This window comes from Alistipes sp. An66 (genome assembly GCF_002161445.1).
GTDB classification, from domain to species: domain Bacteria; phylum Bacteroidota; class Bacteroidia; order Bacteroidales; family Rikenellaceae; genus Alistipes; species Alistipes cottocaccae.
This window is the reverse complement of record NZ_NFHT01000012.1, coordinates 1-93354: the sequence shown is the minus strand read 5'-3', so window position 1 is coordinate 93354 and position 93354 is coordinate 1. Positions and strand designations below refer to the sequence as shown.

Genomic DNA, 93354 nt, shown 5'->3' with positions numbered 1-93354 from the left:
TTTGTCAACACCATAAGTCTACTCTTTTTTAGTTTTTTGTTGATTCCCTATACAAATCTAAAAAATCTGTAGACTTTTTCATTTATCCTTCTCCAGACACACTTTTGGGAACAGTATCGTTTATCTTTTCCGAAGCTTTTACTAAGTTTTTGTGATTCCTCGCGAAACAGTATCCATGATTACGACAGACCAAAACGTAAAAAGGGCCTGTCCCCCAAAAAGAGACCGGCCCATCCTTTCTGACTCGTGCAACCCTATCGCTCGGCCCGCATCGGGTTTTCCAGAAAATCCTTGTAGGCAAGGCGGATACCGTCCTCGAGTTCGGTCTTGTAGGTCCAGCCCAGCGCCGTGGCTTTCGAAACGTCGAGCAGCTTGCGCGGCGTACCGTTCGGCTTCGAGGGGTCCCAGCGGATCTCTCCCTCATAGCCGATCACCTTGGCGACCAGTTCGGTCAGCTCCTTGATCGTCAGCTCCTTGCCCGTACCGGCATTCACCGTCTCGTTGCCCGAATAGTTGTTCATCAGGAAGACGCACAGGTTGGCCAGATCGTCCACGTAGAGGAACTCGCGCAGCGGGCTGCCGTCGCCCCAGCACGTCACGTAGGGAAGCCCCTGCACCTTGGCCTCGTGGAAGCGGCGGATCAGCGCCGGAAGCACATGGCTGTGTGTCGGGTGGTAGTTGTCGTTCGGACCGTAGAGGTTCGTCGGCATCACACTGATGTAGTCCGTTCCGTACTGGCGGTTCAGAAACTCGCAATACTTCAACCCCGAAATCTTGGCCAGCGCATAGGCCTCGTTGGTCTTCTCCAACTCCGAGGTCAGCAGGCACGACTCCTTCATGGGCTGGGGCGCCATGCGCGGATAGATGCACGACGAGCCGAGGAATTCCAACTTCTTGCAGCCGTTCTGCCAGGCGGCATGGATGACGTTCATTTCGAGGATCATGTTGTCGTACATGAAGTCGGCCAATGCACTCTGATTGGCCTCGATGCCGCCGACCTTCGCCGCAGCAAGGAAGACATACTCGGGCCGCTCCTCGGCAAAGAAGCGCTCGACAGCCTCCTGGCGGGTCAGATCCAGCTCCTTGTGCGTACGGGTGATGATGTTCGTGTAACCCTGCCGTTGCAGCTCACGGACGATGGCCGAACCCACCATGCCGCGGTGTCCGGCCACATAGATTTTTGCATTTTTCTCCATCATAAGACGTTCTCTCCTATTTTACGATACCCTTTTCGAGATACTCGGCCAAGTTCGTGCGGATCTCGTCACCGGCCCGTTCGACAGCCACCTTCGCCATGTCGGCATCGACCATGATTTTGACCAGCTGTTCGAAGGTCGTCTTCATCGGATCCCATCCCAACTGGGTCTTCGCCTTCGTGGGATCACCCCAGAGGTTCACGACATCCGTCGGACGGTAGAAATCGGGCGACACCTCCACCAGCACACGGCCCGTAGCCTTGTCGATACCCTTCTCGTCGGCACCCTCACCGACAAATTCCAGTTCAATCCCGACGTGCTTGAAGGCCAGATAGCAGAACTCGCGCACGGAGTGCTGCACACCCGTGGCAATCACGAAATCCTCGGGTTTTTCGTTTTGAAGAATCAGCCACATACACTCGACGTAATCCTTCGCGTAGCCCCAGTCACGCAGCGACGAAAGATTGCCCAGATAGAGTTTATCCTGCTTGCCCTGCGCGATACGGGCCGCTGCGAGGGTGATCTTGCGCGTCACGAAGGTCTCGCCGCGACGCTCCGACTCATGGTTGAACAGGATACCCGAGCAGCAGAACATGTTGTAGGCTTCGCGATACTCCTTGACAATCCAGTAGCCGTAGAGCTTTGCCACGGCGTAGGGGCTGTACGGATGGAACGGGGTCTTCTCGTTCTGCGGGACCTCCTCGACCTTGCCGTAGAGCTCCGAAGTCGAAGCCTGATAGATGCGGCAGGTCTGCGCCAGACCGCACAGGCGCACGGCTTCAAGAATGCGCAACACGCCCGTGGCATCGACATCGGCGGTGAACTCCGGGGCGTCGAACGACACCTGTACGTGGCTCTGGGCCGCCAGGTTATAGATCTCATCGGGACGTACCTTGCTGACGACCTGAATAATGCTCATCGAGTCGCCGAGGTCGGCATAGTGGAGATGGAAATGGGGTTTGCCTTCGAGATGGGCGATTCGCTCGCGATAGTCGGTCGACGAACGGCGGATCGTGCCGTGAACATCATAACCTTTTTCCAACAAGAGTTCCGCCAAGAACGAGCCATCCTGGCCCGTAATCCCGGTGATCAAAGCTGTTTTCATATTTTATCTTACCGATTGTGTTTTGATTGTTTCTTTTGTTGATGCTTGCGCCGACGCTCCTGCCATAGTAGACGGGGCAGCGAACCGAGAATCCCGGCACACCGAGCGAGTTGCTTGCGGGGTTCCTTGAAGATCCGGTGGACGAATTCCAGATGGCAGCGGATCATCCACTGGGGCGCCCGCGAGACCTCCGTTCCGCTGAAAAACTTGAAAGCGGCGCCCACGGCGATCATGACCCCACGATGCAGGTACGGTTTCAGACGGCTCATGAAGATCTCCTGTTTGGGAGCTCCGAGGGCCACCCAGATGATGTCGGCACCGTCGGCCTCCACCATGCGGGCGATCTCCGGGTAGTCGAACTCCTCGACCTTGCGGAACGGCAGCTCGACGAACTGCATCTGCGCCACATCGGGGTTTTCATGGATAAGATTCTCTTTGAGCCCGTCGAGAATGGCCTGCGAGGTTCCCATGAAGATCATGCGATACTTGCGGCTGCGGATGATATCCATGAAGATCTGGCTGCCGCAATACTGTTCAAAGCGCTTTCCATAGATCCATCGGATGTAGAGCGGGACATAGCTGCTGTCGCAGATGGAGAACATACCACCGTTTACGACCTTGAGATATTCGGGATCCCGGTTTGCAGTATTGAGGATCACGCCGTCGGCCACACAGACGTAGTCGGCCTCGTTTTTCTGCAGCTGTCGTGCAATGCTTTCGTGTACGGCCTTTTTGTCGAACTCGTAACGAATGTTGAAATAGTATTCCATAATATGAGAAAATGACTTGTAAGGACATTGTACCTTACATCATGCTTTTTTCAGCACCAGAAGTCTGCCACCCAAGGCAAAAAGCCACTCTTTGAGTTGTGCCACAACGAGCGATGAGAGGAAAACCAAGGGGACAATTACGAAAAAGTATTTTCCGAATTGAGATTGACTGACAAAGTAGCGATCCAAGAAATAAGGATAGTACAGTTTATCAAAAATCCAACAGCACAGATACATATCAAGCGACAACAATGAGATGCGTTTCAAAACTGCGGTAGTCGCATAATTCTTAATATCCACTTTGTATAAGAGCAGGAACATCAAGACTGCCACAATAGTTCCGAATACGCCACTGGAACCGCCAACAATTTGAATCATTGCATGGTTTTTGACAAACAGCATATTGAAAATAGGATTGATGGCACATACAAGAATAATGGCAGCAATTGCCATCCATACGTTCTTTCCAGTCAATCTTGGCTCATATTCGCGGATATATGATCCAATGAAGAAAAAAGTAAGTGGATATATATTTTGCCAGAATCCAGGAACGAGATGGAATCCGTAACGATTGAACAAATCGGGCAAAGCCGTCAAAACGAACAACGTTACCAATAGAATTTGTTTTTGCCGCTTTATTGGAATTGCCTTATACATCAAATTCAGGAACGGAGTTAACAAATACAGCCCTATCCACATTTCAATATACCAGCCATAAGGGATGACCGAAAAATCCAATATTTTCAATCCCCACTTAATCCAAGATAAATCCTCCTCCATCCAGAATCTTCGGAATAAAATAGTAACTACCGCAAAAAACAAATAAGCAATAATTACTCTTATTCCTCCGCGATAATATTTCCAATTACACTCTATCTTGTGAGCATTCAAGAACCCTGTCATCATGATGAACAAAGGAACACCTATCGCATTAAACAACAAATAGGACATACCTTGAAGAAACATTCCATGAACATTGAACACCGTCTCACGGAAAGGAGTATTCAGCACAAAAAAGTGCCCGGCAATTACCGAGAAAATAGCAACTACCCGGATTATATCCAAGCCTGCAATTCGGGGGGGGGAACTTTCTTGATCGGATTGGTTTCTGCCATCATCAACAACTATAACATACTTTTAATTAAATCATTCCATTTTTGATAAATCACCTCCGTAGAATATTCGCGCAAAAGTTTGTCGTGGGCCTTTTCTCCCAAACGGACAATCTCATTCGGATTATTCCAGAGAGCAACTACTTGTCGTTCCAAATCTTCAACATTGCCCGAAACAAATAAACGCCCAATTGCTGTATCACCTTCACTGATAATCTCCGTAAAGCCACCATGATTGGGGCCAATAGTCGGTCTGCCAAATTGTGCCGCTTCGAGAATGGACATCGGAAATCCCTCATACCAACGACTAGCCATCACAAAAAAGGCCGCGCCCTTATAAAAAGCGTTTAACTCTTCTCCGTGAAGATACCCCACAAGAGTAACATTGGTCGGCAAATTCTCAACAATGTCGGGATCACGCAAGGCACCTGCAAATTTGAACGTAATCTCCGGATGTCGGCGAGCAACCTCAACAATCAGATCTACCCCCTTCTCTCGACTCAAACGCCCAGAAAACGCGACATAAGTTCCAATCACCGGATCATAATCTGAAGTCGCAACGACAGCATTAGGGATAACCACCATTTTAGCGGCATCAAATCCGGCCTGAATCAACTTCTGCCGCTGAAAATCGGTAATACAAGCAAACCGATCGACGCATTTGCGATAGGCTCCCGAATATCGTGCCACCGCATTTCGCGCCGCATATCCGACCGATTTCAACAGGGAGTGCTCGCAATTATAATGCACACAGCCCCACTCGTTGCCACGCTCCAAGCACAACTCGCAAGGTTTCCCATTCCGCATGAACAAGCCCGTGGGGCAGATCAGACGAAAATTATGGACGGTCATCACAACCGGAACACCCGCCTTTTTGCACTCAAACAGAGCAGCCGGAGAGATAAATGGAAACAGGTTGTGCACATTCACGACATCCGGCCGCTCCGCCTTCAGAATCCGCCGCATCTCACGCACCCCTTTCGGGCTGTACAGACCAGCCAGGAATCCATGAATCTTACCCACAAACGAATCTCGGCTACCGGCCGTCGACATTCTCAGTTGCACGACTTGATGGCCGTGCTCTGTCCACATGGCTGCCATCTGATCGACAACGGACTCCTCTCCCGAATATTTTCCGTAGCCGTTATGGACGAGTAGTATTTTCATTTAATATAGCAGTAACCGCATTATAAATATTTTGGGCTGTTTGCTGAGGGTTGTAATATTGCTCAATCAATTTAGATTCTTCCCCATAACGTTTTAGATCAACCGAATGGAAGATTGCCAAAGCCTTTTCTATTGTCTGTTTTTTCAAAGGATCAAACAAAACACCATTGCGCCCCTCTTGAACCAACTCAGGATAACAACCATTATAAATTGAACAAGCTATAGGTAAACCACACGACATTGCCTCTGGCACAACAAGGCTCCAATTATCCTCCAAGGTTGGGATTACAAACACATCTGAGATTGCATAATATTTATATATTTCAGAATAATCTATTCCCCCTGTAAACAAAATATTATACCCCGAACCAAAGTTGTGAATATAAGATTCTCCAAGAGGACCGGTTCCTACAATTAGGAGGCTATCATGTGGATATCTATGATGATGTTCTCTCCATGCGTCCAAAAGATAAATTACACCCTTCCTTTCAATCAATTGACCGACATATATATAAATAAGCCCGTTCTCTTTAATACCTAAAGATTGCTTTAATGCAGATCTTTTCTCAAGATCAAAGGACATACACTCAATTGAGAGTTGCTTACTATCAGCACACATTCCTCCAGTAAAGATCGAATCTGGCTTAACTCCTTGGGATACCAAATACTCTTTGGTCAAGATTCCATTCGCAATGTACCCGGAAACAAATTTATTTACTAATTTCCGATATACCTTTCTCCACCACGGACAATCACGTTCAGTATGAGCCGTACGCTCATAAGCAATCATCAATGGTATATGCTTCGTAATGGAACGGAACAAAGCCCATGGCGTAAACTGAAAGAATCCTTCCGCTATGATAATATCTGCATCAACGGATTTTATCAATCTGTATAATCCTTTTGGAAAAGGTATGGAAACACCTGTATTTGCAAAGTCTCCTTTTCCACCAATGCGAATTTGTCGTTCATGAGGTAATCCTAAAGCATGATCCCCAAGAGCAGATTCTATTTTTTCGACACATCGCGGTGGAACTCGATCCTTACTATATACCAAATAAAAGTTCCCTTCACTTAAATCATACAATTCTTTGTATAAGGGGACTCTATAATCCAGAAAAGACGGATTAACCCATAATATCTTGTGAGGCTGCATTTTTCTCTATAACGTTTAAATAATACGTCTCCAAAGAATCCAAAATCACATCCGTAGAAAAGTTCTCTTTAATTTTTTTGTATGCATTCGCCCTTTTTTGTGCGACTGAAGCCTCATTCTCTTCCAATGCTCGGCGTAAATACTCTGCTAATTTTTCCGGATTATGAGGCGGGACCAGATACCCATCTTTACCATTTTCAATAATTTCAGCCATTCCGCCATTTGAACTTCCAATCACAATATTTCCTGCCAGCATTGCTTCTAAACATACTAATGGCATATTTTCCCACCATGACGGGAAACATACCACTTTTGATTGCGCATACCAATCTTTTAGGCAACCTCTAGTCTGATTCCCTAAAAAGGTACACCATATCTCGCCATTTCCATCTACTTCTTTCTTTAAGGAATTGGCATAAGCTCCCATTTTCCCAGCAATATGCAGAGTCACCGACATATTTTGACTTCTTAAAATTCGACAGGCCTCAATCAAATCACCGACGCCTTTCCCCTCTGCAACAGTTCCTACATACAATATCGAGCCTTCACTATACTCCCTATCTTTCTCACTCCTCCACGAATCTATCTCTATAGAATTATAAATAACCTCAATATTGGATTTTAACTTTGGAACACATGTTTCAAACCATCGTTTAAGACTTAAAGAACAAGAAGTAACATATTGAAATTTGGGCAGTATTCTCAGTTCCTGCCATCCGACCCAATAGTCATAAAAATTTCTTATCGATAACTTCTTAATCCCCGCATTATTTCGATCCAACAAAGTTGGAGTATGCAATCTTATCACAACCGGAATCTTCAATCTTGTCAAATAAAAAGCCTCGGCCCCAAATTCCGGAACTTCGACAATATCAACATTGTGAAGAGTCTCGATCGTTTTAAGGATCTTTCTTCTATAAGAAAAGAAACGATATAAACACCGGAACTTTTTTATAATAGAGGCGTGCTCGATACCCGGAATCACAAAATCGCCACCTGATAAACGAATAACACGAACCCCTTGATCAGAATATTCAGTTTCCTCTCTCGTATCATCCGATGCACAACATACCGTAACAGTATGTCCTCGTTTCACCAAATTAACGGCGGTTTCTTTAATATACGAGGCGATTCCTCCTCCTCTGAGAGTAGGAACATATTCTCGACAAACGAAAACGATATGCATTCTATCTTAATTTTAGGAGCAATTTATAGGATATAATATTAGGAAGTAACCCTAAAATAATGATTGGAAAGAATATATGAAATGGTGCTCCAAAACGAATTGCGTCATACGCAATCTTAATCGCTTTATGCCCTTTTTTAATCTCAATTTGAATCACAGCATAAATCTTATACCACCGAATTACATATAATTTTAACTGCCTTTTAATATTTAATCTTTGCTCTTCATTATAGAGAGCAAGCAGAGCATCCAGGACAAATGATTCCCCTCCTGATCTCAATTGAGCCTTACTTTGTTTAGAATCAGATGGTGATTCACAGAATATAGCTTGAACTGATTTAGAATATGCAATAGTCGTATTAACTGCTAAACGGGCCCACGTAAGCAGGTCTTCACCAGACTTGACACCAACCGGGAAACCTCCGATTGCCTGAATCGCCTGTTTTTTTACCATGATGGAGATAGAGCAAATCGGAGGATTTGAACAACTGGCAACTTCAAAATAATTGGTAAGGATGCCATCTTCTTCAACAAAAGGCAATTTGTGAATAAGGGTTGGAGTGACCCTTCCCATCACATCCCGAAATTCATAATTGCAGGCAAAAACGCTGCAATCCGGATATTTCTGATAAAGAAAATACTGCGTAGCCAAATATTCCGGTTTCCATTCGTCATCGGCATCCAAAAATGCAATCAACTCTCCTTTTGCTTCTTCAACACCCCGATTCCGAGCGGCAGAAACACCTGCATTCGGCTGATGAACCAGCCGGATACGATCATCATGAACTTTTCCAACCTCCTCTACGCTGCCGTCCGTAGAACCGTCATTCACAATCACAATTTCATAATCACGGAATGTCTGGTTTAAAACCGTTCGAAGCGTAGAAGTAATACTTTTCTCTTTGTTATAAAGAGGGATTACAACAGATATCATATATTATTCTTATTCTGTTTAAGTCCCAACATCATTCCATAAAAGCCAAAAGGCATTGATAGGGTCGCCATAGAATAATTAACTACATTATCAGAGTATAATGTAACAAAAACGCCAATCATAGAAGCGCCTGCTACCAAAGAACATAATTTTATCCCTTGATTTCTGAAAGAATGGTATGTTCGAAAACAATCTATAAATATAAGTATAGCTATAATCCCATAAAGGACTAAACCTATTAATCCATTATCACATCGCATTTGGACAAAATCGCTATGAGGGACTTTAAGTCCGCCAAAAATGAAATTATTGTACATATAGTTCTGGACTGAGCCGGTTCCAGAGCCAATCATTTCATGTCCAACATAGAATTTATTCTCCAAATGTTCCCACATGGAAGCTCGGGCATTCGTATTGACATCCGTCATATCCACCTGCCCGCTTTGAAACTGGTCAAGACTAATGGAGCTATCCATAAACATTTTCTTGTGAAGCGACGGGATGAAAAAGACGGCTAAAACTCCGGCTATGAGCACACCGGCAATAATGGGTAAGGATCGGACTCGATATTTGATGAAGTAAAAGGCCATGATTGAGACCAGCGATCCTACAATCGAAGTTCGAAACACCCAAACAAAGCACGGGAGCGCAAACAAAATCGTATAAATCAGATTTTTACGTTTTTCATTGGTGTAATAAAACAATCCCAACGAAAAAATCATGATAGAGATATAATTGATAGCACGAGCTGTCCCATACCAAAAAACCCCCGGAACAAGTTTTCCAACAAACGGGATAAACGCAAAACAAATGGAAAGCAAAGCAACCATCCGAGCTCCAATCCCCGCCGTGAGGAAGACTTGCGTATCTCGCACCGCCGCCGATGCAAATAGCATGATTAGCAACGGATAGATATATTTCAATATCACTCGAAATCCATAACCTGGAGCGGGGCTATAGGTCAACCCAACAACCAGCCAAAAAAGATAAATTATATAAATAATGGGAACCGAAGTCCATTTAATCTTATGCTTACAAACAAACAATAATCCCCCAAAGCAAAACAACTCTAAAACAAACAATCGGACAGCCATCAGATCTAAGCCTCCTGGGGCCGAAAATGCTAATAATCCTGTCGAGAACGTCAGAATCCAAAACCTTTCGGGACCATCCAGCCACATTCGTCGGTGTTTATTCAGTGGATAGCTCATCGCCCCCGAGGAGGTCAGCCATTGATAACCGACAACCGTGATGATTAAAAAATATAGATAATTCAGTACATACATATTTCCGGGAATGTAGCGATTACTCTATTCAGCAATCCTTTTATACAAATTATTGAACAACACGCTGAATCGGTCAAATCCAAATTGTTTTACATAAGTAATTGCTCGCGCGGAGTATTGCTGCCACAGCTCCGGCGATTCGCAAAGATATATAAGTTTCGAGGCTAAATCATCGATATTCTCCGATTCATGCAATAATCCAACCTCTCCGTCACGAACAACCTCTGGGAGACCTCCAACCCGAGACGCTACTACTACGCATCCTCGCGCCATTCCTTCAATAGCCGTCAGTCCAAAACCTTCACTACGCGACGGCATCAGCAAGGTGTCAATCCGATCATAATACTGTGTCAAAGTTTCCTGCGGTTGACGACCAACAAATTCCACAGAATCGGAGATACCTGCTGTTTGAACTTGTTGCTCCATCTGTCCGCGCAGAGTTCCATCTCCAACAATCAACAATCTCACTTCCGAATGAATCGCCTTTACCTTTGCAAAGGCCGGCACCACCAAATCCATCCCCTTGATAGACTCCAATCGACTGACAACACCAATAGTAATTGGTCGATTGGCCATACGCGGTTCTTGAATTATAGGAAGACTTGCTGAAAGTGCATTGTAGATGGTGAAATGATTGCGTTTTTTCAAAGGATCGGCCTCATCATAAAGTTGCGAACTACCAAAGAACGAACGTTCGGCCAACTCCGTAATACAAGTGAACGCCCTTACGCAATGCTGCTGAATAAAATGGACCAATTTCAGATTTGGATAAATGTCTGCCGCAGTATGAGCAGTTGTAAGGATCAGCCGCATTCCCAACAACCGCAACAGCAAAATGGGGATCGCGCCAGGTGCCATATATTGGACATGAGCGACATCCGGTTTGTATTGTTTCAGAACGGACCGCAATCCTTTATACAGGAATAAAATACCTTTCCATCCACCCTTTCGAATTCCATCCGGGCTCAAACATACGACAACACTCCCCGCCTTTTGAAAACGGGAAATCATATCCTCGCAATTCTCGAAATAGCATACGGTCACAACCTGATGCCCGCCAGCTATAAGAGCCCGCACGAGATTCAACGTTTGGACCTCTGTGCCACCCGTCATCAAACACGGAATACAGATAAGGATAGTCATTACTTCTTCAACCTCGATTTTAATTTATCTACATAATAACAAATCGTCGGCATCGGATCCTTTCGATTAAAATTGAGTTGACACCCGGTTCTTATGAAATCATGCCACCATTGCTTTTTGGATAACTTCCCATCCTTGACATGACAATAATCTGTCGACAAATCCATCATATACGTATCCCTGACATGTAATTTCGGATCCTTCCTATCATCAAACAGCAAGGCAAGGAGGTTCACACCACTAGCTGTTGCCGCATAGGCAAGGCCATCATGGCGGAAATTAACCTCCATAAAATAATTTTTATCTTTTTCATGCAGCAATTCCACACTGAACGGGCCATAATATCCAACCCGATCCATTAATTTCACAATCGGAGCGATATCAATATTGAATCGGTCAATCGCCTGATATAAGCCAAAAGAGCAGGCACTATAAATCGTCGGATAATGTCTAATTTTCTTAATTCCTCCCGGAACATAGACACCATGTTCTGTCCGGACTCCAATCAGATTTATTTCATATTCCTTCTCAATATATTCCTGTACGATGAACAACGGACATGAGGACGTCTGCTGCAGACTTGTTTCGACCTCTTGATAATTCGAACAAATATGAATATCCGATTTCTCACCAAGCGTACTGTTTGCCGGCTTAAGCAACAAGGGGTACTCCACCCCCCCCGGGAATTGATCTCCACGTTTATATATAAAAGATTTGGGAATTGTGAATCCGCATTCTTGGGCCAATAAACATTGAGCATCCTTATTCATTATGTTCCCCAATCGAGCTCCCCGCATCGGTGTAATATAGGATTGACTCAATTCAGGTTCATGAGAATCAATAAATTGTGCGGCGCCATCATTTGTACATATCAGAACCTGATCGTTCGCCCCATCGGCAATCTTCTGCAGGACCAGCAGGCAATCTTCCACTTTGTCAAGATGAAATACCTGCCCTTTCTTAAGGTATCGACTCTTCGATACAAATAGCCGATCCCCTTTCCCTACAAGTAGCAACGTTATATCCACATGCGCCTCACCAAGGCTTCGAATCAATCCCAAGGTATTGTTAAAGGGATCCCCGATAATAACAGCCTTTTTCATCGCTTTTACTTAACCAATCTTATTGGGGACAATAATAACTTGAAATAGAGAAGATCATGATTAACGTCTCCAAATCGAGAAATGGAGAAGTTATCCTCATTTCTCGTTACCCCATTTACATCACGCCGTTCGCCACTAAACGCAAGTAAATATCCAGCATTCTTCGCTTGGATTTTTTCGCGCTCACCAAAATCAAACCGAGGATCCCCAAAAGGATAAGCCAAGGTTTCAACCCGATGACTAAACAATTGTTCCAGACTCTGCTTGCTCTCGAACAGCTCTTCTCGAACAGCACTATTCTCCAAAGATGACAATATATAATGGTGCACTGTATGAGATTGAATACTATGCCCCTCCTTCAATAAAGCAAGACACTCCTCCTGCGTCACATGGCTATATTTTTGCGGATTAACCGTATCATATTGTCTACCTTTGCATTGGTCGATCATCGCTAACTGTTGAGCAAAAGGAACTTGTCGAAACGCAGTATATGCCTTCTGCCCTTCCTTATAGGAGGCTGTATAAGACAGGTATCGTTCACAATAATTCTGTTCGATCATCCCCATACATCCACTTTTAACAAAGAAAACGGCTTTGACACCTCTCTTGTTAAGTTCCGGAACTGCATTACGAAACAGATTTGTATGACCATCATCGAAAGTAAATAAAACAGGATTGGGTGGGAGTTTTTCGCCTTTTATTTTCCAGGCAATGAAATTCTCCAATGTTATCGGAGTATAGTGCCGACATAAATATTTTACCTCTCGGACAAACCGACTCTTCCGAATGGTCGTATTATAATTATAATGATCTGACGGAATATCAAACTGATCATCCACCACATCATGATATACCATTACCAATACCCTATCCCTGTTTTTCCACCGATACAGATTATATAGTCCGGAGAAAGCAATTGCAGAAAGGATAGTCTGACGAAGAATATACCGAAAAGATTTCATAATTCCGATTGCTTAAAGTAAAGTTCTTTTTTCCACCGATTAGCACGGACAAAGACATTCGGCAGAACTCCAGACCAAGGATTTCCGCATGGTGCTTTAGGCAGGATATAAGCGTCAATAGCCAGATTTTTATTCTTGTGCTCTTGCGGAGACATGACCAAAATTCGAGCATTTTTCCAGTCTATATTCCATACGTTATAGAACCAGAACCATACACAATACTCATACAACTCGATTTTGGAATCATTACCAATGAATTTTCGGACAATATCCCTAGCAGCTAAATGATCACTCCATCCCTCATCTCGATATGGGACAAAAATAACATCAGGCTGTAATCCTTCGATTAAATTCTTTAATTGACCGGTCTCCGGGCAATCATATGAGATACTGCCATCCGGATAATTGAGAAAGTGAAGATTCTTTAGCGGAAGCCCCAGAAGGCCGGTAGCTTTACGAGACAAATTCCGGCGCGAATCAACCAACAACGACTCTTCAATATGACAACATCCCGCATGACTTTTCCCGCCGCCCGACAAAATAACGATATCGACTTGTTTCCCTTCTCGCAACAAACGTTGAATCAAACCGGAACATCCCAAGGCCTCATCATCCGGATGCGGAGCGACAATGAGGACCCGACTCCATGATTGTATAGATAACTTATGTATTATAGTCGATACTCCATGAAGTACAATTATTCGCCAATATTTTATCAAAGATTTAATCATATATTACATTTCAAAGTCATAGGCTCTTTTCCAAGCAAAAGCTTAAATAAGAAAGTATGAACCTAAGATCGCAATATTTATATATGGATATTATCTATTTATTGATCATTTCAATATATTGATTTACCACACGTCTTGGCGCAAATTGCTCATACATTTTATTTGATGAGATTGTAGATAAATCTCCATTCTCCCACAAATCAATCAATTGAATAATCGAGGTTTCAATTGATTGAACATCTGTATTATCTGCCAGAATACCACCGCCGTAAGTTTTTATCATATTATTTGCAAAACCATCTGTTGGGGAAATAGCAAGAATAGGTAAGCCTGTTTGTGCATAATCAACTATCTTACTCGCAAAAAAGATTCCTTTTTCGAGTTTTGCTTCTAAAAGGACTAACACATCATATTGTTGCAATTTATCAATAGCTGTAAGATATGGATATCCTCCTATACATTTCACGTATTCAGTTAAATCATATTTCTGGATTAATTGCTGAGTATAATCATTAATATGGCCCATAATGTGAAACTCAAATCTCGAGAATCCCTGATTGATAATATCTCTTAAGGCTTGAAACGTTAATTCCGGATCCCGCTCTTTAGAAAGGTTTCCAGAATGGCATAAGTAAAACTTATTTTTGAGCGTATCTCTTTCCACTCTCTTAAAAACAGATTCTACCAATCCTATATGCGGAATTACTTCTGTTTTTAGAGAAGACAATTCAGGAAAGTATGAAATAAAATGGGACTTAAGTGTATCTGAAGGGAATGTGATATAATCTGCAAATTGAAGCATCTTTCGAGCATATTTAAGAGCCCGATTCTGCTTATAACGAGAATCGTGATGAGTGTAAGGTTCCGGCCAAATTGCCTCAGCAGGGTCATTCCAGTTTGCAATCCATTTAATCCCTGTATCTTTTTTCAACTTATAACCAACGAAATGAGCCAAATCATTAGGAGATCGCGTTAAAACAGCATCATAAGAATTCTGAGACATAAGTTTTTGAGCCTGCTCATATGCCCTTCTCACCCACCTGATTCCAGGGGAAACACACCCCATTTTAAGGCTTGAATAAATTATATCACAAAGTCGATCAATGCGCGAACCTCCATATTGAATTAAGTATGTATTGGAGCGAAGTTGATCCCAAGGAGCATGCCATTGATTATCATATATTGGGCCTTCATCTATTTTAGAAATTACATCTACTACAATACCAGATTCTTTTAAAGCCCAAACAAGTTTAGCACAGCATAAACATTCAGAAAAAAGATATGGAAGATAACCTGGAGTAATCATCAATAATCTCATAGCAGATCTGTTTTAGATAAAAAATGCACTATTCTCTCACAAGCTTTACCGTCGCCATAAGGATTCACAGCTTTACTCATTTTAATATAATAATCGTTATCCTCAAGAAGTAACGATGTTTCAAGTATAATCTTATCATAATCAGTTCCAACTAGTTTAACAGTGCCGGCAGCTAAAGCTTCAGGCCGTTCGGTTGTATCACGCATAACTAAAACCGGCTTCCCTAAACCAGGGGCCTCCTCCTGTATTCCTCCGCTATCAGTCAATACAATAGAAGATTTTTCCATTAAGTATACGAAACTTAAATACTCTAAAGGCTCAATAAAGAACATATTGTCCAAATGCGTCAAATCCTCACCAAAAACTTTATGTATAGGATTACGAACATTGGGATTTAAGTGCATGGGATATACAAAATCCACATTGGGATACTTTTGGGTTAGTTTTTTAATAGCAGAACAAATGCGAATAAAACCATCACCAAAATTTTCTCTCCGATGCCCCGTTATAAGTACTAGCTTCTTGTTCGTATTTAAACGATTAATATCGTATCCAGCCTCGCACAATTTCCGTTTAAGATGAGCATCCAACGCTGCGTCATTTTTAATTTTCTCAACAACATTATATAAAGCATCTATTACTGTATTTCCCGTCACAATAATTTTTTCTTCAGATACTTCTTCCCTCAACAGATGCTCTTTACTTAATGGTGTTGGAGCAAAATTATATGTTGCAATACGACCTGTCAATTGCCTATTAATCTCTTCGGGCCATGGTGAATAAATATTGTACGTACGAAGACCTGCCTCAACATGTCCAACAGGAATTTGCTTATAATATGCAGCTAATGCTGCAGCCATAGAAGTAGTAGTATCACCATGTACAAGAACAATATCAGGATTAGCCTTATCTAAAACATCTCTCATACCCAAAAGGACACGAGCTGTAACATCATAAAGATCCTGACCCTGTTTCATAATATTGAGATCATAATTGGGGTGTATATCAAAAATTTCAAGAACTTGATCAAGCATTTCTCGGTGTTGTCCTGTTACACAAACGATAGGCTTAAAATCATCAGGATATTGTTGAAACTTTTTAACTAACGGAGCCATCTTAATAGCTTCAGGCCTCGTTCCGAATACAAGTAATATTGTTTTCATAAAATATAAAATAAATTTACCCAATTAAGATTCGCCCTATTTTATTCTTTAAAAACAGCCATGAGATCCCCCATGATAAGAACAAAGTAATCACAAACAAACTAAATGGGAAAAGAACCGTATGGTGCATAGCCCAATCAGATAAAGGGAATATTTTTTGAGCAGTCCTTGAAATCAAATAAAGAGCAATCCAATTATGAAAGATATAAATACCAAAACTATATTTACCAAACGAGATTAGCGGTGCAAGGTGATTAAAATAGTCCTTCTTCAATGTATGAAAGAAATACCAGATAACTAACATAATTGACACTTGTGCTACCAACAAATACCAGGTATATACACCATAGGGCGTTGGCTTCAAAATTGTTACAATAAGGTATATAATAAACAAAAGCATATACAACTTATATTTTTGCAAAAAATTTACAATATAATAACTATTAGTTTGGACAAAGCATCCTAATAAAAACCAACAATACCATCCTAATATATTATGTACCCCGAATATTTTAGGTACAATCTGCAACAAAGGAGAAAGACGAAGTATAAATGTTATTACAAGAATAGATATAAAAACATCTAGATTCTTTTGTAACCATCCAAGAATTCCATAACTAATAACAAAACACCCCAAAAGCATTGGTAAGAACCATAAATGCCAATAGTCTCCCTTTAACAAATCTAAAGGATGAAAATTCCCCGTTGTTGCCATCATTATAAGACCAAAGGCAAAATATGGTAGTAATAACCTTTTAATTTTAATTTTTAATAAGATGCCAAAAGTCGGATATTTCCCTTTCCTCATCAAAAATGCGAATAAATACCCTGATATGAAAACAAACATCGGCATCGCAATATTAATTAGCCCGCATTGATTCCATGTCCAATATATTTGATGATACAAATCTTTTGATTTTGGGAAATGATCGGCATACATCATTCCATATACATGGAATGCTACAACCGCGACTATTGATATCACGCGTAATAGAGAAATATCCAATAAACGTTCGTTTACGCGCGTTTCTTGTTGTACCATACTTGGAATCTTCTATTTCGATATAATGTCCTAAAAATAAAATACTTCAAATAAAATTTTAGCAGAGAACAATTAACAGCCATCCTGTACCCAAGATTTGGATACGCCCAATGGAAAAAATTATAAAACTCATGTTTCCTAGAGGGGTGTTGCAATTGTGAATTACCTTGTATCGCTTCTTGAATTGACCTTTCCTCTAAAAATAATTTATCACGAACAGAATCTATTAATTTTACGCCTTTGGCTGTATTACATAAAACTACAGAAACCTTCTTTTTGGGATAAGTTGTTTCTCCCAATCCCCAAAAATCTCCAATCGTTACATCCGAGATTCTTTCACCTGAGGCATATTGACATTCAAAACAACATTCACGATGGAATAATCCATATTGAAATCCATTTAAATATTTATCTTGAGGGAACCCTTTTCTATAAAATAGCTTATCATTATGCCTTATGGTAAGAAAGTAACCATCTCTATCTCTAAACGAAAGACTATATGATTCTTTCCCTTTTGCTCCGATTACACTCTTTATGTGATCATTCAGAATTTTTTGAGAAGGTACCCCATGACAAATTATATCCCCATATATTATATCCCCAAGCTCTTTTATTCTCTTATTGTTGATAAAAGACTTCAAGCCCATTGTTTGACATGGAGTTCCCCAAAATAACACACTCCTTCCCTCCAATAAATCTTGAACAACCAAAGTATAAACATTGGTTAAATTACTCTGGACATATTTTGAACCTTTTAGCTTATGTAGCTCCCGAGGCTGTGAAACCCGAATATGTTCTACACATCCATTCTGAAAAGCAGCGCCATAAACCACCCCTCCATTGTTAACGACCAATGAAGATAAAACAGACGATACACCTCCGGATGTACTTGTTTCTCGATCTTTGTCATCTAGACTCCACGCAGCATAGGCTACTCGCGGATATTTTTTTTCGATAATCCCATTATTAGGACACACTTTCACACACAACCCACAATCGATGCATGCCACAGGGTTAATAACAGGCCGCAAAAAACCATATTGATCCGGCTCCATGCGAATACATGATTTAGGACATATATTCGCACAAGCGGTACACCCTGTACACTTCTCATAAGTACAGATTTCTTTCATTATCCCTTTTTGCTGTTTATTGCGGTTTTTAGAAATGATATAGAATCATATCGCTGTTCTAATAGGATCGCATTAACCCTTGTATAATCAATAGGCATTAAAGCAGTCTCAATCTGAAAAGTATCTTTATCAAAATACCGTTGATCTAATTTCACCAGATTAAGTAAACTTTTCACCCGTGTATTAAATTTAGACGGAGCAATTGACACAAATTGTTTATTCATATTGATTGATAATGCCGTTCCATGAAAAGAACTTGCAACTACAAAGGATGCATTGTAAAAATAGGATAACAACTTTAATGGGCTCAAAAGAGAAAACATCTTATCTACACCACTATATTTTCTCAAACCCCACTCTACCAAATAAATCTTCAGGCCCAACTTATCCGCAATTAATCTTGAATATGCAATAAGGTCATTTTTGTTGGGCTCCACCGAATAAATCAAAAGATATTTTTCTTTTACTTTAAGTAGAGGAAGTCGTCTTAGCCACTCGTCTTTTGATAATAAAAATGTTGGATCAAGAACAACAACTCCCGGAATACCCATTTTCCCAAGAATATTGACAGCAGAACTTTCCCTCACAGATATTGCCTGATATCTCTCCAATAATCTTTTAGTCTCAGGAATTTCCCATTCATCTAAACATTCTTTACCAAAACTTGCAGCATACGCAATTTTTGTCGCTTTATCTGGAACAAAATCCAAATAAAAGGTATATTCAATTCCCCTATTATGAAAACTGTTCCAAACCTGATCGCTTCCCGTCATATAAATATCAACTTGAGGGCAATCCTTTTTTAAAGCATCAATTGAATAATAGGGCTTTGTTAGATTTATATTTTTTCTAAAAAATGAATCATAAAGGAGCTTGGAAGAGATTAGAATCATGAGCCCCCTTAAAGCATCATATTTCTCACGAATGGGGCCTATTCTACATAAGGATTTTAATGCAAGCTTGACTCCCAATTTAAAATTTATTCTTGATGGAATATAGTCAAGGACAATAGGATTATGCCCTAATGCCTTCAGTGTTTCAGATAAAGCATATACTTGTAATGCAGAGCCATAGTTATTGCCTCGATGCATTGTAACAATCAATATCCTCATTATTCATTAAACAATTTTATCCATTGATTAATAATATTAGATACATCATACTTCTTCACATATTGAAATGCATTCGCTGACAATTGATTTAAATATGATGAATCGGACATTAATCTCCGCATCTTACTTTCAAACTCTTTCTGATTGAATGGTGTGACTAATTCTCCTGTAACACCCGGTTTGACAATATCAACAACAGATTCAAAACTATTATACACTACAGGAATACACCCAAACTGCATTGCCTCTGTTAAAACCATTCCCCATCCTTCATAAATCGAAGTCATACATATAATTGAGGCTCGTTCATAAAAAGATCGAGGATCCTGAAATCCACAAAAGTCAACTCGTTCTAAGCCTAATTGCTTTGCTTTTTCTTTTAATGAGGTGGATTCAGGACCATCTCCAACAATTGATAATTTCCAATCCGGAAAATCTCTATACAATTTATTCCACACCCATAAAATGCGATCTATTCGCTTTACTACAGAGAGCCTACCAACATAGATAACTTCCTTGCCGAGAGAACCTTTATATTTGATATTGCTATATGTGTTAGGATTAGGAATACAACAAACCTTATTAGGACATTTTAATTTAAGAAACTCCATTGAATGTAGAAATTCAGTAGACAATAAAACGATCTTGTCCGAATTACTCTCAATATAGCAATAATGAGATCTTAAACGAGACTTCATTTGTCGTTTAATCCTAAAAAATAGACTACATCTTATAATTCTTTTAATCTTTTCAAGTACACTTTGATTTTTTAATCGGCATATATCTATCCATAGATTATTATAATTAAGGACTGGATTATTATGAATAACTGATATCTTCTTTATTGGAATATCTCCAGTATTTAAGAAAAGATGAGAACTTTCAAATAGTCCATCTTGATTGATAATAATATCAATCTTATGTGACAATAAAAAATCATGATAAAATCTTATATTTTGAGGATCATGAATATTTTGGGTCGGCAATATAGTTACGGGAGCAGGATATGCAAATTCTTTTCGATCCTCCATATACCAACTAAGGTGTATATAATACACAGAGTACCCCAGTTTTATAAATTCTCTTGTCAAAGAATCTGTCACACGACCAACACCACCTCTATATGGATGAAAAGGAGTAGTTGACGTAATTAAAATATTCATATCTAACAATAGGTAATCAGTAAAAATCCCCAATCAAACTAAACCAGATTTAGGATCACTATCACAAAATATAAATCATTAAAAATCAAAATAATACAACCCTAGCGATATAAATTAGAATATAACACTCATGAGGTCCATTTTTTTAATATCCTATTCAAACAATCTCTCATCCCTTGTGAAAATAGAAATAAAAGGCATAATTCAATCACAGTAACCACTATAGTGACAACACATGCATATAAGATCCATTCACTCCAACCTTTAAATGGATCAATAGCAATATATTTCGTTACGAGTGCACTCAATCCCAACGAAAATATCAATATTAGTAAATATTTTAACCAGTTAATCCAGTATCGATACACAGGAATCTTGAAACCCTTTGTAAAAAGAAAATACGGTTTCCATAATAATATTATTATCATCAAACTAGAAATATTTCCTAACAAAATTCCTTTCAAGCCCCAAAAATGTCCACAAATTATAGCGACGATTACAAATATTACAGCCTCCACAAATGGCGCCCATACATCATAAAATAAACCAAACCCAAATAAAAATTGCTCTGTTACTCCTCGTACTATATTGATAAGAAAGATTATTAATAGTAAATATAAAACAGTATTAGATAGGATATATTCAGGCCCTAACCATAAGGAAATAAATGCTGGCAATAATTGACTTACAGCAAACACAATAATACCTCCTATTAAGAATCTAATAGCTATTAATTCCCAATATACTCTTTGTATTTTATTTTGATTCCCCTCTGCTATCAAATTCCCCACTCCTGCTCCAGTACTATTCAGAAAATTTAAAACAAATAAATTTAACTTATCTGTTATTATGGTATAATTCCCGTAATATGCAACCAATTGTAAAGAAATAAAAGTATATGTTAAAATTGGTGTTAACTGAAACTGCGCAAAACCTCCGATTTTATGAACAAACAACTGTTTGGTGTATTTCATCACCTCGGGATACTTCTTGAATAACTGTTTTCCCAAACGGACCTCACTCCTTAACCAGGGATAAACCTGATTGATTTTCCAATTAAGGATAAAGGAGTAGATAATTCCAAAAACCAACTCGATAACGACCCACAGATAGTAGCTACCCATATAATAGGCACTTGCCATCTGAATCAAGGTCTTAATAATCGTTGCTGTCTGGAAATAGGCTGTTACCACATAATTTCGCTGGTCGGCTCCGAGCAATGTCTGCTTGTAATTGGCGAAATAGCCGATCAACGACGAAGTAAGAAATGAGAAATAGGCGAAGAAGATAATGCCCATTTCAAATTTCGTATCGGGGAAAATCAGAGGAAGGAAACATGCAAGGATCAACCCTGCCCCCAGAATGATAAATCCAATCCACCGATACAAATATCCGAAGACGGATATGATCTCGTTGATCTTCGACTCGTCATGGTCAAATAGCGGTTTGTAAAGGACATAACCAATCGCACTACCGATGCCCAACTCTGCCAGATTCAAGAATCCGAGAAGATTCTGCAACGTTCCCGTCAAACCCACAAAATCGGCGCCCAGCGTATCCAGAAAAATCTTCCGGGAGAAGAAACTCAATGCCAACGTCAGAAAGTAGAAGATCAAATTGACACGGGCATTCAGCAACGACTTTTTTACACGGGACTCATGAACTACTTGCTGTTCCACAGACTAAAAAAGTAAACAAAATCCAGCACAATTCCCGAAGGAGCAAATGAGCTGACTAACTATTTAATGAAAAGAGTTTATCTTGAAAAGTTTCAATTCTACATCCTGTCCATCTTCTTCTGGAGCCAGAAGAAGATACCCGTACGATTGAGATGCGTGCGATAGCCGATCCGACGGAGCAGGCGGATGAATTTCGTCTTGTGGCGGATGTGCCACTCCATGAAGTTGTAGAGCCCCACGGTAATCAGAAGCGCCGCCAGGACCACCACGTACAACTGCATGTCAACCGAGCATCCGGCCAGGTAGCTGAGCCATCCACACAGGACGACAAACAGATTGAGCAGCAGAATGGCCAGCGTCGTGGCGGCATGCGAGCAACCCAGACGGATAAACATGTGGTGCAGGTGCGTCTTGTCGGGATGGAACGGGGATCTGTGTTTCAGGATGCGCGTCGTCATCACGCGAAGCGTATCGAAGACCGGTACCGCCAAGACAGCCAGCATGAAGGGAATCAACCCGACATTCTTCGGATCGTAGATTTCGCAGAAAGTGCCGTGCGTCAACGTCCGCATGACGAACACCGAAATCACAATACCCATGACGAGCGTTCCGCCATCCCCGATGAACATCTTCGAACTCTTGCCGAAGAGATTGTGGAAAAAGAACGGAATCAGCGACCCTGCCGCCACCACGGCCAACATGGCCATCACCCGATCTCCGACACCCCAGAACATCCCGCCGAAGAAGAGACTCGTCAAGATGCAATAGCCCGACGAAAGGCCATCCACACCGTCGATCAGATTGATGCCGTTGATAATTCCAACGGCAGCCACGACCGTCAGCGGCACGGCCAGATATTGTGGGATCTGATGAATACCCCACAACCCGTGGAAGTCATTTAGACTGTACCCTCCGACGTAGACCAACAGCAGCACCGTGAAAATCTCAACCAGGAAACGCAATCCCGGCGAAAGATCGAGAATATCATCCAGCGTGCCGGTATAGAGCATGATCATCATCGCCACAACGACGATGAACAGTTCAGAGCAGTTGCAGACCAGGCTGGCACACCCCAGTCCGATGACCGAACCGAAAAAGACGGCGATACCTCCCAGTACGGGTACCGGTTTGCGTTGCAGTTTCCGCGCATTGGGATTATCGACGATATTCTTATCCAAAGCGATCCGCACCAGACGCGGATGAATCCAGCAAACACTCAACAAGGAGATCAAAAAGGCAGCAATGTACAACATGGAAAGCGGGAAATTCTCCGATTAAACTTCTGTCTCGATCTTACGCCAAAAGAGGTTCGTTAACCACACACCGTATCAGCCCGCAAACCACCCCTCCGAGAGAGGACAGCAACCATCTGCATCCGGCGGTTTGAAAAGAGAGCCTGCGTATTAACAAATCGGGAGCGATTCGAAGACAGCGAACATCTGAATTTTTCACTTGAAGGCAATATCAAGCCTTGTCATTACGCAATCATAATACGCTGACAAACAAATAATTAGATTTCAGCCAAGACGATTCCTGAAATTTCTCACTCTTCGGATTTCCTGCACCTCTGCGGATCGAAACCCGCCTATTTGTCCGTCTTCACGTCAGAAATCACACGTTACGAGTGCAAAGGTACATAAAAGGAAGCGCACAACAAAAAAATTCCGGCGACAAATCATCCGTTTCACCGCTATTTTACCTGAACTTATCTGTTTAGTAATCGGAATATTAAGGACATCACGCGACGACACACCCTGTTCCTGTTCCGGGGAGTCGGGAAGGAGCAGAAACAGACCCGATTCCGACACAATCAAGCCCCGATCCGACGATTTTCGCTACCTCCGGGAGCTTCCTAACCACACCACCGCAGAGCCACACGGAGCCACACGCCGCAGGATACACGACCGACCGGACAGTCGGCAACCGGAGCCGCCGAAACGACGAGAGGCCTATCTGCAACACCCCGTCCTGTGATAAAAATCGCTGCACAGGGGATCAAGGCCTGCGGCGGAACAAGTCTGCCACAACACAATTGACGAGGAATCGGGCAGACACTCCCTTTCCATATCTGAAAGAGTTGCAGACACCTCTCCAAACACTTCGTTCGGAGACTTATTTTCCGAACCGTTCCGGGCGAACGGATTCCCATCGGGGAATCAGTCTCTCTTGAAAATATCCCGGGTGTAGACCTTCTCCTTCACCTCGTCCAGACACGGATCATAACGATTGGCAACGATGACCTGCGACAACGTTTTGAACTCATCCCAATCATTGACCACCCGCGAACCGAAGAATGTGGTGCCGCTTTCCAGCGTCGGCTCGTAAATGATCACAACGGCGCCCTTTGCCTTGATCCGTTTCATGATCCCCTGAATGGACGATTGCCGGAAATTGTCGCTGTTGGACTTCATCGTCAACCGATATACGCCGATCACACACGGCTGTTCCTGCCCCGGAGCGAAATCTCCCCGGCTGTAATAGTCGTAATAACCGGCCTTGTGCAGGATCCGGTCCGCGATGAAATCCTTCCGCGTACGATTGCTTTCGACAATCGCCTCGATCAGATTCTCCGGCACATCCTTGTAATTGGCCAGCAGCTGCTTCGTATCCTTCGGCAGGCAGTAGCCTCCATAACCGAACGACGGGTTGTTGTAATGGTTCCCGATCCGGGGATCCAGACTTACCCCCTGAATGATGGATTGCGTATCCAACCCCTTCATCTCGGCATAGGTATCCAGTTCGTTGAAGAAGCTGACACGCAACGCCAGATAGGTATTGGCAAAGAGCTTGACGGCCTCCGCCTCGGTCATCCCCATGAAGAGCGTATCAATCTCCTTTTTTATCGCCCCCTCCCGCAACAAGGCGGCAAAGGTATGGGCCGCCTCCACCAACCGGGGGTCGTTCATATCCGTTCCGACGATGATCCGGCTCGGATAGAGGTTGTCGTACAACGCCCGGCTCTCGCGCAGAAATTCGGGAGAAAAAATGATATTGTCCGTTTCCATCTTCTTCCGAATGCTCTCGGTATAGCCGACGGGGATCGTACTTTTAATCACCATGATCGCTTTCGGGTTGACCCGCTTGACAATTTCGATGACGGCCTCCACGCTGGACGTATCGAAGAAGTTCTTCACCGGATCATAATTCGTCGGTGCGGCGATCACGACGAAGTCGGCAACCCGATAGGCGCTTTCGGCATCGAGCGTCGCCCGCAATTTCAACGGTTTGGTTTTCAAGTACTCCTCAATCTCCTTATCCACAATCGGAGAGATGCGGTTATTTATTTTGTCGACCTTCTCCGGAACAATATCCACGGCAATGACTTCATGATGCTGGCTCAACAACGTCGCAATGCTCAAACCGACATAACCCGTACCGGCCACTGCAATCTTCATAACTATTTGACTTTAAATATTAATCGTAATCTGCGGGAATCCGGGCACCCTATAAGAAACAGCGCAGTCAATATCCCTTTTGCAGCGTACTCCGTTCGGAGTACTTTCAATCAGGTTGTAAATATAATACTTTTGTTCTTTCGTTGCATATCACGGAGCATCAATTGATCGGGTCGTCCGGCCACCATTGCCATACCGTGTTCCGAAAAGTCCAAAATTGATTGCATTCAAGATCATTCCGGATATTTTTCTATATTTGCAATATAAAATATGTATTTTATGAATAAAATATATGATTTCAACCTTAACGGTTGGGGTTCCGGTTGGCGCAGCCGTCAGGAATCGGCACTTTTGCAGCACACGGCAGCGACATCGGCCCACGACAAGCCAATCGGGAACGGAGCGTCCTTCGCAGAGACAGGATCCATGTCGGGAGGCCGGGAGCAACGAACGAAAACCCATCAAAATAGACGATCATGTATGTTCCGAATCATTTGAAATGGCGTATTCTGCTGGCCCGGGAGCTCAAACTATTTTACTTCGAGCGAGAGAACTCCCACCGCAACTGCAAGCGGATTTTCGAACTGTACGGCCGCTACCTGTTGGGAACGACCTACGACACGTTTCTGAATTATCTGAACCAGTTGAAATATGAGATCAGCGGTCTCAAACTTCCGTCCTACATCATTGCAGCGGTCGCCTTGCTCGAACCGCTCCGCATAGCCTGCGAGCGGATCCGGCTGCGCAAAGGCAGCGCATCAGGCAGTCTGCCGGAGATTGCGGAAGAGTTGCTCGAAGTGCTTCGCACGAAGGAGGGGGCAAGAGTCGGGACGCGTTATCCGTCGGCCAGCTTTTGCGAACAAGAACATGGATACGGGCAAGACCCGGTCCCCCCGACAGCATCGCGACAGGCACAATACCCATAACTTTCCGGCACTCTGCCGGAAGGTGTTTTTCGGAGGGGCTCGAAATTCATTTCGAAGGATCTCCGGAAAACAACGAAAACGACGGATCCGAAGATCCGTCGTTTGCCATCCCGCGACTGCGGCGTTTGGCGGAAAGAAGGGGATTCGAAGGGCGAAGCCCTCGCGGGGTTACCACTGGAAATAAACGCTTGTAACCCCGCAACCCCCGGCCCGTGAGAACCCGGCCAAATATGCCGCAAGGGATGACAACGGCACTCTGCCGGAAGGTGTTTTTCGGAGGGGCTCGAAATTCATTTCGAAGGATCTCCGGAAAACAACGAAAACGACGGATCCGAAGATCCGTCGTTTGTCATCCCGCGACTGCGGCGTTTGGCGGAAAGAAGGGGATTCGAACCCCTGAAACCCTTTTGAGGTTTACTCGCTTTCCAGGCGGGCCAGTTCAACCACTCCTGCATCTTTCCGAAATACAGGGCAAAAATAGACAATATTTCCCGATTCTGCAAATGACGGCGATTTTTTTATGCACTTCCTGTCCGGAACCGGAACCCGACCACAAGACTTATCCCTGCCGGCCGGTCTGCGGCGCAACCTCCGCCCCGCCCGGATCCGCTACCGGATATAACTCGTGACGATCCGCGGCTCGGGTTCGGGCCTGCCCTCCGAGGCCAGCAATCCGGCTTTGAGCATCCGCGCCATGTTGCGTCCGAGGACCCGCATGACCTGCAACCCTTCCAGATCCTGCGCCGCCTCGCCGGGCGTGCGGCCGTGGACGCTGTTCCAGTACTGGGACGACACGACGGGCATGTTCAGGATGGTGAAGTACTTGTTCAGCCGGTCGAACGTCGCACTGGCCCCGCCCCGCCGGCATACGGCCACCGCCGCGGCAGGCTTGTAGGCCAGCCGGTCGACACAGGAGACGAACAAGCGGTCGAGCAGCGCGCACAACGAGCCGTTGGGACCGGCGAAGTAGACCGGCGATCCGACAACAAGCGCATCCGCCGTTGCGAGTTTTCCGCGCACCTCGACATAGAGTTCGTCCCGGAAGGCACATTGTCCGGTCTGCGCACACTTCCAGCAGGCGATACACCCGGGCACGGGTTTGGTACCCAGAGAGACGATCTCGGTTGCGATTCCTTCGGCCTCGAGGGTCCGAGCGACCTCGCTCAATGCGATGAAGGTATTTCCCTCGCGGTGAGGGCTTCCGTTAAGAAGGAGCACGTTCATAATCCATACTGTTTTATCGAAGACAAAGATCCGGCATTTCCGGACGAATCATGCACGCCGCGGGAGCCGGACCGGCATACAAAGATACGAAAAGGGGCCCGGAAAAATCCGGAGTCCCCGGGATTTTTTACCGCACCGCCCTGCACACCGGGCCATTTTGCCCGCAGGCTTGCGGACAAGACAAAAAAAAGCGATCCCCCGAAACGAGGGATCGTTCCTTTTCAGAGAACTGCGTCTTATTTCGCAGCCTCGACAGCGGTCGAATCAGCAGCCTGCTCGGCGCAGCAGGTAGCCGTCGAATCGCACTTCACGGTGCAGCTATCGCAGGCAGCAGCCTCGGCAGCAACGGCCTCGGTAGCGGCAGCCTCGGCAGCGCCCTCTGCGGCGGCCTTCTTGTTGGCATTGCCACAGCAGCTTACCATAGCGGCAGCAGCCAGAACGATGACAAAAGAGAAAATCTTTTTCATAGCGTCAAACGTTTAATTATTAGATGTTAAGAACGTCGCAAAGATATATATAAGGCAGAAAAATGCAAAAGAAAATCGTGATTTTTTTAAAAAAACTAATTTTCAGTCCAATAGTTCATCGAGTGCGAGGGTCTCGTTTTTGAGAAAGGCCTTTGGGAATTTCTGCGCGACCCTTCCCTTGAGGATGACGGCCTCCTCGGCGGAGAGACAGTTTCCGACGGAGACCGAGAACCAGGGGCTCTCGTAGACCATGTAGACCTTTGTCCCGGGGAAGGTCTCCTCGAAGAGCTGCTTGGCGGCCATGGCGCCGCTGCGGGCATCGGGTCCGTTGTCGAAGAAGATGCAGACGCGATAGCCCTTGTAGGAGAGACGCTGTGCGGACTTTGCGGCTTCGGCGACGACGCGTGCGGCATCGCCGTGTTCGCAGACGGTCACGCGGGCCGGATCGAAGAGCGCGGAGCCGGCGGTAGGTTCTGCCAGCCGTCGTTTGAAGGCGTCGAGCGACTGCCCGCGTGCGGCGGAGGCCGCAAAGGCGAGCGCACAGGCAAGGATCAGCGTAATGTATTTCATTTCAGATAATTTTCGACATCCCGGATCGAGACTCCAAAGGTATTCAAAAAATCGGACAACGGCATTTTTTCGCGGGAAAATTTTACGGGAGCCGGGCCGCCGCGCCCCTCGACGGAGCAGGAGACCGCGATCTGGTCCCACTCCCCGCCGGACGCCTTCCGGGCCAGGAGGTAGAGCGCCAGCGGATCGGAGATTTTCAGCCGCCAGCGGGTCGTCACGGAGACGACCGACCGGCGTGGCACCTCGACGGGCTGCATCAGGACGATGGTCCCGACGCGCGCATCGGCGTAATAGAGCCCGAATTCGGCCGTCGTCAGGGCCAGCTTGTAGCGGGATCCGTTGTTGACGCGCACGACGACCTCGGCACCGGAGATACCGATGCGTTCGACCTTTTCCACGGCCTCGATCCGTATGTTCCGTTTTGCGCGCTCCACGGCCCGGCGGCAGGAGCCTCCCGACAACGCAATGCCGAACAACAGCAGGCCGACAAGATATTTTCCAAATCTCAACCACATAGAATCGCAATCTTTAAAATCCCGCACCGAAGAGAGGCCCCGCTACCGTTCTCCGACATAGATCTGCGCGATACCGAAGCTCTGGCTCCGGGCCTTGCAGTTTCTGAATCCGGCCGCTTCGAGGATTTTCAGAAACTCCGCCGGGCCGGGGAACTCCCCGACCGAGGCGGGCAGATATTCGTAGGCGCGGCGGTCGCGGGAGATCAGTCCGCCGATTCGGGGGAGGATCCGGCAGGAGTAGAATTCGTACAGGGCTCTGAAAATCGGGTTCGCGGGTCTCGAAAATTCCAGGATCACGACTTTTCCGCCGGGTTTCAGCGTGCGGGCGAGTTCGCGGAGCCCGGCGGCGAGGTCGCCGAAGTTCCGCACGCCGAAAGCCACGGTGGCGACATCGACCGAAGCCGTGGCAATATCGAGATGTTCGGCATCGGCACGGTCGAGGACGATCCGTCCGTCGAGACCGCGTGCCTCGACCTTCCGCCGGGCCACGTCGAGCATTCCCTCCGAGAGGTCGACGGCAAGGACCTGCACGCCGTCGATGCGCCGGGCCATGGCGATGGCCAGGTCGCCGGTTCCGGTGGCCACGTCGAGGATCCGGCGGGGCTTCGCGCGCCGCACGACCTTCACGACGCGGCGGCGCCACAGGCGGTCGATGCTCATCGAGAGCGTATGGTTGAGCAGGTCATACTTCGGGGCGATGTTGTCGAACATCGTGCGGACCTCCTCCTTCTTGGATTGATCGGTATTGTAGGGTTTCATTCGTAACGGATGGTTTCTTCGGGTTTGACATGCGCGACGACGGCCGTGGGGATCACGAGCAGGGCGACGATCGCGGCGATGAATCCGGCATTGAGGGCGAGCCACCACCCCCATCCGAGCGCCACGGGGACCTCCGAGAGGAGATAGCCCTCGGCATCGAGTTTGAAGAGGTGGGTCCACTGCTGGACGAGACAGATCCCGACGCCGAAGAGGTTGCCCCAGAAGAGGCCGCGGAGCGTGACGAAGAGCGCGCGCCAGAGGAAGATCCGGCGGAGCTGCCCGTCGGGCATTCCGAAGGCTTTCAGGAGACCGATCATGCGGGTCCGTTCGAGGACGAGGATCAGCAGGGCGGAGGTCATGTTGAAGAAGGCCACGACGAGCATGATGACGATGATGACCACGGCATTGACGTCGTGGGCCTTCAACCAGTCGAAGATGTTGGCGTAACGCTCCGTGACGCTCACGACGGCGAGGTTTGCGGTTTCGTCGCCGTCGTCGTGGAGGAAGGTCCGGTCGAGGCGCCGGGCGAACTCCGCGGCCCCGTCGAGCGAACGGGTACGGATCTCGTATCCGGAGATCTCGTCGGGTCCCCAGCCGGAGAGGCGCTGCACGTTGCGGATATCGGAGAGGACGACGGCGCGGTCCATCTCCTCCATGCCGGAGTCGTAGATGCCCGAGATCTTGAAGCGGTCGCGGCGGGGCCGTTCACCGGGATCGACGAAGAGCATCTCGATCCTGTCTCCGACGCCGAGTTTCATGCGTTCGGCGGCGATGCGGGAGACGAGCAGATCCTTCGTGCGGACGGAATCCCCGATGCGGGGCAACTCACCCTGCGTGAGCCACTCGCGGAAGCAGGACCAGTCGTAGTCGGCGCCGACGCCTTTGAGGAGCACCTCCCCGACGGCGTCATCCGTGCGGACGATGCCGCCCTTGACGGCATAGGGCGCCATGGCGACGAAGCCGTCGGTCGCGCGGATGATCGCTTCCAGACGCGGGCTGCGCCGCACGGGCTCCGAGTCGAGGGCATCGACGCCGCGGATGTCCGTCACGGAGACATGTGCGGCCATACCCTCCACCTTGCGGGCGACCTCGCGCTTGAAGCCGAGGACGACGGCCACGGCGAGGATCATCACGGCGACACCGAGCGCCACCGACCCGACGGCAATGCGCTCCATGACCCCGGGTTTGTTCTCCGGAGCGGTCCGGGCCATGCGGCGGGCGATGAAAAGGGCAAGATTCACGGTCGCAGTAAATTGTCGTAAAATTTATGCAAAGAAACATATAAATTTCGTATTTTTGCCCGAAATACGGGAAATTCATGAAAAAACAGGCACTCATCACGGGCGCAACGTCGGGAATCGGACGCGCCGCGGCCCTGCGGCTCTCCGCAGCGGGATATGCGATCATCGCCACGGGACGCCGTGCGGAACGCCTTGCCGCGCTGAAATCGGAGATCGAAGCCGCAGGCGGGAGCTGCACGACGCTGACGTTCGACGTCCGCTCGGAGGAGGAGGTGCGCCGCAACCTGGAACCGCTCGAACGGGTGGACCTGCTGGTCAACAACGCGGGTCTGGCGGTCGGGCTGGAACACATCGACTGCGGCGACACGCGCGACTGGGACGCGATGATCGACACGAACGTCAAGGGGCTGCTCTACGTGACGCGGGTCATCGCGCCGAAAATGGTCGCCGCGGGGCGGGGACACATCGTGAACCTGGGGTCGATCGCCGGCACGGAGCCCTACGAGAGCGGTGCGGTCTACTGCGCCTCGAAACACGCCGTGCACGCCATCTCGCAGTCGATGCGCGCCGACCTGCTCGCGTCGGGGATCAAGGTCACGGAGATCCGCCCCGGGATGGTCGAGACGGAGTTCTCGGAGGTGCGCTTCCACGGCGACCGGGCGCGCGCCGCAGCGGTCTACGCGGGGGTCGAGCCCCTGACCGGCGCGGATATTGCGGAAGCAATCGCGTGGGTCGCACAATTACCGGCGCACATGAACGTTAATGATATGGTACTGATGCCGAGCCAACAGGCCGGCTCGTACTACACGTACCGCAAAAAACAATAAACGCATACGATCATGTATCAACCCCTTATCGTCCTGCTTCAAGCAGGTTACTACGCAGAGCCGCACGCCGCGCGCTACGACGCCGCGACGATGGGCATGTTCATTCTGATCATCGCCATCGGCGTGATCGGCTTCCTCGTGCAGGCACGCCTGCAATCGGTTTTCAAGAAGTATTCGAGAGTGCAGTTCCCGGGCGGCCTGACGGGCGCCGAGGTCGCCGAAAAGATGCTGCGCGACAACAACATCCACAACGTGAAGGTGACGCACGTCAGCGGCCAGCTGACGGACCACTTCAACCCGCAGACGATGACCGTGAACCTGAGCGACTCGGTCTACTCGTCGACGAGCGTTGCGGCGGCAGCCGTTGCGGCGCACGAGTGCGGCCACGCCGTGCAGCACGCCCGCGGCTACGCACCGCTGGTGCTGCGTTCGCAGCTGGTTCCGGTGGTACAGTTCGCCTCGTCGGCCGCGACGTGGGTGATCATCCTCGGGCTGGTGATCCTGGCCACGACGCAGAACGAGGTGCTGTGCTGGATCGGCGTGGGACTGATCGCCATGTCGGCGCTCTTCTCGATCGTGACGCTCCCCGTGGAGTACAACGCTTCGGCGCGGGCGCTGGAATGGTTGCAGGCGAGCCGCACGATGCAGGGCATCCAGCTCACGCAGGCGCGGGAGGCCCTTTCGTGGGCGGCCCGGACCTACCTGGTGGCCGCATTGAGCGCCATCGCCTCGGTTCTCTACTACGTCTTCCTGATTCTCGGGCGACGCGACTGACACACGAATGGAGACCCCGGAAAAAGACTACACCCATCGCACCTGGCTGGCGGCCGCGGCACTCATCGCAGTGCTCGTGGCCGTAAGTTTCATACCCCCGCAGAGCATCGGGGGGATCAGCCTGCGCCGTGCGAACATCCTCTCGGACCTCATGACGTTCGACGACTCGGCCTCCGCGGAGGAGTCTTCGTCGCCGGCGCTCTACGACGAGGAGGAGTTCCGGATCGACCTGGCGGAGGTCGCCTCGCGCATCGAGGCGGACACGACGCCGCGCAAGGTCCCGACGAGCTACGAATGGCGCCTCGCAGCGGAATTCGCCCCCTATGAACTGCGCGAACCGGACCCGGCGCGGTGGGTGGAGACGCTGACGCCGATCGAGGATTACAGCGACAGCAGTCGGCTGCGGGCCTTCTGCGACACGCTGCTGACGGCCCGGCGTCCGGTGCGCATCGCCTTCCTGGGCGACTCGTTCGTCGAGGGCGACATCCTCACGGCGGACCTCCGCGAACGGCTCCAAACGGCCTTCGGCGGACGCCCCGGCGGCGGCACGGGCTTCGCACCGATGGCCTCGCCGCTGACGGCCTTCCGCCGCACGGTGAAGACGCAGTCGAAGGGGTGGACGACCTACAACATCATGCAGCGCAAGGCGGCCCCGGAGTTCCTGCGCGAGCACTTCTATGTTTCGGGCTGGGTGAGCCAGCCCTCCACCGGCGCCACCACCCGCTGGGAGAACACCGACTACCGCGAAGGTCTGGATGCCGTGACCGACGCCCGGATCCTCTTCCTCTCGCCGCGGGAGAGCCGCGTGGAGGTGACGCTGAACGACACGCTGCGCCGGGAGTTCACCGTGGCGGGCGACGCCTCGGTGCGCCAGATCACCGTCACGGCACCGCACATCCACTCGCTGGGCTTCCGGGTGCTCTCCGGGACGGAGAACTTCATCGGCTACGGCGCCATCTTCGAGGGACGGGGTGTCGTGGTGGACAACTACTCGGTGCGCAGCAACAACGGACAGGCGATGTTCTGGACCAACCCGTCGGTGAACGCCCAAATCCACTCGTTCGCGCCCTACGACCTGGTGATCCTGCAATACGGGCTGAACATCATGCAGGCCGGGGTGAAGGGCTACCGGGGCTATGCGACGCAGATCGAGAAGATGGTCGCCTATGTGCGCCAGTGCTTCCCGGGGGCGGCGGTGCTGGTGCTGGGCGTGAGCGACCGCTCGGTGAAGACCGACACGGGCTTCGAGCCGATGGACGCCATCCCCTACATGCTGGAAAGCCAGCGCTCGGCGGCCCGGAACGCGGGCGCGGCATTCTGGCCCACGAGCGACGCGATGCGTGCGCAGGGCGGCATGGCGGAGTTCGTTCGGAACGGCTGGGCCGGGAAGGACTACACGCATATCAACTACGCGGGCGGACGCCGCGTGGCGTGGGCGCTGTTCGATGCGCTGAACGCCGAAGCGTGCCGGGCCTACGCCGCACGGCGTGCCGCGGAACTGCGCCGGATAAAGGCGGCCGAAGTAATGGACTCCTTGCAGCGGGCCCGGATCCAAAGCGAGCTGCTGCCGGCCCTCCACCGCGAATCCCTTAATCTGCCGCTGCCATGACACTCCCCGCGACGGACGGCCTCTGGGAAAAGTTGCAGGCATTGCTGACCTACGACGCCACCTCGCCGCTGATATTCAGCAGCGGGCTTTTCCTCTTCCTGTTTGCGGGCTTCCTGCTCGTTTACAGCGCCTTCCGCCGGGCCCCGATGGGGCGTATCATCTACGTGGTGCTCTTTTCGCTCTACTTCTACTACAAGTCGAGCGGCATCTACTTCCTGCTGCTGATCTTCGCGGCGGCGAGCGACTTCCTGATCGCACGGGCGATTTTCCGCACCGCGAGCCAACGGGCGAAACGATGGCTCGTGGCATTGAGCGTAGCGGTGAACCTCGGGATGCTGGGCTACTTCAAGTACACGAACTTCCTGATCGACATCTCGAACCAACTCTTCGGACAGGGTTTCCTGCAATTCCAGAACATCTTCCTGCCGGTGGGGATCTCGTTCTTCGTCTTCCAGTCGATGAGCTACACGATCGACATCTACCGCGGGCAGCTGAAACCCCTGACGAACTGGCTGGACTACCTCTTTTACCTGTCGTTCTTCCCGCAGCTGGTCGCGGGGCCGATCGTGCGGGCGCGGGACTTCATCCCGCAGATCCGCCGGAACCCGATCGTCGTCACGCGCGAGATGTTCGGCACGGGGGTCTTCCTGATCCTCACGGGACTCTTCAAGAAGGCGATCATCTCGGACTACATCTCGCTGAACTTCGTCGACCGCATTTTCGACGAGCCGCTGCTCTACTCGGGCTTCGAGTGCCTGATGGGCATCTACGGCTACGCGCTGCAAATCTACTGCGACTTCTCGGGCTATTCGGACATGGCCATCGGCATCGCGCTGCTGCTGGGCTTCCGCTTCCCGAAGAACTTCGACGCGCCGTACAAGTCGGCGACGATCACCGAATTCTGGCGCCGGTGGCATATTTCGCTCTCGTCGTGGCTGCGCGACTACCTCTACATTTCGCTGGGCGGCAACCGCAAGGGACGGCTACGCACCTACGGGAACCTGCTCCTCACGATGCTGTTAGGAGGGCTGTGGCACGGTGCGGCGGTGCGGTTCATCCTCTGGGGCGGGCTGCACGGCGCGGCGCTGGCGCTGCACAAACTCTGGATGGGCATCGTCCCGGGGGCCAAGTCCACGGGGGCCCAGATGCACTGGTGGAGCCGTGCGGCGGGGATCTTCCTGACGTTCAACCTGGTCTGCCTGGGCTGGCTGATGTTCCGCGCCGAGTCGATGCAGACCGTCTCGCTGATGCTGCACCAGATCTTCGAAAACTTCAACGCGGCCATGATTCCGCAGGTCGTGGCGGGTTATACGGGAGTCTTCGCGCTGATAGCCGCGGGTTACGTGCTGCACCTGCTGCCGGGGCGTGTCGATGCCGCGGCGCAACAGCTGGTAGTCCGGGCGCCGTTGGTCATGCAGGTGCTGATGGCCGCCGTGATGATCTGGTGCGTCATGCAGGTGAAATCGAGCGACATCCAGCCGTTCATCTACTTCCAATTTTAGACGACCGATGCAGAACCTTGACCACCAACTCTTTCTGGCGCTGAACTTCGACGGCGGACCGATGTGGGACCGCGTGATGCTCGCGCTCTCGGGTACGACGATGTGGATCCCGCTCTACCTGCTGATCCTCTGGCTCGTGTGGCGGCGGGCCGGCTGGCGGGGCGTTCTGCTGTTCCTCGTCGTGATGGCGGCGGCCGTGGGGCTGGCCGACCTGATTGCGGGGATCTTCAAGCACACCGGGCCGTTGGGAGGCCTGCTGCCCGATTTCGAACCGCGCTGGCGGCCGATGTTCACCCCCGCGCTCGAAGGGCTCGACATCACGCCCGACTCGCTGCGCGTGCTGCGGCGGCTCGCGCCGGAGGAGCTGGCTGCGGCGGGCTATGCGGGCGAGTGGACGGTGCACGTCCCCGTCGAGGCGGTCAGCGGCCGTTACGGCAGCGTCTCGGCACACGCCGCGACGATCGTGGCGCTGGCGCTCTTCGCGGCGCGGACGATCCGCCGGCGGTGGTTTTCGGTGCTGGTCACGCTCTGCGCCCTTGCGATCTGCTATTCACGCATCTACCTGGGCAAGCACTTCCCGATGGATCTCGTCTGGGGCGCTTTGGTCGGAGCCGTGCTGGGCGGGGCGGCCTGCGCCGTCTACCGCCGTCTGACCAGCGGGAAAGAGACGGCAAAGTAACCCGCGACCGGGTCGGTTGTGAAATGCGGGCAACCCGCCGGAGAACAGCCCGCCGGAGAAGACAAAAAACAGGGAGCACCCGATCGGGCGGCTCCCTGTCTGTTTCGCGGACCTCGGTCCGGATCAGAAGAATTTCCAGTCGGAGGGGTTGCACTGCTGCTTGACGGAGGGCGGCACGTCGGGGAAGAAGGTGAAGCCGGTCTGCTGTTCGATCCACGCCACGGATTTCAGATAGCTTGCATCGAGCGTCGGCTTCGCGGCTCCGCTGTCATCCGTTCCGTCGCCGTTCTCGAACCAGAAGCCCACGGCTATGAGTTCGCTGGCCGAGCAGTCCTGAATGGCCTTGCCGGTATTTCCGTTGCGGGTGCGCAGAATCAGTTTGTAATAGTGCGTCGGCACCTCGCACGGTTTGGACTCGTCGATATGTCCTCGGGTCTGGGCGTTGGTGTTGACCCAGCTGCCATCATAAGCGGCAATGGCCCCCTCATCGAAATGGGCGCCCGAAACACAGTAAAGGGTATCGGCACAGACGTAATTGTCCTGAATGTGCTGTTCGGCCTGCAGCCACAGCGAACTGAAAACCTCACCACCCTGCGGCGCGATATTGCACGAATAGAAGGTCTGCACATTGATTTCCGCGGGGTTGTTTGCATCGCCGCAGCCGCGATAACCCGAAGCCAGCATGTGCCCGCGTCCCCAGCGGTAGAGCGGCGACTCCGAAACGACATACTTGTCGCGGTTGTCCCCCGGCCATATCCAAATGATCGCCTGCTCGGCCTGCGTCATGTTGGGATCGGCGGCCCAGGGCTCCGGCTTCGGGCGGGTCCGTCCGCCCTCCTCGTAGCAGGCATGCTGCGGATGGGCAATCCAGAGCGGGCAGTGGCGTTTCGTATCATAGCAATAGGTGTAGTTGCGCAGATGCTGTTTCGTCGAGACGGTCGTCGACCAGAAGGTATGGATCTTCCTGTTGGTCATGTCGGCCGGCGTGGCGGGAAGCTCGGCCCAGCGATACTCCTTGCCGGTCGAACCGAAGTCGATCTGCTGACCGCCGCCACCGGTCGTCAGAACGATGTCGTCAAAATTCAGCCCGTACTGGCGATCATTGTAATTAAAGGCCTGGGAAGGCGCCAGGGTGATCGTCAGATTCGAAACGGGATTCGCCAACGTAAATCCGACGGTAACTTCCGACCAAACATTATACGAAGAGGAGGCCTGATAGGTCAGCGCCCGGGTCGAGGAGCCGTCGCTGACCGACAGCACGACGTCTCCGGTAGCAAAGGCCGCATAGAACGACAGCGTGAAATTCTGCACTCCGGCGGGCAGCGAGATATTCTTGACGGTAAAATAATTCGTCGCTTTGGTTGCAGTCATCGTCGCATAGCCCTTGCCGGAGGCTCCGGCCGAAGCCCCGTCGTAACCGCTGCGGATCTTCACCCCGTAAGAAGCATAACCGACACTCCCGGCACCGCTCCCGGTTTGGGTCTGCCACGAAGTAAAGGAATCGGCGAAGTCCGCACTTGCGGGTGCCGCGCCGAAATCGAGGCTGAACACGATCTCACCGGTGGGGGTGTCGTCATCGCCGTCATCCTCTTCGTCATCGCCGCCCGATCCGGAGGTGCGCGTCACCGTCGCAAACTGCGATACGGCCTTGCCCGAGGCGGTTTTCACGCCGAATTTCAAGGTTTGGCCCGCCGGCATGTCAGCCACATAAAAACTTCCGTTACCCGATCCGGTCGCCGGAGATACGGATACGCCCGAAGTCTCCGGCGTCCAATAGACCGTCCACTCCGTATTGGCCAGTACCTGGATTACATTCTTTGTGGGATCATTTTCGTTGAAGGTGAACGACGCCGCCTCCACGACGGCATAGGTGCCATCCTCCGCACCATCGTCGCCGCCGCACGCCGTAAAAAACGTCAGCAAAAGCACGAACAATCCCGGCAACAAAGTCGGGAATTTCCAAATACGGCGCAGTGTGAAACAAATAGACGAGTGAGTGAAAGTTTGTTTCATAAACACGTTTTTTGGTTAGACATGAGGGGTTAAATATAAAAATATTTTCCGAACAAACAAAATCGCCCGATGTTTGAACGCCCCGGCGAGTTGCTAATTTGCCCGTTTTTCACTACTTTTGCGGGGATATACCACGAAACATCATAAAACTGACGATATGGCAATCGAACTCAGCGAACAGGAACAGCTTCGCAGACAGTCGCTCAACGCCCTGCGCGACCTGGGCATCGAACCCTACCCCGCCGCACGCTACGACGTAACGGCCACGGCGCGCGAAATCGCCGAGGGTTACGACGACAACGCGAAGAACTTCCAGGAGGTCCGCATCGCGGGCCGCATCATGTCGCGCCGCATCATGGGCAGCGCCTCGTTCTTCGAGTTGCAGGACCACACGGGACGCATCCAGGTCTACATCCGCCGCGACGACATCTGCCCCGAAGGGGACCCGACGCTCTACAACACGGTCTTCAAGAAGCTGCTCGACATCGGCGACTTCATCGGCGTGGAAGGGTTTGCCTTCCGCACCAACACCGGCGAACTCTCCGTACACTGCAAGGCGTTCACCGTGCTCTCGAAGTCGATCCGCCCGCTGCCCGTCGTCAAGGAGAAGGACGGCAAGACCTTCGACGCCTTCACCGACCCCGAGATCCGCTACCGCCAGCGCTACCTCGACCTGATCGTCAACCCGCAGGTCAAGGAGACCTTCGTCAAGCGCGCGAAGATCATCTCCACGATGCGCGAGTTCTTCAATGCGAAGGGCTACGTCGAGGTCGAGACGCCGATCCTGCAACCCATTCCGGGCGGCGCGTCGGCGCGTCCCTTCATCACGCACCACAACTCGCTCGACATCGACCTCTACCTGCGCATCGCCACGGAGCTCTACCTCAAAAAACTGATCGTCGGCGGATTCGACGGCGTTTACGAGCTGGGCAAGAACTTCCGCAACGAGGGTATGGACCGCACGCACAACCCCGAGTTCACCTGCATGGAGATCTACGTCGCCTACAAGGACTACCGCTGGATGATGGAGTTCACCGAGCAGCTGCTCGAACGCATCTCGATGGCCGTGAACGGCACCACGGAGCTCGTGATCGACGGTCGGCCGATCTCGTTCAAGGCGCCGTTCCGCCGCCTGACGATGACCGACGCCATCCGCGAGAAGACCGGCTACGACATCACGGGCCAAAGCGAAGAGCAGCTGCGCGAGGCCTGCAAGCGCCTGAACGTCGAGATCGACGATACGATGGGCAAGGGCAAGCTGATCGACGCCATCTTCGGGCAGTACTGCGAGGAGGAGCTCATCCAGCCGACGTTCGTCTGCGACTACCCGATCGAGATGTCGCCGCTGTGCAAGCGCCACCGCGACAACAAGGATCTCACGGAGCGTTTCGAACTCTTCGTCAACGGCAAGGAGCTCTGCAACGCCTACTCGGAGCTCAACGACCCGATCGACCAGCTGGAACGCTTCCAGGAGCAGCTGCGCTTGTCGGAGAAGGGCGACGACGAGGCGATGTTCATCGACATGGATTTCGTCCGGGCCCTCGAATACGGGATGCCGACCTGCTCGGGAATGGGCATGGGCATCGACCGCCTGACGATGTTCATGACCGGCGAGACCTCGATCCAGGACGTGTTGTTCTTCCCGCAGATGCGCCCCGAGAAGAAGCCCGTGAACGATCCCGTCGAGGCCTACACCGCCATCGGCATCCCCGAAGAGTGGGTCCCGGTGATCCAGAAGATGGGGTACCTGACGGTCGACTCGCTGCGCAAACTCGCGCCGGGCAAGTTCTTCAACGACTTGTGCGGCTTCAACAAGAAGAACAAGCTCGGGCTGAAAGCCCCTTCGATGGAGGAGGTCAAGGCGTGGTGCGCCGCGCAGGAATGACAGGAGCAACCAGAAATATTCAACTGTTCAAATATTTGTAAAACTATGAGAAAGAAAATCGTTGCCGGCAACTGGAAGATGAATACGCTTCCCGCCGAAGGAGTCGAACTGGCAAAGGGCGTCGTCGCAGGACGCGGCGAAGTATGCTCGTGCGTGAACTTCATCGTCTGCCCGCCGTTCACCCACCTCGCAATGGTCGCCGAGGCCCTGAAAGGCTCGGACGTCGAACTCGGTGCACAGAACTGCGCCGCCGAGGCCAAAGGTGCCTACACGGGTGAAGTCGCAGCCTCGATGCTCGCCGCGCTGGGTTGCAAATACGTGATCCTCGGACACTCGGAGCGCCGCCAGTACTACGGCGAGACGTCGGAGACGCTCAACAAGAAGATGGCCCAGGCCTACGCAAACGGTCTGACGCCGATCTACTGCGTGGGCGAGAACCTCGACGAGCGCGAGGCCGGCAAACACTTCGACGTGGTGAAGGCCCAGATCGAGGAGGTCGTCTACAACCTCACGGAGGAGCAGTTCAAGAACCTCGTCATCGCCTACGAGCCCGTCTGGGCCATCGGTACGGGCAAGACCGCCACGGCCGACCAGGCACAGGAGATCCACGCCTACATCCGCAAGGTGCTGGCCGACAAGTTCGGCGCCGCAGCCGCCGAGTGCCCGATCCTCTACGGCGGTTCGTGCAAGCCCTCGAACGCTGCCGAAATCTTCGCCAAGGAGGATGTCGACGGCGGCCTGATCGGCGGCGCCGCGCTGAAAGCCGAGGACTTCCTCGCCATCGGCAAGGGATTTCAGAAATAGGAATCCCCGGTAAAGGAATCCCGGAGCGGCCCTGCGCCGAAACGGGATCTCGAAAAGAGCGGGTCCGAATCGTTCGGACCCGCTTTTTTCATACCGCTGCGGCGCCCGATCCGGTCTCCGGAGGTCCCGACACCCCCGTTCTCCGTCGCTGATGCCGCCGGGAGAGACACCCCATGTAAATTCGGCGGAATCCCGATGCGGGAGCAAAAATTTTTCCTATCTTTACCGAAGATACCGGAAACCAATAGCTATCACCCATGAGCAAACTCATCATCCACGATTTCGACGACTTCTCCCGTTACACGGGACAGGAACTGGGCGTCTCCGACTACTTGCAGATCACCCAGGAACAGATCAACCTCTTTGCGGACGCCACGCTGGACCACCAGTGGATCCACGTGGATCCCGAACGTGCACGGACCGAGAGCCCCTACAAGACGACCATCGCCCACGGCTATCTGACCCTCTCGCTGCTTCCCTACCTCTGGGGACAGGTCGTGGAGGTCGAGAACGTGAAGATGCTCGTCAACTACGGCATCGAGAAGCTGCGCTTCAATCAGGCCGTCACGGTCGGCAGCGAGGTCCGGCTGCGGGCCACGCTGGTCTCGATCGCCAACCTGCGGGGCATCGCCAAGGCCGAGATCAAGGTCTCACTCGAAATCCGCGACTGTCCCAAGACGGCCATGGACGCCACGGTGATCTTCCTCTACCACTTCAAGTAGCGGCCGCACAGGGGGCTGCCCCAGACCGGACCCCGACACACAAGGACCGGACCTCATCCCTTTCGGGAGAGGTCCGGTCCTTTTTGCGCCGGCCGGGCGGCAATCCGGGCGGAATGAGCCGGATGATCCGTTCCCGGGTCCGGGATCAATCGTCGATGTCGATCACATGGAACTCCCTGTCGAACTTGATCTCGATGCCGTTCGACAACTCGATCTCCCAGGTATAGGCATCGCGTTCGATCTTCTTGATGTACTGGTTCGGGAAGCTGCTCTTGGCCACATAGTCGCTGATCTGCGCCGGGACGATCGAGGCCGGCACGGCGGCATACCTGCGCTCCACGGAGGACCACTCGCCGTTCGGACGGAATTCGACCTCGGTGCGGTCCGTATAGGTCACCTCGTACTCCGATCCGACGAATTTCGGATCCTCGACGGCATAGGCCAGGGTGAGGTCGGCGAAGTGGGTTTTCAGGAAGGTCTGCGCCGCGGCGGGCAGTTTGTCCAGCGCAATCGGACGGTCGTTATCGGCCAGCGAAGCGGTGATTCCGGCAAAGAGAAGAGCGGCGGTAAGCATGATCTTTTTCATAATCGTCAATTTGAATGGTTCAACGTATTCGGTTTTATTTTACGATACAAAGATCGGGCGGAATTCTGAACGGAATCTAAAATCGCACCTCTCCGCCGCATTTTCGTGCAAAAAATTCTCCGGATTCCGCCATGCACCCGTTTTCGCTACGGTTCGGAGCGCAGGGCTTCGACCTGCTCCACGGAGAGTTGCGGATCCCACAGACATGGAGCGCCATAGACTCGTTCCACCTCCCGGAGATAAACCGCAACCGGAATCAAGCCCATCGCATCCCGCAACGAATCGAGCCGATCGGGGTTCTCCACGGGCCAGAGCCAGCATTGGCGCTCCATACGGGTCGAATCCCCCTCGATCATGCGGGAAACCGAAACGGTCTGCGTCCCGTATCGCTGCGGGCGTTTTTCCCGCATCAGCATCCTGTCGAGCAGCGTCGCATAGCCCGACTTCGAAACCCTCCCGGCCGCCATCTGCGCCTCGATAAGGGGCATCCAGCGCCGCTGCATCTCCAAATCGGCATGGTCGATTACCAGCCAGATCGTCTCACCCGCCTCGTCGGAGATTCCCTCGGGCCATCCGCCGCCTTCCAGCAGTTCGGAGACCACGCGCTGGTTCTCCGCATCGACGGTCTGCATCCGTCCATAGGCCGCCAGCAGCGAATCGACGGAAGGCGGAACCTGTTGCGAAAGGCGGACAACCTCCGCACGCACGGCCTGGTCGCGGTCGTGAATGACCCGCAGCAGCGAATCGAGGTCTTGGGCCGCAAGATGCAGGCTCCCGAAAAGGAGTCCTGCCAGCAAAAGAAGAACACGTTTCATGACCGGAAGCATTCGATGGTTCCATACAACGAAAAATCCCCGAAAGGAGGTTTGCCGAAGCAAAGCCGCTCCTTTCGGAGATTTCGTTCCGCATTCGGGAAAGAGTCCGGCCCGGGGTCCACCCTTCGCCTTTACCCCCCCCCGCGGGAATTACATTTTCTTGCCCACGTTGGTCTTCTTCGCAGCCTTCGGGGCAGCGGCCTTGGCGGCCGTAGCCTTCGGGGCCTTCGGAGCCTTCGGAGCGGCCTTCTTGGTCTCACCCTCGACGACCGTTGCATCCTCTACGGCATCGGTCTTCTTCGCGGCGCTCTTGCGCGAACGGCGCGTCTTGGGCTTCGACTCCGAAGCGGCGGCCGGCGTGATCCCGAGCGTGTAGGCCTCGTTGAAGTCCACGAACTCGATGATGCACATGTCGGCGGCATCGCCCAGACGGAATCCCGTTTTCAGGATCCGCGTGTAGCCGCCCGGACGCTCGGCGATCTTCGGGGCGATCGTACGGAACAACTCCGTGACGGCCTCCTTCTGTTTCAGGTACGAGAATACGACGCGGCGCGAGTGGGTCGTGTCCTCCTTCGACTTGGTGACCAGAGGCTCCACGAACTGCCGAACGGCCTTTGCCTTCGCAACGGTGGTTTCGATGCGTTTGTGCAGAATCAGCGACGACGCCATGTTCGAAAGCATCGCCTTGCGGTGTCCCGCCTGACGGCCGAGGTGGTTGAAATTCTTATTGTGTCTCATTTAATTAATCTTTGTCAAGTTTGTAGATTGATACGTCCATACCGAATTTCAGGTTCAGCGAGGCCAGCAGCTCGTCAAGCTCCGTGAGCGACTTCTTGCCGAAGTTGCGGAACTTCAACAGGTCGTTGCGGTTCAGCTTGACCAGGTCGCCGACGGTATCCACATCGGCTGCTTTCAGGCAGTTCAGGGCGCGGACGCTCAAGTCCTGATCCGAGAGCTTGGTTTTCAGCAGCTGGCGCATGTGGAGTACATCCTCGTCGAACTCTTCGGCTCCGTTCGTATCTTCCATGTTGACGGTGATCTTCTCGTCCGAGAAGAGCATGAAGTGCTGGATGAGGATCTTGGCGGCCTCCTTCAAGGCCTCTTTGGGGTGAATCGACCCGTCGGTAGTAATTTCCAAATTCAGCTTCTCGTAGTCGGTCTTCTGCTCGACGCGGTAGTTCTCGATCGAGTACTTCACGTTCTTGATCGGCGTGAAGATCGAATCGATCGGGAGCGTCCCGAACTCGCAGTCGGCAGGCGTGTTCTCCTCGGCGGGAACATAACCACGGCCTTTGCCGATCGTGAGCGTCATCTGCATCTTCGTACCCGGAGCCAGGTGGCAGATCACCAGATCCGGATTCAGAACTTTGAAGAACGACAGGTAATTCGAGATATATCCGGCAGTCAGCTCCGTCACACCCGCAACGTTAATGGACACTTTTTCGGCATCCTGGTTGTCGACTGTGCGGATAAAGCGAACCTGTTTGAGATTGAGGATGATGTTCAACATGTCCTCCATCACACCGGGAATAGCGGCAAACTCATGGTCGACACCGGCTACCTTGACAGTCGTAATCGCATACCCTTCGAGCGAAGAGAGCAGGATCCGGCGCAAAGCGTTACCGACAGTCATGCCGAATCCGGGCTCCAACGGTCGGAATTCGAACTTCCCGAACGACGAAGTGGATTCAAGCATAATAACCTTCTCAGGTTTCTGGAATGCTAATATTGCCATAATGCGTGAATTTGTTTTGATTACTACTTCGAGTACAACTCGACGATAAGCTGCTCCTTGATGTTTTCGGGGATCTCCTCACGCTCCGGACGCTGGAGGAACTTGCCGCTCATCGTGGCGTTGTCCCACTCCAACCAGGCGTAGCGGCTCTTCGACGAACCGGACAGGGAGGCCGTAATCACTTCGAGGCTCTTCGACTTCTCGCGAACCGACACGATGTCCCCCGCACGCAGCGAGTACGACGGAATGTTCACGACCTTGCCGTTCACACAGATGTGGCAGTGCGAAACGAGCTGACGGGCAGCTGCACGCGTCGGAGCGATACCCAAGCGGTAAACGACGTTGTCCAGACGGCATTCGAGCAGTTTCAGCAGGTTCTCGCCCGTGATACCGCCCATACGGGCTGCCTGTTCATACGTGCGCGAGAACTGCTTTTCCAGAAGTCCGTAGGTGTATTTGGCCTTCTGCTTCTCGCTCAACTGCGTGCCGTACTCCGACACTTTCTTGCGCTTGCGCGCCAGACCGTGCTGTCCGGGGGGAACATTGCGCTTTTCGAGCACCTTGTCCGCACCATAGATAGCTTCGCCGAACCGGCGGGCGATTTTCGATTTAGGTCCTATGTATTTTCCCATTGTCTTGCAATATTAAAAAACCTTGAAATATTTCCTTTCCGTTCCGACCGGCAACTATACACGGCGACGGTTGGGAGCACGGCAGCCGTTGTGCGGCAGCGGAGTGACGTCGATGATCTCCATCACCTCGATACCGGCTCCGTGGATGGTGCGCACGGCCGACTCGCGACCCGCACCCGGACCCTTGACATAGACCTTGACCTTGCGCAGACCCATGTCGTAAGCGACCTTGGCGCAATCGGCGGCCGACGTCTGGGCGGCATACGGAGTATTCTTCTTCGAACCACGGAATCCCATCTTACCGGCCGACGACCAGCTGATGACATCGCCCACCTCGTTGGTGATGGTGATGATTACGTTGTTGAAAGTGGAGTGAACATAGGCATTGCCCACGGCGCCCACCTTGACAACCTTCTTCTTGACTGTTCCAGTTTTCTTTGCCATAATTCCTTAAAGATTACTTCGTTGCCTTTTTCTTGTTTGCGACGGTCTTCTTGCGGCCCTTGCGGGTACGCGCGTTGTTCTTGGTCGACTGGCCGCGGACCGGAAGGCCCAGACGGTGACGGATACCCCGGTAGCAGCCGATATCCATGAGTCGTTTGATGTTCAACTGGACCATCGAGCGGCATTCGCCCTCGACCTTGATGCCCATTTCGGCAATCTGCGAACGGATTGCGCCGACCTGGTCGTCCGACCAGTCCTGAACCTTGACGTCGTAGCTGATGCCTGCGGCGTCGAGAATCTTGCGAGCCGTAGAACGACCGATGCCGTAGATATAGGTCAGGCCGATCTCGCCTCTCTTGTTTTTCGGTAAATCTACACCGACAATACGTGCCATATTGTAATTCCTTCTTTTTTAACTTGTTAAACTAACCCTGGCGCATTTTGAACTTGGGATTCTTCTTGCAGATGACGTAAAGCTTGCCTTTGCGCTTCACGATCTTGCAATCCTCGCTTCTCTTCTTGATGGATGCTTTGACTTTCATTTTTCAAGCGTCTAATTATTTGTACCGGAAAGAGATACGTCCTTTGGTAAGGTCATAGGGCGTCATCTCCACTTTTACTTTATCCCCGGGCAGGATCTTGATGTAGTGCATCCGCATCTTGCCGGAGATATGAGCGGTAAGCACGTGACCGTTGTCCAGTTCGACGCGGAACATCGCATTCGACAGGGCTTCGATAATCGTGCCGTCACGTTCGATAGCTGCTTGTTTTGCCATAGAGTTTCAGTTGTTAATTGCCTGTTCGATGATATTGAAGTCCGTCAGGACATCGGGCCCGGACTTGCGGATCGCAACCGCGAACTCGTAGTGAGCCGCAGGCTTGCGGTCCCGTGTGCGGACCGTCCAGCCATCCCGTTCGAACACCACCGCCTTGGTCCCCATGTTGATCATGGGTTCGATGCAGATGACCATGCCCTCTTTGAGCAGGGGGCCTCTGCCGCGTGCGCCGTAATTGGGGACACCCGGGTCTTCGTGCATTTTCCGACCCAGTCCGTGACCTTCCAACTCGCGCACCACGCCGTAGCCGAAGCTTTCGGCGTGCTCCTGCACGGCCGCCGACACGTCGCCCACGCGATTGCCGGCCTTTGCCTGTGCCGTACCTTTATAAAGAGCCTCTTTGGTGACCTCCATGAGCTGCCGTACATCCTCGGCAACCTCTCCGACGGCGAACGTATACGCCGAATCACCAACAAACCCCTTCATAAACGTACCGCAATCGACCGAAACGATGTCGCCCTCACGGAGGACGCATTTCGAGGATGGGATACCGTGAACTACCTGTTCGTTAACCGATATGCATAACGAAGCGGGAAATCCCTGATACCCGAGGAAAGCCGGAACTGCGCCGTGCGCGCGGATAAACTCCTCGGCGATGCGATCCAGTTCCAGGGTCGAGATCCCCGGACGGATGTGGCGCCCCACTTCCGCCAGGGTCTTCGACACCAGAATATTGTTTTCGCGGAGCAGTTCGATCTCCTCGTCTGTTTTCAAATAGATCATTGATTCTTCGCTAAAAACTCTTCGGACAAACTCCTAATGACGGCCCTGGATACGGCCGGTCTTCATCAGACCGTCGTAGTGGCGCATCAGCAGGTAGCTCTCGATCTGTTTGAGAGTGTCGAGCACCACGCCCACCATGATCAGCAGCGACGTTCCGCCGTAGAAGTAGGCGAACGACTGCTGGATGCCGAGGAACTTCATCGCCAGCGCCGGCAGGATTGCCACGATGGCCAGGAAGAACGACCCGGGGAGCGTGATACGCGTCATGATGGTGTCGATGTAGTTCACGGTCTGCTTGCCCGGTTTCACGCCCGGGATGAAGCCGCCGTTTCGCTTCATGTCATCGGCCATCATTTGAGGGTTGATGATGATCGCCGTGTAGAAATAGGTGAAGGCGATCACCAGCACTGCCAGCGTAAAGTTGTACCAGAAACCGGTCATCGAGCTGAATGCTGCGGCGAAGGCCGTTCCGGAGAACAGGGCGGGGATGAACATCAGGGCCTGTGCGAAGATGATCGGCATCACGTTGGCCGCATTCATCTTCAAGGGGATGTACTGACGCACGCCTCCGTACTGTTTGTTACCCACGATACGTTTGGCATACTGTACGGGCACCTTGCGGACTGCCTGTACCAGGGCTATCGTTGCCATGAAGACAAGGAACAGCAGGATCAGCTCGAGGATCAGCATGATGGCGCTGCCCGAAGCCGTCTGGAAACGGGCGTTGACCTCGGCAAGCAGCGCGTGCGGGAGGCGCGCCACGATACCGATCATGATGATCAGCGAGATACCGTTGCCGATACCCTTGTCGGTGATCTTCTCGCCCAGCCACATGATGAACATGGTACCGGCGATGAGGATCGTCGTCGCATAGGCTACGAAGCCGAACGTGTTGCCGTAGACGAACGCCGTGGGAACCTGATGGTAGAGGTTCGCGATGTAAGCCGGGCCCTGAAGGATCAGCACGCCGATCGTCAGGAAACGGGTCCACTGGTTCATCTTGCGGCGGCCGCTCTCACCCTCCTTCTGCATTTTCTGGAAATACGGTACCATCATGCCCATGAGCTGGATGATGATCGAGGCGGTGATATACGGCATGACTCCGAGTGCAAAGATCGCCGCATTGCCGAATGCGCCGCCGGAGAAGACATTCAACAGACCCAGAAGTCCGTTGCCTTCCAGCTGGCTGGCATACGCCGATCCTTCGCCCAGGGCGTTGGGGTTGATACCCGGAATCACGACGAAACTGCCCAAACGGTATACAAGCAGCAGCCCGATCGTGTACAGCACACGTTTGCGGAGCTCCTCGATCTTGTAGATGTTTTTGAGCGTTTCTACCAATTTCTTGTTGGTCGCCAGAAGAGCGATGATCACTATAAAGACGATACCAACAACCAGATACTGATTCATAGTTTTCGGGTTCTAAGGTTCTTACAGTTTTTCAACGCTACCGCCGGCGGCCGTGATGGCAGCCTCGGCGCTCTTCGAGAAAGCGTGAGCCTTGACGGCGAGGGCTTTCGTGAGGGCACCGTTTCCGAGGATCTTCACCTTGTCGTTCGACGAGATGAAGCCTGCGGCGATAAGCGTTTCGACCGTAATCTCCGAGAGCTGCTTCTTGGCAGCGAGGTCTTCGAGTGCTCCGAGGTTGATGGCCTTGAACTCGACGCGTTTGAGGTTCGTGAATCCGAACTTCGGCAGTCGGCGTTGGAGCGGCATCTGACCGCCCTCGAAACCGAGTTTGCGCGAGTATCCCGAACGCGACTGTGCACCCTTGTGACCGCGGGTGGCCGTGCCGCCGTGACCCGATCCGGCACCGCGGCCGATTCGCTTGTCGTGGTGCGTTGAACCCTTTGCAGGTTTGAGATTATTGAGTTCCATGTTGCTTAAAAATCGTTTGCCGTTAAACTTATTCTGCCGAAACGACCTCGACCTTGACGAGGTGTTTCACGCGCTCGATCATCCCCTTGATGATCACCGAGTCGTCGTGCTCGACGCTGGCGTTGATCCGTTTCAGCCCCAGGGCGTCGAGGTTCTTGCACTGACGCTCCGTAGCACCGATCCGGCTTTTGATCTGGGTGATTTTCAATCTTGCCATTTCCGTTCTGAAATTAACCGTTAAACACCTGGTCCATGGAGATACCGCGCAGGCGGGCGATGCTGGCGGCGTCGCGCAGCTCGCACAGCGCACCGATCGTGGCCTTCACGAGGTTGTGGGGGTTCGACGAGCCCTTGCTCTTGGCGAGCACGTTCTTCACGCCCACGGATTCCAGCACGGCACGCATGGCACCTCCGGCGATGATACCGGTACCCGGAGCGGCCGGACGGATCATCACCAGCGAACCGTCATAGCGGAACTCCTGCTTGTGGGGAATCGTACCGTTGATTACGGGGATCTTGATCAGATTTTTCTTGGCATCCTCGACGCCTTTTGCGATGGCGGCCTGCACTTCCGAAGCCTTGCCCAGGCCGTAGCCTACCACGCCGTCCTCGTTACCCACGACGACGATGGCCGAGAAGCTGAACGTACGACCACCCTTGGTCACCTTCGTGACGCGCTGGATGCTGACGAGACGGTCTTTGAGTTCGAGATCGCTCGTGCGAACTTTCTTTATATTGGTATTTGCCATGATCGATTAGAATTTAAGACCGCCTTCGCGAGCTGCTTCGGCCAGCTGTTTAACTCTTCCGTGATACAGGTAGCCGTTCCGGTCGAAAGCCACGGCGGAGATGCCCTTGGCAGCGGCGCGCTCGGCGGCCAGTTTGCCCACGAGGGCTGCGATTTCGCATTTGGTCTTGCCGACTGCGGCTGCGGCGACCTCCTTGTCGAGCGAAGATGCCGTTGCGAGGGTGACCCCGGCGAGATCGTCAATGAACTGCACGTAGATCTGCTTGTTGCTACGGAATACAGTCATACGAGGCTGTGCGGGCGTTCCGCTGACGATCTTGCGGATACGCATCTTGATCCTCTCTCTTCTTTCTATCTTGTTGAGTGACATAATTTCAGCGTATTAACTATTTAGCACCTGCCGACTTGCCGGCCTTGCGACGCAGCTGTTCGCCGACGAACTTGATACCCTTGCCCTTGTAGGGTTCCGGCTTGCGCAGCGAGCGCAGCTTGGCAGCCACCTGACCGATGAGCTGCTTGTCGATGGATTTCAGCGTCACGATCGGGTTTCCCTTCTTCTCGGTAACGGCCGTGGCGGTCACCTCTTTCGGAAGGAGGAAGTGCGTATCGTGCGAATAGCCGAGGCTCATTTCGAGCACCTGGCCCTTGACTTCGGCCTTGAAGCCGACACCGACGAGCTCCTGCTTGATTTCATAGCCCTTCGATACGCCGATGACCATGTTGTTGATCAGGGCGCGGTAGAGTCCGTGGAGCGAGCGGTGACGCGGCTGGTTCGTCGGACGGGTCACCAGAACAGCGGGGATTTCCTTGCCCGTGTGGGGATCCGTGTGCGTGCCGACCTCTACCTTGATGTCCGAGTCAACCTTCTGACTCAGCGTCCCGAGTGGCCCTTTCACGCTTACCGTATTGTCGGGAGCGACCTCGACGGTAACTCCGGCAGGCAGGTTTACAGGTAATTTACCAATTCTTGACATTGCGTTGATTTTTAATTAATTAGTAGATGTAGCACAGCACCTCGCCGCCGACGTTTTCCTTACGTGCCTTGGCGTCGGTCATGATGCCTTTGGAAGTCGAGATGATGGCGATACCCAGACCGTTCAGCACGCGGGGCATGTCGGCCACCGAAGCATACTGGCGCAGACCCGGACGGCTGACGCGTTTGAGGTTCTTGATGGCATTGGTCTTGGTAGCGGCGTCCCATTTGAGGGCGATTTTGATCGACGGATGTCCCTTTTCATCCTTGTCGAACTTGTAAGCGAGGATGTAGCCCTGCTCGTAGAGGATCTTGGTGATCTCCTGTTTAATTTTTGAACCGGGAGCTTCAACCACCTTGTGGTTGGCTTTCACCGCGTTTCTAATTCTGGTCAGAAAGTCCGCAATAGGATCAGTCATAACGAATAGAAGTTAAAAATTAAAAAATAAAATTGTTAAACAACGTTTTGGCTTTCAACGGTTTGCATCTGCGTTCCGTTTTCCGGCCGGATCTTTGGGCTCCGCTTTCCGGCACGTTCCGGACCTGTCCGACAGCTCCTTCGCATACGCATACGCGGGGCACAAAGCGCGCAAATATACGCATTATTTCCCAAAAAACCAAGATGATCGCCTGATTTTTAGCGATTTTCCGGGGCTGGCAGGAATACGGAAATGTTAGCACACCGAAGTTGCTAACATGATTCCGTACAGAAACTCCCGCAATCACACCCCGAAAACCGGTTCCCGACCATCCCGTCCGAAGCCTGCAACGGCCTCCGTCCGACGGGATACCCGATTCCGGCCTCGTGGTCCGAGAAATCTGTAACCCAGTGTCCGACTTTTCGTTACGCCCCACATATCGGGAAGTTACCGCTTGCGGCGGCACTTTCCCCGATACTGTGACGTATCTACGCGGGTCGTACACCCCTATCGGCCCCGGTTCCTCCGCGGCATATGCCGCACAGGCTCTTCACCTTCCGGATTCCGGAACCTTCCTTACGCCCGGGCTTGCCCGGCGGCTTTCGAGAGAGGGGCTGCGGACTCCGTAATCGGTGCCCTCTCTCCACCCCACTCTTGCCCCTTGCAGCCCCCCGGGACTACCAGCTGGCCTTCGTAACGCCCGGGATCAGGCCCTTGGATGCCATCTCGCGGAACTGAATACGGCTGATGCCGAACAGGCGGATGTATCCTTTGGGACGGCCCGTGATCTTGCAGCGGTTGTGCTGGCGGATGGGATTCGAGTTGCGCGGCAGCTTCGACAGTGCCTGCCAAGCCTCCTCGTGGTCCATTTCTCCGCTCTTCACCTTCGCAGCGATCTCGTCACGCTTGTGCTGGTAGCGCTTGGCGAGTTTCGCACGCTTCACCTCGCGGGCTTTCATCGATTCTTTTGCCATGGCTTAGTTCTTTTTAGCGTTTTTGAAAGGAAGTCCGAATTCGCGCAGCAGGGCATAGGCCTCTTCGTCGGTCTTGGCCGTGGTCACGAAGGTGATCTCCATACCGAAGATCTTGGTGATCTTGTCGATGTCGATCTCCGGGAAGATGATCTGCTCGGTGATGCCGAGGGTGTAGTTGCCCTGGCCGTCGAACTTCTCGTTGATACCCTTGAAGTCGCGGATACGCGGCAGTGCCACGGCGATCAGACGCTCCAGGAACTCGTACATCTTGTTGTCGCGCAGCGTGACGCGCACGCCGATGGGCATGCCCTTACGCAGTTTGAAGTTCGAGATGTCCTTCCGCGAACGGGTCTGCACGGCCTTCTGACCGGCGATCTGGGTCAACTCGGCTTCGGCCACGTCGATGAGTTTCTTGTCGGCAACGGCCTGGCCCATTCCCTGATTGATGACGATCTTGGTGAGTTTCGGGCACTGCATGACGCTCGTGTAGCCGAACTCCTTCATAAGGGCAGGTTTGATCTGCTCCTTATACTGGGTTTTGAGTGTAGGTACGTAAGCCATTATTTGATCTCCTCCCCTGATTTTTTAGCGAAACGAACTAATTTACCTTTGGAGTCGAGTTTGCGACCGACCTTGGTCGGCTTGCCCGACTTGGGGTCGATGAGCATGAGGTTCGACACATGGATCGGGGCCTCTTTCTCGACGATACCGCCCTGGGGGTTCTTGGCATTGGGCTTGGTGGCCTTCTTGCAGAGATTCACCCCTTCGACGATGGCGCGCTGCTTGGAGACTTCGACCTTCAGGACTTTGCCCTGCTGGCCCTTCGAGTCACCGGCAATGACCTGGACCTGATCCCCTTTCTTAATATGCAATTTCATATCCGACACAGTTTTTATGATTACAAAACTTCGGGTGCGAGGGAGATGATCTTCATGTACTGGTCACGCAGCTCGCGGGCCACGGGGCCGAAGATACGGGTTCCGCGCATCTCACCCTGGTTGTTGAGCAGCACCACGGCGTTGTCGTCGAAACGAATGTACGAACCGTTGGCACGTCTGATTTCCTTCGTGGTGCGGACCACGACAGCCTTCGACACGGCACCCTTCTTGACGTCGCCCGAGGGCGTAGCGCTCTTGACGGCTACCACGATCTTGTCGCCGATCGAGGCGTAGCGGCGTTTCGTACCGCCGAGGACGCGGATGCAGAGAACCTCCTTGGCTCCGCTGTTGTCGGCTACTACGAGTCTACTTTCCTGTTGTATCATAACTACTTGACTCTTTCAATGATTTGTACTAATCTCCAACGTTTCGTTTTGCTGAGCGGACGGGTCTCCATGATCCGTACGGTATCGCCCTCCTTGCAGGTTTCATCGAGCGACTCGGCAACGAACTTGGTGGTTTTGTTGACGAACTTGCCGTAGATAGGATGCTTCACCTTACGTGCAACGGCCACCACGATGGTCTTGGCCATTTTGTTGCTGACAACCACACCGATACGCTCTTTTCTCAAATTTCTTTCCATAATTGTACTCGTTATTTAGCGTTTTTTTGACGCAGAATCGTCAGCATGCGAGCTATATCTCTGCGGTTCTTCTTGATGATCGACGGGTTTTCGACGGGGGACACGGCATGCTGCACCTTCAACTTGGCCAGCTGGGCCTTTTCGGTCTCGATGCGCTCCTGCAGGTCCTTGATCGAAATATCCTTGATTTCTGCACTTTTCATGTTGTGTCTCCCTTAAATGGTGGTTTCGACGTAGTCACGCCGTACGATGAATTTGGTGGTGATGGGCAGTTTCTGGGCTCCCAGACGGAGTGCTTCCTGCGCCACTGCCAGAGGCACGCCTTCGGCCTCGAAGAGGATGCGGCCCGGAGTTACGGGAGCCACGAATCCTTCGGGATTACCCTTACCCTTACCCATACGCACCTCGGCGGGCTTCTTCGTGATGGGTTTGTCGGGGAAGATCCGGATCCAGAGCTGGCCTTCACGCTTCATGTAACGCGTGATGGCCTGACGCGCTGCCTCGATCTGACGGCCGGTGATCCAGGTGGATTCCAGCGCCTTGATTGCGAACGATCCGTATGCAAGCTGGTTACCTCTTTGAGCGAGACCTTTCATACGGCCTTTCTGCATTCTTCTAAACTTGGTCTTTTTCGGCTGTAACATCTTTGTTCTGCTTTAAAAGGTCCTACTTACTACTGATTGTTGTTGCGACGCTCGCCGCCACGACGACGGTCGCGGCGATCGCGGCGGTCACGGCGGTCGCGGCGCTCACCGCGGTCACCCGACGGAGCCTGGGCCGAAGCGCCGGCGATTTCGAACAGGTCGCGCTTGCCGTAGACGATACCCTGGCAGATCCAAACCTTGACACCGAGGATACCCACCTTCGTGAGAGCCTCCGTGAGGCAGTAGTCGATATCTGCGCGGAAGGTATGCAGCGGAATACGTCCCTCCTTGACGGTTTCGGTACGGGCCATCTCGGCGCCGCCCACACGGCCGGCAACCTGGACCTTGATACCCTCGGCGCCCATGCGCATCGTCGATGCCACGGCGGTCTTCACGGCGCGGCGGAACGAGACACGGCCTTCCAGCTGGCGGGCGATGTTCTGCCCCACGATCACGGCATCAACCTCGGGGCGTTTCACCTCGAAGATGTTGATCTGGATCTCCTTGCCGGTGAGCTTTTTGAGCTCCTCTTTGAGTTTGTCGACCTCCTGGCCGCCCTTGCCGATGATGATACCCGGACGGGCAGTCGAAATCGTAACCGTCACGAGTTTGAGCGTGCGCTCGATGATGATCTTCGAGATCGACGCCTTGGCCAGACGGACGTTCAGATACTTGCGGATCTTGGCGTCCTCCACGAGCTTATCGGAGAAGTCCTTGCCACCGAACCAGTTGGAATCCCAACCGCGGATGATCCCAAGACGATTTGCTATCGGATTAACTTTCTGTCCCATCTGTTTACTTGTTTTCTACGGTTACCATTTTGTCAACAACGATCGTTACGTGGTTCGAGCGCTTGCGGATCCGATGCGCGCGGCCCTGGGGCGCGGCCTGGATTCGTTTGAGCATGCGGCCACCGTCTACGAATACCTCCTTGACACAGAGTTTCGTATCTTCGAGACGCTCGTTCTCGTTCTTGGCCTCCCAGTTGGCGATAGCCGATTTGAGGAGCTTCTCCATACGGATCGAGGCCTCTTTCTTCGAGTAACGCAGGATGCCCAGCGCCTTGTTGATCTCCACACCGCGGATGATGTCGGCCACCAGGCGCATCTTGCGGGGCGAGGTCGGGCAATCACGCATGATGGCGATTGCCTTCTGCTTCTTTTCGGCCTTCATTTTTTCGGCCATATTTGCTTTTCTTGCACCCATTTTCTACCTATTTTTTCTTGTTACCGGCATGACCGCGGAAATTGCGGGTGGGAGCGAACTCCCCGAGTTTGTGCCCTACCATGTTCTCGGTCACGTAGACCGGAATGAATTTGTTTCCGTTGTGGACAGCGATCGTCTGGCCGACGAAGTCGGGAGAGATCATGCTTGCACGCGACCATGTCTTGATGACCGACTTCTTGTTCCCCTCGGCCTGGGCGACAACCTTGGCTTCGAGTTTGGGGTCGATAAACGGTCCTTTTTTCAATGAACGGCTCATTATGTACTCTTATTTAATTATTTTTTCTTCTTGGAAATAATGAACTTCGAAGTGGTCTTCTTCGGGTTACGCGTCTTGTAACCCTTGGCAAGCAGACCCTTGCGCGAACGGGGGTGTCCTCCCGAAGCGCGGCCTTCGCCACCACCCATCGGGTGATCGACGGGGTTCATGACCACGCCGCGGTTGCGGGGACGACGGCCGAGCCAGCGCTCGCGTCCGGCCTTGCCGGACTGTTCGAGGCTGTGGTCGAGGTTCGAAACCACTCCGACCGTAGCGCGGCAAGTTACGAGTACCATACGAGTCTCGCCCGAAGGAAGCTTGATGATGGCGAATTTGCCCTCACGAGCCAACAGCTGGGCGTAGGATCCGGCCGAGCGGGCCATGGCGGCTCCCTGACCGGGGTAGAGTTCGATGTTGTGGATGACGGTTCCCAGGGGGATCTCGCTCAGGAAGAGCGTATTGCCGACCTCCGGAGCGACGCCGGCGCCGCTCATTACGGTCTGACCCACCTGCAAGCCGTTGGGTGCGATGATGTAGCTCTTCTCACCGTCGGCGTAGACCAGCAGGGCGATACGCGCCGTGCGGTTCGGGTCGTACTCGATCGATTTTACAGTTGCAGCGATGCCGTCCTTCGTGCGTTTGAAGTCGACGTTACGATACATCTGCTTGTGGCCGCCGCCGATGTAGCGAACGGTCATCTTACCGGCGTTGTTGCGGCCGCCCGTGCTCTTTTTGGGGCTGAGGAGCGACTTCTCCGGCTTCGACGTGGTGATCTCGTCGAACGTGCCGATAATCTTATGTCTCGTACCTGCGGTTACAGGTTTAAATTTTCTTACTGCCATCTTCGTTAGATATTACTGTAAAAATCGATCTTGTCTCCATCCTTCAAGGTGACGATCGCCTTCTTGAAGTTGTTCGCGCGACCTTCGAGCAGGCCCGCCTTCGTGTAGCGGCTTTTCAGCTTGCCCATGTAGTTCACGGTGTTGACATCCGTCACCACGACGTTGTACATCTGCTCGACGGCATTGCGGATTTGCAGTTTGTTAGCCCTCACGTCAACGATAAAACCGTAGCGATTCAACTTTTCGCCCTGAATCGTCATTTTCTCGGTCAAAACGGGCTTAATGATAATGTTCATTGTACTCTTGCGTTTTTAAGCTAACATCGTATTCAAGACATTCTCGGCGCCCTCGACCATCACGATGGCCGAAGCGTTCATCACGTCGTACGTGCAGACGTTCTGTGCCAGCACCGGCTTCACATAGGGAAGGTTGCGGCACGAGAGCTGCAAGTTGACGTTCGACTCGGGCAGGACGAGCAGGACCTTCTTGTCGTCGACTTTCAGGGCCTGGGCCAGCGCTGCCACCGACTTGGTTTTGGGGGCCTCCATCGAGATGGCCTCGACGACGCTGATGGCACCGGCCTGGGCCTTGTAGGTCAGAGCGCTGCGGCGGGCGAGCTGTTTGAGCTTCTTGTTGAGTTTGAAGCTGTAATCGCGGGGCTGGGGACCGAATACACGGCCGCCGCCCGGGAAGAGAGGCGAAAGGATGCTGCCGCAACGGGCGCCGCCGGTACCTTTCTGACGCTTCAACTTGCGCGTCGAGCCGGCAACTTCGTTACGCTGCTTTGCCTTGTGCGTACCCTGACGCTGATCGGCCAGGTACTGCTTTACGTCGAGATAGATTGCGTGGTCATTAGCCTCCACGCCGAAAACGGCATCCGAAAGGACTACCTTGCGACCCGTTTCTTGACCCTGGGTGTTCAATACAGCTAATTCCATACTACTTCTCAATCGTTAAATAAGCACCTTTTGCACCCGGAATCGAACCCTTCACGAGGATGAGGTTGCTCTCGGGAATCACTTTCAAAACTTTCAGGTTCAGCACTTTGACCTGCTCGCCGCCCATCTGTCCGGGGAGACGTTTTCCCTTGAAGACGCGCGAAGGATAGGACGAAGCGCCCAGCGAACCGGGCTTGCGCTGACGGTTGTGCTGGCCGTGGGTCTGGCCGCCGACACCGCCGAAGCCGTGGCGTTTCACAACGCCCTGGAAGCCTTTTCCTTTCGAAATCCCGGTCACGTCGACCCAGTCCTCTTCCGTGAAGAGATCAACGGTCAGCGTGTCGCCGAGTGCCACTTCGGGCATGCCCTTGAACTCCGCCAACTTGCGTTTGGGGGTCGTGCCGGCTTTCTTGAAGTGACCTAACAAACTGCTGGTGGTGTGCTTTTCACTTTTCTCGTCATAGGCAATCTGAACCGCCTCGTAGGAGTCCTTCTCGACGGTTTTGATTTGCGTAACAACGCACGGACCAGCCTCAATGACAGTGCATGGTATGTTCTTACCCTCGGCACTGTAAACGGAAGTCATTCCGATTTTCTTTCCAATAAGTCCTGACATTTGTTGTCAATTGTTTGTTATAGATGTGTAAAGTGAAGTTTTCTTCAAACTCCGGTCTCCGCGGAGACCTGTTTTCGGGAGGGTCTCCGACCGACCCTGTTGCCGGCCGGAGACGTCCGAAATGGTTGGTGCGGGGATCGTCCGATCGGGATTTTCAGCGTGCAGAGTCTCTTCCAGGACCTGGCGCACCCGGCGTTCTCCCCCCCCCTTCCTCCGGCCTCACGGCCGCGGGATCAGACCTTGATCTCGACCTCGACGCCCGAAGGAAGTTCGAGTTTCATCAGCGCGTCGATCGTTTTGGGGGTCGACGAGTAGATGTCGAGGATCCGCTTGAAGGTGCAGAGCTGGAACTGCTCGCGGGCCTTCTTGTTGACGAAAGTCGAGCGGTTGACCGTAAAAATCTGCTTGTGCGTGGGCAGGGGCACCGGGCCGCTGACAACGGCGCCCGTGCTCTTCACCGTCTTGACGATCTTTTCGGCCGACTTGTCGACCAGATTGTGGTCGAATGACTTTAACTTGATTCTAATCTTCTGATTCATATCGCGTTTTCTTATTCTATATCCTTACGTTTACCGCTTGCTTTCTCGATGATCTCCTTGGCCAGGTTGGCAGGTACCTCCTCGAAGTGCGAGAACTCCATCGACGAAGTTGCACGACCCGACGAGATAGTACGCAGCACGGTGACATAGCCGAACATCTCGGACAGCGGCACCTTGGCCTTCACCACGCGGGCGGTACCCTTGGTCTCCATACCGGTGATCTGGCCGCGGCGCTTGTTCAGGTCGCCGATGATGTCGCCCATGTTCTCCTCGGGGGTTACGACCTCGACCGACATGACGGGTTCGAGGATCACCGAGCCGGCCTTCGGAGCGGCATTGCGATAACCGTTGCGGGCAGCGATTTCGAACGACAGCTGGTCGGAGTCGACGGGGTGGAACGATCCGTCCTTGAGGGTGATCTTCATCGAGTCCATCGGGTAGCCGGCGAGGGCGCCGTTGGCCATGGCCGATTCGAAGCCCTTCTGAACCGACGGAATGAACTCCTTGGGAATGTTACCGCCCTTGACCTCGTCAACGAACGTAAGACCCATCTTGCCGTCCTCGGCGGGACCGATCTCGAAGATGATGTCGGCGAACTTACCGCGACCGCCGGTCTGCTTCTTGAAGACTTCGCGGTGCTGAACCGTCTTGGTGAGCGACTCCTTGTAGTTGACCTGCGGAGCGCCCTGGTTGATCTCGACGCCGAACTCGCGGCGCAGACGGTCGACGATGATGTCGAGGTGGAGCTCACCCATACCGCTGATGACCGTCTGACCCGAATCCTCGTCGGTGTGCACCGTGAAGGTGGGGTCCTCCTCGGCGAGTTTTGCCAGCGCGATGCCGAGTTTGTCGAGGTCCTTCTGGGTCTTGGGCTCCACGGCCAGACCGATCACCGGCTCGGGGAAGGTCATCTGTTCCAGAACGATCGGAGCGTTCTCGGCGCAGAGCGTATCGCCCGTGCGGATCTCCTTGAAACCTACGGCTGCGCAGATGTCACCGGCACCGACGGTTTCCAGCGGGTTCTGCTTGTTGGCGTGCATCTGGTAGATACGGCTGATGCGCTCGCGCTTGCCGCTGCGGGCGTTGAGCACGTACGATCCGGCATCGAGCTTGCCCGAGTAAACGCGGACGAAGGCCAGACGACCTACGAAGGGATCGGTAGCGATCTTGAACGCCAGGCCGCAGAACGGATCGTCCTCCGTAGCGTGGCGCACCTCCTCCTGCTCGGTTTTGGGGTTGATACCCGTCACGGCCGGAACATCCAGCGGCGAGGGCAGGAACGCCATCACGCAGTCGAGCAGTTTCTGCACGCCCTTGTTGTGGAACGACGAGCCGCAGAGCATCGGGACGATCTGCATCGAGATCGTGGCCTTGCGGATGGCGGCCAGCAGTTCGTCGGGCGTGATCGAGTCGGGATCCTCGAAGAACTTCTCCATCAGGGCGTCGTCCGTAGCGGCGACCTCCTCGATGAGTTTGGCGCGCCACTCGGCGGCCTCGGCCTTCATCGACTCGGGAATATCGCGCAACTCGAAGTTGTCGCGTACGGTCTTGTCGTCGTAGTAGTAGATCGCATTATTATATATAAGGTCTACCAGTCCTTCGAACTTGTCCTCGGCGCCGATAGGCAGTACGACCGGCAGGGCCGTAGCGCCGAAGTGCTCCTTGATCTGGGCGCACACCGAGAGGAAGTCGGCACCCGTGCGGTCCATCTTGTTGACGTAGCCGATACGGGGGACGTTGTACTTGTCGGCCTGACGCCATACGGTCTCCGACTGGGGCTCGACGCCGCCGACAGCGCAGAACGTGGCGATCGCACCGTCCAGAACGCGCAGCGAACGCTCCACCTCGACCGTAAAGTCGACGTGTCCCGGGGTATCGATCAGGTTGATCTGGTACTGATGACCCTTGTACTGCCAGAAGGCGGTCGTTGCGGCCGAGGTGATGGTGATACCGCGCTCCTGCTCCTGGACCATCCAGTCCATGGTGGCGCCGCCCTCATGCACCTCGCCGATCTTGTGGGTTTTACCCGTGTAGAAAAGGATTCGCTCGGACGTCGTGGTCTTACCGGCATCGATGTGGGCCATGATACCGATATTACGCGTATAATGTAAGTCTCTGGTTGCCATTTGTGCGTCCTTTGTTTAGAATCTGAAATGAGCGAATGCCTTGTTGGCCTCGGCCATGCGGTGCATCTCCTCCTTGCGCTTGAAGGCGGCACCCTGCTGGTTGTAGGCGTCTACGATTTCAGCGGCGAGTTTGTCAGCCATGGTTTTGCCGGCGCGCTTGCGGGAATAGAGGACAAGGTTTTTCATGGAAATAGAAATCTTGCGCTCCGGACGAACCTCCATGGGAACCTGGAACGTTGCGCCACCGATACGCTTCGATTTCACTTCGACTTGGGGCGTGATGTTCTCCAGGGCCTGTTTCCAGATTTCCAGCGGAGATTTATCAGCATCCTTCATCTTCTTGCCGACGATTTCCAGCGAGTCGTAGAAAATCGTGTAGGCAATACTCTTCTTACCATCCAGCATAAGGTTGTTCACGAAACGGGTCACGGCCACGTCTCCGAACTTCGGATCCGGAAGTAGAATTCGCTTTTTTGGCTTAGCTTTTCTCATTGCTATTTACTGTCTAAAAAAATGTTTCTCGGGTGAGTTTCGGGTTATTTGCCTGCCTTGGGGCGTTTTGCTCCGTACTTGGAACGACGCTGGCGACGTCCGTCGACACCTGCGGAGTCGAGCGCGCCGCGAACGAGGTGGTAACGTACACCGGGGAGGTCCTTGACACGGCCGCCGCGGACCAGTACGATGGAGTGCTCCTGGAGGTTGTGGCCTTCTCCGGGGATGTAGGCGTTGACCTCCTTGCCGTTGGTCAGGCGAACACGAGCCACCTTACGCATAGCCGAGTTAGGTTTCTTGGGGGTCGTGGTGTACACACGGGTGCAGACGCCACGGCGCTGGGGACAAGCGGCCAGCGCGGGGGACTTGGATTTGTCCTCGAGCGTCAGACGGCCGTTTCTCACTAACTGTTGAATAGTTGGCATTTTAAAACTGTCCTTTAAATGGTTAAAAATCTATTTCCATTGTCCAAAATGGACTGCAAAGGTACGCATTTTTTTGGAAATACAATATATAAGCGCATCTTTTTTGGCGTTTTTTCAGGATTTTGCGCCGTTTGCCATTCTTTTTACTGATCGTTTTCAAAAAATCATATTGTTTTATTTATCATAAAATAAACAATACCCTGTTTTACAGACGATTGACTCGCCACGCGAAAAAGTCGCCCGCAGCGTGCAGATGCGTCCTGACGCGGGCCATACCCGGATCGGCAGATTTCCGCATGTCGCACGGACCGGGAGTGGCCGCACGACCCGCCGCCATGTCCGCCGCGAACACCGGGCCCGAATGCCGGACCCGAACACCGGACCCGAATGCCGGACCCGAACACCAGACCCGAATGCCGGACCCGAACACCGCGGCACGGAGTTTGCACCCCGGCAAGGGCCTTCAAATCCGATGACGAACAACACACAAACCGCAACAATATGAGACAGACCATGCTTACCTGTTTTCTGCTGTTCCTGACGGCCCTCATCTGGAACACCTCGTGCAGTTCCGACAATTCGGACAACAACACGCCGCCCGAACCGCAGCCCACCACCTACGACATCTACGCCGCAGGGTACAAGACGGTCGATTCGAAGGCCGTGGCGACGGTCTGGAAAAACGGCACGGAGCTCTACGCCCTGACCGACGGCACGTCGGACGCCTGGGCCTACGGCATCTGCGTCGACAACGGGACGGTCTACACCGCGGGCTACGAAGAGCAGGACGGACACATCGTCGCCGTACTCTGGGAGAACGCGACGCTGAAATACACGCTGGGCGCCTCCGGAAGCAACTCCTACGCCCTGGCGGTGACGGTATCGGACGGCACGGCCTACACGGCGGGCAGCACGACGGTCGACGGCTCGCTGACGGCCACCGTGTGGGAGAACGGCAGCGTACTGCACACCTACTCCGTCAGTCCGGCGACGTCACAGGCCCGGGCCGTCGCGGTTTCGGGCAGCGATGTCTATGCCGCGGGGAACCTTCAACCCGGCGGAACGCAGCCCGTCGCCGAAGTCTGGAAAAACGCCGACGCGCACTACACCCAGGGCGACGGCACCACCCCGGGAGACATCCGCGGACTGTTCATTGCCGGAAGCGATCTCTATACGGCGGGGCACATCGGCGAGCAGGCCGTCGTCTGGCGGAACGGCTCGCTGCTCTACACGCTGACCGACGGCAGCAGTTCGGCCGAGGCGATGTCGCTCTGGCGGGACGGCAGCACGCTCTACACGGCGGGGTACTACACCACGTCGGATTTCGGGGAGCAGGGCGTCGTCTGGCAGAACGGCACCGAGCTCTACACGCTCTCGGACGGCAAGGGCGCCGGCAGCATGCCCTACGCCGTTGCGGCATGGGGCGGGACGGTCTTCACGGCCGGGACGCTCTTCGGCAACGGACGCCACGCCGCCGTATGGCAGAACGACGGGCTCCTCTACACGCTCGACCGGGGCGAAGCCTACGCCATGTATGTCGTCCCGCACTACGGGACGACGCAGGAGTAGCGGCTCTCCGGACAGATTCCGCAACGAATCTCCCGGCTCCGGACAGCGGCACGCCCCGGCTGCCCCGCCGCCGAAACTCCTCCGCACCTCCATCCGGCTCCGCCCTCCGGCGCGCCCCGCAACGCACCTTCCCGACACGGCCTTTCACAGGTCGTGTCTTTTTTTGCCGTCCGGAGCCGCCGCACCGCGCCGTCCGACGCAAAGAATCGCCGAAAAGGGTTCAATCTTAAAAACTTTTCGTATTTTTGTCCGAAAAATCGAAAACAAACAGATCAAACAAGATATGGAGTACAATTTCAAGGAGATCGAGCCGAAGTGGCAGCAGCGCTGGCGCGAGCGGAAGACCTACAAGGTCGAGACGGACCCCGCGCGTCCGAAGTTCTATGTGCTGGACATGTTCCCCTACCCGTCGGGGGCGGGGCTGCACGTCGGGCACCCGCTGGGCTACATCGCCTCGGACATCTACTCGCGCTACAAGCGGCTGAAAGGCTTCAACGTCCTGCACCCGATGGGTTACGACGCCTTCGGGCTCCCGGCCGAGCAGTATGCCATCCAGACGGGGCAGCACCCGGCCGTCACGACCGAGCAGAACATCGCCCGCTACCGCGAGCAGCTGGACAAGATCGGCTTCTCGTTCGACTGGGACCGCGAGGTGCGCACGTGCGACCCGGCCTACTACAAGTGGACGCAGTGGGCCTTCCTCGAAATGTTCTCCCACTACTACGACAACCGTCGCCGTCAGGCGCGGCCCATCGAGGAGCTCGCGGCAGCCTTTGCCAAGTCGGGCACCGAGGGGATCGACGCCGCCTCGACGCAGGAGCTGCACTTCACGGCCGACGAATGGAACTCGTGGGACGAGAAGCGCCGCGAACAGGTGTTGCAGAACTACCGCCTGGCGTTCCGCGCCGACACGATGGTGAACTGGTGTCCGAAACTCGGGACGGTGCTGGCCAACGACGAGGTGCATGACGGACTTTCGGTGCGCGGCGGCTATCCGGTCGAGCAGAAGCGCATGAAGCAGTGGTTGCTGCGCGTGACGGCCTACGCCCAGCGGATGCTCGACGGACTGGACCGGCTCGAATGGAGCGACTCGTTGAAGGAGATCCAGCGCAACTGGATCGGACGTTCGGAGGGCGCCCAGGTCTTCTTCGACATTCAGGGCTCGGACAAGAAACTGGAAATCTTCACCACGCGGCCCGATACGATCTTCGGCGTAACGTTCATGGTCATCGCCCCCGAGCACGAGTGGGTCGGCGAACTGACGACCCCGGAGAACCGTGCGGAGGTCGAGGCCTACATCGAGCAGACGAAGAAGCGTTCGGAGCGCGACCGCATCGCCGACACGAAGCGCGTAAGCGGTGTGGCGACAGGCTCTTATGCCATCAACCCCTTCACGGGACGGGCCATTCCGATCTACATCTCGGACTACGTGCTCGCGGGCTACGGAACGGGCGCCATCATGGCCGTTCCGGCGCACGACTCGCGCGACTACGCCTTCGCCCGCCACTTCGGGTTGGAGATCATCCCGGTGGTCGAGGGCGGCGACCTTTCGAAGGAGTCCTACGACGCCAAGTCGGGCCAGGTAATCAACTCGGATTTCCTCAACGGCATGGATGTAAAGGAGGCGATTCAGGTGATGTTTGCCGAAGTCGAGCGGCGCGGATTGGGCAAGAAACTCGTGAACTACCGCCTCCGGGATGCCATCTTCTCGCGCCAGCGCTACTGGGGCGAGCCCTTCCCGATCTACTACAAGGACGACACGGCCTACCCGCTGTCGGAGGACAAACTGCCGCTGGAACTGCCTCCGATCGAGAATTTCGGACCCACGGAGCAGGGCGAACCGCCCCTGGCCCGCGTGAAGGGGTGGGCAACGCCCGAAGGCTGTCCCTACGAGCTGTCGACGATGCCCGGATTCGCCGGATCGTCGGCCTACTACCTGCGCTACATGGACCCGCACAACGACCGGGCGCTCGTCAGCCGCGAGGCCGACGAGTACTGGCGCAGCGTCGACCTCTACGTCGGCGGCATCGAGCACGCCACGGGCCACCTGATGTACTCGCGGTTCTGGAACATGTTCCTCTACGATCTGGGCTACGTCTGCGAGGAGGAGCCCTTCAAGAAGCTCGTCAACCAGGGCATGATTCAGGGGCGTTCGAACTTCGTCTACCGGGTCGTAGGAACGAACAAGTTCGTCTCGCTCGGGCTGCGCGACCGGTATGAGACGCAGGAGATCCACGTCGACGTGAACATCGTGAAGAACGACCTGCTCGACCTCGACGCCTTCCGGGCGTGGCGTCCGGAGTTCCGCGACGCGGAGTTCATCCTCGAGGAGGGCAAGTACGTCTGCGGCTGGGCCATCGAGAAGATGTCGAAGTCGATGTACAACGTCGTCAACCCCGACTACATCGTCGAGACCTACGGCGCCGACACGCTGCGCATGTACGAGATGTTCCTCGGACCGCTGGAACAGTCCAAGCCGTGGGACACGAACGGCATCGACGGCGTGCACAAGTTCCTGCGCCGCTTCTGGCGGCTCTTCTACGACCGCGACGGGCGTTTCTGCGTCACGGACGAGAAGGCGACCGAAAAGGAGCTGCGCACACTCCACAAGACGATCAAGAAGGTCACGGAAGACATCGAAAACTTCTCGTTCAACACCTCGGTGGCGGCCTTCATGATCTGCCTCAACGAGCTGGGCGAGTGTCCGAAGCGCGAGATCCTCGAACCGCTGACGGTGCTGATCGCACCCTTTGCGCCGCACATTGCCGAGGAGTTGTGGGAAGCCCTGGGCAAGAGCGGCTCGGTATGCGACGCGCAGTATCCGGTTTACGACGAGAAGCACCTCGTACAGAGTTCGTTCGAATATCCGGTTTCGATCAACGGCAAGCTGCGTTTCAAGAAGGAGTACGCCACGTCGATGACGCCGGCAGAGATTCAGGCCGACGTCGTGACGGCTCCCGAAGCGCAGAAGTGGATCGAGGGCAAGACCCCGAAGAAGGTGATCGTCGTCCCGGGCAAGATCATAAACATTGTGATCTGAATCAAGAGAGGAAGGGTGATTGACGGTTGAGAACATTCCGACCGCTGTTCACCCGCCGCCTGCGGCGTCGTATGCAGATCTGACCCTCCCCTAAATCCCCTCCTCGGAGGGGACTTGATGGAGACCGTTTTCGGAGAGTCCCGAATGCCGGGATTCCCGGGAGCAACGGGGGGGGGCAAAGTGCAAAACCGGAAAGCCTGAAAACAATCCGCAACAGTTGAAAACCAAAACCCGAAAATAACACACCGAAAAACCGCTGACCATGAAACGAACCGCCCTGTTCACGCTCATCCTTCTGCTTATGACAACCACCGTATCGGCACAGGACTATGGCCAGGCCGCCACGGTCCGCATCTGGGACAACGCCTCGGCACCCCACAGCAACGGCCTGACCGGCCCCGAAGAGGAGCCGGAACCCTGGCGGCTGGCCAAGACCTCGACGGCGGAACTCTTCCTCTACCCGGCCGATACGACCCGTTGCGGACACACGGGGCTGGGGGTCGTGATCTGCCCGGGCGGCGGTTACGGACGGCTGGCCATCGACCACGAGGGATTCCAGATGGCTCAGTGGCTCGCGGCAAACGGAATCACGGCCGCCGTGCTGAAATACCGCATGCCGAACGGACATCCGGAAGTACCGTTGGAGGATGCCGTGCAGGCATTGCGCATCATGATGGGACTCGAAGCCGGGGCCACGGGATTCACCGCCGACAAGGTGGGGATCATGGGCTTCTCGGCCGGAGGGCATCTGGCAGCCTACGCCTCGACGATGGGATCGACGAAACCGGCCTTCTCGATCCTCTTTTACCCGGTCATCACCTCCCTGCCGGGGCATCAGGGGTCGTTCAACAACCTCATCGGCAAGGAGAACCGCACGCCGGAAAGCGACGCCCGCTATTCGTTGGAGAATCAGGTGACGGAGCAGACGCCCCCGGCGCTGCTGCTCCTCTCGGACGACGACACGGCCGTCCCGCCGATCAGCAGCACACGCTACTACAACGCCCTGAAAGAGCACGGCATCGAGGCTTCGATGCACATCTATCCGATCGGCGGCCACGGCTGGGGATTCCGCGACTCGTTCCGCTACAAGGCCCAGTGGCAGCAGGCCGTGCTCGACTGGCTGCAACGCTTCGCCGAATAGCACCGCACGCGCCTCTCCGCCAGAACCTGCGGCGGACATACCGGAACAAGGCATGTCCGCCGCTTGTTTTTTGACCGGAGTCTTGCCGTTTCCCGATTATTCCGTATCTTTGTTCCCAAAATACAACATTCATGGCAGACAACACCATACTGACCCGCCTCGACGGGCTGAAACTCAAATACGAGGAGACGGGCCAGAAACTCACCGACCCCGAAGTCATCGCCGACGTCAAGCAGTTCGTGCAGCTCAACAAGGAGTACAAGGAGCTCGAACCCATCATCGAAACCTCGGAACGCTACCGCACGGCCCTCGCGAACCTCGCCGAGGCGAAGGATACCTACGCCAACGACAAGGACGAGGAGATGCGCGAAATGGCCCGCGAGATGATCACGGAACTCGAACCCCAGATCGCGCAGCTCGAAGAGGAGATCAAGCTGCTGCTGATCCCCAAGGACCCGCAGGACTCGAAGAACGCCATCGTCGAGATCCGCGGCGGCACGGGCGGCGACGAGGCAGCGATCTTCGCCGGCGACCTGCTGCGCATGTACACCAAGTACATCGAGTCGAAGGGGTGGCGGTACGAAATCACCTCGTCGTCCGAGGGTGCCGCAGGCGGTTACAAGGAGGTCGTCATGAAGGTCACCGGACAGAACGTCTACGGAACGCTCAAATACGAGTCGGGCGTGCACCGCGTACAGCGCGTGCCGCAGACCGAGACCCAGGGCCGCGTCCACACGTCGGCCGCCTCGGTGGCCGTGCTGCCCGAAGCCGAGGAGTTCGACGTCGAGATCTCGATGAACGACATCCGCAAGGACATCTTCTGCGCATCGGGACCCGGCGGGCAGTCGGTCAACACGACCTACTCGGCCATCCGTCTGACCCACATCCCGACGGGCATCGTCGTGCAGTGCCAGGACCAGAAGTCGCAGTTGAAGAACTTCGACAAGGCCTTCGAGGAGCTGCGCACGCGCGTCTTCAACCTCGAATACTCGAAATACCTCGACGAGATCGCCTCGAAGCGCAAGACGATGGTCTCGACGGGCGACCGCTCGGCCAAGATCCGCACCTACAACTATCCGCAGGGGCGCATCACCGACCACCGCATCAACTACACGATCTACAACCTCGCAGCCTTCATGGACGGCGACATCCAGGACTGCATCGACCACCTGATCGTGGCCGAGAACGCCGAACGCCTGAAAGAGAGCGAGCTGTAATTCCGTCCCGCCGGGCAATATCCGGGGGCGGGGGACGTTTTAAGGAGGAGAGATTTCCGGTATGATGAAACGACTGACCATCCTGTTCCTGTTCGGAGTGCTGTTCGGCGCAACGGCCCGGGCCGCCGCGCCGCGACCGAAGCCCCAACCGCTCTATATCGTCAACGGCAAGGTGGCGGAAGCCATCCACGCCATTCCGCCCGAGGAGATCGAGCACGTCGAGATGCTCCCGGCCGACGAGGAGACCATCGCCCGCTACGGCGAGCGCGCCATGCACGGCGTGATGCTCATCACGCTGCGTTACGACGAACCGGCGACCTTCCCGGCCGATACGACCTTCGGGAACTACATCGCCCGCCAGGTCCGCTGGGAGGATGACGAACCCGTGGCGCGGGTCGTCCTGCGCTATACGGTCACCCCCGAAGGGACCATACAGATCGGCGAAACGCTCGAAGCCACCGACAACCGGCTCAAACGGCGCGTCCTGAAGGCCGTCGAGGAGTCGCCGCGCTGGCAGCCCGCCCGGAAAAACGGACAGCCGATCGCCAGCGAGGGGGTGTTGAGCATCCAGCTCCCCGAGGGGCGTCCGATGCCGCGCCAGGTCGAGCTGGTCTACCGCTGACGGAGCAAAAACACGTAAACGGAACCAAACAAGGGAAGACTGGGGCCCGAAGGCCGAAGTCGAAACGCGAGATAACAGAGAGAACCGACAAGCAGAGAAAGAGAACGGGGAAGGAGACAACTCCATACCCCTCCGCATTTCACGATTCATCCTTTCAAAAACCGGAAACTTATGAAGACCAACTCCCTTGCAGCATGGATTCTGGCCGTCCGGCCGTACAGCCTCGGCAATGCCGTCATCCTGATCCTCGTGGGCTCCGCCCTGGCCTGGACCGACGGATCGTTCCATGCGCTCCCGGCGCTGCTGTGCCTTCTCTTCGCCGTGCTGATGCAGTGCACGGCCAATCTGGTCAACGACCTCTGGGACTACCTCAAAGGCGCCGACCAGCCCGACCGGCTGGGTCCCGACCGCGCCTTCGCCAAAGGATACATCACCCCCCGCGCCATGAAGGCCGGCATCGCCGCCTTCACCGTGGCATCGTGCGCCGCCGGTATCGGTATCCTCGTCTGGGCCCTGCACCACGACATGCTGATCTGGGGCGGCTGGGAACTCGTCGCCGCAGGCATCGCCTGCGTCGTCTTCGCCTACTTCTACACCGCGGGGCCGTGGCCGCTCGCCTACCACGGACTGGGCGACGTGGCCGTCATCCTCTTCTTCGGGCTCGTACCCGTGGGCTTCACCTACTACGTCCAGACCGGAGCGTGGTCGTGGGATGCGACCGTCACGGCGTTAGCCTGCGGACTGGTCATCGACACCATGCTGATGATCAACAATTTCCGCGACCGTGAGGAGGATGCCCGCTGCGGCAAGCGCACGGTGGTCGTCGCCCTGGGCGCGAAATTCGGGAGTTGGAGCTACTTCGGGCTCGGAGCCGCGGCCGTCGTGCTGTGTCTGACGCTGCTGGCCGCCGGACGCACCTGGGCCGCCCTGCTGCCGCTCCTCTACCTCGCGGGCCACACCGCCACGTGGCGCAAGGTGGTCCGCATCGACCACGGGGACGAACTGAACATCTGCCTCGGCGAGACGGCCCGCAACATCATGCTCTTCGGAGCGCTGCTCACGATCGGAATCCTGCTCGGCTGATGGCTGAAATCCAACATATTACCCTGCGCGAGCTACAACGCCGCGTGAAATCGGCGCTCGAAGGTCAGTTCGCCCTGCCCCTCTGGGTGAGCGCCGAGATCTCCGACATCAAGGTCAACTACTCGGGCCACTGCTACCTCGAACTCGTCGAGAAGGGCGGCGACAACGGAGTCCCCACGGCACAGGCCCGGGCCGTAATCTGGAAGTCCCACTACCCCCGCATCGCCGGCTACTTCGAGGCCGAAACGGGACAGCGGCTCGCACCGGGATTGAAGGTGCTGGCCAAAGTGCTGGTCTCCTACCACGAACTCTACGGTTTCTCGCTGCAAATCACCGATGTGGACCCCTCGTACACGCTGGGCGACCTGGAACGCCAGCGCCAGCAGACCATCGCGCAGTTGCAGCAGGACGGCGTCTGGGAGATGAACCGCGAAGTCCCGCTGCCGATGGTCGTGCAGCGCGTGGCCGTCGTGTCGAGCGCCAACGCCGCCGGGTATCAGGACTTCCGCAAGGAGCTGGCAAAGAGTCCCTACCGCTTCGACGTGGAGCTCTTCGACGCCTTCATGCAGGGCGAGGCCGCCGAAGGGTCGATCATCGACGCCCTGTGCCGCGTGGCCGACCGCATGGAGGAGTTCGATGCCGTGGTGATGATCCGCGGCGGCGGGTCGCGCAGCGACCTGAACTGTTTCAACGCCTACCGCCTCTGCTCCTACGTCGCACAGTTCCCCCTGCCGGTCATCACGGGCATCGGGCACGACAAGGACACGAGCGTCGCCGACATGGTGGCCCACACCGCGCTCAAAACCCCCACGGCCGTCGCCGGATGGCTCGTCGAGCGGATGGGCTCCGTCGAGGGATGGCTCGACGCCGCGGCCCTGCAACTGCATGACGGCGTGCTGCGCCTGACCCGGACGCAGCAGGTGCGGCTCGAAGAGTGCGCGGGCGATGTGCGCCACCTCTCGCTCGGGATGCTCCGGCAGCGCGCGCTGGAAGCCGCGAACCGCGAGGAGGCGTTCCGGCAGGCCGTCGGGAGCTTCCTCCGGCAGGAGCGGCAGCGGCTCGACGCGACGGGCGAACTGGTCGAAAGCCGTTCGCCGCGGCACATCCTCCGCATGGGATTTGCCGTGGTCCGCAAGAAGGGGCGTGCCGTGGCGTCGGTCCGGCAGGCAGCGGCCGGCGAGCGGCTCACGGTCGAGGTGGCCGACGGGCGTTTCGCCGTCGAGGTGACCCCGGAGACGGAGAAGGCCGAGGATAAAGCGTAAAACGACAACAACACCGGCAAGGACCGGTTGCAACGATATGGCAAAGAAAAAAGAGGAACCGACCTACACGGAGGCCGTCGCCGAGATCGAACGCATTCTCGCCCGCTTCCGCAACGAAGAGATGGACGTGGACAGCCTCGCGGCCGAGGTCAAACGCGCCACGGAACTGATCGCCGCCTGCAAGGCCAAACTCCGCAAGGCCGAAGAGGAGGTCAACCAGATTCTCGAAGCATGAAACGGCTGATCCGCTGGGCGCTGAACCACATCCCGCGTCCCGTGCTGCAACGCATGGCCTCGTGGGCCGTGCCCGTCATGGGGCTGTTCTACCGCGGGCGCGGCGTGGTGTGCCCCCTCTGCGGGGCGAAATACCGGAAGTTCCTGCCCTACGGATACGTGCGGTCGAGAGCCAACGCCCTCTGTCCGAAGTGTCTGTCGCTGGAACGCCACCGGCTGTTGTGGCTCTATCTGACGCGCGAGACCGATCTGCTGACCGCCTTCCCGCGCACGCTGCACATTGCTCCCGAGGTGTGTATCATGCGTCACCTGAAACCGCACTTCAAGTCCCGGCCCGGGCAGTACATCACGGCCGATCTGGAAAGCCCGCTGGCCGACCTCCATTTCGACGTGCAGCAGATCCCGCTCGGGGACAACTCCGTGGACGTGGTGCTCTGCAACCACATCCTCGAACACGTCGCCGATGACCGCAAGGCGCTGCGCGAGTTGCACCGCATCCTCAAACCCGGCGGCTGGGGCATCCTCCTCTCGCCCGTCGACCGCGACTACGAACAGACCTATGAGGACGACTCGATCGTCGACCCCGACGAGCGCACCCGCATCTTCGGGCAGTACGACCACCGCCGCATCTACGGTCAGGATTATGTCGACCGTCTGCGCGGAGCGGGGTTCGAGGCCGCCGACATCGACTATGCCGCCTCGCTCCCCGAGGAGGAGCGGCGGCGATACGCCCTCCCCGAAGACCATATCTACGTGGTGTACAAGCACTGACGGGAGCGAGTATCCGCATCAAAAAATCTCCGGGCCTTGCAGGTCCGGAGATTTTTCATGGAGGGGGGGGGTGTCAATAGAGGTAGAAGACGATTCCGATGAAGTGGCACACCACCGCGAGGTTGATCAGCAGGTGCCACACCATGTGGTGGTAGCGGAACCCCTTCCGGGCGTAGAACCACGCCCCCAGCGTATAGAGGACCCCGCCCGCGGCGATCAGCCACAGCAGCGGCGCCGAAGCGTGCCGGATGAACAGCGGCAGGAAAAAGACGATCGTCCAACCCATCACCAGGTAGATCGTCAGGCTCACGGCCGGAATCGAACGCCGCGACAACGACTTGTAGAAGATCCCGAAGAGCACCATCGTCCATTGCAGCACGGTGATGAAGAGCCCCTGCCAGCCCCCGATCACCGACAATGCTATCGGCGTATAGCTCCCCGCAATGGCCACGTAGATGAAAATGTGGTCCAGGATGTGGAAAATCTCCTTGTGCCGCGACTGCGGATTCATCGAGTGGTAGAGCGTCGACGTCAGAAACATCAGAAAGATCGAGATCACGAAAACCGATACCGAAACCGCCGCCAGAACCCCTTCGGGATCATGAACATACGCCCATACCGACGCAAAAGGCAGCGCAATCAGCGCAGCCAGCGACATCACACCGTGCGATACCGCATTGGCAACCTCCTCCCCCAGCGTCGGAAGATAAACCCCTTTTTTTGCTCCCATGACTCAACCATTTGATTCAATGTGCCAAATTTATAATTTTTTTTCATATCTTTGCGCACATAGGTATTCGGTTAGGTTAATTCGGTTCGGGAAATGGACTTCTCACGCTACGAAAATCTCCGCACTCTCGTGCGGACGAACTTCTCGGAGCAGACACAGCGTCTGGTTGACGAAGCGCTCGAATACGCCGGGGAAAAACTCGACGGTCTCGTGCGCTACGACGGCTCGCCCCTGATCGGACATGGCGTCGCCGTCGCCGAAATCGTCATCTCCGAGGTCGGACTCGGGAGGAACTCGACCCTCTCGTCGATCCTCCACGATGTCGTGCGAATCGCTCACAAGCAGCTCCCCGCCGAGGAGTTCCTCGCCCTCACGGCCGAAATCCAGAACCGGTTCGGCGACCAGGTCGTCGGAATCACCATGGGCCTCGCGAACATCTCCGAACTCCGCCTCAAAGTCGCCAAGGAGCAGGCCGACAACTTCCGCGATCTGATCGTCAGCTACTCCGAGGATCCCCGCGTGATCCTCATCAAGCTCGCCGACCGGCTCGAAGTGATGCGCTCGCTCGACATCTTCCCCCACGAAAAGTGGCGCAAGAAGAGCTGGGAGGCGATGAACCTCTACGCGCAGATCGCACACAAGCTGGGTCTCTACTCGATCAAGAGCGAATTGGAGGACATCGCCCTGAAATACCTCGAACCGAAGGATTACGAACATATCGTCACCAAACTCGAAGAGAGCGCCGACGAACGCCGCGCCTTCATCGCGCGTTTCCTCGTGCCCATCGAGCAGCGGCTCAACCGTCTCGGCATCCGATACCACATCAAGAGCCGCACGAAGTCGATCTTCTCGATCTGGAACAAGATGCAGAAGCAGCACGTCCCCTTCGAGGGCGTCTACGACATCTTCGCCATACGCATCATCATCGACTGCGAGCGCGAGCAGGAGAAACCTCTCTGCTGGACCGCATACTCCGTGGTCACGGACTTCTATACGCCCAACCCCAACCGCATGCGCGACTGGATCTCGATCCCCAAGTCGAACGGTTACGAGTCGCTCCACACCACCGTCTCGGCCGAAGGCCGCTGGGTCGAGGTGCAGATCCGCACCGAACGGATGGACGCCGTTGCCGAGCGCGGTATCGCCGCACACTGGCGCTACAAAGGCGTCGGGCAGGGCGCACAGACCAGCGAACAGTGGTTGAGCCGCCTGCGCGAACTGATGGAGGACACCACCCACTCGCTGGCACAGCGGTTCGACGCCAAACCCGCCTCGGGCGAGATCTTCGTCTTCACGCCGAACGGCGACCTGCGCAAGTTGCCCGAAGGGGCCACGCTGCTCGATTTCGCGTTCGATATCCATACGAACCTCGGCTCGACCTGCGTCGGCGGAAAGGTCAACAACCGCGCCGTCTCGATCCGCGAAACGCTCAAAAACGGCGACATCGTCGAGATCCAGACCCAGAAGAACCAGACCCCGAAATCCGACTGGCTGAACGTCGTCGTCACCTCCAAGGCCCGCAACAAGATCAAGTCGTTCCTCCGCGAGGAGCAGGCCAAGCATACCCGCATGGGCCGCGAAGAGTTGGAGCGAAAGCTCAAAAACTGGAAGATGGCCATCTCGATCGACGAGGCCGTGGCCTATCTCGCCCGCCACTTCAAGCTCCGCCTCGGCAGCGACGTCTACGGGCTGATCGCCACCCAGAAACTCGACTTCGGAACCGTCAAGGAGCTGCTCTCGCGCCACCTCTCCGGCGAAGCCGCCGAGGAGCGCCGCGCCGCGGCCGCCGAAATCGAACGACAGAAGGCCGCACAGCACGCCGCACAGGAGAAGGCCGCACCGCAGGATGCACTGGTCATCGACGACGACATCTCGAAGATCCAGTACAAGCTGGCCAAGTGCTGCAACCCGATCAAAGGCGACGAGGTCTTCGGATTCGTGACGATCAACTCCGGGATCACGATCCACCGCTGCGACTGCCCCAATGCCAAGCGCATGCGCGAGAACTATCCCTACCGCGTCGTCGAGGCCCGCTGGCGGCAGTCCGCCGAGGGTGCCTTCCGCGTCTCGATCCGCATCGTCGCCGCAGACACCACCGGCATGGCCAACCACATCACCGAGGTCATCATCCGCGACCTGAAACTCAACATCCGGTCGATCAACTTCGCCGCAGCCGGAAACGGCTGCATCGCCGGAACCGTCGCCGTCGAGGTCCCCGGTACGGCCGTCGTCGATACGCTGATCCACCAGATCATGCGCATCAAGGGCGTACAGCGAGCCTATCGCATCAACTGATTCCGTCAACATCTTTACCCACACTATCGATCAATGAATAACAACACAATCAGCGTCGTATTTGCCGACTCGTCGCATGCGCACTACGCTCCGCGTATCTGCCAGCTCATCTACGAGTCCGCATTGCAGCGGGGAACGGGGATCGCAAAGCGTTCGCCCGAGTACATCGCCGCAAAAATGACCGGTGGCAAGGCCGTCGTGGCGCTGGACGGTGAAAGACTGGTCGGGTTCAGCTACATCGAGTGCTGGGGGCATGGCGACTTCGTCGCAACCTCCGGTCTGATCGTCGACCCCGAGTACCGGCACATGGGACTCGCGGAGCAGATCAAACGACGAACCTTCGAGCTGGCCCGACGACGATTCCCGTATGCCAAGTTATTCAGTATCACCACGTCGCTCCCCGTCATGAAACTCAACTCCCGCATGGGATACGTCCCCGTGACCTTCTCCGAACTGACCGAGGACGAGGAGTTCTGGCGCGGATGCGAAGGGTGCTGCAACTACGACATCCTCCAACGCAACAACCGACGCATGTGTCTCTGCACCGGAATGCTCTACGACCCCGCGAAGGAACCGCCCCAGAAGCACTCCCGATTCGCACCCTACGTCATGTTCCTCCGGAACAAATTCAAGAAACTCTTTCACCTGAAATAAAAAACGATATAAAGCCATGGATACCAAGAAAAAAGTCGTACTGGCGTTCAGCGGCGGGCTGGACACCTCGTTCTGTGTGAAGTATCTCTCCGAGGAGAAGGGATATGATGTCTATACGGCCATCGCCAATACCGGAGGTTTCTCCAAACCCGAACTCGAACGCATCGAGAAGCGCGCCCTGGAACTCGGCGCCGTCAGGCACGCCACGCTCGACATCGAACAGGAATACTACGAGAAGAGCATCCGCTACATGGTCTTCGGCAACATCCTCCGCAACGGCACCTACCCCATCTCGGTAAGCTCCGAGCGCATCTTCCAGGCCATCGCCATCATCGAGTACGCCAAGCAGATCGGGGCCGACGCCGTGGCACACGGTTCGACCGGCGCCGGGAATGACCAGGTGCGTTTCGACCTCACGTTCCAGATCCTCGCGCCCGAAATCGAGATCATCACCCCGACGCGCGACATGACCCTCACGCGCGAATACGAGATCGACTACCTGCGCAAGCACGGCATCACGGCCGACTACAAGAAGATGGAGTACTCGATCAACAAGGGGTTGTGGGGCACCTCGATCGGCGGCAAGGAGACTCTCCATTCGGAGCAGACGCTCCCCGAGGAGGCCTATCCGAGCCAGATCACGGCCGACGGCGAGGAGCACCTCAAACTCTCGTTCGACAAGGGCGAGTTGTGCGCCGTGAACGGGAAGCCCTATGCCGACAAGGTCGAGGCCATCCGCGCCGTCGAGACCATCGGCTCGAAGTTCGGAATCGGACGCGACATGCACATCGGCGACACGATCATCGGCATCAAGGGACGTGTCGGATTCGAGGCCGCCGCCCCGATGCTCATCATCGCCGCGCACAAGATGCTCGAAAAGCACACCCTCACCAAGTGGCAGATCTACTGGAAGGATCAGGTCGCCACGTGGTACGGCATGTTCCTCCACGAGGCGCAGTACCTCGAACCCGTCATGCGCGACATCGAGGCCATGCTCCTTTCGTCGCAGCAGAACGTCACGGGAACCGTCGAACTGATCCTCCGCCCGAGAAACTACACGCTCGTCGGCGTCGAGTCGCCCTTCGACCTCATGAAGACCGACTTCGGCGAGTACGGAGAGGTCAACAAGGCCTGGACGGCCGACGACGCGAAGGGCTTCACGAAGATCCTCGCCAATCCGATCAAGATCTACTACAACGTCCAGAAACGTAACGAAAAACCGGAAAAATGATCCGCGCGGGAATCATCGGAGGGGCCGGATACACGGCCGGGGAGCTGATCCGCCTGTTAGTGAACCACCCGCAGGTCGGGATCGTCTTCGTACACAGCACGTCCAACGCCGGGAACCTCCTCACGGAGGTCCACGGCGGGTTGGAGGGCGAAACAACGATGCGCTTCTGCGCGGAGTACGACCTCGCGTCGGTCGACGTCGTCTTCCTCTGTTCGGCACACGGGCAGAGCCGCACGTGGATGGCGGAGCAGCGTCTGCCCGAAGGTTTGCGCATCATCGACCTCGCGCAGGACTTCCGCGACGAGTCCGAAGGGTTCGTCTACGGCCTCCCGGAGATGAACCGCGGGCGAATCCGGGAGGCCCGCCGCGTGGCCAATCCGGGCTGTTTCGCCACCGCAATCCAGCTGGCGCTGCTGCCGCTGGCCGCAGCGGGGCTGCTCGAAGACGAGGTGCACGTCACGGCCGTCACCGGATCGACCGGCGCCGGCGTGAAACCCTCCGCCACGACCCATTTCAGCTGGCGGTCGGACAACCTCTCCGTCTACAAGGCCTTCTCGCACCAGCATCTGCTCGAAATCGGCCGCAACCTCCGGCTGCTGGAACCCGCATTCGGGCAGGAGATCAACTTCGTACCCATGCGCGGAGACTTCACCCGCGGCATCCTCGCCAGCGTCTACACCAACTGCCCGCTCGATGAGGAAGCCGCCCGGAAGCTGTACGCCGACTACTACGCCGGGGCGGCATTCACCCATGTCGCGGAGCGCGGCGTCGACCTCAAACAGGTCGTGAACACCAACAAGGCGCTGGTCCATACGGCCAAATACGGATCGAAGCTGCACGTCGTCTCGGTGATCGACAACCTCCTGAAAGGAGCCTCGGGGCAGGCCGTACAGAACATGAACCTGATGTTCGGGCTGGACGAGCGCGAAGGGCTGCGCCTCAAAGCCAGCGCGTTTTAATTGCTCCGGACGGGGAGGGATGTCTCCCCCGATGCGGAGCCCAAACAAAAAGCTATCATGGAACTTTTCAACGTATATTCGCTCTATCCGATCGAGCCCGTGCGGGGAAAGGGGTGTTTCGTCTACGACGAGGCCGGGACCGAATACCTCGACCTCTACGGCGGGCACGCCGTCATCTCGATCGGACACGCACAGCCCGACTATGTGAAGGCCCTGTCGGAGCAGGTCGGGAGGCTCGGATTCTACTCCAATTCGGTGCTGAACTCGCTGCAAGTCGAACTGGCCCGGCGTCTCGGGAAGGTCTCGGGCTACGACGACTACCGGCTCTTCCTCTGCAACTCCGGCGCCGAAGCCAACGAAAACGCCATCAAGCTGGCGTCGTTCCATACCGGGCGCAGCAAGGTGTTGGCCATCGAACGCGCCTTCCACGGGCGCACCTCCGGAGCCGTGGCCGTGACGGACAATCCCGCCATCTCGGCACCCTTCAACCGCACGCCCAACGTCGAGTTCACCCCGCTGAACGACCTTGAAGCAGCCCGCACGAAGCTCGCCACGCGCGAATTTGCCGCCGTGATCGTCGAGGGCATTCAGGGCGTCTCGGGCATCCACTGTCCCACGGACGACTTCCTCCGCGGCGTGCGCGAGGCCACCACGGAGACCGGCACGCAACTCATCCTCGACGAGATTCAGTCGGGGTACGGACGAACGGGCCGCTTCTTCGCCCACCAGCAGGCCGGGATCCGTCCCGACCTGATCACCACGGCCAAAGGAATGGCCAACGGATTCCCGATCGGCGGCGTATTGATCGCTCCCCACTTCGAGGCGCGGCCCGGGATGCTCGGGACCACGTTCGGAGGAAATCACCTCGCCTGTGCCGCGGCCATCGCCGTTTTGAAGATCATCGAGCGCGAAGGTCTCGTCGAAAATGCCGCCGGGGTCGGAGGGTACCTCCTCGGGGAGCTCCGCGCCATGGAGGGATTGAAGGAGGTGCGCGGACGCGGTCTGATGATCGGCATCGAGATCGACGGCTCGGGATCGGAACTCCGCAAGCGATTGCTCTTCGGGAAGCACATCTTCACCGGAGGCGCCGGAGCCTCCGTCGTGCGGCTGTTGCCCGCGCTGTGCCTCACGCGCGAGTTGGCCGACCGCTTCCTCGAAGCATTCCGCACCACGCTGCACAACCGATAAACCGTTCGGGGCCGGCTCCGGGGTGCGGCGGCGGAAGTCGCCGCAGCGTCGGAGCACCGCAAAGGCCCCGTCACCCCAAAACATGCACAAGAGATGAAAAAATTCACCTGCGTACAGGATATCGGCGACCTGAAAGCAGCCGTCGCCGAAGCTCTGGAAATCAAGCGAAACCGCTTCCAGTTCACCGGACTGGGACGCAACAAAACCCTGCTGATGCTCTTCTTCAATTCGAGCCTCCGCACGCGCCTCTCGACCCAGAAGGCCGCCATGAACCTCGGCATGAACGTCATGGTCCTCGACGTCAACCAGGGCGCCTGGAAGCTCGAAACCGAGCGCGGCGTCGTGATGGACGGCGACAAGGCCGAACACCTGCTCGAAGCAATCCCCGTCATGGGATCCTACTGCGACGTGATCGGCGTGCGCTCGTTCGCCCGATTCCACGACAAGGCCGAAGATTATGAGGAGCGCGTTCTGGAGCAGTTCATCCGCTACTCGGGACGTCCGGTCTTCTCGATGGAGGCCGCCACGCGACATCCGTTGCAGAGCTTCGCCGACCTGATCACCATCGAGGAGCACAGGACCACGAAGCGCCCGAAGGTCGTCATGACCTGGGCTCCCCATCCCAACGCCCTGCCGCAGGCCGTGCCCAACTCATTCGCCGAGTGGATGAACGCCGCCGGGTATGACTTCGTCATCACACACCCCGAAGGCTATGAACTCGATCCGAAGTTCGTCGGCGGAGCCCGCGTCGAGTACGACCAGCGCAAAGCCCTCGAAGGCGCCGACTTCGTCTATGCCAAGAACTGGGCCGCCTATGCCGATCCCAATTACGGAAAGGTCCTCTCGCGCGACCGCGCGTGGACGGTCGACGCCGAAAAGATGGCGCTGACGAACAACGCCTGGTTCATGCACTGTCTGCCCGTGCGGCGAAACATGATCGTCACGGACGAGGTGATCGAGTCGCCCCGCTCGCTGGTGATCCCCGAGGCGGCAAATCGTGAAATATCGGCACAGGTAGTGCTCAAACGTCTGTTGGAGGGGCTGGAATGATGGAAAAGATCACGGTAATGAAGATCGGCGGGAATGTCATCGACAATCCCGAAGCCTTGAAGGCCTTCCTCGCGGAGTTCGCCGCAATCGAGGGCCCGAAGATCCTCGTCCACGGAGGCGGAAAACTCGCCACGCGGCTCGCCGAACGCCTCGAACTCAAAGTCCGGATGGTCGACGGCCGGAGGATCACCGACAAGGGAACGCTCGACGTCGTGACGATGGTCTACGCCGGGCTCGTCAACAAGCAGGTCGTCGCCGGATTGCAGGCCGTCGGCTGCAACGCCATCGGTCTCTCCGGAGCCGACGGGAACGCCGTAACGGCCCACCGGAGGGCTCCGCAGCCGATCGACTACGGGTTTGTCGGCGACATCGACCGCGTGGATTCGGCGTTGCTGCAACGGCTGTTGGAGGGCGGGCTGGTCCCCGTCTTCTCGGCCATCATGCACGACGGCCACGGCACGCTGCTCAACTGCAATGCCGACAGCGTCGCCTCGGCCGTGGCGCTCGGAGCCGCAGCCGTCGCCCCGACCGATCTGGTCTTCTGTTTCGAGAAGTCCGGCGTGCTGCGCGATCCCGAGGACGAAGGTTCCGTCATTCCCGAAATCACCGCCGACAGTTACCCGCCGCTCAAAGCCGACGGAACGGTCAGCAAGGGAATGATCCCCAAGATCGAAAATGCCCTGAAAGCCGTCGAACAGGGGGTGCGGAGCGTCACGATCCGCAGCTCGGCCCATCTGGCAGACGGCATCGGAACCGTCATCCGCAAATAAAACCCGGGGCGCGCCCCGACAAACCCCGAAAGGCGGAAGCCTTTCTCCGAAAAAGCATGAATCCGAAAACCGCAGAAGCCGTCGAGTTGTTGCAGGCGTTGATCGCAACGCCCTCGCTGTCGCGCGACGAAGCCCGCACGGGCGACCTGCTCTTCGCCTTCCTCGCGGAGCACGGGGCCGCGCCCGAACGGCTGCACAACAACGTCTGGGCCCGGGCCGAAGGGTATGATCCCGCACGGCCGACCCTGCTGCTGAACTCCCACCACGACACGGTGCGCCCCGCGGCATCCTACACCCGCAACCCGTTCGCACCGGTGATCGAGGAGGGGTGTCTCTACGGGCTCGGCAGCAACGACGCCGGGGCTTCGGTCGTCGCACTCGCCGAGACCTTCCTCACGTTCCGGCGCCGCCGACTGCCCTTCAACCTCGTCGTGGCCCTCTCGGCCGAGGAGGAGTGCATGGGCGAGCACGGCATGCGGGCGCTGCTGCCCGCGCTGGGAAAGATCGACATGGCGCTCGTCGGCGAGCCCACCGGCATGCAGGCCGCCGTCGGTGAACGCGGGCTGGTCGTCCTCGACGGCACGGCCCGCGGCAAGAGCGGACATGCGGCCCGCAACGAGGGGGTGAACGCCCTCTACATCGCGCTGGACGACATCGCCCGCCTGCGCGGCTTCCGTTTCGAACGCGAATCGGCGCTGCTGGGACCCGTCGGCATCACCGTGACGCAGATCGAGGCCGGGACGCAGCACAACGTCGTTCCGGACGTCTGCCGCTTCGTCGTCGACGTCCGCACGACCGACGCCTACACGAACGAGGAGGTGGTCGAGATCCTGCGCCGGGCGTTGCAATCGGAAATCGTGCCCCGCTCGACCCGCATCCGCGCCGCCGCCGTCGGAGACGACCATCCGCTCGTCCGCGCCGCAAAGGCCGTCGGCCGCAGCACCTTCGTCTCGCCCACGACCTCCGACCGCACGCTGATGCCCTTCCCGTCGCTCAAAATGGGACCCGGAGAGTCGGCCCGATCCCACACGGCCGACGAATTCGTCCGCATCGACGAAATCGACCGGGCAATCGCCCTCTACGAACAGTATATCGAACAGTTAGCCATTCTATACGCATGAGCACCACCAAACTTTGGGACAAGGGTTTCGAACCCGACAAGATGATCGAAGAGTACACCGTCGGCAACGACCGCGAACTCGACCTGCAACTCGCCCGCTACGACGTCGAAGGATCGCTGGCGCACATCGCCATGCTTGAAAAGATCGGGCTGCTCACCGCCGAAGAGCTCCGCACGCTGACGGCCGGTTTGCAGGAGATCGCCGCCGAAATCGAGGCCGGGCGTTTCGAGATCGAACCCGACACGGAGGATGTCCACTCGCAGGTCGAGCTGCTGCTCACCCGCCGGCTGGGCGACGTCGGAAAGAAGATCCACTCGGGCCGCTCGCGAAACGACCAGGTGCTGGTCGACCTGAAACTCTTCCTGCGCGACGAGCTGCGGAAGGTCGCCGACGATACGAAGGCCCTCTTCGACCGCTTGCAGGAGCAGAGCGAACGATACGGGGAGGTGCTCATGCCCGGGTACACCCACTTGCAGATCGCCATGCCCTCGTCGTTCGGGCTCTGGTTCGGGGCCTACGCCGAGACGCTCGTCGACGACATGCGTCTGCTCGCCACGGCCTGGCACATCGCCAACCAGAACCCGCTGGGATCCGCCGCCGGCTACGGTTCGTCGTTCCCCCTCGACCGCACGATGACCACCCGGCTGCTGGGCTTCGAGACGCTCCACTACAACGTCGTCGCCGCACAGATGAGCCGCGGAAAGAGCGAGCGCGCCGCCGCGGCAGCCATCGCCGCCGTCGCCGCCACCGTCGGACGTCTGGCCATGGACGCCTGTCTCTTCATGAGCCAGAATTTCGGATTCATCTCGCTGCCCGACGAACTCACGACCGGGTCGAGCATCATGCCCCACAAGAAGAATCCCGATGTCTTCGAGATCATGCGCGGGCGCTGCAATCGCCTGCAAGCCGTGCCGAACGAAATCGCACTGCTCACGACGAATCTCCCGGTCGGATACCACCGCGACCTGCAACTCATGAAGGACATCCTCTTCCCGGCCCTCGCCGAGATTCGCCGCACGCTGCGCATGTGCGACTTCATGATGGCTCACGTCCGCGTCAACGAGCATATCCTTGAAGACCACAAGTACGACTATCTCTTCACCGTGGAGGATGTCAACCGCCTCGTCCTGCAAGGCGTGCCCTTCCGCGAGGCATACCGCCAGGTCGGCATGGCCGTGCAGCGCGGCGAGTACCAGCCCACGCGCGAGGTGCATCACACCCACGAAGGGAGCATCGGAAACCGCTGCACCGCGGAGATCCGCCGCAAAATGGAGGCCGTCATGCAGGAGTTCGAGACTCCGGGATTGCAGGCGTAAAGACAATGAAAAAGGGGTTGCCGGGATGGATGGCACGGCTGGCAGCCATCCCGGCAACCGGAACGGTTCATTCGTGCCGCAAGGCGACGTCCGGGGAAGGTTCCGGAGGAGAGAGCATAAAACAGAGCCCGAACAACCCAATTCATCCTATTTCTCACTATCTTTACAACGTGGAACTCCACAACGGAGTGCAAAGATAGATTAGAAAAATACAGACATATCGTTTACAAGGCGTTAACTTTCATTCTTGTTCTTGAAGCTTCGACTCTTTCAAAGCAACCAAAAGTAAAACGAGGAACGCCCATGGGAGTGTTTACTTGTATTTAGTTGCAAAATAGTCAAAACCTCAAAAACAGATAAAAGTACTGTCCCACGTCTTTTTTATTGCATTCAGTCTCGTAGGGGCGGGCGGACTACCCAACAATTAATCCGACATGAAGAAATTTCTGTTTTTGGGATGGCTCCTCGCCGCAGCGTCGCTGACCGCCTGCGACAAGGACAACGAACAAGAGGACGGGCCTTGTCCCGTCACCGACATCGAACTCCCGCAATCGAGCGAACAAACGCCCATCGAGCCCGGCAGCACAATCGAAATCCGCGGAAACGGATTCGAAGACGACTGCGAAATCTGGCTCTTCGGAGCGTCCCAAACCGCAGGAGTACAGGCCGAAATCCTCGAAGTCTCCGCCTCCGCCGTCCGCTTCACGGCCCCCAACCTCTGCGGGACCCAACGCATCGAACTCCGGCAGAACGGCGGGGTATGGGACATCGGAACGCTCGTCTTCCCCGAAGAGGAGATGCTGCCGATCGAGATTCTACCCCGCCGGATCTCACACATCAGAATCACCTATCCGGACGACTTATCCTTTGTCCAGCAGTTCGCCTACGACGAACAGGGCCGCATTGCCTCCATCACGGAAACGGACCAGCAATACGCCTATCCCGGGACCACGGCCCAGGATGAAGTGACCGAAATCACCTACGAAAGCGACCGCATCGTCATCACCGAGCCCTCCGGCGCACAGTCAATCCTCACGCTGGCCGACGGCCGGGCCACAGCCATCACCGGCGTCGCCTTCAATGACAACTACCCCGACGACTACGCCTTCACCTACGACGCAAACGGGTACATCGCAACCAGCACCTGGACCCAGAATCCCGACAAAACCTACTCCGCAAAGAGCCTCTACACCGTCGTGAACGGATGCATGACGCAGGTCCGGGAGGCCGAGGATTCCGGGGAGTGGTACGGCGGGAACGCCTCCTACACGAACAACCCCGAACGTATGAACAACCTCAACATCGACCTCTTCGGCATCAGCGACTTCATCACCACAACCGATCTCGACCGGATCTATCTGGTCGGCGCCGGAGGAAACCGTCTGAAAAAGCTCCCGGCATCGGTCGATTACGGAGAAAACGGAGTCGACACTTATCGCTACACGATGGAAGGTGAGTATATCTCGAAAATCGAAATCGACGAGGATGGTGAACCCCTCACGATACTGGAAATCTTCTACGAAGATTAACTCTCCGAATCCGACCAAAAAAAGGGCTCCGACAACCGGAGCCCTTTTCGTGGAAATCGGACGCGACTACTTGATACGCTCGTAGTACTCGCGCGTACGCGTGTCAACGCGGATCTTGTCACCTGTGTTGATGAACAGCGGCACGCGGATCGTCGCACCCGTATTCACCGTCGCCGGTTTCAGCGAGTTCGTCGACGCCGTGTCGCCCTTCACGCCCGGCTCCGTATAGGTTACCTCCATGTCCACGATCGGGGGAAGCTCCGCCGAAAGTACCGTCTCCTTCTCCGTGTGGAACATCACCTCCACGATCTGGCCGTCGGCCATCAGGTCGTAGTTGTTGATCAGGTTCTTGTCGATGTTGATCTCCTCGAAGGTCTCCGTGTGCATGAAGTGCATGCCCAGGTCATCCTCGTAGGTGAACTGGTACGGACGGCGCTCCACACGCACCGGCTCGATCTTCACTCCGGCCGAGAAGGTGTTTTCCAGCACCCGGCCGTTTTCGAGGTTTTTCAGTTTCGTACGTACGAAAGCGGGGCCCTTGCCCGGCTTCACATGCTGGAAGTCCACGATCTGGAACGTCTTCCCGTCCAGCTCGATGCACATGCCGATTTTGATGTCTGCGGTTGTTGCCATAGTTATCGTGTATTTTTTTAAGTGTTCTCGCGGCCGCAAAGGTAACAAAAAGTTCCCGAATTTCCTAATCTCCGCACTTCTGCCGCACGCAACCCCGACCTCCGCAACCCCGACCTCCGCCCCGTCATCCGACCCGTCATCCGACCTCCGCCGCCCCGTCGCCCATGCCGCGCCGGAAAAGGCCGCGCAACGGCGGGCCCGAGCCCTACAACTCGATCGCCTTGCAGCGAAGACCCAGCTGACGGATCTTTTCCAACGTCCGCGGAAGCGCATAGCGCATGTTCCGGAACGCCTTCTCGCTGTCGTGGAAAACCACGATCGCCCCCGGAGCCAGGTATTTCGTCACGTTTTTCAGACACGTCCGGGGCGACAGCTGCCGGTTGTAGTCCCGCGAAATGATGTCCCACATCACCAGCTTGTAGCGCTGCCCCAGAAAACGCGCCTGCGCCGGCGTGATCTGCGCATACGGCGGACGGAACAGCTCCGTGTTGAGCAGATCGTTCGCAAAGTCCACATCCTCCGTATAGCGTTCCAGGCTCATACCCCACCCCTTTTGGTGCGAATAGGTGTGGTTACCCACCTTGTGCCCCGCATCGAGAATCCGTTGGTAGAGGTCCGGATACATCTCCACGTTCTTCCCCAGCACGAAGAACGTGGCCTTCGCGTCGTACTTCTCCAACGTCGAGAGAATCCACTCCGTAATGCCCGGAGTCGGACCGTCGTCGAACGTCAGGAAAACCCCGTCCGGATCGTCGATCTCCCAGATCAGGTCCGGCATCAGACGCCGGATGAGTTTCGGTGGTTTCAAGCGCATACGTCCGCAAAAATAATCATTTTCCGTACCTTTTGGAAAAATAGTTGTATATTTGTAGAAATCCAACGTTTCCGATGCTCATGAAAACGATGCTCAACGGGGTGATCCTCGCCTTGATCGCCATCTCGACCGTCGCCTGCGACGCCTTCCATACCCTGAACAACAAGAAATCGGCACAGGGAAGACCCTATGAACTCATCGTCGTATGCCCGCAGATGGAGTGGAACGGCGAACTCGGAGACTCCATACGCGCCGTATTCACCGCCCCCGTGCCCTATCTCAACCAGGTCGAACCCCTGTTCGACGTGCTGCGCGTTACCGAACGCAGCTTCAAGGACATGATCGCCGACCACCGGAACATCCTCAAAATCGTCGTCGACCCCTCGCTCGAAAAGGCCGAAACGGCCGTCGAGTACGACGTTACCTCCGAACCCCAGATCGTACTCACCCTCCAGGGCCCTGACGACAAGGCCCTCGTCGGATACCTCTCCGAAAACCGCGACAACATGCTCCACGTCCTCGAAAAGGCCGAGCGCGACCGGGACGTGAAGGCATACGCCTCGTTCAACAACCCCGGAATCGAAGCCGCCGTCAAGAAGATCTTCGGCGCCGAAATCCGGGTTCCCAAAGGCTATGTCCTCGCCAAACAGTCCGAAGACTTCCTCTGGGCCCGCTACGAATACCCCACCGCCAGCCAGGGGTTCTTCATCTACGCATACCCCTATGAAGGCCCGCAGTCGCTGTCACGGGAGGCGCTGGTCGAGGCCCGCAACAAGTTCGCCGCCCGGATCCCCGGACCCTCCGACGGATCCTACATGACCACCTCCGACGCCTTCGAACCCGACTACCGGATGTTCCGCCTCGAAGGCCGGCTCTGGTGCGAACTCCGCGGATTCTGGGACGTCGAGGGCGACTTCATGGGCGGACCGTTCGTCAGCTATACGACCGTCGATACCGAAACCAATCGCGTCTTCACCATCGACGGGTACGTCTATGCCCCCGACCTGAACAAACCCCGCAAGCGAAACTACATCCGGGGAATCGAGCACCTGCTCTACACGATCCGATTCCCCGAAGAGCAAAAACAATAGCGTCGGCAAAAAACGACGACTCCCCGGAACGGATTCGACGCCCCCCCGAAAATACCTGGTCCGCGTTGCGGGAAACGATGAAGAGCGGAGCGGATCAGGACGCGCCGAACGACTTTCGGCAGCACGCAGAAAACACGCATGCAGCAGATTCTGACATACATCTTCATCGCACTCTATTCGGTGACGATCCTCGGCGTCGTGCTGGTCATCATTACCGAAAACCGGAACCCGCTGAAAACGCTTCCGTGGATCATCGTGCTCGTGTTCGCTCCGGTCGTCGGGCTCGTCTTCTACTTCTTCTTCGGGCAGAATCTCTCCAAGCAGCGGATCATCTCCCGCAGAACCCGGAAACGAATCTCCATGCGGCTGGTCGAGACCGACGAAACCGGACGGGCCGAGATCCCCGAACAGTGGAAACCCCTCGCCCGGCTCTTCGAAAGCGCCGCCCACGCCGTGCCGCTCTACGGAAGCCGGATCACCCCCTATACCGACGGAAATGCCAAGATGGAGGCGCTCCTCAACGAGATCCGACGCGCCGAACATCACATCCATCTCCAATACTACATCCTCTGCGACGACCGGACCGGACGGCAGCTGCGCGACGCGCTCGTCGCAAAGGCCCGGGAGGGTGTCCGGATCCGGATCCTCTACGACGACGTCGGGTGCAGCGGCGTCAAGAAGGCCTTCTTCGAATCCATGCGCCGCGAAGGTATCGAAATCCACGCCTTCCTCCACGTCCGATTCCCCCGCTTCACCAGCAAGATCAACTACCGCAACCACCGCAAGATCGCCGTCATCGACGGCCGCGTGGGATTCATCGGCGGCATGAACATCGCCGACCGCTATCTCGACGGGCCCGGATGGGGAACCTGGCGCGACTCCCATTTCCGCATCGAGGGACGCGGAGCGGCCGGATTGCAGGCCTCGTTCCTGAGCGACTGGTCCGCAACCACCAAGCAGCGGATCTCCGGAGCGGAGTACTATCCCCCGGTCGGGCACTTCTCCGACGGAATCTTGCAGATCGTACCCAGCGGCCCCTTCGGCAAGTGGCGCACGCTCTTGCAGGGCGACAGCTACGCCATCGCAAAGGCCCGGCGCAGAATCTGGATCCAAACCCCCTATTACCTCCCTTCCGAAGTCCTCAACTCCGCCTTGCAGACCGCCGCGCTGGCCGGAATCGACGTGCGGCTGATGCTCCCCGCACGATCCGACTCGCGCGTCGTGGACCTTGCGTCGCACTCCTTCCTCGACGACATGATGAAGGCCGGCGTCCGGATTCTCTTCTACAAACCCGGATTCCTCCACTCCAAACTCCTGATCATCGACGACGATCTGACCGTCATCGGGTCCGCCAACATGGATTTCCGCAGTTTCGAGCACAACTTCGAGGTAAACGCCTTCGTCTACGACGCCGACTTCAATGCCCGGATGGCCCGGATCTTCGAAAACGACGCACGGCAGTCCCATGCGCTGACCCCCGCCGAATGGTTCAACCGCCCCCGTTCGCGGCGGTGGACCGAATCCCTCATGCGCGTCTTCTCTCCCCTGCTGTAAACCGGGAAGAGAGAGGATGGGATGGAAAATAGAGAATGCGAAGAGAAGGAAGAGAAAAAGAAAACCTCACGAGGATCAGAGCTCCACGATGCCGTGGCGGATCGCGTAGACCACCAGTGAGGCCGTATTCTTGCAGCCCGTCTTTTCGAGGATGTTTGCCCGGTGTTTGTCCACCGTGCGCTTCGAAATGAAGAGCGTATCGGCGATCTCCTGATTCGAAAGACCCTGGCACACCGCCACCAGAATCTCACGCTCGCGTGACGACAACGGCTCGTCCGGGACATCCTCGCGCGTGCGCATGCGCCCCGTCAGCGACGAGAGCAGCTGCGGCGAAAAATAGCTTCCTCCGGCCATCACCGCATCCATCGCTTCCAGCACGTCCCCGATATCCGAATCCTTCAACAGGAAGCCCTTCGCCCCGGCCTCGACCATCCGCGAATAGTAGCTCTCCTCGCCGAACATCGACAGCGTGATGATCCGAAGATCGGGCCGCCGCGCCAGCGCCCGCTCCGTGGTCTGCGCACCGTCGAGCCCCGGCATCGAGAAATCCATGAAGACGATGTCCGCCTCCACGTCGTCCAGCAGCGCCAGAAACTCCTCGCCGCTCCCGGCCTCACCCACGACCCGGCATCCCGCACAACGGTCCAGCAACCCCCGCAGACCGTTGCGGAAGAGCGAATGGTCGTCTACAAGGATAATCCGGCGCTCCATCTCAACGGCGGTGTTTGCGGTTGTTCTTCTCCGCAGACGGCTCCTGCTGCGTATTCACGCGGATCGCCGCACGCATCCCCTTGCCCTTCGACGACGTGATGTCGAACATCCCGCCCAGCGAGTTGATCCGCGAAGCGATGTTCGAAAGCCCCATCCCGCAGTCCATCATCGCCTGCGGATTGAAGCCCCGGCCGTTGTCCGAATAGTCCAGAGCCAGTTCCGGGCCGTTCTGCGACAGCGAAAGGTTCACCTCCGTACAGGCCGCGTGTTTGAGCGAGTTGTTGATCAGCTCGCAGATCACCCGATAGAGGATCACCTCGATGTCCGTATCGTAACGCTCGCCCCGCAGGTTCGTCGTGAAGCGGATCTTCACGTCGTGCATCGCCGCGCTCTTGTCGATGAAGTTCTGGACGCCCCGCGCCAGCCCGAAGTCGTTCAGCACGTGCGGCGAAAGGTTGTTCGAGATCTCCCGCAACGAACGGATCGCCTCGTCGATCACATAGGTCGTATTGGCGATGATCTCCCGCTGTTCGGGGCTCTGCTCCTCGCGCGAAAGCGCCGACAGCGACATCTTCGCCGACGACAGCAGCGGGCCCAGACCGTCGTGAAGCTCCTTCGAGAAGCGCGAGCGGGCCTTCTCCTCCGTGCGCAGGACGGCCGTGAGGATCCGCTTGTTCAGCAGTGAACGCTGCCGGTTCAACCGGTCGATATACTTGAAGAGCTTGTGTGCGTACATCACTCCGATCGACAGGCAGACCGAGATCACGATCCCCAGATAGGCAAACCACCATCGCGAAATCACCTGCACGCCCGATTCCAGCAGCAGCTGGATCAGACGCTCCACGGACAACAGCGAAAAGCCCACGATGAAGAGAATCCACACCGAATTGTACTTCGTCGTGCGGACCAGACGCAGCGCATAGCCCGTGGCCACGCACTGGACAACGATCGAGATGACCAACAGTATTCGGATCAGCATAGAGCGGGACTATTTTTCCACTTTTCCACAAAAATACAAAACAGAAACCAATCCGCCGCAAAATTTCACCGCTATTTTCGGGATTCGGGGTCCGGACCGCCCACCGAAGGGAAGATACGGCCCAGATTCCGCATCTGACGGTAGTCCGTCAGGTCGGTCTGCACGGGAACCACCGAGACATACTTGTTCCGAAGCGCCCACTCGTCGGTGTCCTCCGCATCGGGCTCCTCGTTGACGAACGCCCCCGTGAGCCAGAAGTACTCCCGACCCCGCGGATCCTCGTGACGGTAGAACTCCTCCCGCCAGAAACCCCGGTTCTGACGGCACAGGCGGAGGCCCCGCAACTCCCCGGGACGCCCCACCGGAACATTCACGTTCAGGCACAGCGGAAGCTCCAACGGTCCCGACAGCAGCTCCCCGATGATCCGTTTCCCGTAAATCACCGACGCCTCGAAATCCGCGTCGGCGCCGTGGTCGTCCAGTGACAGGCCCACGGCCGGACAGCCGTAGAAGCTCCCCTCGATCGCCGCGCCCATCGTCCCCGAATAGAGCACGTTCACCGCCGAGTTCGAGCCGTGGTTGATGCCCGAAATCATCAGGTCGATCCGCTCCCCGCGCAGCAGGTAATCGAAAGCCATCTTCACGCAGTCGACAGGGGTCCCCGAGAAGGAGTAGACATCGACGCCCTCCTCCTCGCGGATCTTGCGCAGGTAGAGCGGATTGTACATCGTGATCGCCTGGCTCATGCCGCTTTGGGGCGTCTCCGGGGCCACGGCGATCACCCGGCCGAAGGTGCGCGCAACCTCGATGGCGGCGGCAAGGCCCTTCGAGGCGTAGCCGTCGTCGTTCGTAACCAATATCAGTCGTTCTTTCATCGTTTTCCTCTCTTTCCGGTTCCTCTCTCCGGTTCGGATCGGGGGATCCGCAGGTCGGGATTCGGGGTTTTTGCCGGCATGTTTCGGGCAAAGGTACGAATAATTCGTGCTTTTTTCATCCTTTATTTGCATCATATCGTTTTTTCTCTTTAT

100 protein-coding genes and 1 tRNA gene are annotated in these 93354 nt (G+C 55.1%); 30 read left to right on the top strand and 71 right to left on the bottom strand.

Going from position 1 to position 93354, the window contains the following annotated elements; genetic code table 11:
* Positions 1–254: 254 nt before the first annotated feature.
* From B5G16_RS09195 to B5G16_RS09090, 22 genes are all read right to left on the bottom strand, one after another.
* Positions 255–1199 (bottom strand): GDP-L-fucose synthase family protein, encoded by a 945-nt coding sequence (locus tag B5G16_RS09195; protein ID WP_087263443.1) that lies wholly within the window; start codon positions 1197–1199, stop codon positions 255–257.
* 13 nt (positions 1200–1212) lie between these two features.
* Entirely contained in the window at positions 1213–2301 is a 1089-nt protein-coding gene (gene gmd, locus B5G16_RS09190) for a GDP-mannose 4,6-dehydratase (RefSeq protein WP_087263442.1), read from the bottom strand.
* A gap of 8 nt (positions 2302–2309) precedes the next feature.
* Positions 2310–3071 (bottom strand): WecB/TagA/CpsF family glycosyltransferase, encoded by a 762-nt coding sequence (locus tag B5G16_RS09185; protein WP_087263441.1) that lies wholly within the window; start codon positions 3069–3071, stop codon positions 2310–2312.
* Positions 3072–3110: 39 nt separating this feature from the next.
* Complete coding sequence (locus B5G16_RS09180; RefSeq protein ID WP_239406061.1) at positions 3111–4136, bottom strand: acyltransferase; 1026 nt, start codon at positions 4134–4136, stop codon at positions 3111–3113.
* Positions 4137–4195: 59 nt separating this feature from the next.
* Positions 4196–5350 carry a glycosyltransferase family 4 protein gene (locus B5G16_RS09175; protein WP_087263439.1) on the bottom strand — a complete coding sequence of 385 codons (1155 nt, stop codon included), beginning with the start codon at positions 5348–5350 and terminating at the stop codon, positions 4196–4198.
* A complete protein-coding gene (locus B5G16_RS09170; protein WP_087263438.1) occupies positions 5328–6506 on the bottom strand; it encodes a glycosyltransferase in 1179 nt (392 codons plus the stop codon). The genes B5G16_RS09175 and B5G16_RS09170 overlap by 23 nt, the downstream gene beginning before the upstream one ends.
* Entirely contained in the window at positions 6478–7692 is a 1215-nt protein-coding gene (locus B5G16_RS09165; RefSeq protein ID WP_087263437.1) for a glycosyltransferase family 4 protein, read from the bottom strand. Before B5G16_RS09165 ends, B5G16_RS09170 begins: the two co-directional genes overlap by 29 nt.
* Position 7693: 1 nt before the next feature.
* On the bottom strand, positions 7694–8626 hold the full coding sequence (locus tag B5G16_RS09160) for a glycosyltransferase family 2 protein (protein ID WP_087263436.1): 933 nt from the start codon (positions 8624–8626) through the stop codon (positions 7694–7696).
* A complete protein-coding gene (locus tag B5G16_RS13025; protein WP_087263435.1) occupies positions 8623–9912 on the bottom strand; it encodes an O-antigen ligase family protein in 1290 nt (429 codons plus the stop codon). Before B5G16_RS13025 ends, B5G16_RS09160 begins: the two co-directional genes overlap by 4 nt.
* Before the next feature lie 24 nt (positions 9913–9936).
* Positions 9937–11055, bottom strand: coding sequence for a glycosyltransferase family 4 protein (locus B5G16_RS09150; RefSeq protein WP_087263434.1), 1119 nt, complete (start codon positions 11053–11055; stop codon positions 9937–9939).
* A complete protein-coding gene (locus B5G16_RS09145) occupies positions 11055–12158 on the bottom strand; it encodes an ATP-grasp domain-containing protein (protein WP_087263433.1) in 1104 nt (367 codons plus the stop codon). The genes B5G16_RS09150 and B5G16_RS09145 overlap by 1 nt, the downstream gene beginning before the upstream one ends.
* 5 nt (positions 12159–12163) lie before the next feature.
* A complete protein-coding gene (locus B5G16_RS09140; protein ID WP_162612049.1) occupies positions 12164–12883 on the bottom strand; it encodes a polysaccharide deacetylase family protein in 720 nt (239 codons plus the stop codon).
* A gap of 233 nt (positions 12884–13116) precedes the next feature.
* On the bottom strand, positions 13117–13851 hold the full coding sequence (locus B5G16_RS09135) for a PIG-L deacetylase family protein (protein WP_204228071.1): 735 nt from the start codon (positions 13849–13851) through the stop codon (positions 13117–13119).
* 94 nt (positions 13852–13945) lie between these two features.
* Positions 13946–15169, bottom strand: a complete 1224-nt coding sequence (locus tag B5G16_RS09130; RefSeq protein WP_087263431.1) for a glycosyltransferase — start codon at positions 15167–15169, stop codon at positions 13946–13948.
* Complete coding sequence (gene wecB / locus B5G16_RS09125) at positions 15166–16332, bottom strand: non-hydrolyzing UDP-N-acetylglucosamine 2-epimerase (RefSeq protein WP_087263450.1); 1167 nt, start codon at positions 16330–16332, stop codon at positions 15166–15168. The genes B5G16_RS09130 and wecB overlap by 4 nt, the downstream gene beginning before the upstream one ends.
* A 16-nt stretch (positions 16333–16348) precedes the next feature.
* On the bottom strand, positions 16349–17374 hold the full coding sequence (locus B5G16_RS09120; protein WP_087263430.1) for an acyltransferase family protein: 1026 nt from the start codon (positions 17372–17374) through the stop codon (positions 16349–16351).
* Complete coding sequence (locus tag B5G16_RS09115) at positions 17350–18507, bottom strand: Coenzyme F420 hydrogenase/dehydrogenase, beta subunit C-terminal domain (RefSeq protein WP_087263429.1); 1158 nt, start codon at positions 18505–18507, stop codon at positions 17350–17352. The genes B5G16_RS09120 and B5G16_RS09115 overlap by 25 nt, the downstream gene beginning before the upstream one ends.
* Positions 18507–19619, bottom strand: a complete 1113-nt coding sequence (locus tag B5G16_RS09110) for a polysaccharide pyruvyl transferase family protein (protein WP_087263428.1) — start codon at positions 19617–19619, stop codon at positions 18507–18509. The genes B5G16_RS09115 and B5G16_RS09110 overlap by 1 nt, the downstream gene beginning before the upstream one ends.
* Positions 19619–20782 carry a glycosyltransferase gene (locus tag B5G16_RS09105; RefSeq protein ID WP_143260858.1) on the bottom strand — a complete coding sequence of 388 codons (1164 nt, stop codon included), beginning with the start codon at positions 20780–20782 and terminating at the stop codon, positions 19619–19621. Before B5G16_RS09105 ends, B5G16_RS09110 begins: the two co-directional genes overlap by 1 nt.
* A gap of 128 nt (positions 20783–20910) precedes the next feature.
* On the bottom strand, positions 20911–22461 hold the full coding sequence (locus B5G16_RS09100) for a lipopolysaccharide biosynthesis protein (RefSeq protein ID WP_087263426.1): 1551 nt from the start codon (positions 22459–22461) through the stop codon (positions 20911–20913).
* Between the two features lie 98 nt (positions 22462–22559).
* Entirely contained in the window at positions 22560–23714 is a 1155-nt protein-coding gene (locus B5G16_RS09095) for an MraY family glycosyltransferase (RefSeq protein ID WP_087263425.1), read from the bottom strand.
* A 903-nt stretch (positions 23715–24617) separates the two neighbouring features.
* Positions 24618–25856: a nucleotide sugar dehydrogenase gene (locus B5G16_RS09090; RefSeq protein ID WP_087263424.1), complete on the bottom strand. Its 1239-nt coding sequence runs from the start codon at positions 25854–25856 to the stop codon at positions 24618–24620.
* Between the two features lie 476 nt (positions 25857–26332).
* Between B5G16_RS09090 and B5G16_RS09085 the strand changes: the two genes are divergently transcribed.
* Positions 26333–26782, top strand: a complete 450-nt coding sequence (locus tag B5G16_RS09085) for a hypothetical protein (protein ID WP_087263423.1) — start codon at positions 26333–26335, stop codon at positions 26780–26782.
* A 370-nt stretch (positions 26783–27152) separates the two neighbouring features.
* On the opposite strand, the gene B5G16_RS09080 is transcribed toward B5G16_RS09085, so the two are convergent.
* The 7 genes from B5G16_RS09080 to B5G16_RS09050 all read right to left on the bottom strand — a co-directional run bounded on the left by B5G16_RS09080 (position 27153) and on the right by B5G16_RS09050 (position 31558).
* Positions 27153–27243: transfer RNA gene (locus B5G16_RS09080), tRNA-Ser, on the bottom strand.
* A 148-nt stretch (positions 27244–27391) separates the two neighbouring features.
* The gene (locus B5G16_RS09075; RefSeq protein ID WP_087263422.1) at positions 27392–28006 is read right to left on the bottom strand and encodes a flavodoxin family protein; all 615 of its coding nucleotides are present in this window, start codon (positions 28004–28006) and stop codon (positions 27392–27394) included.
* A gap of 236 nt (positions 28007–28242) precedes the next feature.
* Entirely contained in the window at positions 28243–28473 is a 231-nt protein-coding gene (locus B5G16_RS09070) for a hypothetical protein (RefSeq protein ID WP_087263421.1), read from the bottom strand.
* Between the two features lie 102 nt (positions 28474–28575).
* A complete protein-coding gene (locus tag B5G16_RS09065; RefSeq protein ID WP_087263420.1) occupies positions 28576–29043 on the bottom strand; it encodes a hypothetical protein in 468 nt (155 codons plus the stop codon).
* A complete protein-coding gene (locus tag B5G16_RS09060; protein ID WP_087263419.1) occupies positions 29040–29558 on the bottom strand; it encodes a hypothetical protein in 519 nt (172 codons plus the stop codon). Before B5G16_RS09060 ends, B5G16_RS09065 begins: the two co-directional genes overlap by 4 nt.
* A 42-nt stretch (positions 29559–29600) precedes the next feature.
* Positions 29601–30317 (bottom strand): bifunctional demethylmenaquinone methyltransferase/2-methoxy-6-polyprenyl-1,4-benzoquinol methylase UbiE, encoded by a 717-nt coding sequence (gene ubiE / locus B5G16_RS09055; RefSeq protein WP_087263418.1) that lies wholly within the window; start codon positions 30315–30317, stop codon positions 29601–29603.
* Positions 30314–31558: an ABC transporter permease gene (locus B5G16_RS09050; protein WP_087263417.1), complete on the bottom strand. Its 1245-nt coding sequence runs from the start codon at positions 31556–31558 to the stop codon at positions 30314–30316. The genes ubiE and B5G16_RS09050 overlap by 4 nt, the downstream gene beginning before the upstream one ends.
* A gap of 77 nt (positions 31559–31635) precedes the next feature.
* On the opposite strand from B5G16_RS09050, the gene B5G16_RS09045 reads away from it, so the two are divergent.
* The 5 genes from B5G16_RS09045 to B5G16_RS09025 are packed head-to-tail and all read left to right on the top strand — an operon-like array spanning position 31636 to position 36949.
* Positions 31636–32385: an SDR family NAD(P)-dependent oxidoreductase gene (locus B5G16_RS09045; protein WP_087263416.1), complete on the top strand. Its 750-nt coding sequence runs from the start codon at positions 31636–31638 to the stop codon at positions 32383–32385.
* 12 nt (positions 32386–32397) lie between these two features.
* Complete coding sequence (locus tag B5G16_RS09040) at positions 32398–33159, top strand: zinc metallopeptidase (RefSeq protein WP_087263415.1); 762 nt, start codon at positions 32398–32400, stop codon at positions 33157–33159.
* A 7-nt stretch (positions 33160–33166) separates the two neighbouring features.
* On the top strand, positions 33167–34768 hold the full coding sequence (locus tag B5G16_RS09035; RefSeq protein ID WP_087263414.1) for a hypothetical protein: 1602 nt from the start codon (positions 33167–33169) through the stop codon (positions 34766–34768).
* On the top strand, positions 34765–36270 hold the full coding sequence (locus B5G16_RS09030; RefSeq protein WP_087263413.1) for an MBOAT family O-acyltransferase: 1506 nt from the start codon (positions 34765–34767) through the stop codon (positions 36268–36270). The genes B5G16_RS09035 and B5G16_RS09030 overlap by 4 nt, the downstream gene beginning before the upstream one ends.
* 7 nt (positions 36271–36277) lie before the next feature.
* Positions 36278–36949, top strand: coding sequence for a phosphatase PAP2 family protein (locus B5G16_RS09025; RefSeq protein WP_087263412.1), 672 nt, complete (start codon positions 36278–36280; stop codon positions 36947–36949).
* Positions 36950–37072: 123 nt separating this feature from the next.
* On the opposite strand, the gene B5G16_RS09020 is transcribed toward B5G16_RS09025, so the two are convergent.
* On the bottom strand, positions 37073–38893 hold the full coding sequence (locus B5G16_RS09020; RefSeq protein ID WP_239406057.1) for a DNA/RNA non-specific endonuclease: 1821 nt from the start codon (positions 38891–38893) through the stop codon (positions 37073–37075).
* A 226-nt stretch (positions 38894–39119) separates the two neighbouring features.
* On the opposite strand from B5G16_RS09020, the gene lysS reads away from it, so the two are divergent.
* The 3 genes from lysS to B5G16_RS09005 all read left to right on the top strand — a co-directional run bounded on the left by lysS (position 39120) and on the right by B5G16_RS09005 (position 42373).
* A complete protein-coding gene (gene lysS / locus B5G16_RS09015) occupies positions 39120–40847 on the top strand; it encodes a lysine--tRNA ligase (RefSeq protein WP_087263411.1) in 1728 nt (575 codons plus the stop codon).
* Between the two features lie 45 nt (positions 40848–40892).
* On the top strand, positions 40893–41651 hold the full coding sequence (tpiA, locus tag B5G16_RS09010) for a triose-phosphate isomerase (RefSeq protein ID WP_087263410.1): 759 nt from the start codon (positions 40893–40895) through the stop codon (positions 41649–41651).
* Positions 41652–41908: 257 nt separating this feature from the next.
* Positions 41909–42373 carry a MaoC family dehydratase gene (locus B5G16_RS09005; protein ID WP_087263409.1) on the top strand — a complete coding sequence of 155 codons (465 nt, stop codon included), beginning with the start codon at positions 41909–41911 and terminating at the stop codon, positions 42371–42373.
* Positions 42374–42518: 145 nt separating this feature from the next.
* Here B5G16_RS09005 and B5G16_RS09000 read toward each other — a convergent pair whose 3' ends face one another.
* The 35 genes from B5G16_RS09000 to rpsL all read right to left on the bottom strand — a co-directional run bounded on the left by B5G16_RS09000 (position 42519) and on the right by rpsL (position 62762).
* A complete protein-coding gene (locus B5G16_RS09000) occupies positions 42519–42959 on the bottom strand; it encodes a PepSY-like domain-containing protein (protein ID WP_087263408.1) in 441 nt (146 codons plus the stop codon).
* 146 nt (positions 42960–43105) lie between these two features.
* Positions 43106–43774: a DUF6624 domain-containing protein gene (locus B5G16_RS08995; RefSeq protein WP_143260857.1), complete on the bottom strand. Its 669-nt coding sequence runs from the start codon at positions 43772–43774 to the stop codon at positions 43106–43108.
* A 150-nt stretch (positions 43775–43924) separates the two neighbouring features.
* Positions 43925–44512: a 50S ribosomal protein L17 gene (rplQ, locus tag B5G16_RS08990; RefSeq protein ID WP_087263406.1), complete on the bottom strand. Its 588-nt coding sequence runs from the start codon at positions 44510–44512 to the stop codon at positions 43925–43927.
* A 4-nt stretch (positions 44513–44516) separates the two neighbouring features.
* On the bottom strand, positions 44517–45509 hold the full coding sequence (locus tag B5G16_RS08985) for a DNA-directed RNA polymerase subunit alpha (protein WP_087263405.1): 993 nt from the start codon (positions 45507–45509) through the stop codon (positions 44517–44519).
* 23 nt (positions 45510–45532) lie between these two features.
* Positions 45533–46141 carry a 30S ribosomal protein S4 gene (gene rpsD, locus B5G16_RS08980; RefSeq protein WP_087263404.1) on the bottom strand — a complete coding sequence of 203 codons (609 nt, stop codon included), beginning with the start codon at positions 46139–46141 and terminating at the stop codon, positions 45533–45535.
* Between the two features lie 54 nt (positions 46142–46195).
* Positions 46196–46585 (bottom strand): 30S ribosomal protein S11, encoded by a 390-nt coding sequence (rpsK, locus tag B5G16_RS08975; protein ID WP_022307380.1) that lies wholly within the window; start codon positions 46583–46585, stop codon positions 46196–46198.
* A gap of 13 nt (positions 46586–46598) precedes the next feature.
* On the bottom strand, positions 46599–46979 hold the full coding sequence (rpsM, locus tag B5G16_RS08970; protein ID WP_087263403.1) for a 30S ribosomal protein S13: 381 nt from the start codon (positions 46977–46979) through the stop codon (positions 46599–46601).
* Between the two features lie 31 nt (positions 46980–47010).
* On the bottom strand, positions 47011–47127 hold the full coding sequence (gene ykgO, locus B5G16_RS08965) for a type B 50S ribosomal protein L36 (RefSeq protein ID WP_010262443.1): 117 nt from the start codon (positions 47125–47127) through the stop codon (positions 47011–47013).
* A gap of 15 nt (positions 47128–47142) precedes the next feature.
* On the bottom strand, positions 47143–47361 hold the full coding sequence (infA, locus tag B5G16_RS08960) for a translation initiation factor IF-1 (RefSeq protein WP_009597667.1): 219 nt from the start codon (positions 47359–47361) through the stop codon (positions 47143–47145).
* Between the two features lie 6 nt (positions 47362–47367).
* Positions 47368–48144: a type I methionyl aminopeptidase gene (gene map / locus B5G16_RS08955; protein WP_087263402.1), complete on the bottom strand. Its 777-nt coding sequence runs from the start codon at positions 48142–48144 to the stop codon at positions 47368–47370.
* A 33-nt stretch (positions 48145–48177) separates the two neighbouring features.
* The gene (secY, locus tag B5G16_RS08950) at positions 48178–49554 is read right to left on the bottom strand and encodes a preprotein translocase subunit SecY (protein WP_087263401.1); all 1377 of its coding nucleotides are present in this window, start codon (positions 49552–49554) and stop codon (positions 48178–48180) included.
* A 21-nt stretch (positions 49555–49575) separates the two neighbouring features.
* Entirely contained in the window at positions 49576–50022 is a 447-nt protein-coding gene (gene rplO / locus B5G16_RS08945; protein ID WP_087263400.1) for a 50S ribosomal protein L15, read from the bottom strand.
* A gap of 28 nt (positions 50023–50050) precedes the next feature.
* On the bottom strand, positions 50051–50239 hold the full coding sequence (rpmD, locus tag B5G16_RS08940; RefSeq protein WP_087263399.1) for a 50S ribosomal protein L30: 189 nt from the start codon (positions 50237–50239) through the stop codon (positions 50051–50053).
* A gap of 13 nt (positions 50240–50252) precedes the next feature.
* The gene (gene rpsE / locus B5G16_RS08935; RefSeq protein WP_087263398.1) at positions 50253–50771 is read right to left on the bottom strand and encodes a 30S ribosomal protein S5; all 519 of its coding nucleotides are present in this window, start codon (positions 50769–50771) and stop codon (positions 50253–50255) included.
* A gap of 6 nt (positions 50772–50777) precedes the next feature.
* Complete coding sequence (gene rplR / locus B5G16_RS08930; RefSeq protein ID WP_087263397.1) at positions 50778–51140, bottom strand: 50S ribosomal protein L18; 363 nt, start codon at positions 51138–51140, stop codon at positions 50778–50780.
* Positions 51141–51156: 16 nt separating this feature from the next.
* Positions 51157–51744, bottom strand: coding sequence for a 50S ribosomal protein L6 (rplF, locus tag B5G16_RS08925; RefSeq protein WP_087263396.1), 588 nt, complete (start codon positions 51742–51744; stop codon positions 51157–51159).
* Between the two features lie 19 nt (positions 51745–51763).
* Entirely contained in the window at positions 51764–52162 is a 399-nt protein-coding gene (gene rpsH, locus B5G16_RS08920) for a 30S ribosomal protein S8 (RefSeq protein ID WP_087263395.1), read from the bottom strand.
* 677 nt (positions 52163–52839) lie between these two features.
* On the bottom strand, positions 52840–53136 hold the full coding sequence (gene rpsN, locus B5G16_RS08915) for a 30S ribosomal protein S14 (RefSeq protein ID WP_162612048.1): 297 nt from the start codon (positions 53134–53136) through the stop codon (positions 52840–52842).
* A 3-nt stretch (positions 53137–53139) separates the two neighbouring features.
* Positions 53140–53697 (bottom strand): 50S ribosomal protein L5, encoded by a 558-nt coding sequence (gene rplE, locus B5G16_RS08910; RefSeq protein WP_087263394.1) that lies wholly within the window; start codon positions 53695–53697, stop codon positions 53140–53142.
* The gene (gene rplX, locus B5G16_RS08905) at positions 53697–54014 is read right to left on the bottom strand and encodes a 50S ribosomal protein L24 (protein WP_087263393.1); all 318 of its coding nucleotides are present in this window, start codon (positions 54012–54014) and stop codon (positions 53697–53699) included. The genes rplE and rplX overlap by 1 nt, the downstream gene beginning before the upstream one ends.
* A gap of 20 nt (positions 54015–54034) precedes the next feature.
* Positions 54035–54400: a 50S ribosomal protein L14 gene (gene rplN, locus B5G16_RS08900; protein ID WP_018696462.1), complete on the bottom strand. Its 366-nt coding sequence runs from the start codon at positions 54398–54400 to the stop codon at positions 54035–54037.
* A 2-nt stretch (positions 54401–54402) separates the two neighbouring features.
* On the bottom strand, positions 54403–54657 hold the full coding sequence (rpsQ, locus tag B5G16_RS08895) for a 30S ribosomal protein S17 (RefSeq protein ID WP_087263392.1): 255 nt from the start codon (positions 54655–54657) through the stop codon (positions 54403–54405).
* An 11-nt stretch (positions 54658–54668) separates the two neighbouring features.
* On the bottom strand, positions 54669–54860 hold the full coding sequence (gene rpmC / locus B5G16_RS08890; RefSeq protein WP_087263391.1) for a 50S ribosomal protein L29: 192 nt from the start codon (positions 54858–54860) through the stop codon (positions 54669–54671).
* A gap of 12 nt (positions 54861–54872) precedes the next feature.
* On the bottom strand, positions 54873–55301 hold the full coding sequence (gene rplP, locus B5G16_RS08885; RefSeq protein WP_087263390.1) for a 50S ribosomal protein L16: 429 nt from the start codon (positions 55299–55301) through the stop codon (positions 54873–54875).
* Positions 55302–55330: 29 nt separating this feature from the next.
* The gene (rpsC, locus tag B5G16_RS08880; protein ID WP_087263389.1) at positions 55331–56092 is read right to left on the bottom strand and encodes a 30S ribosomal protein S3; all 762 of its coding nucleotides are present in this window, start codon (positions 56090–56092) and stop codon (positions 55331–55333) included.
* A gap of 4 nt (positions 56093–56096) precedes the next feature.
* A complete protein-coding gene (rplV, locus tag B5G16_RS08875; protein ID WP_087263388.1) occupies positions 56097–56507 on the bottom strand; it encodes a 50S ribosomal protein L22 in 411 nt (136 codons plus the stop codon).
* A 7-nt stretch (positions 56508–56514) separates the two neighbouring features.
* Complete coding sequence (gene rpsS / locus B5G16_RS08870) at positions 56515–56784, bottom strand: 30S ribosomal protein S19 (RefSeq protein ID WP_009597568.1); 270 nt, start codon at positions 56782–56784, stop codon at positions 56515–56517.
* A gap of 17 nt (positions 56785–56801) precedes the next feature.
* Positions 56802–57626 carry a 50S ribosomal protein L2 gene (gene rplB, locus B5G16_RS08865; RefSeq protein ID WP_087263387.1) on the bottom strand — a complete coding sequence of 275 codons (825 nt, stop codon included), beginning with the start codon at positions 57624–57626 and terminating at the stop codon, positions 56802–56804.
* Between the two features lie 5 nt (positions 57627–57631).
* Positions 57632–57922, bottom strand: coding sequence for a 50S ribosomal protein L23 (gene rplW / locus B5G16_RS08860; RefSeq protein WP_087263386.1), 291 nt, complete (start codon positions 57920–57922; stop codon positions 57632–57634).
* 15 nt (positions 57923–57937) lie between these two features.
* Positions 57938–58564, bottom strand: coding sequence for a 50S ribosomal protein L4 (gene rplD, locus B5G16_RS08855; protein ID WP_087263385.1), 627 nt, complete (start codon positions 58562–58564; stop codon positions 57938–57940).
* A 1-nt stretch (position 58565) separates the two neighbouring features.
* Entirely contained in the window at positions 58566–59180 is a 615-nt protein-coding gene (gene rplC / locus B5G16_RS08850; RefSeq protein ID WP_087263384.1) for a 50S ribosomal protein L3, read from the bottom strand.
* A gap of 233 nt (positions 59181–59413) precedes the next feature.
* Positions 59414–59719, bottom strand: coding sequence for a 30S ribosomal protein S10 (gene rpsJ / locus B5G16_RS08845; RefSeq protein ID WP_004329464.1), 306 nt, complete (start codon positions 59717–59719; stop codon positions 59414–59416).
* Between the two features lie 11 nt (positions 59720–59730).
* Positions 59731–61845 carry an elongation factor G gene (gene fusA / locus B5G16_RS08840; protein ID WP_087263383.1) on the bottom strand — a complete coding sequence of 705 codons (2115 nt, stop codon included), beginning with the start codon at positions 61843–61845 and terminating at the stop codon, positions 59731–59733.
* Between the two features lie 15 nt (positions 61846–61860).
* A complete protein-coding gene (rpsG, locus tag B5G16_RS08835) occupies positions 61861–62337 on the bottom strand; it encodes a 30S ribosomal protein S7 (RefSeq protein WP_087263382.1) in 477 nt (158 codons plus the stop codon).
* Between the two features lie 44 nt (positions 62338–62381).
* Positions 62382–62762 (bottom strand): 30S ribosomal protein S12, encoded by a 381-nt coding sequence (gene rpsL / locus B5G16_RS08830; protein WP_087263381.1) that lies wholly within the window; start codon positions 62760–62762, stop codon positions 62382–62384.
* A gap of 501 nt (positions 62763–63263) precedes the next feature.
* Between rpsL and B5G16_RS08825 the strand changes: the two genes are divergently transcribed.
* From B5G16_RS08825 to B5G16_RS08785, 9 genes are all read left to right on the top strand, one after another.
* Positions 63264–64331, top strand: a complete 1068-nt coding sequence (locus B5G16_RS08825) for a hypothetical protein (RefSeq protein WP_087263380.1) — start codon at positions 63264–63266, stop codon at positions 64329–64331.
* Positions 64332–64614: 283 nt separating this feature from the next.
* Positions 64615–67371: a leucine--tRNA ligase gene (gene leuS, locus B5G16_RS08820; protein ID WP_087263379.1), complete on the top strand. Its 2757-nt coding sequence runs from the start codon at positions 64615–64617 to the stop codon at positions 67369–67371.
* 262 nt (positions 67372–67633) lie between these two features.
* Entirely contained in the window at positions 67634–68512 is an 879-nt protein-coding gene (locus B5G16_RS08815; protein ID WP_239406055.1) for an alpha/beta hydrolase, read from the top strand.
* Between the two features lie 131 nt (positions 68513–68643).
* Positions 68644–69729: a peptide chain release factor 1 gene (gene prfA, locus B5G16_RS08810; protein WP_087263378.1), complete on the top strand. Its 1086-nt coding sequence runs from the start codon at positions 68644–68646 to the stop codon at positions 69727–69729.
* 64 nt (positions 69730–69793) lie between these two features.
* Positions 69794–70351, top strand: a complete 558-nt coding sequence (locus tag B5G16_RS08805; protein WP_087263446.1) for an energy transducer TonB — start codon at positions 69794–69796, stop codon at positions 70349–70351.
* A 171-nt stretch (positions 70352–70522) separates the two neighbouring features.
* Positions 70523–71434, top strand: a complete 912-nt coding sequence (menA, locus tag B5G16_RS08800) for a 1,4-dihydroxy-2-naphthoate octaprenyltransferase (RefSeq protein WP_087263377.1) — start codon at positions 70523–70525, stop codon at positions 71432–71434.
* Positions 71434–72696, top strand: a complete 1263-nt coding sequence (xseA, locus tag B5G16_RS08795; protein WP_087263376.1) for an exodeoxyribonuclease VII large subunit — start codon at positions 71434–71436, stop codon at positions 72694–72696. The genes menA and xseA overlap by 1 nt, the downstream gene beginning before the upstream one ends.
* 37 nt (positions 72697–72733) lie before the next feature.
* Entirely contained in the window at positions 72734–72931 is a 198-nt protein-coding gene (xseB, locus tag B5G16_RS08790; protein ID WP_087263375.1) for an exodeoxyribonuclease VII small subunit, read from the top strand.
* Entirely contained in the window at positions 72928–73701 is a 774-nt protein-coding gene (locus B5G16_RS08785) for a class I SAM-dependent methyltransferase (protein ID WP_087263374.1), read from the top strand. The genes xseB and B5G16_RS08785 overlap by 4 nt, the downstream gene beginning before the upstream one ends.
* Before the next feature lie 73 nt (positions 73702–73774).
* On the opposite strand, the gene trhA is transcribed toward B5G16_RS08785, so the two are convergent.
* A complete protein-coding gene (gene trhA, locus B5G16_RS08780) occupies positions 73775–74431 on the bottom strand; it encodes a PAQR family membrane homeostasis protein TrhA (RefSeq protein ID WP_087263373.1) in 657 nt (218 codons plus the stop codon).
* Positions 74432–74524: 93 nt separating this feature from the next.
* On the opposite strand from trhA, the gene B5G16_RS08775 reads away from it, so the two are divergent.
* The 10 genes from B5G16_RS08775 to B5G16_RS08730 all read left to right on the top strand — a co-directional run bounded on the left by B5G16_RS08775 (position 74525) and on the right by B5G16_RS08730 (position 86544).
* Positions 74525–76726, top strand: a complete 2202-nt coding sequence (locus tag B5G16_RS08775; RefSeq protein ID WP_087263371.1) for a RelA/SpoT family protein — start codon at positions 74525–74527, stop codon at positions 76724–76726.
* Between the two features lie 33 nt (positions 76727–76759).
* Positions 76760–77380, top strand: coding sequence for a GNAT family N-acetyltransferase (locus B5G16_RS08770; RefSeq protein ID WP_087263369.1), 621 nt, complete (start codon positions 76760–76762; stop codon positions 77378–77380).
* A gap of 16 nt (positions 77381–77396) precedes the next feature.
* Positions 77397–78611, top strand: a complete 1215-nt coding sequence (gene argG, locus B5G16_RS08765; protein WP_087263366.1) for an argininosuccinate synthase — start codon at positions 77397–77399, stop codon at positions 78609–78611.
* Positions 78608–79570: an N-acetyl-gamma-glutamyl-phosphate reductase gene (gene argC / locus B5G16_RS08760; RefSeq protein WP_087263364.1), complete on the top strand. Its 963-nt coding sequence runs from the start codon at positions 78608–78610 to the stop codon at positions 79568–79570. The genes argG and argC overlap by 4 nt, the downstream gene beginning before the upstream one ends.
* Positions 79571–79627: 57 nt before the next feature.
* The gene (locus tag B5G16_RS08755; RefSeq protein WP_087263362.1) at positions 79628–80758 is read left to right on the top strand and encodes an aspartate aminotransferase family protein; all 1131 of its coding nucleotides are present in this window, start codon (positions 79628–79630) and stop codon (positions 80756–80758) included.
* A 93-nt stretch (positions 80759–80851) separates the two neighbouring features.
* On the top strand, positions 80852–81808 hold the full coding sequence (locus B5G16_RS08750; RefSeq protein ID WP_087263359.1) for an N-acetylornithine carbamoyltransferase: 957 nt from the start codon (positions 80852–80854) through the stop codon (positions 81806–81808).
* Entirely contained in the window at positions 81805–82578 is a 774-nt protein-coding gene (gene argB, locus B5G16_RS08745; RefSeq protein ID WP_204228070.1) for an acetylglutamate kinase, read from the top strand. Before B5G16_RS08750 ends, argB begins: the two co-directional genes overlap by 4 nt.
* A gap of 56 nt (positions 82579–82634) precedes the next feature.
* On the top strand, positions 82635–83699 hold the full coding sequence (locus B5G16_RS08740) for a M20 family metallo-hydrolase (protein ID WP_087263354.1): 1065 nt from the start codon (positions 82635–82637) through the stop codon (positions 83697–83699).
* The gene (gene argH, locus B5G16_RS08735) at positions 83696–85015 is read left to right on the top strand and encodes an argininosuccinate lyase (protein WP_087263352.1); all 1320 of its coding nucleotides are present in this window, start codon (positions 83696–83698) and stop codon (positions 85013–85015) included. The genes B5G16_RS08740 and argH overlap by 4 nt, the downstream gene beginning before the upstream one ends.
* Before the next feature lie 434 nt (positions 85016–85449).
* Entirely contained in the window at positions 85450–86544 is a 1095-nt protein-coding gene (locus B5G16_RS08730) for a DUF4595 domain-containing protein (RefSeq protein ID WP_087263350.1), read from the top strand.
* 66 nt (positions 86545–86610) lie between these two features.
* Here the strand turns inward: B5G16_RS08730 and efp are convergent, their stop codons facing one another.
* Both efp and B5G16_RS08720 read right to left on the bottom strand, forming a co-directional pair.
* Positions 86611–87177, bottom strand: coding sequence for an elongation factor P (gene efp, locus B5G16_RS08725; protein WP_087263348.1), 567 nt, complete (start codon positions 87175–87177; stop codon positions 86611–86613).
* 205 nt (positions 87178–87382) lie between these two features.
* Complete coding sequence (locus B5G16_RS08720; RefSeq protein WP_239406054.1) at positions 87383–87991, bottom strand: polysaccharide deacetylase family protein; 609 nt, start codon at positions 87989–87991, stop codon at positions 87383–87385.
* A gap of 74 nt (positions 87992–88065) precedes the next feature.
* Here B5G16_RS08720 and B5G16_RS08715 point away from each other — a divergent pair, with 74 nt between their 5' ends.
* Positions 88066–89082, top strand: coding sequence for a DUF4837 family protein (locus B5G16_RS08715; protein ID WP_442856544.1), 1017 nt, complete (start codon positions 88066–88068; stop codon positions 89080–89082).
* A gap of 138 nt (positions 89083–89220) precedes the next feature.
* Entirely contained in the window at positions 89221–90636 is a 1416-nt protein-coding gene (gene cls, locus B5G16_RS08710; protein ID WP_087263346.1) for a cardiolipin synthase, read from the top strand.
* A gap of 75 nt (positions 90637–90711) precedes the next feature.
* Here cls and B5G16_RS08705 read toward each other — a convergent pair whose 3' ends face one another.
* From B5G16_RS08705 to surE, 3 genes are all read right to left on the bottom strand, one after another.
* Complete coding sequence (locus tag B5G16_RS08705) at positions 90712–91347, bottom strand: response regulator (RefSeq protein WP_087263344.1); 636 nt, start codon at positions 91345–91347, stop codon at positions 90712–90714.
* 1 nt (position 91348) lies between these two features.
* The gene (locus B5G16_RS08700; RefSeq protein ID WP_087263342.1) at positions 91349–92326 is read right to left on the bottom strand and encodes a sensor histidine kinase; all 978 of its coding nucleotides are present in this window, start codon (positions 92324–92326) and stop codon (positions 91349–91351) included.
* Between the two features lie 71 nt (positions 92327–92397).
* On the bottom strand, positions 92398–93201 hold the full coding sequence (gene surE / locus B5G16_RS08695; RefSeq protein ID WP_087263340.1) for a 5'/3'-nucleotidase SurE: 804 nt from the start codon (positions 93199–93201) through the stop codon (positions 92398–92400).
* Between the last annotated feature and the right edge of the window lie 153 nt (positions 93202–93354).

Bases quoted from the DNA above. Each gene is read 5' to 3' on its own strand.
- B5G16_RS09070 (WP_087263421.1), bottom strand. From the start codon at position 28,473: ATGAAAAAGATTTTCTCTTTTGTCATCGTTCTGGCTGCTGCCGCTATG.
- secY (WP_087263401.1), bottom strand. From the start codon at position 49,554: ATGAATCAGTATCTGGTTGTTGGTATCGTCTTTATAGTGATCATCGCT.
- argG (WP_087263366.1), top strand. From the start codon at position 77,397: ATGGATACCAAGAAAAAAGTCGTACTGGCGTTCAGCGGCGGGCTGGAC.
- B5G16_RS09130 (WP_087263431.1), bottom strand. From the start codon at position 15,169: ATGAGATTATTGATGATTACTCCAGGTTATCTTCCATATCTTTTTTCT.
- B5G16_RS09065 (WP_087263420.1), bottom strand. From the start codon at position 29,043: ATGAAATACATTACGCTGATCCTTGCCTGTGCGCTCGCCTTTGCGGCC.
- rpsK (WP_022307380.1), bottom strand. From the start codon at position 46,585: ATGGCAAAGAAAACTGGAACAGTCAAGAAGAAGGTTGTCAAGGTGGGC.
- B5G16_RS09195 (WP_087263443.1), bottom strand. From the start codon at position 1,199: ATGATGGAGAAAAATGCAAAAATCTATGTGGCCGGACACCGCGGCATG.
- B5G16_RS08715 (WP_442856544.1), top strand. From the start codon at position 88,066: ATGCTCATGAAAACGATGCTCAACGGGGTGATCCTCGCCTTGATCGCC.
- B5G16_RS09170 (WP_087263438.1), bottom strand. From the start codon at position 6,506: ATGCAGCCTCACAAGATATTATGGGTTAATCCGTCTTTTCTGGATTAT.
- xseA (WP_087263376.1), top strand. From the start codon at position 71,434: ATGGCTGAAATCCAACATATTACCCTGCGCGAGCTACAACGCCGCGTG.
- rplD (WP_087263385.1), bottom strand. From the start codon at position 58,564: ATGGAATTAGCTGTATTGAACACCCAGGGTCAAGAAACGGGTCGCAAG.
- rplR (WP_087263397.1), bottom strand. From the start codon at position 51,140: ATGTCACTCAACAAGATAGAAAGAAGAGAGAGGATCAAGATGCGTATC.
- B5G16_RS08825 (WP_087263380.1), top strand. From the start codon at position 63,264: ATGAGACAGACCATGCTTACCTGTTTTCTGCTGTTCCTGACGGCCCTC.
- gmd (WP_087263442.1), bottom strand. From the start codon at position 2,301: ATGAAAACAGCTTTGATCACCGGGATTACGGGCCAGGATGGCTCGTTC.
- B5G16_RS08705 (WP_087263344.1), bottom strand. From the start codon at position 91,347: ATGGAGCGCCGGATTATCCTTGTAGACGACCATTCGCTCTTCCGCAAC.
- B5G16_RS09095 (WP_087263425.1), bottom strand. From the start codon at position 23,714: ATGTTGTACATTGCTGCCTTTTTGATCTCCTTGTTGAGTGTTTGCTGG.
- B5G16_RS08750 (WP_087263359.1), top strand. From the start codon at position 80,852: ATGAAAAAATTCACCTGCGTACAGGATATCGGCGACCTGAAAGCAGCC.
- rpmD (WP_087263399.1), bottom strand. From the start codon at position 50,239: ATGGCAAGATTGAAAATCACCCAGATCAAAAGCCGGATCGGTGCTACG.
- rplP (WP_087263390.1), bottom strand. From the start codon at position 55,301: ATGTTACAGCCGAAAAAGACCAAGTTTAGAAGAATGCAGAAAGGCCGT.
- rpsM (WP_087263403.1), bottom strand. From the start codon at position 46,979: ATGGCACGTATTGTCGGTGTAGATTTACCGAAAAACAAGAGAGGCGAG.
- B5G16_RS09165 (WP_087263437.1), bottom strand. From the start codon at position 7,692: ATGCATATCGTTTTCGTTTGTCGAGAATATGTTCCTACTCTCAGAGGA.
- infA (WP_009597667.1), bottom strand. From the start codon at position 47,361: ATGGCAAAACAAGCAGCTATCGAACGTGACGGCACGATTATCGAAGCC.
- B5G16_RS09085 (WP_087263423.1), top strand. From the start codon at position 26,333: ATGTATGTTCCGAATCATTTGAAATGGCGTATTCTGCTGGCCCGGGAG.
- B5G16_RS08740 (WP_087263354.1), top strand. From the start codon at position 82,635: ATGAATCCGAAAACCGCAGAAGCCGTCGAGTTGTTGCAGGCGTTGATC.
- B5G16_RS09145 (WP_087263433.1), bottom strand. From the start codon at position 12,158: ATGAAAAAGGCTGTTATTATCGGGGATCCCTTTAACAATACCTTGGGA.
- B5G16_RS13025 (WP_087263435.1), bottom strand. From the start codon at position 9,912: ATGTATGTACTGAATTATCTATATTTTTTAATCATCACGGTTGTCGGT.
- B5G16_RS08730 (WP_087263350.1), top strand. From the start codon at position 85,450: ATGAAGAAATTTCTGTTTTTGGGATGGCTCCTCGCCGCAGCGTCGCTG.
- B5G16_RS09150 (WP_087263434.1), bottom strand. From the start codon at position 11,055: ATGACTATCCTTATCTGTATTCCGTGTTTGATGACGGGTGGCACAGAG.
- ykgO (WP_010262443.1), bottom strand. From the start codon at position 47,127: ATGAAAGTCAAAGCATCCATCAAGAAGAGAAGCGAGGATTGCAAGATC.
- B5G16_RS09120 (WP_087263430.1), bottom strand. From the start codon at position 17,374: ATGGTACAACAAGAAACGCGCGTAAACGAACGTTTATTGGATATTTCT.
- rplB (WP_087263387.1), bottom strand. From the start codon at position 57,626: ATGGCAGTAAGAAAATTTAAACCTGTAACCGCAGGTACGAGACATAAG.
- cls (WP_087263346.1), top strand. From the start codon at position 89,221: ATGCAGCAGATTCTGACATACATCTTCATCGCACTCTATTCGGTGACG.
- rpmC (WP_087263391.1), bottom strand. From the start codon at position 54,860: ATGAAAAGTGCAGAAATCAAGGATATTTCGATCAAGGACCTGCAGGAG.
- B5G16_RS08995 (WP_143260857.1), bottom strand. From the start codon at position 43,774: ATGAAACGTGTTCTTCTTTTGCTGGCAGGACTCCTTTTCGGGAGCCTG.
- prfA (WP_087263378.1), top strand. From the start codon at position 68,644: ATGGCAGACAACACCATACTGACCCGCCTCGACGGGCTGAAACTCAAA.
- leuS (WP_087263379.1), top strand. From the start codon at position 64,615: ATGGAGTACAATTTCAAGGAGATCGAGCCGAAGTGGCAGCAGCGCTGG.
- rplN (WP_018696462.1), bottom strand. From the start codon at position 54,400: ATGATACAACAGGAAAGTAGACTCGTAGTAGCCGACAACAGCGGAGCC.
- lysS (WP_087263411.1), top strand. From the start codon at position 39,120: ATGGCAATCGAACTCAGCGAACAGGAACAGCTTCGCAGACAGTCGCTC.
- surE (WP_087263340.1), bottom strand. From the start codon at position 93,201: ATGAAAGAACGACTGATATTGGTTACGAACGACGACGGCTACGCCTCG.
- efp (WP_087263348.1), bottom strand. From the start codon at position 87,177: ATGGCAACAACCGCAGACATCAAAATCGGCATGTGCATCGAGCTGGAC.
- rpsS (WP_009597568.1), bottom strand. From the start codon at position 56,784: ATGAGCCGTTCATTGAAAAAAGGACCGTTTATCGACCCCAAACTCGAA.
- trhA (WP_087263373.1), bottom strand. From the start codon at position 74,431: ATGGGAGCAAAAAAAGGGGTTTATCTTCCGACGCTGGGGGAGGAGGTT.
- rplX (WP_087263393.1), bottom strand. From the start codon at position 54,014: ATGAAATTGCATATTAAGAAAGGGGATCAGGTCCAGGTCATTGCCGGT.
- rpsE (WP_087263398.1), bottom strand. From the start codon at position 50,771: ATGGCAAATACCAATATAAAGAAAGTTCGCACGAGCGATCTCGAACTC.
- B5G16_RS09105 (WP_143260858.1), bottom strand. From the start codon at position 20,782: ATGAATATTTTAATTACGTCAACTACTCCTTTTCATCCATATAGAGGT.
- B5G16_RS09040 (WP_087263415.1), top strand. From the start codon at position 32,398: ATGTATCAACCCCTTATCGTCCTGCTTCAAGCAGGTTACTACGCAGAG.
- rplW (WP_087263386.1), bottom strand. From the start codon at position 57,922: ATGAACATTATCATTAAGCCCGTTTTGACCGAGAAAATGACGATTCAG.
- rpsQ (WP_087263392.1), bottom strand. From the start codon at position 54,657: ATGGAAAGAAATTTGAGAAAAGAGCGTATCGGTGTGGTTGTCAGCAAC.
- xseB (WP_087263375.1), top strand. From the start codon at position 72,734: ATGGCAAAGAAAAAAGAGGAACCGACCTACACGGAGGCCGTCGCCGAG.
- B5G16_RS09035 (WP_087263414.1), top strand. From the start codon at position 33,167: ATGGAGACCCCGGAAAAAGACTACACCCATCGCACCTGGCTGGCGGCC.
- rplC (WP_087263384.1), bottom strand. From the start codon at position 59,180: ATGTCAGGACTTATTGGAAAGAAAATCGGAATGACTTCCGTTTACAGT.
- B5G16_RS08815 (WP_239406055.1), top strand. From the start codon at position 67,634: ATGAAACGAACCGCCCTGTTCACGCTCATCCTTCTGCTTATGACAACC.
- B5G16_RS09025 (WP_087263412.1), top strand. From the start codon at position 36,278: ATGCAGAACCTTGACCACCAACTCTTTCTGGCGCTGAACTTCGACGGC.
- rplO (WP_087263400.1), bottom strand. From the start codon at position 50,022: ATGGAACTCAATAATCTCAAACCTGCAAAGGGTTCAACGCACCACGAC.
- B5G16_RS08985 (WP_087263405.1), bottom strand. From the start codon at position 45,509: ATGGCAATATTAGCATTCCAGAAACCTGAGAAGGTTATTATGCTTGAA.
- ubiE (WP_087263418.1), bottom strand. From the start codon at position 30,317: ATGAAACCCTACAATACCGATCAATCCAAGAAGGAGGAGGTCCGCACG.
- B5G16_RS09135 (WP_204228071.1), bottom strand. From the start codon at position 13,851: ATGATTAAATCTTTGATAAAATATTGGCGAATAATTGTACTTCATGGA.
- rpsC (WP_087263389.1), bottom strand. From the start codon at position 56,092: ATGGGACAGAAAGTTAATCCGATAGCAAATCGTCTTGGGATCATCCGC.
- B5G16_RS09175 (WP_087263439.1), bottom strand. From the start codon at position 5,350: ATGAAAATACTACTCGTCCATAACGGCTACGGAAAATATTCGGGAGAG.
- B5G16_RS08775 (WP_087263371.1), top strand. From the start codon at position 74,525: ATGGACTTCTCACGCTACGAAAATCTCCGCACTCTCGTGCGGACGAAC.
- menA (WP_087263377.1), top strand. From the start codon at position 70,523: ATGAAGACCAACTCCCTTGCAGCATGGATTCTGGCCGTCCGGCCGTAC.
- rpsH (WP_087263395.1), bottom strand. From the start codon at position 52,162: ATGACTGATCCTATTGCGGACTTTCTGACCAGAATTAGAAACGCGGTG.
- B5G16_RS09060 (WP_087263419.1), bottom strand. From the start codon at position 29,558: ATGTGGTTGAGATTTGGAAAATATCTTGTCGGCCTGCTGTTGTTCGGC.
- B5G16_RS09005 (WP_087263409.1), top strand. From the start codon at position 41,909: ATGAGCAAACTCATCATCCACGATTTCGACGACTTCTCCCGTTACACG.
- fusA (WP_087263383.1), bottom strand. From the start codon at position 61,845: ATGGCAACCAGAGACTTACATTATACGCGTAATATCGGTATCATGGCC.
- rplE (WP_087263394.1), bottom strand. From the start codon at position 53,697: ATGGCTTACGTACCTACACTCAAAACCCAGTATAAGGAGCAGATCAAA.
- B5G16_RS09185 (WP_087263441.1), bottom strand. From the start codon at position 3,071: ATGGAATACTATTTCAACATTCGTTACGAGTTCGACAAAAAGGCCGTA.
- rplF (WP_087263396.1), bottom strand. From the start codon at position 51,744: ATGTCAAGAATTGGTAAATTACCTGTAAACCTGCCTGCCGGAGTTACC.
- map (WP_087263402.1), bottom strand. From the start codon at position 48,144: ATGATCTATTTGAAAACAGACGAGGAGATCGAACTGCTCCGCGAAAAC.
- rpsL (WP_087263381.1), bottom strand. From the start codon at position 62,762: ATGCCAACTATTCAACAGTTAGTGAGAAACGGCCGTCTGACGCTCGAG.
- rplQ (WP_087263406.1), bottom strand. From the start codon at position 44,512: ATGAGACACAATAAGAATTTCAACCACCTCGGCCGTCAGGCGGGACAC.
- B5G16_RS08700 (WP_087263342.1), bottom strand. From the start codon at position 92,326: ATGCTGATCCGAATACTGTTGGTCATCTCGATCGTTGTCCAGTGCGTG.
- argB (WP_204228070.1), top strand. From the start codon at position 81,805: ATGATGGAAAAGATCACGGTAATGAAGATCGGCGGGAATGTCATCGAC.
- B5G16_RS08770 (WP_087263369.1), top strand. From the start codon at position 76,760: ATGAATAACAACACAATCAGCGTCGTATTTGCCGACTCGTCGCATGCG.
- B5G16_RS08720 (WP_239406054.1), bottom strand. From the start codon at position 87,991: ATGCGCTTGAAACCACCGAAACTCATCCGGCGTCTGATGCCGGACCTG.
- B5G16_RS09090 (WP_087263424.1), bottom strand. From the start codon at position 25,856: ATGAAGATTGCAGTGGCCGGTACGGGTTATGTCGGTTTGAGCATTGCG.
- rpsN (WP_162612048.1), bottom strand. From the start codon at position 53,136: ATGGCAAAAGAATCGATGAAAGCCCGCGAGGTGAAGCGTGCGAAACTC.
- argC (WP_087263364.1), top strand. From the start codon at position 78,608: ATGATCCGCGCGGGAATCATCGGAGGGGCCGGATACACGGCCGGGGAG.
- B5G16_RS08785 (WP_087263374.1), top strand. From the start codon at position 72,928: ATGAAACGGCTGATCCGCTGGGCGCTGAACCACATCCCGCGTCCCGTG.
- argH (WP_087263352.1), top strand. From the start codon at position 83,696: ATGAGCACCACCAAACTTTGGGACAAGGGTTTCGAACCCGACAAGATG.
- B5G16_RS09110 (WP_087263428.1), bottom strand. From the start codon at position 19,619: ATGAGGATATTGATTGTTACAATGCATCGAGGCAATAACTATGGCTCT.
- B5G16_RS09030 (WP_087263413.1), top strand. From the start codon at position 34,765: ATGACACTCCCCGCGACGGACGGCCTCTGGGAAAAGTTGCAGGCATTG.
- wecB (WP_087263450.1), bottom strand. From the start codon at position 16,332: ATGAAAACAATATTACTTGTATTCGGAACGAGGCCTGAAGCTATTAAG.
- tpiA (WP_087263410.1), top strand. From the start codon at position 40,893: ATGAGAAAGAAAATCGTTGCCGGCAACTGGAAGATGAATACGCTTCCC.
- rpsG (WP_087263382.1), bottom strand. From the start codon at position 62,337: ATGAGAAAAGCTAAGCCAAAAAAGCGAATTCTACTTCCGGATCCGAAG.
- B5G16_RS09000 (WP_087263408.1), bottom strand. From the start codon at position 42,959: ATGAAAAAGATCATGCTTACCGCCGCTCTTCTCTTTGCCGGAATCACC.
- rpsJ (WP_004329464.1), bottom strand. From the start codon at position 59,719: ATGAATCAGAAGATTAGAATCAAGTTAAAGTCATTCGACCACAATCTG.
- B5G16_RS09075 (WP_087263422.1), bottom strand. From the start codon at position 28,006: ATGAACGTGCTCCTTCTTAACGGAAGCCCTCACCGCGAGGGAAATACC.
- B5G16_RS09045 (WP_087263416.1), top strand. From the start codon at position 31,636: ATGAAAAAACAGGCACTCATCACGGGCGCAACGTCGGGAATCGGACGC.
- B5G16_RS09115 (WP_087263429.1), bottom strand. From the start codon at position 18,507: ATGAAAGAAATCTGTACTTATGAGAAGTGTACAGGGTGTACCGCTTGT.
- rplV (WP_087263388.1), bottom strand. From the start codon at position 56,507: ATGGGTGCAAGAAAAGCAAATATGGCCGAAAAAATGAAGGCCGAAAAG.
- B5G16_RS09160 (WP_087263436.1), bottom strand. From the start codon at position 8,626: ATGATATCTGTTGTAATCCCTCTTTATAACAAAGAGAAAAGTATTACT.
- B5G16_RS08805 (WP_087263446.1), top strand. From the start codon at position 69,794: ATGAAACGACTGACCATCCTGTTCCTGTTCGGAGTGCTGTTCGGCGCA.
- rpsD (WP_087263404.1), bottom strand. From the start codon at position 46,141: ATGGGAAAATACATAGGACCTAAATCGAAAATCGCCCGCCGGTTCGGC.
- B5G16_RS08755 (WP_087263362.1), top strand. From the start codon at position 79,628: ATGGAACTTTTCAACGTATATTCGCTCTATCCGATCGAGCCCGTGCGG.